Source organism: Streptomyces sp. NPDC054757, from assembly GCF_053612185.1.
Map to the genome: position 1 here is coordinate 47,266 of NZ_JBSHBW010000018.1, position 112,800 is coordinate 160,065.

99 protein-coding genes, 2 tRNA genes and 2 pseudogenes (1 of these 103 only partly in view) are annotated in these 112,800 nt (G+C 70.3%); 55 read left to right on the forward strand and 48 right to left on the reverse strand.

The annotated features are described in order from the left end of the window. Both ACWGKJ_RS21325 and ACWGKJ_RS21330 read left to right on the forward strand, forming a co-directional pair. Positions 1-374 (forward strand): annotated as a pseudogene (locus tag ACWGKJ_RS21325) (hypothetical protein); the annotation flags it as partial. A gap of 126 nt (positions 375-500) precedes the next feature. After that, positions 501-1,571 (forward strand): hypothetical protein, encoded by a 1,071-nt coding sequence (locus ACWGKJ_RS21330; protein WP_385028678.1) that lies wholly within the window; start codon positions 501-503, stop codon positions 1,569-1,571. A gap of 50 nt (positions 1,572-1,621) precedes the next feature. Here ACWGKJ_RS21330 and ACWGKJ_RS21335 read toward each other — a convergent pair whose 3' ends face one another. Genes ACWGKJ_RS21335 through ACWGKJ_RS21345 form a run of 3 tightly spaced genes read right to left on the reverse strand, consistent with a single transcriptional unit; the run spans position 1,622 to position 2,512 of the window. Next, positions 1,622-1,816 carry a hypothetical protein gene (locus ACWGKJ_RS21335; protein ID WP_453315788.1) on the reverse strand — a complete coding sequence of 65 codons (195 nt, stop codon included), beginning with the start codon at positions 1,814-1,816 and terminating at the stop codon, positions 1,622-1,624. After that, on the reverse strand, positions 1,806-2,234 hold the full coding sequence (locus ACWGKJ_RS21340) for an ATP-binding protein (RefSeq protein ID WP_385028685.1): 429 nt from the start codon (positions 2,232-2,234) through the stop codon (positions 1,806-1,808). The genes ACWGKJ_RS21335 and ACWGKJ_RS21340 overlap by 11 nt, the downstream gene beginning before the upstream one ends. After that, entirely contained in the window at positions 2,234-2,512 is a 279-nt protein-coding gene (locus ACWGKJ_RS21345; protein ID WP_385028688.1) for a hypothetical protein, read from the reverse strand. Before ACWGKJ_RS21345 ends, ACWGKJ_RS21340 begins: the two co-directional genes overlap by 1 nt. A 139-nt stretch (positions 2,513-2,651) precedes the next feature. On the opposite strand from ACWGKJ_RS21345, the gene ACWGKJ_RS21350 reads away from it, so the two are divergent. Together ACWGKJ_RS21350 and ACWGKJ_RS21355 are read left to right on the forward strand one after the other, a co-directional pair. Then, positions 2,652-3,476 carry a helix-turn-helix domain-containing protein gene (locus ACWGKJ_RS21350; protein WP_385028691.1) on the forward strand — a complete coding sequence of 275 codons (825 nt, stop codon included), beginning with the start codon at positions 2,652-2,654 and terminating at the stop codon, positions 3,474-3,476. 10 nt (positions 3,477-3,486) lie between these two features. Beyond that, positions 3,487-3,687 (forward strand): DUF397 domain-containing protein, encoded by a 201-nt coding sequence (locus ACWGKJ_RS21355; protein WP_385028741.1) that lies wholly within the window; start codon positions 3,487-3,489, stop codon positions 3,685-3,687. Between the two features lie 848 nt (positions 3,688-4,535). Here the strand turns inward: ACWGKJ_RS21355 and ACWGKJ_RS21360 are convergent. The 3 genes from ACWGKJ_RS21360 to amcB form a co-directional block, all read right to left on the reverse strand. Beyond that, positions 4,536-5,222, reverse strand: coding sequence for a pentapeptide repeat-containing protein (locus ACWGKJ_RS21360; protein WP_385028694.1), 687 nt, complete (start codon positions 5,220-5,222; stop codon positions 4,536-4,538). A gap of 71 nt (positions 5,223-5,293) precedes the next feature. Beyond that, positions 5,294-5,482, reverse strand: a complete 189-nt coding sequence (gene amcA, locus ACWGKJ_RS21365; RefSeq protein ID WP_385028697.1) for a multiple cyclophane-containing RiPP AmcA — start codon at positions 5,480-5,482, stop codon at positions 5,294-5,296. Next, complete coding sequence (gene amcB / locus ACWGKJ_RS21370; protein WP_385028700.1) at positions 5,479-6,759, reverse strand: cyclophane-forming radical SAM peptide maturase AmcB; 1,281 nt, start codon at positions 6,757-6,759, stop codon at positions 5,479-5,481. Before amcB ends, amcA begins: the two co-directional genes overlap by 4 nt. A 76-nt stretch (positions 6,760-6,835) precedes the next feature. Between amcB and ACWGKJ_RS21375 the strand changes: the two genes are divergently transcribed. Further along, positions 6,836-7,366, forward strand: coding sequence for an NUDIX domain-containing protein (locus ACWGKJ_RS21375; RefSeq protein WP_453315789.1), 531 nt, complete (start codon positions 6,836-6,838; stop codon positions 7,364-7,366). 8 nt (positions 7,367-7,374) lie between these two features. On the opposite strand, the gene ACWGKJ_RS21380 is transcribed toward ACWGKJ_RS21375, so the two are convergent. Further along, positions 7,375-8,829 carry a prenyltransferase/squalene oxidase repeat-containing protein gene (locus ACWGKJ_RS21380; protein ID WP_385028706.1) on the reverse strand — a complete coding sequence of 485 codons (1,455 nt, stop codon included), beginning with the start codon at positions 8,827-8,829 and terminating at the stop codon, positions 7,375-7,377. Between the two features lie 214 nt (positions 8,830-9,043). After that, positions 9,044-9,586 (reverse strand): AAA family ATPase, encoded by a 543-nt coding sequence (locus ACWGKJ_RS21385; protein WP_385028709.1) that lies wholly within the window; start codon positions 9,584-9,586, stop codon positions 9,044-9,046. Positions 9,587-9,723: 137 nt separating this feature from the next. Here ACWGKJ_RS21385 and ACWGKJ_RS21390 point away from each other — a divergent pair, with 137 nt between their 5' ends. The 7 genes from ACWGKJ_RS21390 (at position 9,724) to ACWGKJ_RS21420 (ending at position 17,660) form a co-directional block, all read left to right on the forward strand. Beyond that, entirely contained in the window at positions 9,724-10,410 is a 687-nt protein-coding gene (locus ACWGKJ_RS21390; RefSeq protein WP_453315790.1) for a DUF4232 domain-containing protein, read from the forward strand. 157 nt (positions 10,411-10,567) lie between these two features. Then, positions 10,568-11,959 carry a chloride channel protein gene (locus ACWGKJ_RS21395; protein WP_385028715.1) on the forward strand — a complete coding sequence of 464 codons (1,392 nt, stop codon included), beginning with the start codon at positions 10,568-10,570 and terminating at the stop codon, positions 11,957-11,959. Positions 11,960-12,303: 344 nt separating this feature from the next. Beyond that, positions 12,304-13,371, forward strand: a complete 1,068-nt coding sequence (locus ACWGKJ_RS21400; RefSeq protein ID WP_385028718.1) for a D-alanyl-D-alanine carboxypeptidase family protein — start codon at positions 12,304-12,306, stop codon at positions 13,369-13,371. A gap of 372 nt (positions 13,372-13,743) precedes the next feature. Further along, positions 13,744-14,523, forward strand: a complete 780-nt coding sequence (locus ACWGKJ_RS21405; RefSeq protein ID WP_385028721.1) for a DUF4232 domain-containing protein — start codon at positions 13,744-13,746, stop codon at positions 14,521-14,523. Positions 14,524-14,675: 152 nt separating this feature from the next. Then, on the forward strand, positions 14,676-15,149 hold the full coding sequence (locus ACWGKJ_RS21410; RefSeq protein WP_385028724.1) for a hypothetical protein: 474 nt from the start codon (positions 14,676-14,678) through the stop codon (positions 15,147-15,149). Positions 15,150-15,409: 260 nt separating this feature from the next. Then, positions 15,410-16,699: a hypothetical protein gene (locus tag ACWGKJ_RS21415; RefSeq protein WP_385028727.1), complete on the forward strand. Its 1,290-nt coding sequence runs from the start codon at positions 15,410-15,412 to the stop codon at positions 16,697-16,699. 187 nt (positions 16,700-16,886) lie between these two features. Further along, positions 16,887-17,660, forward strand: coding sequence for a polysaccharide deacetylase family protein (locus ACWGKJ_RS21420; protein ID WP_385028730.1), 774 nt, complete (start codon positions 16,887-16,889; stop codon positions 17,658-17,660). Positions 17,661-17,716: 56 nt separating this feature from the next. On the opposite strand, the gene ACWGKJ_RS21425 is transcribed toward ACWGKJ_RS21420, so the two are convergent. Together ACWGKJ_RS21425 and ACWGKJ_RS21430 are read right to left on the reverse strand one after the other, a co-directional pair. Beyond that, a complete protein-coding gene (locus tag ACWGKJ_RS21425) occupies positions 17,717-18,496 on the reverse strand; it encodes an SDR family NAD(P)-dependent oxidoreductase (RefSeq protein ID WP_385028733.1) in 780 nt (259 codons plus the stop codon). A gap of 7 nt (positions 18,497-18,503) precedes the next feature. Beyond that, positions 18,504-19,661, reverse strand: coding sequence for a serine hydrolase domain-containing protein (locus tag ACWGKJ_RS21430; protein ID WP_385028744.1), 1,158 nt, complete (start codon positions 19,659-19,661; stop codon positions 18,504-18,506). Positions 19,662-19,933: 272 nt separating this feature from the next. Between ACWGKJ_RS21430 and ACWGKJ_RS21435 the strand changes: the two genes are divergently transcribed. Continuing rightward, positions 19,934-20,401, forward strand: coding sequence for an SsgA family sporulation/cell division regulator (locus ACWGKJ_RS21435; RefSeq protein ID WP_385028736.1), 468 nt, complete (start codon positions 19,934-19,936; stop codon positions 20,399-20,401). Positions 20,402-20,407: 6 nt separating this feature from the next. On the opposite strand, the gene ACWGKJ_RS21440 is transcribed toward ACWGKJ_RS21435, so the two are convergent. Together ACWGKJ_RS21440 and ACWGKJ_RS21445 are read right to left on the reverse strand one after the other, a co-directional pair. Beyond that, positions 20,408-22,603 carry an MMPL family transporter gene (locus tag ACWGKJ_RS21440; protein WP_453315791.1) on the reverse strand — a complete coding sequence of 732 codons (2,196 nt, stop codon included), beginning with the start codon at positions 22,601-22,603 and terminating at the stop codon, positions 20,408-20,410. 155 nt (positions 22,604-22,758) lie between these two features. Then, on the reverse strand, positions 22,759-23,346 hold the full coding sequence (locus ACWGKJ_RS21445; protein ID WP_385019936.1) for a TetR/AcrR family transcriptional regulator: 588 nt from the start codon (positions 23,344-23,346) through the stop codon (positions 22,759-22,761). A 187-nt stretch (positions 23,347-23,533) separates the two neighbouring features. Here ACWGKJ_RS21445 and ACWGKJ_RS21450 point away from each other — a divergent pair, with 187 nt between their 5' ends. Further along, positions 23,534-27,043, forward strand: a complete 3,510-nt coding sequence (locus ACWGKJ_RS21450) for a S41 family peptidase (RefSeq protein WP_385019934.1) — start codon at positions 23,534-23,536, stop codon at positions 27,041-27,043. A 164-nt stretch (positions 27,044-27,207) separates the two neighbouring features. Here ACWGKJ_RS21450 and ACWGKJ_RS21455 read toward each other — a convergent pair whose 3' ends face one another. The 4 genes from ACWGKJ_RS21455 to ACWGKJ_RS21470 form a co-directional block, all read right to left on the reverse strand. Further along, the gene (locus ACWGKJ_RS21455; RefSeq protein ID WP_385019932.1) at positions 27,208-27,405 is read right to left on the reverse strand and encodes a hypothetical protein; all 198 of its coding nucleotides are present in this window, start codon (positions 27,403-27,405) and stop codon (positions 27,208-27,210) included. Between the two features lie 92 nt (positions 27,406-27,497). Beyond that, a complete protein-coding gene (locus ACWGKJ_RS21460) occupies positions 27,498-28,379 on the reverse strand; it encodes an SDR family oxidoreductase (RefSeq protein ID WP_385019930.1) in 882 nt (293 codons plus the stop codon). Next, complete coding sequence (locus ACWGKJ_RS21465; RefSeq protein WP_385019928.1) at positions 28,376-29,302, reverse strand: alpha/beta fold hydrolase; 927 nt, start codon at positions 29,300-29,302, stop codon at positions 28,376-28,378. Before ACWGKJ_RS21465 ends, ACWGKJ_RS21460 begins: the two co-directional genes overlap by 4 nt. Then, a complete protein-coding gene (locus ACWGKJ_RS21470; protein ID WP_385019926.1) occupies positions 29,299-30,873 on the reverse strand; it encodes a flavin-containing monooxygenase in 1,575 nt (524 codons plus the stop codon). The genes ACWGKJ_RS21465 and ACWGKJ_RS21470 overlap by 4 nt, the downstream gene beginning before the upstream one ends. Before the next feature lie 164 nt (positions 30,874-31,037). Here ACWGKJ_RS21470 and ACWGKJ_RS21475 point away from each other — a divergent pair, with 164 nt between their 5' ends. Then, positions 31,038-31,703, forward strand: coding sequence for a MerR family transcriptional regulator (locus ACWGKJ_RS21475; RefSeq protein ID WP_385019961.1), 666 nt, complete (start codon positions 31,038-31,040; stop codon positions 31,701-31,703). Positions 31,704-31,918: 215 nt separating this feature from the next. Then, positions 31,919-32,860, forward strand: coding sequence for a calcium-binding protein (locus tag ACWGKJ_RS21480; RefSeq protein WP_385019924.1), 942 nt, complete (start codon positions 31,919-31,921; stop codon positions 32,858-32,860). Between the two features lie 85 nt (positions 32,861-32,945). Here ACWGKJ_RS21480 and ACWGKJ_RS21485 read toward each other — a convergent pair whose 3' ends face one another. Further along, complete coding sequence (locus tag ACWGKJ_RS21485) at positions 32,946-33,749, reverse strand: exodeoxyribonuclease III (protein WP_385019922.1); 804 nt, start codon at positions 33,747-33,749, stop codon at positions 32,946-32,948. 49 nt (positions 33,750-33,798) lie between these two features. On the opposite strand from ACWGKJ_RS21485, the gene ACWGKJ_RS21490 reads away from it, so the two are divergent. Further along, a complete protein-coding gene (locus tag ACWGKJ_RS21490) occupies positions 33,799-34,293 on the forward strand; it encodes a GNAT family N-acetyltransferase (RefSeq protein WP_385019920.1) in 495 nt (164 codons plus the stop codon). An 82-nt stretch (positions 34,294-34,375) separates the two neighbouring features. Here ACWGKJ_RS21490 and ACWGKJ_RS21495 read toward each other — a convergent pair whose 3' ends face one another. Next, complete coding sequence (locus ACWGKJ_RS21495; RefSeq protein ID WP_385019918.1) at positions 34,376-35,191, reverse strand: SAM-dependent methyltransferase; 816 nt, start codon at positions 35,189-35,191, stop codon at positions 34,376-34,378. A gap of 199 nt (positions 35,192-35,390) precedes the next feature. Here ACWGKJ_RS21495 and ACWGKJ_RS21500 point away from each other — a divergent pair, with 199 nt between their 5' ends. Then, positions 35,391-35,777 (forward strand): VOC family protein, encoded by a 387-nt coding sequence (locus ACWGKJ_RS21500; RefSeq protein ID WP_385019916.1) that lies wholly within the window; start codon positions 35,391-35,393, stop codon positions 35,775-35,777. Between the two features lie 182 nt (positions 35,778-35,959). Here ACWGKJ_RS21500 and ACWGKJ_RS21505 read toward each other — a convergent pair. From ACWGKJ_RS21505 to galU, 7 genes are all read right to left on the reverse strand, one after another. Further along, positions 35,960-36,033, reverse strand: a tRNA-Ala gene (locus ACWGKJ_RS21505). Positions 36,034-36,117: 84 nt separating this feature from the next. Continuing rightward, complete coding sequence (gene sepX, locus ACWGKJ_RS21510; protein WP_385019913.1) at positions 36,118-37,209, reverse strand: divisome protein SepX/GlpR; 1,092 nt, start codon at positions 37,207-37,209, stop codon at positions 36,118-36,120. 221 nt (positions 37,210-37,430) lie between these two features. Then, positions 37,431-38,042: a GNAT family N-acetyltransferase gene (locus ACWGKJ_RS21515; protein ID WP_385019911.1), complete on the reverse strand. Its 612-nt coding sequence runs from the start codon at positions 38,040-38,042 to the stop codon at positions 37,431-37,433. A gap of 17 nt (positions 38,043-38,059) precedes the next feature. Continuing rightward, entirely contained in the window at positions 38,060-38,587 is a 528-nt protein-coding gene (locus ACWGKJ_RS21520) for a MogA/MoaB family molybdenum cofactor biosynthesis protein (RefSeq protein WP_385019909.1), read from the reverse strand. Next, the gene (moaC, locus tag ACWGKJ_RS21525; protein WP_453315792.1) at positions 38,584-39,084 is read right to left on the reverse strand and encodes a cyclic pyranopterin monophosphate synthase MoaC; all 501 of its coding nucleotides are present in this window, start codon (positions 39,082-39,084) and stop codon (positions 38,584-38,586) included. Before moaC ends, ACWGKJ_RS21520 begins: the two co-directional genes overlap by 4 nt. 60 nt (positions 39,085-39,144) lie before the next feature. Further along, positions 39,145-40,449: a molybdotransferase-like divisome protein Glp gene (gene glp, locus ACWGKJ_RS21530; protein WP_385019905.1), complete on the reverse strand. Its 1,305-nt coding sequence runs from the start codon at positions 40,447-40,449 to the stop codon at positions 39,145-39,147. Positions 40,450-40,452: 3 nt separating this feature from the next. Next, entirely contained in the window at positions 40,453-41,355 is a 903-nt protein-coding gene (gene galU / locus ACWGKJ_RS21535) for a UTP--glucose-1-phosphate uridylyltransferase GalU (RefSeq protein ID WP_385019903.1), read from the reverse strand. 94 nt (positions 41,356-41,449) lie between these two features. Between galU and ACWGKJ_RS21540 the strand changes: the two genes are divergently transcribed. Further along, positions 41,450-42,043: a 5-formyltetrahydrofolate cyclo-ligase gene (locus ACWGKJ_RS21540; protein WP_385019901.1), complete on the forward strand. Its 594-nt coding sequence runs from the start codon at positions 41,450-41,452 to the stop codon at positions 42,041-42,043. Between the two features lie 140 nt (positions 42,044-42,183). Here the strand turns inward: ACWGKJ_RS21540 and ACWGKJ_RS21545 are convergent, their stop codons facing one another. Beyond that, complete coding sequence (locus ACWGKJ_RS21545) at positions 42,184-44,940, reverse strand: penicillin acylase family protein (RefSeq protein ID WP_385019899.1); 2,757 nt, start codon at positions 44,938-44,940, stop codon at positions 42,184-42,186. 190 nt (positions 44,941-45,130) lie between these two features. Here ACWGKJ_RS21545 and ACWGKJ_RS21550 point away from each other — a divergent pair, with 190 nt between their 5' ends. The 6 genes from ACWGKJ_RS21550 (at position 45,131) to mscL (ending at position 51,567) form a co-directional block, all read left to right on the forward strand. After that, entirely contained in the window at positions 45,131-46,783 is a 1,653-nt protein-coding gene (locus ACWGKJ_RS21550; RefSeq protein ID WP_385019958.1) for a potassium/proton antiporter, read from the forward strand. A 307-nt stretch (positions 46,784-47,090) separates the two neighbouring features. Further along, the gene (locus ACWGKJ_RS21555) at positions 47,091-48,536 is read left to right on the forward strand and encodes an MFS transporter (RefSeq protein ID WP_385019897.1); all 1,446 of its coding nucleotides are present in this window, start codon (positions 47,091-47,093) and stop codon (positions 48,534-48,536) included. A 66-nt stretch (positions 48,537-48,602) separates the two neighbouring features. Beyond that, positions 48,603-48,989, forward strand: a complete 387-nt coding sequence (locus tag ACWGKJ_RS21560) for an FmdB family zinc ribbon protein (RefSeq protein WP_385019895.1) — start codon at positions 48,603-48,605, stop codon at positions 48,987-48,989. Positions 48,990-49,079: 90 nt separating this feature from the next. Then, positions 49,080-49,961 carry an S-methyl-5'-thioadenosine phosphorylase gene (locus ACWGKJ_RS21565; protein WP_385019893.1) on the forward strand — a complete coding sequence of 294 codons (882 nt, stop codon included), beginning with the start codon at positions 49,080-49,082 and terminating at the stop codon, positions 49,959-49,961. Between the two features lie 259 nt (positions 49,962-50,220). Next, complete coding sequence (locus ACWGKJ_RS21570) at positions 50,221-50,937, forward strand: hypothetical protein (RefSeq protein ID WP_385019891.1); 717 nt, start codon at positions 50,221-50,223, stop codon at positions 50,935-50,937. A gap of 159 nt (positions 50,938-51,096) precedes the next feature. After that, on the forward strand, positions 51,097-51,567 hold the full coding sequence (gene mscL, locus ACWGKJ_RS21575) for a large conductance mechanosensitive channel protein MscL (RefSeq protein ID WP_385019889.1): 471 nt from the start codon (positions 51,097-51,099) through the stop codon (positions 51,565-51,567). Between the two features lie 13 nt (positions 51,568-51,580). On the opposite strand, the gene ACWGKJ_RS21580 is transcribed toward mscL, so the two are convergent. From ACWGKJ_RS21580 to ACWGKJ_RS21605, 6 genes and pseudogenes are all read right to left on the reverse strand, one after another. Further along, on the reverse strand, positions 51,581-51,799 hold the full coding sequence (locus tag ACWGKJ_RS21580) for a hypothetical protein (RefSeq protein ID WP_385019955.1): 219 nt from the start codon (positions 51,797-51,799) through the stop codon (positions 51,581-51,583). A 244-nt stretch (positions 51,800-52,043) separates the two neighbouring features. After that, positions 52,044-52,388, reverse strand: coding sequence for a DUF6755 family protein (locus ACWGKJ_RS21585; RefSeq protein ID WP_385019952.1), 345 nt, complete (start codon positions 52,386-52,388; stop codon positions 52,044-52,046). Positions 52,389-52,567: 179 nt separating this feature from the next. Continuing rightward, a complete protein-coding gene (locus tag ACWGKJ_RS21590) occupies positions 52,568-53,281 on the reverse strand; it encodes a QcrA and Rieske domain-containing protein (RefSeq protein WP_385019887.1) in 714 nt (237 codons plus the stop codon). A 254-nt stretch (positions 53,282-53,535) separates the two neighbouring features. After that, positions 53,536-54,132 (reverse strand): annotated as a pseudogene (locus tag ACWGKJ_RS21595) (4Fe-4S dicluster domain-containing protein); the annotation flags it as partial. Between the two features lie 8 nt (positions 54,133-54,140). Further along, positions 54,141-56,450: a molybdopterin oxidoreductase family protein gene (locus ACWGKJ_RS21600; RefSeq protein WP_385019885.1), complete on the reverse strand. Its 2,310-nt coding sequence runs from the start codon at positions 56,448-56,450 to the stop codon at positions 54,141-54,143. Next, complete coding sequence (locus ACWGKJ_RS21605) at positions 56,447-57,583, reverse strand: MFS transporter (RefSeq protein WP_385019883.1); 1,137 nt, start codon at positions 57,581-57,583, stop codon at positions 56,447-56,449. Before ACWGKJ_RS21605 ends, ACWGKJ_RS21600 begins: the two co-directional genes overlap by 4 nt. Positions 57,584-57,773: 190 nt before the next feature. On the opposite strand from ACWGKJ_RS21605, the gene ACWGKJ_RS21610 reads away from it, so the two are divergent. Together ACWGKJ_RS21610 and ACWGKJ_RS21615 are read left to right on the forward strand one after the other, a co-directional pair. Next, positions 57,774-59,006 (forward strand): P1 family peptidase, encoded by a 1,233-nt coding sequence (locus ACWGKJ_RS21610; RefSeq protein ID WP_385019881.1) that lies wholly within the window; start codon positions 57,774-57,776, stop codon positions 59,004-59,006. Positions 59,007-59,163: 157 nt separating this feature from the next. Next, on the forward strand, positions 59,164-59,910 hold the full coding sequence (locus ACWGKJ_RS21615; protein ID WP_385019879.1) for a DUF6227 family protein: 747 nt from the start codon (positions 59,164-59,166) through the stop codon (positions 59,908-59,910). 75 nt (positions 59,911-59,985) lie between these two features. On the opposite strand, the gene ACWGKJ_RS21620 is transcribed toward ACWGKJ_RS21615, so the two are convergent. Then, positions 59,986-60,957 carry a helix-turn-helix transcriptional regulator gene (locus ACWGKJ_RS21620; RefSeq protein WP_385019877.1) on the reverse strand — a complete coding sequence of 324 codons (972 nt, stop codon included), beginning with the start codon at positions 60,955-60,957 and terminating at the stop codon, positions 59,986-59,988. Positions 60,958-61,217: 260 nt separating this feature from the next. Between ACWGKJ_RS21620 and ACWGKJ_RS21625 the strand changes: the two genes are divergently transcribed. Next, positions 61,218-62,705: an MFS transporter gene (locus ACWGKJ_RS21625; protein WP_385019950.1), complete on the forward strand. Its 1,488-nt coding sequence runs from the start codon at positions 61,218-61,220 to the stop codon at positions 62,703-62,705. 213 nt (positions 62,706-62,918) lie between these two features. On the opposite strand, the gene ACWGKJ_RS21630 is transcribed toward ACWGKJ_RS21625, so the two are convergent. Beyond that, positions 62,919-63,899, reverse strand: a complete 981-nt coding sequence (locus ACWGKJ_RS21630) for a sigma-70 family RNA polymerase sigma factor (protein WP_385019875.1) — start codon at positions 63,897-63,899, stop codon at positions 62,919-62,921. A 279-nt stretch (positions 63,900-64,178) separates the two neighbouring features. Here ACWGKJ_RS21630 and ACWGKJ_RS21635 point away from each other — a divergent pair, with 279 nt between their 5' ends. Beyond that, complete coding sequence (locus tag ACWGKJ_RS21635; protein ID WP_385019873.1) at positions 64,179-64,706, forward strand: GNAT family N-acetyltransferase; 528 nt, start codon at positions 64,179-64,181, stop codon at positions 64,704-64,706. 110 nt (positions 64,707-64,816) lie between these two features. On the opposite strand, the gene ACWGKJ_RS21640 is transcribed toward ACWGKJ_RS21635, so the two are convergent. Beyond that, on the reverse strand, positions 64,817-65,596 hold the full coding sequence (locus tag ACWGKJ_RS21640; RefSeq protein WP_385019871.1) for a dioxygenase family protein: 780 nt from the start codon (positions 65,594-65,596) through the stop codon (positions 64,817-64,819). A gap of 91 nt (positions 65,597-65,687) precedes the next feature. Here ACWGKJ_RS21640 and ACWGKJ_RS21645 point away from each other — a divergent pair, with 91 nt between their 5' ends. Then, the gene (locus ACWGKJ_RS21645; protein ID WP_385019869.1) at positions 65,688-66,203 is read left to right on the forward strand and encodes a MarR family winged helix-turn-helix transcriptional regulator; all 516 of its coding nucleotides are present in this window, start codon (positions 65,688-65,690) and stop codon (positions 66,201-66,203) included. A 97-nt stretch (positions 66,204-66,300) separates the two neighbouring features. Here ACWGKJ_RS21645 and ACWGKJ_RS21650 read toward each other — a convergent pair whose 3' ends face one another. Together ACWGKJ_RS21650 and ACWGKJ_RS21655 are read right to left on the reverse strand one after the other, a co-directional pair. Continuing rightward, on the reverse strand, positions 66,301-67,854 hold the full coding sequence (locus ACWGKJ_RS21650; protein ID WP_385019867.1) for an MFS transporter: 1,554 nt from the start codon (positions 67,852-67,854) through the stop codon (positions 66,301-66,303). 410 nt (positions 67,855-68,264) lie between these two features. After that, complete coding sequence (locus ACWGKJ_RS21655) at positions 68,265-68,903, reverse strand: TetR/AcrR family transcriptional regulator (protein ID WP_385019865.1); 639 nt, start codon at positions 68,901-68,903, stop codon at positions 68,265-68,267. A 263-nt stretch (positions 68,904-69,166) separates the two neighbouring features. On the opposite strand from ACWGKJ_RS21655, the gene ACWGKJ_RS21660 reads away from it, so the two are divergent. After that, entirely contained in the window at positions 69,167-70,510 is a 1,344-nt protein-coding gene (locus tag ACWGKJ_RS21660; protein ID WP_385019863.1) for a M6 family metalloprotease domain-containing protein, read from the forward strand. 61 nt (positions 70,511-70,571) lie between these two features. Here the strand turns inward: ACWGKJ_RS21660 and ACWGKJ_RS21665 are convergent, their stop codons facing one another. Together ACWGKJ_RS21665 and ACWGKJ_RS21670 are read right to left on the reverse strand one after the other, a co-directional pair. Beyond that, a complete protein-coding gene (locus ACWGKJ_RS21665) occupies positions 70,572-72,383 on the reverse strand; it encodes a class I adenylate-forming enzyme family protein (RefSeq protein WP_385019861.1) in 1,812 nt (603 codons plus the stop codon). 147 nt (positions 72,384-72,530) lie between these two features. Continuing rightward, positions 72,531-72,875, reverse strand: a complete 345-nt coding sequence (locus ACWGKJ_RS21670; RefSeq protein ID WP_385019948.1) for an ATP-binding protein — start codon at positions 72,873-72,875, stop codon at positions 72,531-72,533. Between the two features lie 636 nt (positions 72,876-73,511). On the opposite strand from ACWGKJ_RS21670, the gene ACWGKJ_RS21675 reads away from it, so the two are divergent. From ACWGKJ_RS21675 to ACWGKJ_RS21695, 5 genes are all read left to right on the forward strand, one after another. Continuing rightward, a complete protein-coding gene (locus ACWGKJ_RS21675; protein WP_385019859.1) occupies positions 73,512-74,384 on the forward strand; it encodes an RNA polymerase sigma factor SigF in 873 nt (290 codons plus the stop codon). 308 nt (positions 74,385-74,692) lie between these two features. Beyond that, complete coding sequence (locus ACWGKJ_RS21680) at positions 74,693-75,451, forward strand: FadR/GntR family transcriptional regulator (RefSeq protein ID WP_385019857.1); 759 nt, start codon at positions 74,693-74,695, stop codon at positions 75,449-75,451. A 311-nt stretch (positions 75,452-75,762) separates the two neighbouring features. Beyond that, positions 75,763-76,641, forward strand: a complete 879-nt coding sequence (locus tag ACWGKJ_RS21685) for a cyclase family protein (RefSeq protein WP_385019855.1) — start codon at positions 75,763-75,765, stop codon at positions 76,639-76,641. Between the two features lie 31 nt (positions 76,642-76,672). Continuing rightward, the gene (locus ACWGKJ_RS21690) at positions 76,673-78,304 is read left to right on the forward strand and encodes an AMP-binding protein (protein ID WP_453315793.1); all 1,632 of its coding nucleotides are present in this window, start codon (positions 76,673-76,675) and stop codon (positions 78,302-78,304) included. Positions 78,305-78,523: 219 nt separating this feature from the next. Continuing rightward, positions 78,524-79,609, forward strand: coding sequence for an SMP-30/gluconolactonase/LRE family protein (locus ACWGKJ_RS21695; protein WP_385019851.1), 1,086 nt, complete (start codon positions 78,524-78,526; stop codon positions 79,607-79,609). Between the two features lie 202 nt (positions 79,610-79,811). Here ACWGKJ_RS21695 and ACWGKJ_RS21700 read toward each other — a convergent pair whose 3' ends face one another. Next, positions 79,812-81,350, reverse strand: a complete 1,539-nt coding sequence (locus ACWGKJ_RS21700; protein ID WP_385019849.1) for a class I adenylate-forming enzyme family protein — start codon at positions 81,348-81,350, stop codon at positions 79,812-79,814. Positions 81,351-81,623: 273 nt separating this feature from the next. Between ACWGKJ_RS21700 and ACWGKJ_RS21705 the strand changes: the two genes are divergently transcribed. The 10 genes from ACWGKJ_RS21705 to ACWGKJ_RS21750 all read left to right on the forward strand — a co-directional run bounded on the left by ACWGKJ_RS21705 (position 81,624) and on the right by ACWGKJ_RS21750 (position 91,946). Continuing rightward, positions 81,624-82,766 (forward strand): acyl-CoA dehydrogenase family protein, encoded by a 1,143-nt coding sequence (locus ACWGKJ_RS21705; protein WP_385019847.1) that lies wholly within the window; start codon positions 81,624-81,626, stop codon positions 82,764-82,766. Positions 82,767-82,768: 2 nt separating this feature from the next. Continuing rightward, positions 82,769-83,698: an acyl-CoA dehydrogenase family protein gene (locus ACWGKJ_RS21710; RefSeq protein ID WP_385019845.1), complete on the forward strand. Its 930-nt coding sequence runs from the start codon at positions 82,769-82,771 to the stop codon at positions 83,696-83,698. After that, entirely contained in the window at positions 83,695-84,642 is a 948-nt protein-coding gene (locus ACWGKJ_RS21715; protein ID WP_385019843.1) for an acyl-CoA dehydrogenase family protein, read from the forward strand. Before ACWGKJ_RS21710 ends, ACWGKJ_RS21715 begins: the two co-directional genes overlap by 4 nt. After that, complete coding sequence (locus ACWGKJ_RS21720; RefSeq protein ID WP_385019841.1) at positions 84,639-85,517, forward strand: enoyl-CoA hydratase/isomerase family protein; 879 nt, start codon at positions 84,639-84,641, stop codon at positions 85,515-85,517. Before ACWGKJ_RS21715 ends, ACWGKJ_RS21720 begins: the two co-directional genes overlap by 4 nt. 1 nt (position 85,518) lies before the next feature. Further along, the gene (locus ACWGKJ_RS21725; protein ID WP_385019839.1) at positions 85,519-86,643 is read left to right on the forward strand and encodes an acyl-CoA dehydrogenase family protein; all 1,125 of its coding nucleotides are present in this window, start codon (positions 85,519-85,521) and stop codon (positions 86,641-86,643) included. A gap of 364 nt (positions 86,644-87,007) precedes the next feature. Further along, positions 87,008-88,444: an MFS transporter gene (locus ACWGKJ_RS21730; protein WP_385019946.1), complete on the forward strand. Its 1,437-nt coding sequence runs from the start codon at positions 87,008-87,010 to the stop codon at positions 88,442-88,444. Between the two features lie 84 nt (positions 88,445-88,528). Continuing rightward, positions 88,529-89,494 carry a universal stress protein gene (locus ACWGKJ_RS21735; RefSeq protein WP_385019837.1) on the forward strand — a complete coding sequence of 322 codons (966 nt, stop codon included), beginning with the start codon at positions 88,529-88,531 and terminating at the stop codon, positions 89,492-89,494. A gap of 9 nt (positions 89,495-89,503) precedes the next feature. Next, on the forward strand, positions 89,504-90,424 hold the full coding sequence (locus ACWGKJ_RS21740) for a universal stress protein (RefSeq protein WP_385019835.1): 921 nt from the start codon (positions 89,504-89,506) through the stop codon (positions 90,422-90,424). Then, positions 90,421-91,236, forward strand: coding sequence for a CBS domain-containing protein (locus ACWGKJ_RS21745; RefSeq protein WP_385019833.1), 816 nt, complete (start codon positions 90,421-90,423; stop codon positions 91,234-91,236). The genes ACWGKJ_RS21740 and ACWGKJ_RS21745 overlap by 4 nt, the downstream gene beginning before the upstream one ends. Next, positions 91,233-91,946 carry a response regulator gene (locus ACWGKJ_RS21750; RefSeq protein WP_385019831.1) on the forward strand — a complete coding sequence of 238 codons (714 nt, stop codon included), beginning with the start codon at positions 91,233-91,235 and terminating at the stop codon, positions 91,944-91,946. Before ACWGKJ_RS21745 ends, ACWGKJ_RS21750 begins: the two co-directional genes overlap by 4 nt. 101 nt (positions 91,947-92,047) lie before the next feature. Here the strand turns inward: ACWGKJ_RS21750 and ACWGKJ_RS21755 are convergent, their stop codons facing one another. The 3 genes from ACWGKJ_RS21755 to ACWGKJ_RS21765 all read right to left on the reverse strand — a co-directional run bounded on the left by ACWGKJ_RS21755 (position 92,048) and on the right by ACWGKJ_RS21765 (position 95,042). Then, the gene (locus tag ACWGKJ_RS21755) at positions 92,048-93,292 is read right to left on the reverse strand and encodes a GAF domain-containing sensor histidine kinase (RefSeq protein WP_385019829.1); all 1,245 of its coding nucleotides are present in this window, start codon (positions 93,290-93,292) and stop codon (positions 92,048-92,050) included. Positions 93,293-93,504: 212 nt separating this feature from the next. Further along, entirely contained in the window at positions 93,505-94,368 is an 864-nt protein-coding gene (locus ACWGKJ_RS21760) for a universal stress protein (protein WP_385019827.1), read from the reverse strand. Continuing rightward, positions 94,365-95,042 carry a CBS domain-containing protein gene (locus ACWGKJ_RS21765; protein WP_385019825.1) on the reverse strand — a complete coding sequence of 226 codons (678 nt, stop codon included), beginning with the start codon at positions 95,040-95,042 and terminating at the stop codon, positions 94,365-94,367. Before ACWGKJ_RS21765 ends, ACWGKJ_RS21760 begins: the two co-directional genes overlap by 4 nt. Positions 95,043-95,284: 242 nt before the next feature. Between ACWGKJ_RS21765 and ACWGKJ_RS21770 the strand changes: the two genes are divergently transcribed. Both ACWGKJ_RS21770 and ACWGKJ_RS21775 read left to right on the forward strand, forming a co-directional pair. After that, positions 95,285-96,301, forward strand: coding sequence for an Acg family FMN-binding oxidoreductase (locus tag ACWGKJ_RS21770; protein ID WP_385019823.1), 1,017 nt, complete (start codon positions 95,285-95,287; stop codon positions 96,299-96,301). Between the two features lie 103 nt (positions 96,302-96,404). Beyond that, entirely contained in the window at positions 96,405-96,674 is a 270-nt protein-coding gene (locus tag ACWGKJ_RS21775; protein WP_453315794.1) for a DUF1876 domain-containing protein, read from the forward strand. 47 nt (positions 96,675-96,721) lie between these two features. Here the strand turns inward: ACWGKJ_RS21775 and ACWGKJ_RS21780 are convergent, their stop codons facing one another. Continuing rightward, positions 96,722-96,862: a universal stress protein gene (locus ACWGKJ_RS21780; RefSeq protein ID WP_385019819.1), complete on the reverse strand. Its 141-nt coding sequence runs from the start codon at positions 96,860-96,862 to the stop codon at positions 96,722-96,724. A 60-nt stretch (positions 96,863-96,922) separates the two neighbouring features. Further along, positions 96,923-98,374 (reverse strand): bifunctional aminoglycoside phosphotransferase/ATP-binding protein, encoded by a 1,452-nt coding sequence (locus ACWGKJ_RS21785; RefSeq protein ID WP_385019944.1) that lies wholly within the window; start codon positions 98,372-98,374, stop codon positions 96,923-96,925. Positions 98,375-98,757: 383 nt separating this feature from the next. Between ACWGKJ_RS21785 and ACWGKJ_RS21790 the strand changes: the two genes are divergently transcribed. The 4 genes from ACWGKJ_RS21790 (at position 98,758) to ACWGKJ_RS21805 (ending at position 104,137) form a co-directional block, all read left to right on the forward strand. Continuing rightward, positions 98,758-99,447 carry a helix-turn-helix domain-containing protein gene (locus ACWGKJ_RS21790; RefSeq protein ID WP_385019817.1) on the forward strand — a complete coding sequence of 230 codons (690 nt, stop codon included), beginning with the start codon at positions 98,758-98,760 and terminating at the stop codon, positions 99,445-99,447. A gap of 289 nt (positions 99,448-99,736) precedes the next feature. Then, entirely contained in the window at positions 99,737-101,359 is a 1,623-nt protein-coding gene (locus ACWGKJ_RS21795) for a N,N-dimethylformamidase beta subunit family domain-containing protein (protein ID WP_385019815.1), read from the forward strand. A gap of 497 nt (positions 101,360-101,856) precedes the next feature. Beyond that, positions 101,857-101,929, forward strand: a tRNA-Arg gene (locus ACWGKJ_RS21800). 1,008 nt (positions 101,930-102,937) lie between these two features. Beyond that, the gene (locus ACWGKJ_RS21805; RefSeq protein ID WP_385019813.1) at positions 102,938-104,137 is read left to right on the forward strand and encodes a PIN-like domain-containing protein; all 1,200 of its coding nucleotides are present in this window, start codon (positions 102,938-102,940) and stop codon (positions 104,135-104,137) included. Positions 104,138-104,612: 475 nt separating this feature from the next. Here ACWGKJ_RS21805 and ACWGKJ_RS21810 read toward each other — a convergent pair whose 3' ends face one another. Then, the gene (locus ACWGKJ_RS21810; RefSeq protein WP_385019811.1) at positions 104,613-105,464 is read right to left on the reverse strand and encodes a carbon-nitrogen hydrolase family protein; all 852 of its coding nucleotides are present in this window, start codon (positions 105,462-105,464) and stop codon (positions 104,613-104,615) included. 517 nt (positions 105,465-105,981) lie between these two features. On the opposite strand from ACWGKJ_RS21810, the gene ACWGKJ_RS21815 reads away from it, so the two are divergent. Next, positions 105,982-107,325 (forward strand): lipase family protein, encoded by a 1,344-nt coding sequence (locus ACWGKJ_RS21815; RefSeq protein ID WP_385019809.1) that lies wholly within the window; start codon positions 105,982-105,984, stop codon positions 107,323-107,325. Between the two features lie 232 nt (positions 107,326-107,557). Here the strand turns inward: ACWGKJ_RS21815 and ACWGKJ_RS21820 are convergent, their stop codons facing one another. Continuing rightward, positions 107,558-108,091 (reverse strand): MarR family winged helix-turn-helix transcriptional regulator, encoded by a 534-nt coding sequence (locus tag ACWGKJ_RS21820; protein ID WP_385019807.1) that lies wholly within the window; start codon positions 108,089-108,091, stop codon positions 107,558-107,560. A gap of 185 nt (positions 108,092-108,276) precedes the next feature. Here ACWGKJ_RS21820 and ACWGKJ_RS21825 point away from each other — a divergent pair, with 185 nt between their 5' ends. Further along, positions 108,277-109,965: a chloride channel protein gene (locus tag ACWGKJ_RS21825; protein WP_385019942.1), complete on the forward strand. Its 1,689-nt coding sequence runs from the start codon at positions 108,277-108,279 to the stop codon at positions 109,963-109,965. Between the two features lie 170 nt (positions 109,966-110,135). Further along, on the forward strand, positions 110,136-112,238 hold the full coding sequence (locus ACWGKJ_RS21830) for a restriction endonuclease (protein ID WP_385019805.1): 2,103 nt from the start codon (positions 110,136-110,138) through the stop codon (positions 112,236-112,238). Between the two features lie 156 nt (positions 112,239-112,394). On the opposite strand, the gene ACWGKJ_RS21835 is transcribed toward ACWGKJ_RS21830, so the two are convergent. Continuing rightward, on the reverse strand, positions 112,395-112,800 hold the 3' portion of the coding sequence (locus ACWGKJ_RS21835) for an eCIS core domain-containing protein (RefSeq protein ID WP_385019803.1). It continues 233 nt past the right edge of the window; the window shows 406 of its 639 coding nt (coding positions 234-639); the start codon falls outside the window, past its right edge; the stop codon is at positions 112,395-112,397.

The window sequence follows — 112,800 nt, forward strand, 5'->3', positions numbered from 1 at the left end:
GCACCAACCAGATCAACTACGCGGGCGACCCCCGCTCCAACGCCGAGATCAACAGCATCGGCGCGGACACCGGCCACTGCCCCAAGCCGCAGAAGAAGGACTCCACGTCGGGCTCCTCCTCGAAGACCGGGGTCAGCTGCACCAACCAGATCAACTACGCGGGCGACCCCCGCTCCAACGCCGAGATCAACAGCATCGGCGCGGACACCGGCCACTGCCCCAAGCCGCAGAAGGGCAGCAAGCCCGCCGGTACCCCCAAGAAGCCCGGAACGAGCTGCACCAACCAGATCGACTACGCCGGGGACTCCCGCTCCAACGCCGAGATCAACACCATCGGCGAGAACACCGGCTACTGCCCCCCGGTCAAGCACTGATCGAAGAGCGTGAAATCGCCCCGCACACGACGAGGAAGCCGAGGTGACTGACGTCGTGCGGTGCGGGCATAAGCGGAACCGGCGGAAGACGGCTCCGCCGAGAGGTTACGGAGAGGGGCGCGAGCAGTGACGCGGGAGAAGGGCCGGGCGGCGGTGCCGGACGGAGCGACGGTCCCGGGCTCCCGGGAGGACACGGGAGCGCCGGCTGATACGAGGGGCGCAGGAACCACCCGGCGCCGGATCACGGCAGACACCCTGGAACTCTTCCGCGGCGGATGGCGCGGCCTGTACGGCTTCTCCTTCGGCGTCGCACTGTTCGCCGCGCTCGTGGGCGCCGCGCTGGTGGCGGGGGCGTTCGCCCTCTCCTGGCACAACTTCGCCGTCACCTGGAAGGGGGCCCGCGCCGAGATCGCGTACGAGGACCCGCCCGTGGGCTACTTCCCGGAGCAGTACACCTCCATCTTCCTCAGAAGCTTCCCCTTCATGGTGCTGCTGGTGGTGGTCGGCGTCTTCGTCCTCACCCTGCTGCTCGTCGCGTATGCCGTGGCCGTCCGCGACGCGGAGACGGCCGACCGGTGGCTGAGCCCCGGCGAACTGTGGCGGCGCAGCCGCCCGTACCTCGGGCGCGCCATCCGCGTACAGCTCCTGACGGTCCTCTGCGTGGCGCCCCTGATCCTGCTGGCCTATCTCGTGGCCGCCTTCTACCGGAGCGGCGGCATGCTGGGCATCGAGATCCCGCGGCTCGACTACTGGAGCAGTACGCCCTACCGGCTGCTGGGCAACGGCTCGACGTCCCTGGTGATCGCCCTCGCGCTCTTCGTATGGCTCCGTCTGATTCTCGCCACCGCCGCCGCGGTGAACGGCGCGCCCACCGCGCGGGCCGCCGTACGCCGGTCCTGGTCACTGACGGGCGGTGCGCGAAGGTGGCGGGCGCTGGGCGTGGGCCTCCTGCTCTCGGCGGCCGTCACCGCCGCGTACAACATCCTGGTGTACGCGGCGGGACCCCTCGCCCACCCGGTCGGTCTCGCCGTCCTGTGGCTCACGCACGACAACCCGTACGCCGCCGGTTCGGTGATGGAGGTCGTCCCGGCCGCGGTGAGCATGCTGCTCATGACGGCACTGGTCCTCCCCGTGGCCGGCGCGGCGCTCGCACTCCTCCGTACGGAACTCCGGCCGGCGGAGACCGGCACCCCCTGAGGCCCGTCCCCGGGCCTGGGGCCCCCGCCCTCCCCTTACCGGCCGTTCGCTCAGCGCACGACGTCCATGCGCAGGAACACCGGCACCCGCAGCGGCGGGCGTTCCGCCAGGGTCAGCACGACGACCGCGCCGCCCGTCGTGAACCGGTCGAGCCGCGATGCCCGTACCTCGTGCCACTCCCCCTGGACCCTGATGAGGTCACCGCGGACCACCAGGACGGCGCACATACCGCGCTCACTCGGCACCACCGCCACCGCCGCCCGGTCCCAGCTCCGCCCAGACGACCTTCCCGGGCCCGCCCCGCTCGCCGAAGCCCCAGCTGTCGGCCAGCGCCTCCACCAGGAGCAGGCCCCTGCCCCCTTCCGTGTCCGGACCCGGGGCGAGCATGCGGGGCGGGACGGACGAGGCGTCGTGCACCTCGATACGGACACCGGGCCCGTGCGCACCCCGCAGGAAGCGGGTCTCGATCTCCCGCCCCGGTGAGACCACGGCGTGCCGCCCGGCATTGGTCAGCAGCTCGGAGAGGACGAGGCAAGCGGTGTCGGTGAGCGGCGTGAGGCCCCAACTCTCCAGTACGGTACGGAGTTCCGCACGGGCCCGCGCGACACAGACGGGCCGCCGGCTCCACCGCCGCACCACGGCGTCCTCGGTGGTCGCCTCCATCAGCGCACCACCACACCGTGCAGCGGGCACGGCGGCCCGACCTCGACGCCGTGCAGGTCGAACCAGGCGATACGGCTGAGCGCCAGACGGTCGTACGCCAGGGACGAGAACGAGCCCAGGTGAGGCAGCAGTCGGTGACCGAGCGGCAGCGACGCCCGGCACACGAGGAGGCGGCGGCGCCGGAGTTCGACCGGGGGCCGCGGGTCCGGCCGCCGTCTCGCCGACCTGTTCAGCAATCGGATCACCGGGTCGGCGAGACAGGCAAGGAACCTGCGCATAGGGACGCTCCTGTTGGTGTTGACCACACGTGGACTTGTGTCGCACTGTGACGAATAACTCACAGCGTGTGGCTTGCGTCGCTACGCTTCTAGGGGTTTCGACCTGACAACGCGACGTTCAAGTGAGGGAGTTGGTCCCATGGCAGGGGCACCGGTGTCGCGCACGATCCGGCAGAAGTACGGCGAGGAGCTGAGGATCCGGCGGATCGCCGCCGGCCTGACCCAGGAGACGGTCAGCGAGGCAGTGGTCTGCTCCCCGACGCTGGTCAGCCACTGGGAGGCGGGGCGCCGCCTGCCCACCCCGGACGATGCCCAGCGACTGGACCGGGTGCTGGGGACGGACGGGTTCTTCGCCCGCTGGCTGAAGGACCTGGACACCAAATTCACCCAGTACTTCGCTCCCGTAGCCGAGTTGGAGCAGCAGGCGTCCGAACTCCGCCACTACTCCCCCTCACTCGTCCCCGGCTTGCTCCAGACCAAGGAGTACTCGCGCGCGGTCTTCCGCCAGGGCTCACCGAACTATGAGGACAAGGAACTAGACGAAGCCGTTGTCATCCGTCAGGCTCGGGCTGCGCTGTTCGATAGGCCGTCACGGCCCGTACTTTGGTGCCTGCTGGACGAGGCAGTCCTCCGGCGGAGGGTGGGTGGACCGAAGGTCATGGCCGACCAGCTCAACAAGATCACAGACCTGGCCGAATCAGGACGCCTGCGGCTGCACGTCATGCCGTTCAGCATCGGAGCCCACGCGTTGATGGATGGACTGCTCTATCTCATGGAGTTCGCTGACGCCCCGCCCATTGCCTACTCGGAGGGAGTGAAAACCGGGCATCTGATCGATGATCCAGCCTTGGTCGGCAAATGCCAGAAGGTCTACGATCTGGCCCTGAGCGACGCACTGTCGCGCACGGATTCACTGGCCCTGGTGAGGGCCGTAGCGAAGGAATACGCACATGCGTCGAAGTGAGCAGGTCGTCATGGACGCCACGGTTCTGACCGGATGGCGCAAGTCCAGTTACAGCGGTGTCGAACAGAACGACTGCCTCGAAGTGGTTGACGGGCACACTGTCATCCCCGTCCGCGACTCCAAGAACCCCCACGGCCCCGCCCTCGCCTTCCCCGCCGACGGCTGGTCCGCCTTCGTCACCGCCGTGAAGGGCGGGGAACTCGCCCCGTAACAAAGCAGGTTCAGCCCGAGACCGGCGGCGGGGAGGGCTGGTCGCGCAGCCACACCGCGGCCTCCCCCGGTGAGCGGAAACGGAGCACGCGCAGCGGCGCGAAGCGGGGGTCGGCCGAGCCAGAACGCGGCGACGGAGGGACGGTCGATTCCGGCGGTCGAGCCGTCGTGAGCGAGGAGCTCGGTCGGGGCGATGTACCCGTCGCCCGGATCGAGGCGGATGCGCAGGCAGCGCAGCGGATGTCCTGCGGCAACGTACCGGCGGATGTCGTCGGTGTGAGGGTGGTGCCGGTCCGGGGCAGCGTACAGCGTGCGGCAGATCTGCTGGATGTCGTGGTCGCCGATGAGGAGGTATCGGGGGCCGGGACCGAGATTGAGGCAGAGTCGCCTGCGGCCCTGGTGGCGTCGGTCGTACCGCAGCCGGTCGAAGTTGTCGACGTGCAGGCCGATCCGGCAACCTTTGGTGGAGTCTTCGGTGGTGGTGGCCCGGTTGCCGGGGCTGACCGTGCAACCCAGGAGTTCGGTGGGCCAGCCGCCGTTGAGGGGATCGAGGCAGGCGGCTGCTTCGAGGCGGCCCGCGAAACCATCGGGGTCGAGGTCGGGCAGCGGGCGGCGTACGAGTTCGATCCGAACGCTGTCCGGCACCGAGCCATCGGCACGATGCACCTCGGCGTCAGCGGCGGTGATCGTCTCCCAGTTCTCGTCCGGAACGATGGCGTCCTCGTCGTAGCAGGGCTCGTTGCCGGCCCTCCGGACCGGCGCGATTTCGCACCGGCCGCGTATGTCCTCGAACGTGTCGAATGCGAGTCGCGGGCACATGGCCGTGCCTCCCTGGGGGCAGGTGTGTGGCTACTTGTCGTCGAGGTCTTCACCGAAGGTGACGTCCAGCTCGGCGGCCAGGGCCTCGGCCAGCTGGAGTGTCTGGGCCTGATCGATGAGGATCTGCTTGAGCGAGGAGAGGCCGCGCAGCTGCGAGAGGGTGTTGCCCCGAAGGTCCAGGCCGCGGTACTTCCCGCCGTCGAACTCGGTCAGCCGCAGATCGCAGGCGTCGATCAGGGCGGCGCCCAAGTCGGCGGCGGCGAAGGTGGTCTCGCGCAGCGAGCACTTGGAGAAGATCACGGGACCGGTGGCCCGGACGCGGGCGAGAGTGCTGTAGTCGAGCTTGCAGTTCTCGAACAGCACGTTGTCGAGCGCGACGTCTTCGAGGGTGGCGCCCATGAGCTTGCAATCGCGGAAGACGGCTCTGGAGATCTTGCTGTCGGTCCACTGCAGGGAGGACAGCTCACAGCCGATGAACTCCACGGAGTCGACGCGCAGCTTCTCCAGGCGGGTGCGCTGGGTCTTCAGGCCGGCGATCCGTCCATCGAGCAGGTGAGTGTCGGCCAGGTCGAGGTCCCGCAGATCGGCGTCGGCGTAGTGGAACTCCGCGAGCCGCCCGCGTCCACCCTCCAGCGAGGTGATGTGGGAGAGGTAGCGGCCCGGCTCGTGCAGGGCGGAGAGGGTGACGCTCGTGCGGCGGATCGTGCGGGTGTCCATCAACAGCCTTTCAACGCGGTGACTCGGTCGCCGGTGCTGTCGGCCTTGAAGAGGGCAGCAGCACCGAGCGGCTACTTCTTGTTCCAGTTGTCCCAGGTCGGACGGTTGTCGAAGGGTGCCGGACTCTTCGTCCAGTTGTCCCACGTGGGCCGGTTGTCCCACGGCGTTCCAACGATGACTGGGGGCGGAGCGTCGTGCGTGGCTGTCAACTCCAGCACGATGGGGGCTTCGGATGTGGCGAGCCCGTCCAGAACGGTCATGCTGCTGTCTCCTTCGTTGCGAGCGTGGCCAGGGCTGTGACCAGGGCCTGCCGGGAGACCCGGCAGTAGTTGGTCTCGGTGGACCGGAGACTGCCGTTCTCGAAGTAGCGGTTGGCGGCCTGTGCTCCCCGGCAGAAGTCGAAGAACTGGCATTCGGCCTGACATCGGTCGAGGCCGGTGAGGAAGTCGCGTACGTAGCCGAGCCGGTGGGCCTCACGGAGGATCTCGGCCAAGGGTTGTTCGAGGATGTTGCCGGCCACGAAGTGGTCGTACTCGGGGGCCTCTGTGTCCGCGAGTTCGGGAGAGAGCAGGACCACATCGCCCTTCCAGGAGACCGTGGGAATCGGATCGAGGCGGCGCCGTTCCCACTCTGCTCTCTGGCCGGAACGGATCAGCTGGAGATACTCGGCGAGGCGGTCGACTTCCCGGACCACCGGGGCGTCAGGGTGCTCACGGGACCAGGTGAGGGTGCGGCGCCAGAACTCCTCGGCCTGGACCGCGGTGGGCGGCTGCCGGTCGGTGTTGACCCCCTCGATCTCCTCAATGTTGAAACCCACCGAGTGACCGCCCAGGGCGGACAGGAACTCCAACAGTTCCTCCGGCATCGTGATGCCCAGGGCGCCGACCACCGAGATGACGGAGAACGGGATGCCGTGCTCGCGCAGCTTCGTCATGCCGCGCAGAATCCGGTCGAAAACGGGCTTGCCCCGGAGATCGACACGCTCGGCGTTCAAGTCGGCCGGTCCGTCGATACTCACCCCGACGCGGACGTCGTGCGCGGCCAGAAGTGCGCACCACGACTCGGTGAGAAGTGTCGCGTTGGTCTGCAGGTAGTGGTGAACCCGGCCCGCACAGCGCAAGCCCTCGAACGGCGCGAGCAGGCTCTCGAACTTCTGCCGGCCGACGGCGAGCGGTTCCCCGCCGTGCCAGACGACGCCGACCGGATGGCCGCTGTCGTCGAACTGGGCCACCTCCTGCGCCAGGGCCTCGGCGACCTCCGCCGACATCTGGTGTTTCAGCTTGCGAAACGGCAGATAGCAGTACCGGCAGTCCAGATTGCACCAGGTCGTAGGCTGAACCACCAGGTCTGCGGGGCAGCGAACCGCTGTTGATACCGGGCACGCCACGAGGACGGGCGAGAGCGCATCGGAGTCCTCTCCACGACGGACAGAGGTATCGCCGACTGCGGCCAGGAGAGCCGCGGGCCGGGATGTCACCACCATGCGTCCCGTCGTGACGTGCACCCGATGACATCGCGGTGTCATTGCCGATGACATGTCATCGGTCGCTGCGATGAAAGCACCGAAGTCCCCTGATATGCACAGGAGTTCGAGTGCAACGCGGTGGGATATCGTGGCGGACGTGCCTCGCTCGATTCTGATCCAAGACGGCCGGACGTCCCGGGATACCGGCTTCGTCTACATCTGTTCGGGCTACCTCGTCGAGCATGGCAAGGTGCTGCTCGTGCACCACAACCGCTTCGACAAATGGGTACCGCCGGGCGGCCATATCGAGCCCGGCGAGTCTTTCGCCGGGACCGCGGTGCGCGAGTTCAAGGAGGAGACCGGTCTGCTCGTGCAGGCCACCTCCAGTCAGCCGGAGATCCACCCTGCCGATGCCAATGCCACGCCCGAGCCCGTGCCGTTCTACGTCGACATCGAGCGGGAAGGGTTCGCCACCCCGGCGCTGGTGCAGTTCTTCTATGTCCAGCGGCAGCCGGGCACCCGGGAGCAGGCCGTGCAGGCGCAGCTCGAAGAAGTGCACGGCGCCGCCTGGTTCGGCCCGGAGGACCTCGACACCCTCAAGACGTTCGACCAGGTCCGTTCCCTTGCACGGTTCGCTCTGTTGAACTATCCGGTGGCCGAGGAGCGGGCCACGCCGTAGGCGACGGCCTACCGTCCCGCCAGGCGATAGCCGCTGGCCCCGTCCACCGTGCCGGCGAGCAGCAGTCGGGCCGGGGCGCCTCCGAAGGCCGCGGAGATGGCCTGGTTGAGGCGCTGAACGTATTTGGGCACCGAGGACGGAGCGACATAGAGCGCCGCCGCGATCCGCTCAGTCGACAGCCCGGCCCCGGGCGCGTCATGCACGACCTGGACCACGTCGAACAGGCGCTCCGACAGCTCACACACCACGCTTCCTTCGCTGTCGCGTGCTCCGACGAGGACGGTGCGGCCCAGGCCGAGTGCTACACGAACGATGACCATCTCGGCCGACGCCCCGCTCGTGTACTCGGCGGTGCTGTCGGCGAGGTTCATTCGGCCCAGACGCTGCATCGCTTCTTCGTAGGCCGACACCGTGTAGTACGCGGCCCGGATGGTGGCGCGCTTGCCCGAAGCGCCTGACTCGTTCCACAGCCCGGCCTCCGAGTCCCACAGGCTGTTCATCAGCTTCCACGCCTTGGCCAGCCGGGGGTCTCGTGGGCTGGCTCCGGCCCGCATGGCGGCCTGGGTGCACAACGCGTACGCCATGTGTTCCCAGGCCGTGCCCTGCACGTCCTTGTCATTCTCGACGAACGTCTCCCACCGGTGGTGGTTGTGCAGCAGCCACTGGCCGGCCTCGGCGACCACTTCGGACAGCCGCTTCTTCTGCACCGAGCCGTGCACCCCACCGGTCTCCCGCGGGCTGTCCCGGTACGCGGGCTCGCCGCCCGGCCCGGTTCCGGTGCAGACGGCCGACAGCGCGAGCAGGCACAGCGCGGTCTTGCTCGGGCTCGGGTCGGTGTCGACGTAGGTGCGCCACCCCCATGCCCCGCTGGGGCGCCGGTGGTAGAGCATGCCGTGCACTCCGTGGCCGATCAGCGGTACGACGCGCTCCAGCAGGCTGTTGGTCTTCACCCCGCCAGGTAAGCGGAGCCCGGGACCGAAGTCATGGAGGGTATCTCTGAGTTCGGCGAGCCGGTGCACCACCAGGGCGGTCTGGTGCAGCGAGGTGTCGTCGAGTCCGAGGACCTCGGGCCAGCCGTGGTCGACCTGGTGGTCCTCCAGCCAGCCGACGCACCAGGCCACAGCCTCCGCGACGCCTTTGTGATGGAAGAAACGAGCGTGGGACAGCAGCCCGGCCAGGCCGAAGGCGATGAACCGGGTGTACTCACCACGACCGCCCTTGGGCCGGGGCCGCGAGTGCTCCGGGATGGCACCGGTGAGGAAATCGAGCCCCTGCCGAACCGGCTGCCCGGCGATTCCGGCGGCCCGCAGAATCGGCAGGACCTCGCTGGTGTTGACGATCGACGAAACCGAGGTCAGGGTGAGGCCCCACCCGCCGTCGTACCCCTGGTTGTGCAGCAAGGTCCGGGCAGCTTCACCCGCTCTGGTCTCGAACGCCGCGAACCCCGTATGCGCGCTCTTCATGGTGCGCCTCCGTCGCCGAGATCGAACCGCCGGTCGGACCGTGTCGTACCCAACTCGCCTACAGTCGACGCGCGTTCAGGACCGGGGCGCTACGGAGCATGGCCAGGTAATCGTTCGTGTACCAGCACGGCCAGGACGTGTGACCGGAGGCGCCGTTCACCTCGTGGACGTCACCGCGGACGCCCAGGCCAACTCGCCCCGTAACACAGCAGGTTCAGCCCGAGACCGGCGGCGGGGAGGGCTGGTCGCGCAGCCACTGCGCGGCCTCCCCCGGTGAGCGGAAACGGAGCACGCGCAGCGGGGCGAAGCGGGGGTCGGCCGAGCGGCGGGCTATCTCGGCGCGGCGCGCCGCGTGCTGGGACCAGGACCACCACGCCGGGTGGTCTTTCCTGAACCAGGAGGACAGGGGCTCCACATTGCCGCCGAAGATCCGTTCGCGGAGCAGCGTCCGGCGCAGGGACCTGCGCAGTACGCGGGGCATGATGACGGCTCGGGAGTAGTCGAGCCAGACCACGGTGTCGGCGCTGGACCACAGCAGGTCACGGACTTCGGGGTAGCCGAAGGAGTCGAAGATCCAGGCGGGGGTGGTGGCGATCGCCGCGACCCGTTCGCGCATGGCGGGGTCGACCGCCCAGTCCGGGCCGGTGAACTGGAGCGCGTCCATCTCGTGGAACGGCAGGTCGAGCCGGGCGGCGAGGGCTCGCGCCAGGGTGGTCTTTCCGGCCCCGGTGATGCCGACGACGAGGATGCGCTGCATGGGCGGATGGTAGGGCCCGTCGTCGAGGTGCCGCCCACCGGGTGACACGGGGGCCGTCCAGGAACTTTGTCGCGGGTCCGCGCATCACACGTAAAGAGACCCGGATAAGACCTGAATGAAAGGCAAGACGCATGCGTATGAAGACGAACAGCCGAAACCGTACGTTCCTGCTTGCCGCGACCGCTGCGGCCGGAGTGCTCTCGCTCGCGGCCTGTGGCAGCAATGACACCAAGACGACCAGCGCCGATCACTCCGTCTCGGCGGCTGCGTCCGGCTCATCGGATCAGGGGCAGGCCTCCTCGTCCGGCGACGACAGCAAGAGCAGCAAGAGCGACACCGGGAAGACCACGGACGGGGTGAAGCAGCAGTCCGCGAAGACGAGCGGCGGCAGCGCCCGCGAGGTGCGCTCCGACTGCACCACGGACGACTTCACCGGGGCCCGGCTCGTCGCCAAGGGCCAGGAGATGAACTCCATCTACTACGACCTGCAGCTCACCGGGAACAAGGCGACCTGTCATGTGCAGGGCTTCCCCGGCCTCTCCCTCCTGGACGCCCAGGGCCACCAGATCGGCAAGGCCGCCTCCCGTTCGCAGGAGGGTGACAACAAGGCCATCACCCTCAAGCCCGGTCAGGTGCTGCACGCCCAGGTCAAGACGCCCGACGAGGGAGTCACCGACGGGAAGTGCGACGCCAAGGCGGCCAAGATCAAGGTGTACCCGCCCAACAACACCGCCGCCGTCACCGGTACCGGCACCAGTGGCATCCGGGTCTGTGGTGACTCCTTCCAGGTCACCGCCGTCTCCGCCACCGCCACCACCAGCTGACCGGCAGGTCCCCCGTACGTCTCTCGCGCCGACTCAGCTTCCGTTATGCACCGATACATCCCTCTTGCTGACATCATCGTCAGGCAGCCGACCGCGCCGGACCGGACCCGTACCGGGCCGGACCGGGCCACCCCGGACCGCCTGAGGAGAGACCCTGATGCCAGCGGACGGACCAGAGGCCGACCAGCAGGCAGCCCTGCGCGCGGACCCGTTCGGGCCGCTGCGGACCAGGGGCTACCTCATGCTCCTCGTCCTGACGGCTCTCTTCGGAGTGGTGCTCTCGGCCGGCGCCTACGGCTTCCTCCAGGCGGTCGAGCATCTGCAGAAGGCCCTCTTCTCCAGCCTGCCCCACGCGCTCGGCCTGCACAGTGCGCCCGTCTGGTGGCCGCTGCCGCTGCTCGCGGTCGGCGGGCTGCTGACGGCGCTGGCTGTCCAGTACCTGCCGGGCAACGGCGGCCATCAGCCCGCCGAAGGACTCAAGACCCAGGGGACCGCGTCCGCCGCGGAGCTGCCCGGGATCCTGCTCGCGGCTGTCGCCTCGCTCGCATTCGGTGCGGTGGTCGGCCCGGAGGCCCCGCTGATCGCGCTCGGCGGCGGTCTCGCCCTGTACGGATTCCGGCTGCTGCGGCCGGGAGCCACCGCGTCACAGCAGGCCCTGGTCGCGGCCTCGGGCAGCTTCGCCGCGATCAGCGCGTTGCTGGGGTCGCCGCTGGTCGGGGCGTTTCTGCTGATGGAGGCTTCCGGCCTGGCCGGCCCGATGCTCGGGATCGTGCTCGTACCGGGGCTGCTGGCCGCGGGGATCGGCTCGCTGGTCTTCACCGGGCTCGGCACCTGGGCCGGTTTCGGGGTCGGCACCCTGACCATCCCGAGCCTTCCCCACGCGGGGCGCCCGGACGTGGCCCAGTTCGGGTACGCGCTGGTGATCGGGGTCGCCGCCGGGCTGCTCGGTTCGGCGGTCCACCGGCTGGCGCTGCGGCTGCAGCCACAGGTGAACCGGCGCCGGGTGCTCTGGACGCCGGTGGTCGGCCTGGCCGTGGCGGGGCTGGCCATCGCGTACGCCGAGGGGTCCGGGAAGGCCGCGTCCGATGTGCTGTTCTCCGGGCAGAGCGCGCTGCCGCACCTCCTGCTCAGCACCGGCTCGTACTCGCTGGGCGCCCTGGTGCTGCTGCTCGCCTGCAAGAGCCTCGCCTACTGCGTGTCGCTCGCGGCCTTCCGGGGCGGCCCGATCTTTCCCGCGCTGTTCATCGGGGCGGCCGGCGGGGTCACACTGTCGCATCTGCCGGGGCTGCCGTTCGTCTCCGCGGCGGCGATGGGGATGGGCGCGATGTCGGTGGCGCTGCTCCGGCTGCCGATGACCTCCGTACTGCTGGCCACGCTGCTGCTGGGCCACGACGGTGTCACGGTCATGCCGCTGGTGATCGTGGCGGTGGTGGTCTGCCATGTGGTGTCGGCGCGGCTCAACCCGCCACCGGCAGAGGAGGCGGCTACCGGCGCCACGCCCTCCCTCGGCACCACACCCGGACACGCACCCGCCCCCGGGCCCGCGTGACCCCGGCCGCCCGGCAGCCCGGCACCTCCGACAGGGGGGCGCGTAACGGCGCGTACGCGGGGCAGACGGGACGACACAACCGGCCCAGCGCAACGGAGTTGGCGACCGGGTCCGCACGGCAGGACGCTGACGGGCTCCGATGCCCCAGGGGAGTCGGCCGGGCACCCCGGGCGAGCAGCCCCACAGGCCCCACCGGCCACCCGCACAACATCTACACAGAAGCGAACGCCGTTACCTGGCTATGACAGAGCCAACTTGACAGTCGCTGTCATCGCGCAAGTAGGTTCGGTATAAACCTATTTCCAACTGCACACCGGCGCCTCGCGCCGGGAGGAGGGACGCCCATGGGTTCCCACGCCCGCCCCAACCGGATACACCGCACCGGAGTCCGGTTCGCGACCGTCGCCCTGGTCGGGGCCGCCCTGCCGCTCAGCGCCGTCGGCCTCGCCCAGGCGGCCACCCCCGCCACCCACTCCGCCGACGACAGCGCCCAGCAGGGCAGCGAGGCCACCGCCCCGGGCGGCCAGGACCAGAGCGCCCAGCCGCAGACCAGGACGGTGCAGCACACCGTCAAGGACGCCGCCGCACAGGGCACGGACAACCAGGCCACGAACGACCAGGCCGGCCCCCAGATCAGCGCCGACCACGCCTTCCTCCTCGATGCCCGCGACGGCAGCCAGGAGAGAGAGATGTGGGCGGGCTCGAAGGCCGACGAGAGCGTTCCGATGGCCAGCACCACCAAGATCATGACCGCTCTGGTGGTGCTCAAGCACCCGGAGTGGCTGGACCACAAGATCACGGTGAAGCAGGACTACCGCGACTACGTCCAGAAGGCCGGCGGCAGCACGGCCGACCTCCAGACCGGCGACACGCTGACGGTCCGGCAGATGCTGAACGCCATGCTGATCCCGTCCGGCGACGACGCCGCCATGGCCCTGGCCGACAACTTCGGCACCGGCGACACCCCGGACGCGCGGATCGCCGACTTCGTGAGCCAGATGAACGCCGAGGCGCAGCAGCTGGGCCTCAAGGGCACGCACTTCGACACCTTCGACGGCATCTCGCACGGCAACAACCACAGCACCGCACGCGACCTGGCCAAGCTCGGCCAGCGCGCCATGATGCAGCCGGTGTTCGTCGACGTCGTGAACAAGAAGCAGTACAAGACCGAGGCCCCGGCGGCCAACGGTCACACCCGGTACTACACCTGGAACACCACCAACGAGCTGCTGGGCAGCTACGACGGTGCCCTGGGCGTCAAGACCGGCAGCGGCCCGGAGGACGGGTACTGCGTCGTCTTCGCCGCCAAGCGGGACAACCGCACCCTGATCGGCGTGGTCCTCAGGGACAAGACCGACAAGGCGCGCTTCGACGACGCCGCCAAGATGCTCGACTGGGGCTTCGCCCACTGAACAGCAGGCGCCCCCAGCGCTGAACGCGGAGCGCGCGCTCCCCGCGCTGCACCGCAGGCCCCCGGCCCGTCCCCACCCCCACGGAGGACGAGCGGGGGCCTTTCGCGTACGGCGGACCGTGCACCGGTCGTGTACGGCGGGCCGTGCGCGGGGGCAGCAGCCGGGACGGGGCCGCGTCTACCCGTCCGAGCTGCCGCAATGTAACGGACGCCTGTTACAGCTTCCGGACAGAGATCCGTGAACTCGACCCAAGAGCGGCCCATCTCACTTTCCGTAAGACGCACTCGACTGCCGCACTCGACAGACGCTTTCGACAGACGCATTCGACATGGGGAGCGCCGGACTCAGGGCCGGCGCCGGAAAAGGGGAACCATGACCGCCAAGCTGAACCGGGCCGTTCGCTGCGCCGCCGCCGTACTGGCCGTCGTCGCCGTGGGCGCGGGTGCCACCGCATGCGACTCGTCCTCCGGCTCGACCTCGTCGAAGGCAGCGGGCGCCAACTCCGGTACGTCGGACGGCTCTTCGTCGAGTACGCAGAACGACTCGCAGAACGGCTCGCAGGGCAGCACCAAGGGCAGCGACAGCGGTACGGGGGACACCGCCCGGGGCGGCTCGCAGGGCAAGGCCGAGATCCCCGCCGGGACCAAGGTGAAGACGACCGCGCAGCAGGGTTCGCGTACCGACGCCGTCAACGCCTCGTCCGCCGCGACCAGCAGCCGCTGCCACACCACCGACCTGGGCTACGACTGGGGCGGCCCGCACGGTGGCGCCCCGGACATGAAGGACTCCACGGACCAGCAGATCGCCTCGGTCAAGCTCACGAACCGCGGCGACCGCACCTGCACCCTGCACGGCTTCCCGGGCGTCCGGCTGGTCAGCAAGACCGGCGAGGCTTGGGACCTGCGCCGTTCGTCGGACACCCCGAGCACCATGACCCTGCGCCCCGGTGAGAGCACGGCCTCGGTCAGCATCACGCTCCTGGCCATCCCCGCCGACTCCAAGGACACCAAGCCCTTCGTCCCGAGCAAGGTCCTGATCACCCCGCCCAACGAGACGACACACGTCACCCTCGACTGGCCGTACGGCGGCGCCATCCTGGACCAGTCCGGCGCCACTCACCCCGGCACCTTCGTCAGCCCGATCGGCATCTGAGCCGCACGGCCCGGCCCACCCCCGGCAGGCCGAACCGTCTCCGTCGTACGGCAGTTGTCACCGTACGGTCACAGCCCGCGGCCGGTTGAAACGCTTCTCCAGGGTCCGCTCTCTACCGGAGTGTCAGCAAATCTTCGTCCCAGAGGATGTCCATGAACCACCGTTACGTATCCGCCGCCCTCGCCCTCGCCTCCGCCGCCGCGCTCGTCGCCACCGCGAGCGGGACATCGGGCGCCGCCAGTCCGCGGACGGCCGCGAGCACCCAGGCCGCGTCCGCGAGCGCGGGCGTCAGCTGGAAGCCGTGCCACCCGCCGGCCGGATACCAGCACTTCCTCAAGCTGAACTCCGCGAAGAACGTCAAGGGCAAGACCGTGGTGCGTGTCACCCCGCAGAAGTGCCGGGTGAACACCAGGAACGACGAGGACGTCGACTACACCGCAACGGGAGCGGCCAGGTCGTACTCCTTCGCCCCGGGCGCCTCCGTCAAGGTCCTCCGCGACACCACGGCCCACAAGGTCACCCCGCAGTGGCTGGTGACGCACAAGCTCGCCAACACCCCGTACTTCTCCTACCGCCTCAACGGCCGGCACCAGATCACCGCCATGGAGGAGATCTACCACCCCTGAGGTCCGTCCCGGGCTGCGCGTGTGACGCGCGGTGCCGGGAGGACCGCACCCTGAACGCGCCCCGCCCCGTCCCCCCGGGGCGGGGCGCTCCGTGTTCCGCATGACGCGTTCCGGACCGTGAGCACCCGCTCCGTTCGCGATTTTGCTTCTGCGGCGAACCTGTGGGAGGTGTTGTTCCGTCCTGAAGTGCAACGGCCTCTTCCAGCAGAGCCGATGAGGCCGCGGACGCACACGCGAACAGTCCAGGAGGCGACAGGCGTATGGCAGCGAGCGACACCGGAACCGGCGGGCGACGACCGTACGGGGGCCACTCCCGCCGACGGCTGCTCACCCTGTCCGGGGGCGCCGCGCTGGCGGCGCTCGGCGTGGAGGGCTGCGGCCGGGACCACGACGGCGGCGCGAGCCCCGCCCACTCCCCCACCGCGAAGCCCGAGCCCTCCGCGAGCGCCTCAGCGCCGGGCAAGGTGACCGCGCCGCCCGCCTCGGGGGTGCTCGCCGCCAACGTCAACCAGGCCCTGGAGAAGATCGACTTCGCTGAGCTGAAGGCCGTGTCCGGTACCTGGGTGCGCGGCTTCTATGTGATGTCCGAGGCCGACCGGGGCAGCCCGGCGGACCAGACCGGGCCCGCCAAGCTGCTCAAGGCGGCAGCCCAGGGCTACGGCACCGTGCTGACCATGAAGTTCCAGTACCACGACGCTCCGATACCGGTCCCCGGCAGCCCGGCGATGCAGACCGCCCTGGCCCGGCTGGACAAGGTGCTGGCAGCGTTCATGGGCAAGGTCGACATCCTGACCGTGGGCAACGAGCCGTTCTTCGAGACGCGCAAGGCGGACTCCCGCACCCCTCGTATCAACACCTTCTACGAGACACTCGCCCAGCACACCGCCGCGTACCGGCAGACGCACTTCGGAACGGACTGCCGGACGAAGATCTATATGGGTGCGCTCAACGCCCTCGACAAGCCCGGCGGGCAGACCGCGCAGACCCGGCGCTGGATGACCTTCACCGCGCACACCGCGTCCATCGCCGGTGTGGACATCCACCCGCATGTGCCCAATCCGGCGGCGGCACAGAAGTACATCGACTACGTACTGCCGTTCCTGCGCGACGACCAGAAGTTCCTGGCCACCGAGTTCTCGCTGGTGCAGCTCTGGAAGTCGCACCTGGACGACCCGGCGAACCCCGCCTTCGCGCACCGCCGCGGCATCGCCAAGGGGGCCCCGGTGTGGCAGGTCATCAGGGACGCCACCCGGCGCCCCTTCGGCGAACAGGAGTGGAACGACTTCCTGCTCTCCAACCCGTGGTTCGCGGCCAACAAGAACTTCCTGTCCGACCAGATGGCACGGTTCCGCGACACCGGGAAGCTCGCCGTGGCCGCGTACGGCCTCACCCAGGACGCCGCGATGTCGAAGGACTTCGGCCCGGACAGCACGCCCTGGGTCATCAACAGCATGTTCTGCCCGTACGTCTGCACATCCGAGCCGGGCGGTCTGCCGGGCCGCAACCGCACCTGGTGCCGTGAGTTCCGGGCGGCGCAGCACCACCGGTGAGCGGCTCGCCCCCTCCATGCCCCGTTAAAGACGATTTGTCCTTTATTTCGTGGGGAGTTGTCCGCACAATCCCCCGGAATTGTCCGTTCTCCGTAACAGACGCATCCACCGGCCCGTCCGCATCGTCCTGCCAAGTGGTCACAGCGTGACCGGGATCGGCGAGGGCTGTTGAGACAAGGGGCGGGACATGGCACGGCACGGCGGCGGGCGTGGCTGGTACGGCAAGGTGATCGGGGCGGGGCTCGGGGTGACGATGCTCGCCGCCGGTGCCTCGATATGGACCGCGCAGGCCGGTACGGCCGACCACTCCGCCCCGAAGGCCACCGCGTCGGCAACCCCGGGCAGCGGTACCAGGACGGTCGCGACGAGCATCGTGCACGCGTCGGACAAGGGGACGCACGGCGTCAACATCACCATCGACGACGGCCCCGACCCGGTGTGGACCCCTCAAGTCCTCGACCTGCTGCGGGAGTACGGGGTGAAGGCCACGTTCTGCATGATAGGACCGCAGGCGCAGGCCCACCCGGAGCTGGTGAAGAAGGTGGTCGCGGCCGGGCACCGGCTGTGCGACCACACGGTGTCGCACAACACCGGCATGGACAAGAGGTCCGAGTCCTACCAGTCGCAGCAGATCCTGGACGCCGAACGCATGATCACCAAGGCGTCCGGCGGCGTACGCCCGATGTACTACCGGGCGCCGGGCGGGGCATTCACCCCCTACAGCCGCAAGCTGGCCGCCTCCCGGGGCATGCGCCCGCTCGGCTGGAACGTGGACAGCAAGGACTTCGAGCGTCCGGGTACGGACACCATCGTCGCCACCGTCGAGAAGGAACTCCCCAACGGGCCGACGCTGCTCTTCCACGACGCGGGCGGCGACCGCAGTCAGACCCTCGCGGCCCTGCGCCGCATCCTCCCCCGCCTCAAGGAGCAAGGCCACTCCTTCGGCTTCCCGGTGCACTGAGCCCAGCCCCTCAGCCCCGGCCCCCGGACCCGGTCGCCGCCCCGCCCCGCCCCGCCTCAGCGCAGCGCTTCGCGCAGCCCCAGATTGCTGCTCAGCAGTCCGCCGTCGACCGGCAGGGTCACCCCGGTGATCCAGGCCGCGTCGCGCGAGGCGAGGAACGCGATGGCCGCAGCGATGTCGTCCGGGACGCCCACCCGGCCCAACGGGTAGTGCCTCGCGGCCTCTTCGAGGGACTCCTCGGCGCCGTGCGCCGCCCAGACGTCCGTGTGGATCGTGCCCGGGGTCACCAGATTGACCCGGACCCCGCGCGGCGCCGCATGGCCCGCCAGGGTGCGGGTCAGCCCGGCCAGGCCCGCCTTGGCCGCGCTGTAGGCGTGGTTGCCGAAGTCCTGGACGCCGTTGACCGATCCGACGCTGACGATCGCGCCCCGGCCGCCCGCCGCCGCGAGATGCGGCATGGCGGCGCGCGAGGCGCGGAAGGCGCCGCTCAGGGTGGCGTCGAGGTCGCGGTGCCAGGACTCGTCGTCCTCGTCCTCCAGGAGCGGGGCGTCCGGCGAGCAGGCGTACGCGTTGTTCACCAGGACGTCGAGACCGCCGAACTGGGCCACCGCGTACGCCACGGCCGCCTCGACGGCGGAGCGTTCGGTGACGTCGCAGGTGAACGGCAGCGCGCCCGGCAGCGCCGCCGCCGTCTGCGCCGCACGGCCACCGTCCAGGTCGGTGACCAGGACGCGCGCGCCCTCGTCGGTGAACCGGCGGGCGGTGGCCGCGCCGATCCCCCGTCCCGCTCCGGTGATCAGGACCGCATGACCCTCGAACCGCCTCGTGTTGTCCATACGGCGATCATGTCGCCGAACGCACCGCCCTGACCAGGGCCTGGGCGCGCGGATCCGCGGTGACGCCCTTCTGGAGCGCGTTGGTCACATAGCCCAGCGCCACCCCGGCCTCCGGGTCCGCGAAGCCGAGTGAGCCGCCGCGGCCGGGGTGGCCGAACGAGCCGGGACCGAGCAGCGGGGCCGAGGGTCCGTGCAGCATGAAGCCGAGGCCGAAACGGGTGTTGACGACCAGCACCCGGTCGGGGCCCGACGACTCCTCGCTGCGGGCCAGGGCAAGGGTGGCGGGGGCGAAGAGGCGGGGCCCGTTGTCGACGCGGCCGATCATCGCGGCGTAGACGCGGGCCAGGGCGCGGGCGGTGGAGATGCCGCCGGAGCCGGGGAGTTCGGCGGCGCGGTAGGCCGCGTCGTTCTCGTCGGGGAACGGCTCGACGGCGCCGAAGGCGCGGCTCGTCAGCGAGGAGGGGTCCTGGTAGGCGTCGCTGACCGACCGCTTCGGCTTGAGCTTGAGGCCGCTGCCGACCGGCGGCGCGGCGACGGTGCCGATGCGCCCGACCCGGTGCGCCTCCTCGGCGGGCAGGCCGACCCAGAAGTCGATGTCCAGGGGGCGGGCGATCTCCTCGGCGATCCACCGCCCGATGGTGCGGCCGGTGACGCGCCGGACGAGTTCGCTCAGCAGCCAGCTGTAGGTCTGCGCGTGGTACCCGTGCTCGGTGCCGGGCTCCCAGACGGCCGGCTGGGCGGCGACTGCGTGCGGGCCCGAAACCCCGTCGATGGCCTCGGCCGGGGTGAGGGGGCGGTCGATGAGGGGGACGCCGGTGCGGTGGGCCAGGAAGTGCCGGACGAGGGCCCGCTCCTTGCCGCCCGCCTTGAACTCCGGCCAGTACGTGGAGACCGGGGCATCGAGGTCCAGCTGGCCGCGCTGGTGCAGGAGCAGCGGGACGGCGGCGGCCACCCCCTTGGTCGCGGACCTGACGACCTGGGCGGTGTCCAGGGCCCAGGGTTCGGCGCCGTCGACGTCCTTCGTACCGGCCCAGAGGTCGACGACCTTGTGTCCGTCGCGGTAGACGGTGACGGCGGCGCCCCGCTCCGCGCGGTGTGTGAAGTTCCGTACGAAGGCGTCCCGGACCGCCTCGTATCCGTCGGCCACTGTGCCCTGGACGTCCACCACGTCGCGCTCCCACGTCTAGCTGTACGCCCGGCCGACGTACAGGGTCCCCGTCCATGGTGCGGTGCGGCCCTGTGGGGGACGCCGGGGGGTGGGGTGGCACCTCACTCGAAATATGGGACATTGGAATACAAACAGGACCAAAAGGCATGGCTGCGTGCCGTCGGACCAGGCGGACCAGGCGGACCAGGCGGACCGAGCAGGCCGAAGAGACCGAGCGGACCAGCCGGACCAGGCGGCCCAGCCGAATCAGCCGTATCAAGGGAGCGCTCATGTCCCCCGCAGTCGAGGTGCCCGTACGGGGCCATGTCGTGACGGACGTTCCCGGCCAGTGGACGGTGATCCACGTCGCGCTCCGCTACGACCCCGATGACGATCCGGGCGACGTGCGCTTCCGCTTCCCCGGCGGCCGGGAGTGGGTCTTCGCCAGGGAACTGCTCGAAGCGGGGCTGCGGACGCCCGGACGCTCCGGCGACATCGGGATCTGGCCCTGCGGGCGGGCCCAGGTGGTACTGGAGTTCCACTCGGCGGACGGGGTGGCGGTGGTGCAGTTCGACAACGCGCCGCTGATCCGCTTCCTGCGCGCCACCCAGGCGGCGACGGACGCCCAGGAGGCCGCGCGCGTCGGCAAGGCCGCCCTCAGGGAGGCGCTCCGCGAGGAAACCCTCCGCGAGGAAGCGCTCCAGGAACAGCAGCCGGCCCCCCATGCCGTGGGGCATGGAGGGCCGCTGCGGGGCTGAGCCCGCTCAGGCGTCGATCAGCTCCCGCTGCGTCCGGTCCTCGATGTGCTTGTTGAGGCCCTCGCCCTCGACGTCCACGTTCGGCAGCGCCCGGTCCAGCCAGCGCGGCAGCCACCAGGCCCGCTTGCCGAGCAGCGCGAGGACGGCCGGCACGATGGCCATCCGTACGACGAAGGCGTCGAAGAAGACCGCGATGGCGAGGCCGAAACCGATCATCTTGATCATCGAGTCGCTGGCCCCGATGAAGCCGGAGAAGACCGCGATCATGATGACGGCCGCGGCTGTCACCACCCGCGCACCGTGCTTGAATCCGGTGACGACGGCCTGGCCCGGGGTCTCCCCGTGGACGTACGCCTCCCGCATCCGGGTGACCAGGAAGACCTCGTAGTCCATGGCCAGGCCGAAGACCACCCCCACCATGAAGATCGGCATCATCGACATGATCGGGCCGGTCTGCTGGACCCCGAAGAGCGAGCCGAGCCAGCCCCACTGGAAGACCGCGACGACCGCGCCCAGGGCGGCGACCACCGAGAGCAGGAAGCCGAGGGCCGCCTTCAGCGGGACCAGCACCGAGCGGAAGACCACCATCAGGAGCAGGAACGCGAGCCCGACGACGAGCGCCAGATACGGGACCAGCGCGTCGTTCATCTTCTGCGAGAAGTCGATGTTCATCGCGGTCGCGCCGGTCACCAGCACCGTGGCACCGGTCTCGGACTTGACCTGCGCACCCGCGTCACGGATGGAGTGGACCAGGTCCTCGGTCTTGACCGACGAGGGGCGGTCCTTGGGGATGACGGTGATCGTCGCGGTGTCGTGCGCCTTGTTGTAGGCAGCGGGCAGCACCGAGACCACCCCGTCGAGGCCGGAGATCTTCTGCCGTACCTCGGCGACCGCCGCCGTGCCGCCGCTGATGCCCTTGATGTCCGTGACCGCGGTCAGCGGGCCGTTGAAGCCGGGGCCGAAGCCCTCGGACAGCAGGTCGTACGCCCGGCGCTGGGTGGTGTTGGTGGGCTGCGCCCCGTCGTCCGGCAGGCCCATCTCCAGGGAGGCCGCCGGGATCGCGATGGCGCCCAGACCGATCACCCCGACGAGCAGCACCAGGACGGGGCGGCGCAGCACGACGCGCGCCCAGCGGGTGCCGCCGTTGGCCTTGGCCTCGGCGCCCGGCACCGGCGGGTTCTTGCGGGCCTTGCGTCCCACCACGCGCTTTCCGGCGAAGCCGAGCAGCGCGGGGATGAGGGTCAGCGCGATGAGGACCGCGATCACGACCGTACCGGCCGCGGCGAAGCCCATCTTGGAGAGCATCGGGATGTTCACGACGGCCAGGCCGACCAGGGCGATGACCACGGTGAGCCCGGCGAAGACCACCGCCGATCCGGCCGTGCCGACCGCCCGGCCCGCGGCCTCCTGGGGTTCCCTGCCCTCGGCGAGTTCCGCCCGGTAGCGGGAGACGATGAAGAGCGCGTAGTCGATGCCGACGGCGAGGCCGATCATCATCGCCAGGGTCGATGTGGTGTTGCCCAGGTCCAGTACGTTGGCCAGGGCCGTGATCGTCGAGACGCCGATGCCGACACCGATGAGCGCGGTCAGCAGGGGAAGCCCCGCAGCGATCAGCGAGCCGAACGTCACGACGAGCACGATCGCGGCGAGCACCACACCGATGACCTCGCCGGAGCCGGTCTCCGGCATGGCCTGGAGCGCGTCACCGCCGATCTCCACCGTGTATCCGCTGTGCTGTGCCTTGTCCGCGGTGTTCTGGAGCGAGTCCTTGGTCTTGTCGGTCAGCTCCATGGAACCGACCTTGTAGGAGACCTGGACATAGACCGTGCTGCCGTCCTTGGAGACGGCCTTCGCCTGGTACGGGTCGGTCACCGACGAGATCTGGGACGAGCCGGAGGTCAGCTCCCCCTCGACCTTCTTGACCTCGGCCTTGTTCGACGCCGATGTCATCTTCTCGCCGGACGGGGCCTTGAAGACGACCCGGGCGGTGGCGCCTTCGGCGTTCTGCCCTGGGAACCGCTGCCCCAGCAGGTCGAAGGCCTTTTGGGCCTCCGTGCCGGGGATCGAGAAGGAGCTTGCGGGCGCGGTGGCGGCGGATGAGGCGCCGAAGCCGGCGAGCGCCAGCAGCGCCACCCACACCAGGGCGACATAGCGGCGGCGCCGGAAGGCGAACCGTCCGAGCTTGTAGAGGTACGTGGCCACGAGGGCGTCTCCCGGTCAGGTCGGGTGGAAATGGGCGTGATGAACCAGCCCGACGACGAGAGCGGCGTGTCAGGTGGAGAGGTGTTCAGGTGTGTCAGGCGATGGCTCAGGGTCACCGGGTGACCGGTGGTAGGGCCGGCGCGATCAGTGGTCGGTCACGCGCTGACCGGTGGCTGGGCGCCGAGAGCGGGGAGTACCACGGCGTCCAGATAACGGGAGAGGAACGCCTGGTCGGCAGGCTGCTCCTCAAGGAGCTGACGGGCGACGAAGGCGCCGACCATCATGTGCGGGACGAATCCCAGCGCGGGGTTGTCCGCACCGACCTCGCCGCGCTCCACCGCGCGCTGCAGCATCTGTTTGAGCCCGGTCACCTCGGGTTCGATCAGCAGCTCGCGCAGTGCCTGGAAGAGATCCGGGTTCTCATGCACGGCGTGCATCAGACCCCGCATCAGGGCGGAGTTCTTCTCCATCTCGCAGTCGTCCCCGCGCGCCACCATGGACTGGAAGTCTCCGCGGAGCGAACCGGTGTCGACCTCTTCGATACGGACGGGCTTGTTGTGCCGCAGTGCCCTGGCGACCAGCTCCGGCTTGCTCCCCCACTGGCGGTAGAGGGTGGCCTTGCTCGATCGCGTACGGGCGGCGACGGCGTCCATGGTCAGGGCTTCGTAGCCGACCTCACGCAGCAGATCGAGTGTGGCCGCGTACAGCTCACCCTCGCGCTCCGGCGTCAGTCTGCTCGCCATCCCCGGCCTTCCCGTCCTCCGAGCGAAACGGATTCGTACACCACGAACGGTACGCCGCCCTGGAGCGAAACGACAACGTTTCGCTTGTGGACTCGATCACGGTTGTCGGACCGGCATAAGAGCCGCCTGACCAGCGAGGGTCCGTCCACGAGTTGCCGGGCCCCCGTGGCGCGGAAAGCATTGGGGGGTGAGCCAAGCCGCTGCGGGAGATACCGCGTACCTCCGCTTCCCGAACCTCCATGGCGACCTGCTGTGCTTCGTGACCGAGGACGACCTCTGGGTCGCGCCCCTGGACGGCGGGGCGGGCCGTCCGGAGCGGGCCTGGCGGATCACCGCCGACCGGACCCGGGTGGGCCAGCCGAGGTTCTCGCCCGACGGCGGGCACCTCGCGTACACGTCCTGGCGCAGTCTGGATCCGGAGATCCATCTGGCCCCCGTGCAGGGCGGCCCGTCCCGGCGGCTGACGTACTGGGGCTCGCTCGACACCCGGGTACGCGGCTGGACCCCGGAGGGCGACATCCTGGCCGTGGCCTCGCAGAACCAGCCGTTCTCACACTTCAGCTGGGCCTACACGGTGGCCACCGACGGTTCGCCGGGCGCCAAACTGCCCTGGGGCCCGGTGCACGACATCGCGGTCGGCGACGTGGACGGCGAGCGCCGCACCCTGCTGCTCACCGGGAAGCCGCCGCACGAACCGGCGGCCTGGAAGCGCTACCGCGGCGGCGCCACCGGCCGCCTCTGGCTGCACGGCCAACGGTTGCTCGCCGGGATCGACGGGCATCTGGCCTGCCCGATGCTGGTCGACGGCCGGGTCGCCTTCCTCTCCGACCACGAGGGCGTCGGCAACCTGTACTCCTGTCTGCCGGACGGCACGGATCTGCGCCGCCACACCGACCACGCCGCCTGGTACGCGAGGAACGCGTCCACCGACGGCCACCGGGTGGTCTACCAGTGCGCGGGTGACATCTGGCTCGCCGACGACCTGTCGCCCGGCGCGGTCCCGCGCAGGCTGGACATCCGCATCGGCAGCCCGCGCACCGGCCGGCGCGCCTACCAGGTCCCGGCGTCCGCCAACGTCGACGGGCTGTCCGTGGACCAGACGGGCCGGGCGAGCGCGGTCGTGGTCCGCGGCAGCCTGTACTGGCTCACCCACCGCGACGGCCCGGCCCGCACCATCACGGACACCCCGGGGGTACGGGTCCGCCTCCCCGAGATGCTCGGCAGCGCGGGACGGATCGCGTACGTCACGGACGCGGAGGGCGAGGACGCGGTCGAGATCGCGTACATGCCACGCGCCAGCGGCAGCCGGCCGCCCCGGCGGCTGGCCGCCGGGGCGCTGGGCCGGGTCCAGGAGATGGTCTCGGACCCCAAGGGGGAGCGCCTGGCCATCGCCTCGCACGACGGGCGGCTCCTGCTGCTCACGGTGGACGAGGACGACAACGAGGCGTTGTCGGGCGGGGCGTTGGGCAAGGGCAAGGCGCCGGGGGCCGGGGGGCCGGAGGGCGGGGCACCGGAGGGCGCAGCGGACGAGTCGCCGGGCGGCGCACCGGAAGCCGGACCGGCAGCAGCCCCGGAAAGCGACTCGGAGGGCGACTCAGCATCGGACGGCGACTCAGCAGGAGGTGGCCCGGAAGGCGACCCGGAAGGCGACACCGCCGCCACCGCGGGCGGCGGCGAGGTCACCGAGCTGATCCGTTCGCTCAACGGCCCGGTGCGTGATCTGGCCTTCTCGCCGGACGGGATGTGGCTGACCTGGTCGCACCCCGGTATCGGCCGCTCGCTGCGCCAGATCAAGATGGCCAAGATCGCCGGCCCGATGGCCCCGACCGTGGTCGACGTCACCAACGGCCGCTTCGAGGACGAGAATCCGGTCTTCACCACCGACGGCCGCTATCTGGCGTTCCTCTCCTGGCGCGGTTTCGACCCGGTGTACGACGTCCACACCGGCGACCTGTCGTTCCCGCTGGGCTGCCGCCCGTACCTGGTGCCGCTCACCTCCGCGACGCCCTCGCCCTTCGCGCTCTCCCCCGACGGCCGCCCGGCGGCGGGCGGACTCGACCCGGTGGACGACCTGGGGGACGAGAGCGCGGACGGCAGCAGGGTGCTGGTCGAGATCGAGGGCCTGGAGAGCCGGGTCACCCCCTTTCCGGTGCCCGCGTCGAAGTACTCCTCGCTCTGCCCGGTCAGCGGCGGCGGCCTCGTCTGGCTGCGCTGGCCCATCTCCGGCGCGCTCGGCGAGACCTTCGTCAACCCGGCCGACACCTCGGGCCGCCCCACGCTCGAACACTTCGCCATCGCCAGGGCCCGCAAGGCCGAACTGGTCGACCACCTCGACTGGTTCGCGGTCAGCGGCGACGGCAGCCGGCTGGTCGTCATGGACCTGGGCGAACTGCGCGCGGTCCCCGCCACCGAGCCCGGCGACGGCGACACCACGGCCTTCCTCGACCCGCGCCGCATCCTGCACGACGTCGACCCGCCATCGGAGTGGCGCCAGGCGTACGACGAGGCGGGGCGCCTCATCCGCGCCTACTTCTGGGAGCCGCGGATGTGCGGCATCGACTGGTCGGCGATCCTGGACCAGTACCGCCCGCTGGTCGAACGGGTCGCGTCCCCCGACGAGTTCGCCGATCTGCTCCGCGAGGTCCTGGGCGAGCTGGGCACCTCGCACGCCTATGTCACGGCGGCCCGCCGCAACGAAGGACCGCCGCACTACCAGCGGGTGATGGGTCTGCTGGGCGCGAATCTGGTGTGCCGGGACGGCGCCTGGCTGGTCAAGCGGATCCTGCCCGGCGACTCGTCGGACTCCAGGGCGCGCTCCCCGCTGGCCGGTACGGGCATCCGCGAGGGCGCCGTACTGACCCATGTGGACGGGCGCCCCGTGGACCCGGTCACCGGCCCCTACCCGCTGCTCGCGGCGGCGGGCGGCACCACGGTCGAGCTGACGTTCGGCGCGGCAGGCGGCGGTGGCGGATCCCGCCGGGTCGCGGTGGTCCCGCTGATCGACGAGCGTCCGCTGCGCTACCAGGACTGGGTGGCCAAACGGCGCGCTGTCGTCAGGGAGTTGAGCGACGGGCGGTGCGGCTATCTGCACATCCCGGACATGGGCGGTTCGGGGTGGGCCCAGTTCAACCGGGATCTGCGCCTCGAAATGTCGCGCCCCGCGCTGATTGTGGACGTACGGGGCAACGCGGGCGGGCACATCAGCGAGCTGGTGGTCGAGAAGCTCACCCGTACGATCCTCGGCTGGGACCTCACCCGGGACGCCCAGCCGGTCTCGTACGCGTCGAACGCGCCCCGCGGCCCGGTGGTCGCCCTCGCCGACGAGGCCACCTCGTCCGACGGCGACATGATCACGGCGGCGTTCCGGCTGCTCGGTCTCGGCCCGGTGGTGGGTCAGCGGACCTGGGGCGGTGTGGTCGGCATGACCGGCCGGCACCGGCTGGGCGACGGCACGGTGATCACGGTGCCGATGAACGCGGCCTGGTTCGACACCTACGGCTGGTCGGTCGAGAACCACGGCGTGGACCCGGACATCGAGGCCCTGCGCACCCCGCTGAACTGGGCGGAGGGCCGCCATGGCCAGCTCGACGACGCGGTCTGGACAGCGCTCGACCTCCTGGCGGCCAAACCGGCGGCGGAACCCCCGGACTACTCGGACGTCCCGGACAAGAGGCGGCCTGCGTTGCCGCCGCGGTAGGGGGCGGGGGCGGGGGCGGGGGCGGCAAAATCAAGCCCGTCCGGCGTTTGAGGACCGGGGGCCCGGGGGCAGCGCCCCCGTGCACACCGACCCGCACCGCCCGCCTCACCCGCAACGAAAGGGCGCGCCCCCCGCAAGGAGAGACGCGCCCTGTCACGGCTCGCTCAGGAGTCGAACTGGTCCCGGACCCGGTCCGCTTCACCCAGGACCCGCTTCTCCGCCCGGTCCCCCGCCCGGCCACCACGCTCCCCGGACTGCTCGTCGGGGCGCGACGACCGCTCACCCTCCGCGCCGCCCATCGACTGCTTGCCCTTCTCGGCGAGCTGCTGCGCCTTGTCCCTGAACTGGTCCTTCATTCCCATGAGGTTCAACTCCTGGTGAGATGTGAGGGGTGGAGGGCTGCGCCCTCCAGGCCCGACCAGACTGACACGGCGGAACATTCACCGCATTTCGATCAGTAACGCTCCGTGCGCGCCTTCTCGTCCGCCGCCCCGCCCGCGCCCACGAGCCCCCGCCCGACCCCGGCGAGCCGCGGCTCGAAGCGCCGCATCTCCCGCTGGCCGACGGTGCCGATCAGCGCGGGCAGATATCCCCGTACGGACTGCATTCCGCGCAGCCACCACTGCGCGTACACATGCGCGGACCTGCGCTCGATCCCGGCCACGATCCGGTCGACGGCCGGGCCGAGCGGGTAGGTGCGGTTGGCCGGCCACGGCAGCCGCTGCCGCAACTCCCGCATCACGTCGTCCTCGTCGGCGCCGCGCACCATGTCCGTGTCCGTCCAGGACAGATAACCGACCCCGACCCGTACGCCCTTGTAGCCGACCTCGGCCCGCAGACAGTGGGCGAACGCCTCGACGCCCGACTTGGAGGCGCAGTACGCGGACATCATCGGCGCGGGCGTGATCGCGGCCAGCGACGCGATCTGCAGGAAGTACCCGCGGCTCTCCATCAGCACCGGCAGGAACGCCCGCGCGGTCACCGCCCCGCCCACCAGATTGACCTCGACGACCCGCCGCCACGCCTCGGGGTCCGAGTCCGCGAAGGGCCCGCCGGACGCCACCCCGGCGTTGGCCACGACGATGTCGACCTTGCCGAAGTGCGCCTTGACCTCCTGGGCGACGGCCGCCATCGCCGTGTGGTCGGTGACATCGGCGTGCCAGTGCGCGCTCTCGGTGTGCAGCCGCCCGGAGACCGCCTTCAGCTCGTCCGGCTCCAGGCCGACGAGCGCCACCCTCGCCCCGCGCGCGGAGAGTTTGCGGGCCAGCAGCTCACCGACCCCGCGGGCGGCCCCGGTGACGACGGCGACCTGGCCCTCCAGGCTGTTCCTGCTCATACGGCCTCCTCCTTCTCCACTCGCCGGCCGGCGGCCAGGTCCACCGGTACGTGTACGGCGGCCAGTTCGCGCAGCTGCGCGGTGACCGCTTCGGGCGCCTCCACCGGGGTCATATGGCCGATGCCGACCAGCTCGGTGAGGCCGGTGCAGTGCGGCAGCGCGGCGGCCAGCGCCCGTGCGTGCACCACCGGCGTGAGCCGGTCGGCCGTCCCCGCGACCACTGCGGTGGGTACGGTCAACTCCTTTACGCCCGACTCCAGATCGAGCCCGGCGAGCACATGCGACCACGCCACCCGCGCCGTCCGGGGGCAGGTGTGCACGATGCGGGCGCACGTGGCCACCCGGTCCGGGGCCGAACCGGGGCCCATCGTGGCGTACTTGAGGATCCGCCTGGATACGGGCGTGACCGGGCCGAGCGGGGCGCGCGCCCCGAGCACCGCGCCGGTCAGCCGGGTCCGCAGCCGTCCGGGCCGCAGCGGCAGCACCGTCGACTCGGCGATCAGCCGTGAGCTGCCCGTACTGCACAGCAGCACCGCGGCCGCGTGCTCACGGAACCCCGGCCGTCCAGCGGCGGCCATCATCGTCATCCCGCCCATCGAGTGACCGGCGAGTACCGCCCGCTCACCGGGGTCGAGGGTGGCGGCGAGCACCGCCTCCAGGTCGTCGGCCAGGAGTTCCGTGGTGTACGGGCCTGTGCTGCGGTCGGTGCCGGGTGAGCGCCCGTGTCCGCGCTGGTCGTAGACCACCACCCGGTGGTCGGCCGAGAGTGCGCGGATCTGGGCGTCCCAGAAGCGGGTCGAGCAGGTCCAGCCGTGCGCGAGCACCACGGCGGGGGCGCCCTCGGGCCCGTACACCTCGGTGTGGATCCGCGCGCCGTCCGCGGAGACGACGGTCAGCACGCCGCCCGCTCCCGCGCGGCTCACACCGACTCCCGGTCGGCGGCGCGGCCCTGGCCGACGGCGTGCTTGCGGTCCGTGACCCGGTCGTGGTCGCCGGTCCGCTGGCGCACCAGGGGCCGGTCGGTTTCCACCCGTACGACGCGGTACTCGGCGAGGTCCACCTCCCGGGTGGCCTTGCGGAACTCGGCTGTCGTGCCCGGCCAGATCGTGGTGTTGCGGCCGTTCGCGTCGAGGTACCAGCTGGTGCAGCCGCCGGTGTTCCAGACGGTCCGCTCCATCCGCTCCTGGACGTGGTCGTTCCAGGCGTCCACCGCCGTCGGCCGGGGGTCGAGTGCGACGCGTCCGCCGAGCATGTCCAACTGCCGCAGATAGTCGGCGAGATAGCTCAGCTGGGACTCGATCATGAGGATCATCGACGAGTTGCCGAGTCCGGTGTTGGGCCCGATGATCGTCATCCAGTTGGGGAACCCGGCCGCCGTCGCGCCGCGCAGCGACCGCATGCCGTCCTTCCAGGTCTCGGCGAGCGTGGCACCCTCGGCGCCCACCACCCGCTCCGCGATCGGCATGTCCGTCACATGGAAACCGGTGCCGAAGATGATCACGTCCGCCTCGGTCTCGGTTCCGTCGGACGCCACCAGCGTATTTCCCCTGACCTCCTTGAGGCCGGAGGCCACGACGTCCACATTGGGCTGCGCGAGCGCCGGGTAGTAGGTGCTGGAGAGCAGGATGCGCTTGCAGCCGATCCGGTACGAGGGCGTCAGCTTGGCGCGCAGCGCCGGGTCCTTGATCGAGCGGCCGATGTTGGCCTTGCCTATGGACTCGATCAGGCCGAGTTCATTGGGGTGCTTGGTGAAGGCGCTGACCTGGAGCTCTCGTATGCTCCACAGCAGCCGCCTGCGGGCGGCGGCGGTGAAGGGCACCTTTCCGTGCAGCCACCGCTCGGCGCCGCTTATCGCGCGGTCCATGCGGGGCATCACCCACGGCGGGGTGCGCTGGAAGAGGGTGAGCCGTCCGGCGTCGGGCTGGATCGCGGGCACGATCTGGATCGCGGACGCCCCGGTACCGATCATCGCGACGCGCTTGCCCCGCAGGTCGTAGCCGTGGTCCCACTGCGCGGAGTGGAAGACCTTGCCCTCGAACGAGTCGAGCCCCGGGACGTCCGGCAGCTTGGGGTCGGAGAGCGGCCCGGTCGCGGAGACGACCAGGTCGGCGGTGAGCGTTCCCCGCGCGGTCTCGATCTCCCAGCGCAGTTCGCCGGTGTCCCAGCGCATCTTCCGCACCTCGTGGTCGAGGCGGATGTGCGGCCGCAGCCCGAAGGTGTCCGCGACGTTCTCCAGATAGGCCCGGATGTGCGGCTGGCCCGAGAAGGTGCGCGGCCAGTCGGGGTTGGGGGCGAAGGAGAACGAGTAGAGGTGGGACGGCACATCGCAGGCGCACCCCGGATAGCTGTTGTCGCGCCAGGTCCCGCCCACCGAACCGGCCCGCTCCAGGACGACGAAGTCGGTGATCCCCTCGCGGCGCAGCCGGACGGCGGCCCCCAGGCCGCCGAATCCGGATCCGATCACCGCCACTCGTACGTGCTCGTGCTCGGCCATGCTGCCGCCTCCCGCAGTACCCCGGACTCTGCCAGTAATCACTGGCACTGTTGGAGAGTAGAGCAGCTTCGTACTCATGGGTAGGGGGCAGACCGAGGAAAGTGCGCGCCGGTACGGCATAGGCTTCCGGCGTGGCAGAGGAGAGAACGGGGCGCGAGTACCGCATGGAAGAGCTGGCCGAAGCGGCCGGGATCACCGTGCGCACCCTGCGCTTCTACCGCGAACGCAAGCTGATCCCGCCACCGCGCCGCGAGGGCCGCATCGCCTGGTACGACGAGCACCATCTCGCCCGGCTGCGTACGATCTCGGCCCTGCTGGAGCGCGGCCACACCCTCAGCGGCATCGCGGATCTCGCCACGGCCTTCGAGAGCGGCCGGGACGTGGGCCGGCTGCTCGGCCTGGCGGCCACCGAGCCCCCGGCGTGGACGGAGGAGGAGCCGGTCCGGCTCACTCCGGAGCAGCTCGCGGACTACTTCGAGGGCGAGGTCACGGCGGAGAACCTGGCGTCCGCGCTCGACCTCGGCTATCTCGCCACGGACGGCGACGACATCATCCACATCAGCCGCCGCCTGCTGGATGTGTCGGCGGCGCTGGTACGCCAGGGCGTCCCGCTGGCAGCGGTCCTCGCGGCGGGCGACGAAGTCCGCAAGCACACCGAGGCCCTGACAGAACTGTTCTCCGCCCTGGTCCACACCCATCTGCCGGACGAGGACTTCACCAGCGCGATGGAGCGGGTGCGCCCGCTGGCCAAGAGCGTGGTGGACGCGGAGCTGTCGATGTCACTGGACCGGCGGGTACGGGCGGAGAAGAACGGCGGGGATGCGGGGTAGCGCCGGGCCGTACGGCATGGACTCCCGTACGGCATGAACTCTCGCCGACGGGTGCGCGACGGCAAGCTGTACGGCCGCGATCCAACTCCCCGTCCCCGCAGGCCAGATGGGGTGCGCACGGCAGATTCGGCGCCCTCGGGGCAGGACAACCATCGGGCGGGCCCACCCGTCACTTGTGGTTGTCGCAACCACCCATCGCGCACGGAGGCCACACGATGCCCACTCAACCCACCCGGTCCACCCAGCCCACCCGCACCGCCGGCCGCCGGACGGTCCGCGCCGCTTCGGCGCTGACGCTTGCCATCGGCGCCGGACTCGCCGCTCCCCTGTTCCTCGCCGGTCCGGCCGGCGCCGCCACCCCGGCGGCGAGCGCCGGACTGGACAGCACCGGGCGGACCATCCATTACGCAGCCGCCCCCGGGCAGACCAACCGGGCGGCCGTCACCGTGTCGAAGACCGACGGCTCGCCGGACATCACCTATGTGATCGACGACGCCGTCCCGATCGACGCCGGGGCAGGATGCGCGTACCCGGACGGCGCGGACCGTACGAAGGTCCGCTGCACGGTCACCACCGTGGACTCCCAGGACCCGTACGCGAGCCTGACGATCGGCCTCGGTGACGGAAACGATGTCCTCACCTACGACAACGCCACAGGACAGACCTACAACTTCGCCTCGGTGGACCTCGGGGACGGCGCGGACCAGCTGACCGACACCGGCGCCGTCGACGGCAACTCCGTCCTCGGCGGCGCGGGCGACGACGACCTCACGGTCGGCGCCGACGCAGTGGTCCTGGGTGGCGACGGCGCCGACACGGTGCACGCCACGGGCGGCGGGGCCGTCATACAGGGCGGTGTGGACGACGACACGGTCTACGCGGACGGCGACGCGAATTCCGTGTCGGGCGGCGCGGGCGACGATGTGATCCACGGCGGCGCGGGCGACCAGAACCTCTCCGGCGACGACGGGAACGACCGGCTCTACGGCGGCGCGGGCAACGACTTCCTGTACGGCGGCAAGGGCGACGACATCCTGTACGGCAACAGCGGGGACGACACGCTCTACGGCAACAGCGGTGACGACGAGCTCTACGGCGGCCCGGGCAAGGACACGCTCTCGGGCGGTTCGGGTACGAACGTCGTCCATCAGGACTGAGGCCCCCCCGGCCAGGACCGTGGGCCCGCCGCCCCGGGCGGGCCCACGGCCGCGGGGCGGGGGCGGGCCCGCAGGCCGCCGCACCCTACAGGTCGTACACCGCCGTCACCGGCGCATGGTCGCTCCACCGCTCGCCGTGCGTGGCGGCCCGCTCGACCCACGCCTTGACCGCCTTCGCGGCAAGACCGGGGGTCGCCATCTGGTAGTCGATGCGCCACCCCGCGTCATTGTCGAAGGCGCGCCCACGGTAGGACCACCACGAGTACGGGCCCTCCACATCCGGATGCAGCCCCCGCACCACGTCGGCGTAGGCCGCACCGTCCGCCGCGAGGACACGCGTCAGCCACTCGCGCTCCTCCGGCAGGAAGCCGGAGTTCTTCTTGTTGCCCTTCCAGTTCTTGAGGTCGGCCTCCTGGTGGGCGATGTTCCAGTCGCCGCAGACCACGACCTCGCGGCCGTCCGCCGCCGCCCGCTCCCGGAGCCCCTGGAGGTACGGCAGGAACTCCGCCATGAACCGCAGCTTCTCGTCCTGCCGCTCCGTGCCGACCTCGCCGGACGGCAGATAGAGGCTCGCGACCGTCACTCCGGGCAGGTCGATCTCCACGTACCGCCCACTGCCGTCGAACTCCGCGCTGCCGAATCCGATCTGCACCCGCTCCGGCTCACGCCGGCTGTACAGCGAGACACCCGCGCGCCCCTTGGCAGCCGCCGGGGCGTGCACCGTGGACCAGCCCTCCGGCTCGCGGACCTCCTGCGGCAGCTGTCCGGGCTCGGCCCGTACCTCCTGGAGGCAGATCACATCGGCTTCGGTCTGCGCCAGCCACTCCACGAAGCCCTTCTTGGCGGCGGCGCGCAGCCCGTTCACGTTTACGGTTGTCACAGTGAGCATCAGGAAACCCTACCGACATGAGCCAATGCATGGATGTACCATCTCTTGCATGAATATCCGGCCGGTCCGTTACGATCACCCCGACGCGGTCAAGCTCGATGACCAGGTCCAGCTCGAATACATCGAGCGCTACGGGGACGGCGGCGACGTCACCCCGCTCGACGCCACGATGTTCCACCCGCCCGCCGGGCTCTACCTCCTGGCGTACGACGGAGACGGCACCCCGGTGGCCACCGGCGGCTGGCGGAACCAGGACGGTGCGGGCGCCGAGGGGTACTCGAAGGGCGACGCCGAGCTGAAGCGGATGTACGTGGTCCGCGAGGCGCGCGGCCTCGGGCTGGCCCGCCGGATCCTCGCCACCCTGGAGGAGAGCGCCCGCGCGGCCGGCCGGATCCGTATGGTCCTGGAGACCGGGGACCGGCAGCCCGAGGCGATAGCGCTGTACACGTCGAGCGGGTACACACCCTGCGCCAAATTCGGCCACTACCGGGAGTACGAGAGCAGCCGCTGCTTCGCGAAGCCGCTCACCCCGCCCGCCGGGTGAGGCGCGGCCCCGCCCGGGTCCGACCCGCCATCCGTACGGACCTGACCCGCTCCCCGTACGGAACGAACCGCCCGCCCGCCGCTCAGCGCTTCCGGGCGACCCCGACGTAGAAACCGCTCCGCTCCCTCTCCGGCGCGGGCCCGTCCTGGTACCACTCGGTCGCAGGCACCAGCCCCGGCGGGACGAGGTCGAGCCCGTCGAAGAACGGCTCGACCTCCGCCCGGGTCCGCATCCGCAGCGAGATGGCACCGTCGCGGTATGCCGTCCTGGTGTCGGCCTCCAGCTCCGGGTGCTGGTCGGCCGTGCCGTGCGAGAGCACCAGATAGCTGCCGGACGGCAGGGCGTCGACCAGGGTGCGGGTGATGCCGTACGGGTCCTGGTCGTCGGGCAGGAAGTGCAGCAGCGCGATGAGCGACAGGGCGACAGGCCGCCCGAAGTCGAGCAGTTCACGGGCGCGGTCCAGGATCAGCTCCGGCTCGCGCACATCGGCGTGGATGTAGTCGGTGGCGCCCTCGGGGCTGCTGATGAGCAGGGCCTCCGCGTGGCGCAGCACGATCGGGTCGTTGTCCGCGTAGACGATCCGGGCGGTGGGGGTGACCGCCTGGACCACCTGGTGCAGATTGGGCGCGGTCGGAATGCCGGTACCGATGTCGAGGAACTGGCTGACCCCGTTCCGCGCCAGCCACCCCGCGGCACGGTGCATGAAGGCCCGGTTCCGTGCCGCGTTGCCCCGCGCCTCCACCGGCAGTTTCTCGCCGACCTGCTGATCGACCGGGTAGTTGTCCTTGCCGCCCAGGAGCCAGTCGTAGACACGTGCCGGATGGGGCCTGCTGGTGTCGATCCGGGGCTTGTCACTCTCGGGGTTGTCAGTAGGAGGCTTGTCACTGCCGGCGGTCACGGAACGCTCCTCGATGTTCGAATCGCTGTGCCTACACGGTAGTCGGGGCGCTGTCGGTCCGCGCGCCCCGCCGATGGCCGCACCGCCCGGCAGCCGCGACGGTCAGCAGTCGTAGCGGTGGGCGTACGGCATCCCGGGGCAGGCCGTGCAGACGAAGAGGTACACACCGCCCCGGCCGCCCATCACCATGTGGTGCCCGATGCCGTCCAGGACCGCCCTCTACGGCCTGGCCGACGGCAGCGCGCTTGCCTTCTTCCAGTTCGCCGACCCCAAGGACCAGGAGGAGTTCCGGACCAGCACCAACTCAACTCCTCTGCGTCACATAGCTTTCAAGGTCGAGGCCGAGACACCGGAAGTCATCCGCGAGCGCATCGCCGCAGTCGGCTCCACGGACGCGAACCCCCATGTGATCGACCACGGGTTCTGCGTCTCGCTGTACATCACGGACCCCAACGGGTTGATCCTGGAGTTCGTCGTCGACCACCCCGACGTGGAGAAGATCGACGCCGAGCAGCGCACCACCGCACACGCCGACCTCGCCCGTTGGCTCGCCGGTGACCACACCAGCAACAACCGTTGGCGCTGACCGCCACCCCGCGGCCCCGAACCCGCGGCGCCGGCCCTGCGGCGTCGGCCGAAACGACCCTCCCGCGGACCGGATGCGCCCTCCGCAGCCTCGCGGAAACGACGAAATCCCGGTCGGACGAAGACCGTCTGACCGGGATTTCATGAACCGCTCCGGGATGAACCCGGAGGCGGTCCTTGCGGTGGACCTGTGGGGATTTGAACCCCAGACCCCCTCGATGCGAACGAGGTGCGCTACCAGACTGCGCCACAGGCCCTTGCAACGAGTGAAACTCTAGCACCCCGGAAGGGGTGCTCGGAAATCCGCTCCCCCGCTGGTCACGGACGCCCCGCGCGGCCGGTCATTCATTGGCGGCGCGGGGCCGGTCCTCGTCCTCGTACTGGTCGAAGAGCGGGGTGCGGCCGCGCTCGCGGGAGCGGCGGGCCGCCGGGCCCTGTCGGTCCTGGACGGGGCCGTCGTCCGGGGTCTCGCCGGAGGCCGGTTCGGCCACGCTGGACGAGCGGGCCGAACTCCAGGTGTCCGGGGCCCCGAGGTCGATACTGCCCGGCGCGCGGGGCGCGACCGGTGCGGTGACATAGGTCGGCAGCGGCACCGGGACGGGATCCCAGCTGTCGCCGCGTTCCCGTCCGCGCTCGCGCTGCTGGTCGACCCACTCCGCGTGGTCGGTCTGCTCGACCAGGGCGCGGCGGCCGGCCTCCTGCGCGGAGACGGCCGGGGCCGGCTCGGGCTCGGGGTGGCGCGCCTCGGCGTCGGGGTGCTGCTCGCCCGCGCCCGCGCCGGGGCGGCGGGGGCGGTTCTCGCGCAGCCGCTGCGCCGCGGCCTCGGCCCGGCGCCGGTCCATCGTGAAGGCGAAGCGCCGGCGCTCCTGGGTCCGCAGATACACGATGTAGGTGCTCAGCAGGAGACCCGGTACGGCGGGTGCCCAGAGGAAGCCCAGGCCGCCGACCGCGGCGACGACCGCGCCGGCGGTGAACGCCACGAAGAGCAGCACAGTGGTGCGTCTGCGGCGCGCGAGGGCCTTGAGGCGCCGGGCGCGCTCCGCCGCGGGACCGGCCGCGGGCGCGGCGCGGCGCGCCTTGCGGCCGGACCGCTCCGGGCGGGCCGTCCGGCCTGCCGGATGCGCCGGGTCCGTCTGGTCCTCGGGGTCGTCCGGAGACACGGCGAAGGACCGGACGTCGACGGAACTCGGGGAATTCGTCGCACTGTCCGGCACCGCATCGTCGGGAAGACCCTCACCGGCTGCCCGCTCCTGAAGCTCCCTGGCGTACCGGCGCTCCATTCCCGCCCGTCCGGACAGCAGCCGGATGGCGGTGCTGAAGCGTTCCGTGGGACGGGCCTCGTTCAGCTCGTCCTGCCTGCGGAGCCACATCGGCACCAAGTAGGCGGCCCAGGCCCCGACGATGACTGCGTAGATGAGGCCACTACTGCTCACCCTCACACCGTAGAGGGGTCCGCATGGGGCCATCTGCCAATTGGCCCGGTGTGTCGCACGATCCGGCTGATATCTCGAACTTTTTTTGTGATTGTTCGGATCAACAGTCTCCGAATGTGGGCGTGTTCACGCCCGAGTCAGGACCGATTGGCCGTCAATTTCGAACACTTATTTTATTTACGGGGTCTTCCTCCGGCCACGGCACCTGGGGCGGGGAACCCTCACGGCAGCTTCGGTGTCGTCCCGGGACGCGCCCGGCGCCACCTGTTGAGCAGTCCGTCGGGGACTTCGTCCGCGGTGAGCGCGAAGACCAGATGGTCGCGCCAGGCCCCGTCGATGTGCAGATAGCGCGGTCGCAGCCCCTCCTCGCGGAATCCGAGTTTCTCCACGACCCGTCGGCTCGGCTCGTTCTCGGGGCGAATGCAGACCTCGATACGGTGCATACCGACGGTACGGAAACAGTGGTCGACGGTGAGCGCCACCGCGGTCGGCATGACGCCCCGCCCGGCGACCTCCCGGTCGACCCAGTAACCGACATGGCCCGAACACATCGAGCCCCAGGTGATACCGGCGACGGTCAACTGCCCGACCAGCCGCCCCTGGTACTCGATCACGAAGGGCAGCATCCGTCCGCCGTGCGCCTCCGCGCGCAGATGGCGGACCATCTGCCGGTACGTGGGGCGCTGCGCGACCGGGCCGCCGGGTGCGGGCGGCGGAACGGTCGCTTCCCAGGGGCGCAGCCAGTCGCGGTTGCGCCGGTTCACCTCGCGCCAGACCTTCTGGTCCCGCAGTCTTATCGGGCGCAGGGCGACTGGGCCTTCTGCCAGTTCCACGGGCCACGGTGAGAGGTTCAGCTCATGCTCCCGGCGGGTCTGGGGTGGTCGCCGCCCCGGATCTGGTCCACGGCGTGCACCAGCAGCCGTCCCAGTACGGCGAGTCCGTCGCGGACCCCGCCGGTGGAGCCGGGGAGGTTCACGACGAGGGTCGTGCCGGCCAGTCCGGCGACGCCCCGGGAGAGTGCGGCGGTCGGGACCTTGGCCAGGCCCTCGGCGCGGATCGCCTCCGGGATGCCCGGAATCTCGCGGTCGAGGACGCGCAGGGTCGCGTCGGGGGTGCGGTCGGTGGGCGAGATGCCCGTACCGCCGGTGGTGACGATGACGTCGTACGCCGCGGCGACCCCTTCGCGCAACGCCTGCTCGACCGGGTCGCCGTCCGGGACGACACGTGGTCCCGCGACCGTGAAACCGAGTCCGGTGAGCGCCTCGGCGATGAGCGGGCCGCCCCGGTCCTCGTACACCCCGGCGGATGCGCGGTTCGACGCCGTCACCACGAGCGCGGTGTACGCCCGGGGCGCGGGCGGAGTGGAGTGCGCCGTCATGCTCCGGTCCCCTCCGGCGCGGGGCGGCGGTACGTGCCCGACTTGCCGCCGGTCTTCTCCTCGACCCGTACGTCGGTGATGACCGCCCCCTTGTCGACCGCCTTCACCATGTCGATCACGGTGAGCGCCGCGACCGTGACGGCGGTCAGCGCCTCCATCTCGACGCCGGTGCGGTCCGTGGTTTTCACGGTGGCGAGGATCTCCACCGCGTCGTCGGCGACGGTCAGGTCGAGCTTCACCCCGGAGACCGCCAGCGGGTGGCAGAGCGGAATCAGGTCGGGGGTGCGCTTGGCCCCCATGATCCCCGCGATCCGCGCGGTGGCGAGGGCGTCACCCTTGGGGACGCCCTCGCCCCTGAGCAGTTCCACGACGCGCGGCGAGACGAGGACCCGTCCGGCGGCGCGTGCGGTGCGCGCGGTGACGTCCTTCTCCGAGACGTCGACCATGCGGGCCGCGCCCGCCTCGTCGATGTGCGTGAGCCCTTGCTGCGTACTCATGGCTGTGGTGCTCCCGGTCCGGCCTGTGTGGTCAGACACGGTACCGCCACGGCGTGCTCCTCAGCCCAGGAGGACCACGTCGAGCTCCGTGCCCGGCTCGGCCAGCTCGGTCTTCTCGGGGATCACGATCAGGCAGTCGGCGTGGGCAAGGGCCGCGATCAGATGCGAACCCGAGCCTCCGACGGTGGTGACGGTGCCCTTCTCCGCGTCGTATCTGCCGCGCAGGAACTGGCGCCGCCCGGCGGGCGAGCCGACCGGACCACGGGCCTCCAGGGTGGCGCGGACCGTCCGGCGGCTGACGTCCTTGACGCCCATCAGGGCACGGATCGCGGGGCGCACGAACAACTCGAACGAGACATAGCTGGAGACCGGGTTGCCCGGGAGCGCGAGCAGCGGGGTGTGGTCGGGGCCGATCGAGCCGAAGCCCTGCGGCTTGCCCGGCTGCATCGCCAGCTTGCGGAAGTCGATGCCGCTGCCGTGCTCGTCCTGGTCACCGACGGACGACAGGGCCTCCTTGACCACGTCGTAGGCGCCGACGCTGACACCGCCCGTGGTGACCAGCAGGTCGGCCCTGATCAGCTGGTCCTCGATGGTGGCGCGCAGCTCGTGGGCGTCGTCGGTGACCGCTCCGACGCGGTACGCGATGGCGCCCGCGTCCTGGGCCGCCGCGGCCAGGGCGAAGCTGTTGGAGTCGTAGATCTGGCCCTCGGCGAGCACCTCGCCGGGCTGCGTCAGCTCGCTGCCGGTCGACATGACGACGACGCGCGGGCGCGGGCGGACCCGCACCGAGCCCCGGCCGATCGCGGCGAGCAGCCCGATCTGCGGCGGGCCGAGCAGGGTGCCCGCTTCGAGCGCGAGTTCGCCGGAGCGGACGTCGCTGCCGCGCTCGCGGACGTGTGCGCCGGGACCGGCCGGGCGGTAGACCCGGACTTCGCCGCTCGCGCCCTCGGGTGCGCCGCTCGCGGCCCGCATGGTGGTGGCTGTCCCCCGGCCCGTACCGCCGTCGGTCCACTCCACCGGTACGACGGCCTGGGCGCCGGGCGGCAGTGGGGCACCGGTCATGATGCGGGCGGCCTGGCCGGGCCCCACCGTGGGCAGTTGGGCCATTCCGGCCGCCACATCCCCGATGACCGTGAGGACGGCGGGGTACTCCTCGCTCGCGCCCTCGACGTCGACCGTACGGATCGCGTACCCGTCCATCGAGCTGTTGTCGAAGGGCGGCAGCGAGACCTCGACCGTGACGTCCTCGACGAGGACGCAGCCCTGGGCGTCCGGCAGTTGCAGCTCGATCGGTTCGAGTGGGCGGACCGCGGCGAGGATGTCGGCCAGATGGTCGTCCACCGACCAGATCGGGGCGTTGCTCACGTGCTACATCTCCTCGGTGACATAACGGCGAAGCCAGGTCCTGAAGTCCGGGCCCAGGTCTTCACGTTCGCACGCGAGTCTGACAATGGCGCGGAGATAGTCCCCCCGGTCGCCGGTGTCATAACGGCGGCCCTTGAAGACGACACCGTGCACCGGGCCTCCGGCGTTCTCGTCGTGCGCGAGGTACTGGAGGGCGTCGGTGAGCTGGATCTCGCCGCCGCGGCCCGGCTCGGTCTTGCGCAGTATCTCGAAGACGGCGGGGTCCAGGACGTAACGGCCGATGATCGCGAGGTTGCTGGGGGCGTCGGCGGCCGCGGGCTTCTCCACCAGGTCGGTGACCCTGACCACGTCGGACTCACCGGTGGGCGCCACGGCCGCGCAGCCGTACAGATGGATCTGGGACGGCTCGACCTCCATGAGCGCGACCACACTGCCGCCCTCGCGCTCCTGGACCTCCACCATGCGGGCGAGGAGCGGGTCGCGCGGGTCGATCAGGTCGTCGCCGAGGAGGACCGCGAAGGGCTGGTCGCCGACGTGCGGCGCCGCGCACAGGACGGCGTGGCCGAGGCCCCTGGGGTCGCCCTGGCGGACATAGTGCATGGTCGCGAGATCGCTGGACTCCTGGACCCTGGCGAGCTTCTCGGCGTCGCCCTTGCGGGTGAGCGCCGACTCCAGCTCGTAGTTGCGGTCGAAGTGGTCCTCAAGCGGGCGCTTGTTGCGGCCGGTGATCATGAGTACGTCGGAGAGCCCGGCCGACACCGCCTCTTCGACGACGTACTGGATGGCGGGTTTGTCCACCACAGGCAGCATCTCTTTGGGTGTGGCCTTGGTGGCCGGCAGGAACCGGGTGCCGAGGCCCGCTGCCGGAATGACAGCCTTGCTGATCCTGGGGGACAACTGAGTCATACGTAGCACCATATCTGTTCACTTCGGAGCGGAAGATGACGCTCCGGTTAATAGATCCTCATATACGAGGTAACGAGAGGATTGCGAAGTTCCGATGGCGTCCGCAAACACCGACAAACCGTCCTTGCGGCGGCAACTCCTGTCCGTGAGGGCCCTCCTGTCCAGTGAGGACGTCGAATCGGCCGCCGCGGTTCTCGCCGAACGCGCCGTCGCGCTCCCGGAGCTCGCGCGGGCGCACACCGTGGCGGCGTATGTCTCGGTCGGCCGTGAACCGGGCACCCGCCCGCTCCTGGACGCCCTGCGCGAGCGCGGGGTCCGGGTGCTGCTGCCGGTGCTGCTGGCCGACAACGACCTCGACTGGGGCGTGTACAGGGGCGCGCAGTCGCTGGTACCCGCCGGGCGCGGGCTCCTTGAGCCGGACGGCGCGCGGCTCGGCGTACACGCGGTGCTCGAAGCGGACACCGTTTTGCTGCCCGGTCTCGCCGTCGACGGGCGCGGGATGCGGCTGGGCCGCGGCGGCGGCAGCTACGACCGGGTGCTCGCCCGGCTCGCACGGGCGGAGGCCCACCCCGCCCTGGTGGTGCTGCTGTACGGGAACGAGGTGGTCGCCCGGGTCCCGGAGGAGCCGCACGACCACCCCGTGCACACGGTGGTGACCCCGGAGGGAATCCGCCGCTTCGGCGGCTGAGCGCCGGTCCGGGCGGCCCCGCCCCTCGCCCGGACCACCAGAACCATCTGGACCACCCGGACCGCCCGGCCCCCCGGATCAGCCGAGGCCGGGCGCGCAGGCGCCCGGCGGCGGCGCGCAGTCGCCCCGGGCGCCCCGCCTCACGGCTTGAGCACCAGGGTGTCGACCGTGCTCCGGTCCACGGCGTCCTTGCTGAACGACCAGTCGAGCAGTTCGCCGTTGGCCCACTTGCCCTCCTGGTCGGTGTAGTGGGCGCTGTACGCGTGCCCCGACTCACCGGTCAGGTTGATCCACTGCGACTTGTCGAGATCCTTGAGGTTCACGACCATCCGCATCGAGGGCACCCAGACGACGCCGTACCCGCCGGCCGCGTTCCAGCCGGTCGCGTCGACCGCCGCCTCGCCGCCGCCCAGGTTGAACGGGCCGCGGTTGAGCATCCACTTGAGGACACCCGGCCCGTCGGTGCCGAGCGTCTGGTTCTTGAGCATCAGCTGGTGGAGCCGGCCCCAGTTCCAGGTGTCGACGTCCTTGCCGAGCTTGGCGGTCAGCTCCCAGCGGGCGTCCTTCATGGCGCGCCCGAGCAGTTCGTCCCGGTTGTGCGTGGCCTTGTCGAGACGGGTCTTCGGCGTCTTCCACCAGTCGCTGTCCGGCTTGTCGAGCAGCTTGCGCACGACCTCGAACCAGCGGTCGCCGCCGTCCGGCTGCGCCGAGTCGGCCGCGCGCTCACCGCACTCACGTACCAGTGTGTCCTGCTTGTCGGCGGGCCCCGAAGCGCTGTCGGCGGGCGGCACGTTGATGCACTGCCCCTCCACCCGCAGCTCCTTGGGCAGCTTCTCGCCGAAGGCCAGTTTGAGGATGTTGCGCCAGACCGCGTTGAAGTACGCGGCAGCCGCCGAGTCCGACTCCTGGGTGTAGTCCCAGCCCTCCAGTAGCTTCTGCGCCTCGCGGACGTACGGGTCCTTGACGTTCAGCTTCAGCAGCAGCGGGGTCAGCAGCTTGGCGATCTCGCTGCTGTTGTCCAGCTGCATCTTCTGCATGTCCTCGGTCGAGATCTTCCCGCCGTCCTTGGTCTTCGACTCGATGAGGTCGGTGATCCGCCGGCTGCGGGTGCCGTATCCCCAGTCCTCGGTCAGCAGGTACGGGTACTTCTTCGGGTCGATCACGGCCTGGTTGGCGGTGACGATGTAGCCGCGCTTCGGGTTGTACTCGTAGGGCAGCTTGTCGAAGGGGATCGTGCCCTTCCAGGCGTACTTGGGGTCCCAGCCCGGCGCGGGCATCGTGCCGTCGTACCCGTGGGAGCGGACCGGGATGGTGCCGGGCGCCTGGTAGCCGATGTTGCCCTTGGTGTCGGCGTAGATCAGGTTCTGCGAGGGGACCTCGAAGTTCTTGGCCGCGGCACGGAAGCCGGTCCAGTCCTTCGCCTTGTCCAGGTCGAAGACCGCGTCCATGGAGTTGCCCGGCTGGAGCGCGGTCCACTTGAGGGCCACCGCGTAGCCCGCGCCGCGGTCCGGGGCCGCCGAGGTGACGGGCGCCTTCTGGCCGACCTTCGCCAGCTCGGTGTCCCGGTCGGAGACCAGCGGTCCGTTGTTCGTCCCGCGGACAACGATCTGCCGCGACTTCCCGCCGGCGACCTTGATGGTCTCCTTGCGGGTCGTGAAGGGCTTCTCCTCGCCGTCGTAGAGATAGCCATTGTCGGTGACCTTCTCCAGATAGAGGTCGGTCACATCGGCGCCGAGGTTGGTGAAGCCCCAGGAGATGTCCTGGTTGTGGCCGATGATCACGCCGGGCATGCCGGAGAAGGTGTAGCCCGCGACGTCGTAGTGGCAACTGCTGGAGACCGTCCGGCAGTGCAGGCCCATCTGGTACCAGAGGGACGGAAGTTGCGGCGCGAGGTGCGGATCGTTGGCCAGCAGCGGCTTCCCGGTGGCCGTCAGCTTCCCGGAGACCACCCAGGAGTTGGAGCCGATACCGCTGCCGCTCGGGCCGAGCAGCGCCGGGATGTCGTCCAGGGTCTTGGAGAGCGAGGAGAGCTGCGACTGCATGCCCTGGACCGCGCCGCCCGTGGTGCTGGAACCGTTCGCGTCGCCGCCCGGGGCCGCGTCCTGGTCGAACTTGCCCGTGACGGGGTCGATGCCGCCCTGCTGCACGATCGGCTTGTTGCGGCTGTACGGGTAGGACGGGTACAGGTCGCTGATCTGCTGGGTGCTGAGCCGTGAGGTCATCAGCGAACGGTCGATCTCGTCCTGCATGTTGCCGCGCAGGTCCCAGGCCATCGCCTTGAGCCAGGCCACCGAGTCGACGGGCGTCCAGGCTTCGGGCTTGTAGTCGTTGGTGAGGTTCAGGGCCGCGTACTCGACGGAGATCTGCTTGCCGTCCTTGCCCTTCAGATACGCGTTGACCCCGGCCGAGTACGACTGGAGGTTCTTCTTCGTCTCCGACGACAGCTTGGTGTCGTACTCCTGCTGCGCGACCCGGTGCCAGCCGAGGGTGCGCAGGAAGGAGTCCGTCTTGACCTGGCCGGAGCCGAACATCTCGGAGAGCCGCCCCGACGTCATATGGCGCCGGACGTCCATCTCGTAGAAGCGGTCCTGGGCCTGGACGTAGCCCTGCGCGCGGAAGAGGTCGGCGTCGGTGTCCGCGTAGATCTGCGGGACGCCGTAGCTGTCGCGCTTGACCTCGACGTTGCCGGAGAGGCCGGGGACCTTTATCTCGCCCGTCGTCTGCGGGAGCGACGCCCGCACGGTGCTCACGCCCCAGTACGTCCCGTATCCGATGCCCGCGACGAGCGCCAGCACCACGACGATCACGAGCAGCCTGGCGCGACGCCCTTTCTTCTTACGGGTTTTCGTGCCGGACTGCGTGCCGGAAGGGGCGGCTGAGGTGGTGGCGGCGGGCATCGCTGTCCTTCGAGGGGCAGGGTGGTCTGTAGTACCGACGGAGCGCTGGAGCAACCATAGGCGCAGCGCCGGACCGCCAGGGACGCGGTATCCCCGCCGGCATCGGACAAGTAAGCGAAGCGTCAAGAAAGCGTTAAGGATTAGATAGGGTAACGAAGTACCTGCAGGCGTACGAGGGAAGGAACGGCCACTGACTGTCCACCATCTCAACGAGCTCCTGCTGATCTGCTCGCTCGTCCTGCTGATCGCCGTGGCCGCCGTACGCATCTCGTCGCGCAGCGGTCTCCCCAGCCTGCTCCTCTATCTCGGTATCGGGATGGCGATAGGCCAGGACGGGATCTTCAACGTCAAGTTCGACAACGCCGAGTTGACGCAGGTGATCGGTTACGCCGCTCTGGTCGTGATCCTCGCCGAGGGCGGCCTCGGCACCAAGTGGAAAGAGATCAAGCCGGTCCTGCCGATGGCCGTCGTACTGTCGACGGTGGGCGTCGCGGTGAGCGTGGGGATCACCGCCGCCGGGGCGCACTACCTGGTCGGTCTCGAATGGCGCCAGGCCCTGATCATCGGCGCCGTGGTCTCGTCCACCGACGCCGCCGCGGTCTTCTCGGTCCTGCGCAAGGTGCCCCTGCCCTCCCGGATCACCGGCGTGCTGGAGGCCGAGTCGGGCTTCAACGACGCCCCGGTGGTGATCCTGGTCATCGCGTTCTCGACGGCCGGCCCGGTCGAGCACTGGTACGTACTGATCGGCGAGATAGCTCTGGAACTGGCGATCGGCGCCTCGATCGGGCTCGCCGTCGGCTGGCTCGGGTCCTGGGGGCTACGCCATGTCGCGCTGCCCGCGTCCGGTCTCTACCCGATCGCCGTGATGGCCATCGCGATCTCGGCGTACGCGGCCGGTTCCCTCGCGCACGGCAGCGGGTTCCTCGCCGTCTATCTCGCGGCGATGCTGCTGGGCAACGCGAAGCTGCCGCACTGGCCGGCCACCCGCGGATTCGCCGAGGGGCTGGGCTGGATCGCCCAGATCGGCATGTTCGTGCTGCTCGGACTGTTGGTGAGCCCGCACGAGCTGGGCAGCGACTTCTGGCCGGCGGTGATCGTGGGCCTGGTCCTGACGATGGTGGCGCGGCCGGTCTCCGTACTGCTGAGCCTGGCGCCGTTCCGGCTGCCCTGGCAGGAGCAGACCCTGATGTCGTGGGCCGGGCTGCGTGGCGCGGTGCCGGTCATCCTGGCAACCATCCCGATGGTCTCCGGCATCGACGGCAGCTCCCGGGTCTTCAACATCGTCTTCGTACTCGTCGTCGTCTACACCCTGGTGCAGGGGCCGACGCTCCCCTGGCTGGCCAGGAAGCTCAGCCTCGGCGACAGCGCCGAGGCCGCGTCGGACCTGGGCATCGAATCGGCGCCGCTGGAACGGCTGCGCGGCCATCTGCTGTCGGTGGCGATCCCGGCGAAGTCCCGGATGCACGGCGTCGAGGTCGGCGAGCTGCGGCTGCCCAAGGGCGCCGCCGTGACCCTGGTCGTACGGGACGGCACGAGCTTCGTACCGCAGCCGTCGACGGTGCTGCGGCGCGGGGACGAACTCCTCGTCGTGGCAACCGATCCGGTGCGCGACGCGGCCGAGGCGCGGCTGCGGGCCGTCGGCCAGGGCGGAAAGCTCGCGGGCTGGCTCGGCAGGACGGACGGTGCGGCCGAACGGAACACGGGCGGTTCGGCTCGCCGGCTCACGGGCCGCGCAGCGCGCGGGAAGACCAATGGGCCGGCTCGCGGGAACACCGGTGGGACGACCCGCCGTCAGACGGACGGGACGGCCCACCGCAACACGGGCGGGGCACCGCGCCACTAGCGGTACCATGAACCGATCGGTTTGACCCGACCGATGTGATTGACCTGATCGAACTGATCGATCCGATTGACCTGATTGACCTGATTGACCAACTCTGCCTGATGCAGAGCTGGCGCGACCGTATGGCGGTCGAGGCACCCCCCGTCGCGGTGCGTGCGCGGTATCCGCGCAGGTGTTCCGCACGACGTAACGGCCCGGCCTACCGCAGTTCCGCGCAAAGAGGACAGCTCTCGGCAGCTCCCGTACGCATGCCCCCGCATGTCCGTACACCAAGGGGAGTGCTACCAGGCGGCAGAAAGGCCAGGCCGTGGTGTCCACGGTCTCCGAAACCCGTCCGGGGTACGGACAGCTTCTGCGCACACCGGGTGCATGGACGTTCCTGCTGCCCGGTTTCGCCGCGCGACAGCCCTTCGCGATGCTGACCATCGGCATCGTGCTGCTGGTGCAGCACACCACGGGGTCGTACGGCAGCGCCGGCGTCGTCGCCGCTGTGACAGGTGTCTCCATGGCGCTGTTCGCGCCGCAGAGCGGCAAGCTCGCCGACCGGTTCGGGCAGCGCGCCGTACTGTTCCCCGGCGTCCTCGTGCACACCGCTTCGGTGGTCGCCCTGACGGTCCTCGCGCTGGCGGGGGCCCCGCTGTGGGCGCTGTTCATCGCCGCTGTACCGACCGGTGCGTCCGTACCGCAGGTCGGCCCGATGGTCAGGGCCCGCTGGGCCGCGAAGCTGGAGGGCTCGCCCCTGATGTCGACGGCCGCGGCCTTCGAGTCGGTGACGGACGAGTTCACCTTCGTCATCGGCCCGGTGCTGACGACCGCGCTCTGCACCGGGATCCACCCGGCGGCCGGACTGATCACCGAGGCCACCCTGACCTTGCTCGGGGGCCTCGTCTTCGCGGCGCAGCGCCGTACCCAGCCTGCCGTCCGGGTACGTGAGAACGGCCACACCTCCGTACGCCATGTCTCCGCGCTCTCGGTGCCGGGCGTGCGCGTGCTCGCCTGCGCCTTCCTCGGGATCGGCGCGGTCTTCGGCGGGATGCAGGTCTCGCTGACCGCGTTCGCCGAGGAGATCGGGCAGCCCGGTGTGAACGGTGTGCTGTACGGGGTGTTCGCCGCGGGCAACATGCTCGCGGGCATCGTCTGCGGAGCCGTCGCGTGGAAGACCGGGCCGAAGTTCCGGCTGCTCGTCGCGTATACGGCGCTGGCCGTCACCGCGTCCGGGCTCTGGGCGATGCACACGGTGCCGCTCATCGCGGGGCTCGGACTGCTGGTCGGTCTCTGCATCGCGCCCGCGCTGATCAGCGGATACACCCTGGTGGACACGCTGGTGCCGACGTCGGCGCGTACCGAGGCGTTCACCTGGCTGACCGGCTCGGTGGCGCTGGGACAGGCCGCGGCGGTATCGGTGGCGGGCGAGCTGACCGACGCGTACAGCTCAAGTGCCGGGTTCCTGGTGCCGATGGGCGGGACCGTACTGGCCCTGTTGACTCTCCTGGCGCTGCGGTCGCGGCTGACACCGCGCGACGCGGGACCGGGCGCGGGGCAGGACATGGAACCGGACATGGAACCGGCCGTGGAACCGGCCGAGCAGGTCGCGGGGCCGGCTGCCGCAGGAGTCGCGGGGCCGGCTGCCGCAGGAGCGGAATACGACGCTCCGCAGAGTGCCGGCCGTGGCCTGCGGCGCGGCATCAAGCGGGCCGCTGGACGGGACGCGGGGCGTGGGATGGGTCACCGAGTGCCGGTCTCAGTGGACTGATCCAGCGGAATAGGTCACTATAGAGCGTCGTTAGCACTCACTGAGTGAGAGTGCCAGGAGGAGCAAGTGCCGACCTATCAGTACCAGTGCACCGAATGCGGCGAGGGCCTTGAGGCGGTGCAGAAGTTCACCGATGATGCCCTGACCGTATGCCCGAGCTGCGAAGGACGCCTGAAGAAGGTGTTCTCGGCGGTCGGCATTGTCTTCAAGGGCTCCGGGTTCTACCGGAACGACAGCCGGGGCTCCTCTTCGAGCAGCACGGCGGCGTCTTCCAAGCCCAGCGGTTCGTCGTCGTCCTCTTCGGACTCGTCGTCCGGCTCTTCGGGTTCGTCCGGTTCGTCGTCCTCTTCGGGCTCCGACGCGAAGTCCGGTGCCTCGAAGTCGGCCAGTTCGGCGTCGGCCTCGTCATCGTCTTCTTCGAGCAGCTCCTCCAGCGGCAGCTCGGCCGCCTGACACCGGTTCTCCGGAAACCCTGCCGTCCGTCGACGGCGGGGTTTCCGTCATGTCCGGGGCAGGTCCGGAACCCCGGATAGTGTGACGGGCATGGTGAATGTGGCGAACTCGGAAGATCCGACTGCGGGAGACACCGCGGTACCGACAGCGGACATCGGGGTCATCGGCGGCTCCGGCTTCTACTCCTTCCTGGAGGACGTGACCGAGGTCGCGGTGGACACCCCGTACGGGAAGCCGAGCGACTCCCTCTTCATCGGTGAGGTCGCCGGGCGCCGGGTGGCGTTCCTCCCCCGGCACGGGCGCGGCCACCATCTGCCCCCGCATCTCATCAACTACCGGGCGAACCTCTGGGCGTTGCGCTCGGTGGGCGTACGGCAGGTGCTCGGCCCGTGTGCGGTGGGCGGGCTGCGGCCCGAGTACGGACCGGGGACGCTGCTCGTACCGGACCAGATGGTGGACCGTACGAAGGGGCGCGCGCAGACGTACTACGACGGTCAGCCGCTGCCGGACGGCAGTGTTCCGAACGTGGTGCATGTATCGCTGGCCGACCCGTACTGCAGCGAGGGGCGCAGGGCGGCGCTCGCCGCGGCGCGCGGGCAGGAGTGGGAGCCGGTGGACGGCGGGACGCTGGTCGTCATCGAGGGACCGCGGTTCTCCACCAGGGCCGAATCGCGCTGGCATGCGGCGATGGGCTGGTCCGTGGTGGGCATGACCGGGCACCCCGAGGCGGCGCTCGCCCGCGAACTGGGCCTCTGCTACACGTCGATGACACTGGTCACGGACCTGGACGCGGGGGCCGAGGCGGGCGAGGGCGTCTCCCATGACGAGGTGCTGGCGGTCTTCGCGGCCAATGTGGGCCGACTGCGCACGGTGCTCTTCGACGCGGTGTCGGCGCTGCCCGCGGAACAGTCGAAGGCGTGCCACTGTGCGCGGGCGCTGGACGGGGTGGATACGGGGCTTGTGCTGCCTTGAGGGGGCGGGGGCGCTCCGGTACGGGGGCGCTCCGGGGCGGGGGGCCGATCTCCGGTAGAGGGGGGCACTGCGGTAGAGGGGCACTGCGGGTGAGGGCACTGCGGTAGAGGTGCACTGCGGTAGAGGGGCACTGCGGGTGAGTGGGTTGTCCACAACCCACGAGTAGTCCACAGCTCTCAGCAGGATGCCGTGGAAGGCCGGATCGTGGGAGGCGCTCGCCCCAGACTCCTCTCACCAGGCGGTGGTTGTCATGATCCCCATGCCCGTACCGGTTGTGTCCGCGCCCGAGCCGCGCGGAGTCCCGCCGTTCGACCCGCTCAGGGTGCGCCCGGGGCGTTACCGGATGCGGCGGGCGCTGGGCCGGTGGCGCCGGACAGCAGTGGCAGGACTGGTCGTCGCGGCTGCGGCCCTGGCGGCCTGGGCACCACACGGCGCCGGAGGTGCGGAGCCCCGGGCCGGCGCTCGGGCCGGTGTGCGGGCGGAGCCCGGGTCCGGCGCCGCATCGGGCGGGCCGGCGGCGGTGCGGGCCCGCGGACCGGGCGCCGCCGCCGGCCCGGACGGTGCCGGTGCCGGTGCCGGTGCCGGTGCCCCGGACAGTGCTGCGGTCTCGGGCGGTACAGCCTCGGGCGGTGCCGCCGTGGTGTCCGCGCCGGTACGGATCGCCGACGCCGCGACCGTACGGCTGCTGGCCCCGGGCGACCATGTCGACGTCATCGCGGTCGGGGGCTCCTCCAAGGCCGACGGCGCTTCGGCGGAGGACGCCTCAGCGGGGTCCGGCCTGACGGGACCCGGTCGAGGAGGTACAGCCCGTGCGGCTCGGGTGGTCGCGGAGCGGGCCCGGGTGGCCGACGTGCCGGACGCGGGCGATACCTCCCCGGGCTCCGGCGCCCTGGTCGTTCTCGCCGTGCCCCGCTCGACGGCCACCGCACTGGCAGCTGCCGGGGCCACATCCGGACTGGCGGTGACCCTGTGCTGAGTCCTGTTCCGATTCCCGTATCGAATCCGATGCCGAATAGTACTGATGAGCAGTCATATTCCCTGTGGGAGTGGGGCAATTGGACAGCTTCGTGGCATGGAGCCTTAGGTGGCGGAACGGACTGTTCCACTACCGGCGCACACGAAGAGGGACCGATTGATGAGCAGAGAGAACCCCACCGTCCTGGAGGGCTTCAAGGCCTTCCTGATGCGGGGGAACGTCATCGACCTCGCTGTCGCCGTCGTGATCGGCGCCGCCTTCACGGCCGTGGTGAATTCCGTGGTGAAGGGCGTGATCAGCCCGCTGGTCGGCGCATTCGGGACCTCGCAGCTGGACTCGTACAAGTCCTGCTTCAAGGCCCCCTGCACCGTCGACGCCTCGGGCGACGTGACCAGCGGTATCTACATCCTGTGGGGGTCGGTGCTCAACGCGGTCCTGACCTTCGTCATCACAGCCGCCGTCGTCTACTTCCTGATGGTGCTGCCGATGGCCAAGTACCTCGCCCGCAAGGCCGCCAAGGAACAGTCGCTGGAGGAGGAGACCGTCGAGGCGGAGGTCGCCGAGGTGGCGCTGCTGAGGGAGATCAGGGACACCCTGGTCGCCCAGCGCGGATCCGGTCACGGCTCCTGAGACCGGGGGCCGGTCAGATGTGGTGCGGTGGCTTCTCGTCGAGGAAGCGGGCCAGATCCGACGCGCTGCTCCCCGAGGGGCGCTCACCCCAGCCGTGGTCCGTATCGTCCGGGGACTGCTGGTCGAGCGGATCGTCGAAGACCAGCTTGGCGGCCGGCCTGGGTGTGGATGTGGGCGTGGGCTTGGGCTTGGACGTCGCCCCGGACCTCGGCTCGGGCACCGGCTCGGGCATGGGCTCCGGCCCGGAGTCCGCGTGCGTCACGCCGGAGGCGGTCGCGGAATCGCGGTCCTCGTCGTCGCGGGGGCCAGGGCCGGAAGGGGACGCAGTGCTCATACCGCAAGGGTACGGCGCTCCCGTGACCGTACGGCTCCGCCCGCCCCAGCAGGTGATGACCGTGCGTACGTCCCGTCGGCACCGCCCGCCCCAGCCCGCAGTCACGGCGCATACGCCCCCTTGGTGTCGCCCGCCGCGCCGTTCACCGGTCCTTCGGGTCGAGACGCCAGAGCCCCAGTACCACCAGAAAGGACAGACAGAGGAAACCGGCGGCCCACCAGGCGGTGCCCGTGTTCCCCTCCATCCACTCGTTCACGGCGATCGTCAGCGCCCAGAGCTGGCCGATCACGACTGTCATCGCGAGGACGAGCCGGGCGGTCAGCCTGGAGGAGCGTTCCGGCTCCTGTTCGCTCCCCGCGCCCGGTCCGGGGCCGGTGTGCCGGACCCGCGGGTCCCCGTACCCGCTGGTGGCGCGGATCTGCGGATACCGCTCGGTGAGCGGCCGGTTGAGCCGGGGCTGGACGCTGCCCGGCCGGTACTCGGGCAGGGTCGGCTCGCGCCGGGGAGCCTCGGGCCGGGACGGCTCGGGTCGGCGTGGCTCAGGCTGCACCGGTTCAGGCCGGGAGGCATCAGGCCAGGACGCTTCAGGCTGCACTGGTTCAGGCTGCACTGGTTCAGGCCGGGGAGTACCGGGCCGGGACCCCCCGGGCCGGGGTGGCTGGTCGCTCATGTCTGCTCCCCTCGATCGTGTGTCGTCCTGGGCACGCCGGGGCAGCCGATCCGCGCGGTCGACTCCGGGTCCGAATCCTTGAACTGCCGGCACACCGCATCCTTGACGCTCTCGCCGGAACGGGCCGTGGCGAGGGCCCAGACGCTGCCGTCGTCCCGCTCCACGAGAAGCACCCGGGGCAGCCCCCGAGGGGGCGGGCCTGCGGTGACCTCGCCGGTCCTGGCGTCGAAGACACCCTCGTGACACGGGCAGTAGAGCTCGCCGTCGGCGCCACGGTCCTTGCGCCACAGCACGGCGCAGGCGAGGTGGGTGCAGACGGCGGAGTATCCGGCGAGGCTGCCGTCGGCGAGGCGTACGGCCACGGCCCGGTCCTCGTCGCCGGGGAAGCGGAAGGCGACGGACTCCCCTGGCCGCAGGCGGTCGGTGACCTTCTTGGGGGTGGGCGCGGTCTCACTGTCGCCGTGCCGTTCCAGCACTCCCCCGGCGACACCGAGGCCACCGACGGCGAGACCCCCGGAGACCGTGGTCACGATCCGGAGATAGTCGCGACGCGTGGTGAGCGAGTCGGCCCTGACCCGGTCGTGCAGGGCCTCCCGTGCCCCGCCGTTCCCCATCGGGTCGTCGCCCGACGACGGCTGCCCCGGGGGTGGCCCCCCTGGAGGCTGCTGTCCAGGCGGCTGCTGCCCTGGAGGCTGCTGGGTAACGCTCATCGCCCGCCGCCCCCGCCCGTGCCCGTGTCCATGCCCGTGTCCATGTCCCCCGCGTCTCCGGAACAACCGGGGCCGCCAGAGTCACCGGAGCCGCCCGCCCCCTCACTGGCATCACCCGCACCACCGAAACCACCACTCGCGGCGTCGTCCGCACCACCCGCGGGGCTGACAGGCCCCAGGGAGTCGACGGGGCCGGCAGGGCTGGACCCGGCGGTTCCGCGGGCGCCACCCGCGCCGCCGACACCCGGGGCTTCTCGCACATCGACTCCATTGACCTCGACGACCGGAAACCCGCCGGGCACCGGCCACTGGACCTTCTCTGCCGGGACCACCATCGCGACCCCGGTCTTCACCACGACATCGCCGAACGCGAAGGAGTCGGCGACCTGCACGCCGGGGCGCTCCGCCTGGAGCTCCTCCTGCGTTCCGTAGAACAGCGCCCCGGTCGGGCAGACCGTCGCGCACATGGGGGCGAGACCGTACGCGGTGCGGTCGTAACAGAGGTTGCACTTCAGCTGGAGCTTCGCCTGGAGGTCGATCTTCGGTACGCCGAAGGGGCAGGCGTTGACGCAGTTGGAACAGCCGATGCAGCGGGTGGTGTCGGCCTGCTGCACCACCCCGTCGGCGGTCACCAGGATCGCGTCGGCGGGACAGACCTCGGCGCAGGGCGCGACCGGGTCCTCGCAGTGCATACAGACCGTGGGAAGGGAGGCGACGGACTGGCCGGGGTCGGTGTAGTCGAGGTGGATCATCGACTTGCCCCGGTGCGAATCGCATTCACGGCACGCGGAGACACAGGCCTGGCAGCCGATGCAGCGCCCCGGATCGATGAAGATCGTTCTGCCCATCATGGCGGGACTCAGCTCCTCTCCGCCGTGCCACGCCCCTGCGGGGCCGAGGGCGGCAGGGGGTCGGTGCGGGAGATCTGCGTCTCGGGGTAGGCCGTGCCTCCGGGCGCGACGGGCGGTGCGGGGACTTCGCCGACCCGCTCGGCGGCCTCGATACGGCAGGCGCAGACCTTGTACTCGGGAATCTTGGAACGGGGGTCGAGAGCATCGATGGTGAGGGCGTTGGCGCCGGTGGGAACCGGCCAGTGGTACGGAACGAAGACCGTGTCGGGTCTGATGGCCTCGGTGACCAGGGCGGGAAAGACCTGGCTGCCGCGCCGGGTGACGACCCGCACCGGATCGCCGGAGGTGAAGCCGTGAGAGGGGTGCACCTCCACCCAGGGGCGCGGGGTCTGCTCGACCAGCGCGCCGAGCCTGCGGGTCTGGTTACCGGAGAGGAAGTGCGCGACCGTGCGGCCCGTGGTGAGCGACATGGGGTGCTCGTCGTCGTACGGGTCCATCGGCGGGTGCCATTCGACGACCTGCAGATGGATCTTGCCGTCGGGGTGGTACGTCGTGCCGTCCTCGAAGAGCCGGGGGGTACCGGGGTGATCGGTGGACGGGCAGGGCCAGGCGATGCCGCCGGTCTCCTCAAGCCGTTCGTAGGTGATGCCGTAGTAGTCGTTGACCGTTCCGGCCGAGGCGACGCGCAGCTCGTCGAAGACCTCGCGAGATCCCGTGTAGGCGAATTTGTCGCCCACTCCGAGGCGCTGGGCGAGCTGCGAGATCACCCAGGTGTCGGTCCGTACCCCGGGGGGTGGGTCCTGTGCCTTGTTGTGCTTGACGACGCGGGCCTCGGCGTTGGCCATCACGCCCTCGTCCTCGGCCCAGGTGGTGACGGGGAAGACGACATGCGCGTTGGCGGCGGTCTCGGAGAGGAAGAAGTCGAACTGGGCGTGGAACTCGGCGGTGTCGTAACCCTCCTTGACCACACGGTAGTTGGGGAGGGAGACGAAGGGGTTGTTGCAGATGCCGATGAGGCCGCGGATCTCCTGGCGCTGCATCTGGTAGACCATTTCCATCATCGAGGTTCCCGCGAGCGGGAGTTCGGACTCCTCGATGCCCCAGATCTCGCAGATCTGCCTGCGGTGCTCCGGGTTCGTGATCGAGCGGCCACCGGGGAGGAGGTCGGACTTCTGGCCGTGTTCACGGCCGCCCTGGCCGTTGCCCTGTCCGGTGAGGGTGCCGTAGCCGGCGCCGGGGCGGCCGATATGGCCGGTGGCCGTGCAGAGATTGATGACGGAGAGGCAGTTCTCGACGCCCTGGGAGTGGTGCTCGATGCCACGGGCGTGCCAGGCCATCGCCCGCCGGGCGCCCGCGAAGGTCCGGGCGACCTGGACGATCTGCGCGGCGGGGATCCCGCAGATCCCGGCGGCTCGTTCCGGGGTGTACTCGGCGGCCTTGGCGCGGACTTCCTCCCAGCCGGTGGCGTGTGCCTCGACGAATGCCCGGTCGTCGAGGCCCTCGCGGATGACCACGTTCAGTACGGCGTTGAAGAAGGCCGAGTCCGTGCCCGGCTTGAGCGCGACATGGATGTCGGCGGTGCGGGCGATGGCCGTCTCGCGTGGGTCGATGACGATGAGCGAGGCGCCCCGGTCCCTCGCACCCCACACGTACTGCGTCATCACGGGGAAGCACTCCCCGACGTTCGACCCGGCGATGAGCAGGCAGTCGGTGAGGAGGATGTCGGAGAAGGGGTTGCCCGCACGGTCGATGCCGAAGGCGAGTTTGTTGGCTCCGGCGGCGCTGACCATGCAGAGTCTGCCGTTGTAGTCGACATGGCGGGTCTTGAGCGCGACCCGGGCGAACTTGCCGACCAGATAGGTCTTCTCGGAGAAGAGGCTGGCCCCGCCGAGCAGCCCGAAGGCGTCCTTGCCGTACTGCCCCTGGATACGGCGGATCTCGGCGATGGTGAAGTCGAGCGCCTCCTCCCAGGAGCTCTCCCTGAAGGGCTCGTCGCGCGAGCGGCGCATCAGCGGCGCGGTGAGCCGGTCGGGGTGGTTGACCTGCTGATAGGCGTTGATGCCCTTGGGGCAGAGCCGCATCCGGTTGATGTCGTGGTTGCGGGGCTCGACGCCGAAGACCTTGCCGCCCTTTCCGTTCTTGTCGCCCTTGCTGACCCGGAGGTACATCCCGCACTGCACCCCGCAGAAGCAGCAGTGGGTGGGGACAAGCGTCTCGCCGTGCTGGTCGGCGTGCCACTGGTCGGCGGGGATTCCGCCCGCGTCACGGAAGTTGCGGGTGCCGGGTGGGGCGATGGCCGGGTCGAGCGAGGAGGTCACTTGAAGCCCTTCTTCACTTGGCTGAGGTAGGCGTTGCCGCGCAGCACCCGCTTGCAGCGGGGGCAGTACTCGGCCCAGGCGTCGAAGTTCAGCTCCAGGTCGCGCATGGTGGCGCGCAGGTTGTCGACGTACGGGGCGGTGTCGATCGGCGCGTGGCAGCGGCGGCAGGCGAACACCTGGTCGTCCTGGCGGGCGGTGTACTTGAACAGCTGCATCCCGACGGCGGCCGGCCGCTGCACGATGTGGAAGAACTTGCCGAACGGGATGTAGATGAGCGTGAAGATCACCACGACCATGTGCAGCACGGCGAGGAACTCATAGCCGCCGCCGTGCAGGAAGACCGAGGAGAAGGTGAGGAGGAGGCCCGTCACGGAGATGACGATCAGCGCGAGCAGCGGCACCAGGTCGTAGGCGAAGCGCTGCCCCGTCATGGCGCCCCGGTCCTTCATCCGCCGCCACAGGAAGTACGCGGCCCCGGGGATGACCAGGACGGCCGCGATGTCGAGGCCGTGGAACATCAGCCGGCCCAGGAGGTTCAGCGAGTCGAACCCGAGGATCTTGAACCCCCAGATCCGCATCTCGTACCCGGGGCCCGATCCGCTGCCCGATGTAAAGGTGAACCAGCCCCAGGTGAGCGGGAACGTGATCAGCGCGGCGAGGATGCAGCCCCAGAAGATCAGCTGGTGGGCGGCCCAGCGGGCGTGCGACCTGGCGCCCAGGAACTTCTGGAAGCCGAGGTAGGTGGCGATCATCTTCGGCAGGGCCGTGGGCGCTCTGCGGAAGTTGGCGCGCGAGAAGAAGCTGCTCCAGCCCTTGTTGAAGAGTCTGCGGGCGCCGGGCGCGGAGACCCAGACGGTGTACCGGTAGGCGACGCCGAAGGCGAGGAAGACACTGGCGACGGCGTACGGCAGCAGGGCCGAGTCGAAGTCGCGCAGAAAGCGGCTGCCCAGCACGATGGCCACGATCAGCAGGAGTGAGACCGCCGTGCCCGCGGCCGTCCCCCTTGCGGAGACCGGGCTTACGGATACCGGGCGCAGCGGAAACCGTTGTGCGGGGGCCGGTTGCGCGGGGGCCGGGCGGCCGGATGGGGGGTACGGCGGGGGCGCGGAAGGGGCGGAAGGCGGCTCGGTCACTGCGCCACCGTAGTCGGCAATATCCCTTTTATGCGTTTTCTGCGTGTCGGCCGGGTGAGGCTTCATTCAGATGCCGAACCAGCCGCCGCACGGGGAATTCGACGGAGAAAGACAGGAACACGGGTGCAAGAACAGGCCCGGGGAGGGCCGGAGGCGCCGGATCACAGGGAGGAGTGGTCCCATGGAGTCCATGACCGCAGCAGACACCCCGTCAGAGCGCCCTGTGGAAGCGGCGCGTGGGTCCGGTTCGGACACCCCGGCCCCGCCCGGCACATCCCCCCGGCCGCCCACCGGCACGGGCTCACCCACCGGCGCTGGTTCAACGACCGGCACGGACCCGGGCACCCCCGCGAACTCAGCGGCCGGGAACGGCTCTTCGCGAGAGCGGCTGGACTCGCTCGCCGATGTGGCCGGGCTCCGGGTCGGTCATGCGCGGGTGCCCGGTGCGCGAGCGCTGAGCGGGACCACGGTCGTCCTGACTCCGCTCGGCGGTGCGGTCGCCGCCGTGGATGTGCGCGGCGGCGGGCCGGGCACCCGGGAGACGGACGCCCTCGATCCGCGCAATCTGGTGCAGCGCGTGGACGCGATCGTCCTGACCGGGGGCAGTGCGTACGGGCTGGACTCCGCGTCCGGTGTGATGGCCTGGCTGGAGGAGCAGGGCCGCGGCTTCCAGGTCGGCCCCGATCCCACTCAGGTCGTGCCGGTCGTCCCGGCCGCCTGCGTCTTCGATCTCGGGCGCGGCGGCGACTGGCGGGCCAGGCCGGACGCGTCGACCGGGCGTGCGGCGGTGGAAGCCGCGGCGGCCGCACCGCCGGGCGCACCGGTCGAACAGGGCAGCGTCGGAGCCGGTACGGGGGCGGTGGCGGGCGGGCTCAAGGGCGGCGTCGGCTCGGCGAGCGTCACCCTGGCGTCCGGTGTCACCGTGGGGGCCATCGCCGTGGTCAACTCGGTGGGCGCACCGGTCGATCCGCTGACGGGCGTGCTCTACGGCGAGTACGGCCAGGGCCGGCCCGTATATCCGGCGGCCGACGTCCACGAGGAGGCACAGCGGCAGTTGGCTCTGGCGCGCGAGCACAATTCACGCCCCCCGCTGAACACCACCATCGCCGTCGTGGCCACCGATGCCGAACTGACCCGCGCCCAGGCGCAGAAGCTGGCCGGTACCGCGCACGACGGTCTCGCGCGCGCCGTGCGGCCGGTCCATCTGCTGCACGACGGCGACACCGTCTTCGCCCTTGCCACCGGCACGCGGCACCGCCCTGACCTGAGCGTCCTCAACGAGGTACTGGCGGCGGGGGCCGACGTACTGACCCGCGCCGTGGTCCGGGGGATCCGGGCGGCGGAGTCTGTGGACGGGCCCGGTGGCCGGTTCCCGGCCCATCGCGATCTGTACGGGGCGGGGGCGAAAACCATCCCTGACTGACGCATCATCTAATGACTTGCCGGACAAGTGAGTTGATGGGGCGCCCGGGAACTTTGCGCACGCCCCCTTCGTTTTGCCGAACGAAGGCCACGTTGTCAGACCCAGGGACTACGTTGAGTCCCGACCTCATGACTTGCCGCGACGGCCTGGAGAGACCTTGAGCCATTCGCATGAGACGACCGGGGAGCACCTGTCGCGACTCCTCGGCCGCGCACTGAACGCTTTCGAGCTGCCCGACGCCACCGTCGAGCGGCTCGGCTCCGCGCTGGCGCACAGCACAGCGCTGCACTCCTCGCACCACAGCTCGGGCGCCGGGCTGCACCGCGAGACGTACCGGCACACATTCCTGCTCGCGGACGGCACCGATCTGACGCTGTGGGAGCTGGTGTACGAGACGGGACCCGGCACCGGACCGCAGTACGAGCTGTATCCGGGCGAGGCGGAGGCCCGGCTCGCCGTGACCCGGATCCGCGGGGCGGACGCCGCCGCGATGTTCCCGGACGACGATCCGGAGGACGACCTCGGGATCCTCACGGCGCTCCAGTCGGCGCCCCCGCCGGCCGCGGCCAGGACGTATGTGGCGGACCGGTCGGCCGACCACGCCCGCCGGGTACTGCGCCGCGCGGAGAATCCGGACTGCCCGGGTGAGGACGTCGCCCGGCTGCTGCGTTCCGCGTTCGCCCATCAGATCAGCCAGGCGCTCGGCAGCCAGTGCCGCTTCGAGAGCGTGGGCCCCGCGGCCTTCACCCTCTACGAGCATGCCTTTCTGCTGCTGGACGGCCGGGAGTTCAGCCTCTGGGAGGTCGAGCACACGGCCACCCCTGACGGACGCCATATGTGCGAGGTGTACGCATCACAGAGCGAGGCCCGCACGGCGATGGAGCTCCGCGCTCGCGTCCGCTGAGCACCGTCCCGATCCGGGACCGGACCTCAGGTCTCTGGCGCGTTCCGCTCTCTGGCCGTTCAGCTCTCTGGCCGTTCAGCTCTGAGGCCGTTCCGCCGCGCGGAGCAGTCGGGCGCCCAGTTGTGCCAGGTAGCCGGCCAGTTCGGGCGGGTGGTGCACGGTGAACTCCGCGTCCACCACCGCGAGCCGCAGCCCCAGCCACTCCAGCGACTCCGCCACCGGAGCCCGGAGCCGGCAACGCCGCTCGCCCAGCGCCTCGGGCGTGCCCATCCAGTGCGGCAGCTGTGCCGCCACGGAATCCGCCGGGGCCGCGAAGGTGATGTCGAGATCCACCGAGGGCTGGCGCCGCGACAGGGACCGGCTCACGAACTCCGCGGCGTCCGCCGCCGGCAGCTCACGCGGGACGAACCGCGCCCCGGTCGCGAACGGCCGGCTCACCCGGTCGACCCGGAACGTACGCCAGTCCTCGCGGTCGATGTCGTACGCCACGAGGTACCAGCGGCGCCCGGTGGAGACCAGCCGGTACGGCTCGACCAGCCGCTCCGTCTCCGTACCGTCCCCGGCGCGGTAGCCGAAGCGCAGCCGCTCGGGCCCGGTGGCGGCCCCCGCGATCACGGTCAGCGTGGCCGGGTCGACCGTCGCACCGTCACCGCTGGTCAGCGGGGTCGTCGCTGCCTGGAGTGTGGCGACGCGATGGCGCAGCCTGGACGGCAGCACCTGTTCCAGCTTGGCCAGGGCCCGTACGGATGCCTCCTCGATGCCCTCGACCGCGTGGCCGGCCCCGGCGCGCAGCCCGACCGCGATGGCCACCGCCTCCTCGTCGTCGAGGACCAGCGGGGGCATGGCTTTGCCCGCCACCAGCCGGTAACCGCCCTCGGCGCCCATCGTGGCCTGGACCGGATAGCCGAGGTCGCGCAGCCGGTCGATGTCGCGCCGGATCGTGCGCCTGCTGACGTCGAGACGCTCGGCCAGTTCACCGCCGGGCCATTCGCGCGGAGTCTGGAGCAGCGAGAGAAGGTGCAGCAGCCGTACCGGTGTGTCCGTCATGGTAGCCAGAATGCCCTCGGAGTAGGACAGACATTGACCTAGATTCCGGCTAGCTTCCCCGCATGACCTCAACACCCCAGCCCACTCCGCCCGATGCCCAGGACGTGCCGCCACCCGCACGGAGTGAGCGGAAGGCACCGGCCGCGCAGGCCGTGCAAGCCGCGCAGGCCGTGCAAGCCACGCAGGCCGTGCAAGCCGTGCAGACCACCCAGGCCGTGCTCAGGGCGGACCGCCGCAGGTGGTTCGCCCTGGCCATCGTGATGACCGCGGCCTTCATGGACCTGGTCGACGTCACGATCGTCAACATCGCGATCCCGTCCATCCAGAAGGACACCGGCGCATCGTTCAGCCAGATCCAGTGGATCACCGCGGGTTACGCGCTCGCCTTCGCCGCCGGGCTGATCACGGGCGGCCGGCTGGGCGACATCCACGGCCGCAAGAGACTGTTCCTGATCGGGATAGGCGGCTTCACACTCGCCTCCGCGCTGTGCGGATTCGCGGCCGGCCCCGAGATGCTCGTCGCCTCGCGCATTCTGCAGGGCGCGATGGCGGCGCTGATGGTCCCGCAGGTGCTCTCGATCGTGCACGCCACCTTCCCCGCGGAGGAACGCGGCAAGGTCTTCGGGCTGTTCGGCGCGATCGTCGGCCTGGGCGCGGTATCCGGCCCGCTGCTCGGCGCCCTGCTGACCGAGTGGAACATCGCAGGTCTCGAATGGCGCCCGATCTTCCTGATCAACCTGCCGGTCGGAGTGGCCGGGCTGCTCCTCGGGCGCGGGTTCATCACCGAGTCCAGAGCACCGAAGGCGCTCCGGCTGGACATCGTCGGGGTCCTGCTCGTCGTGGTGGGTCTGCTGATGATGCTCTATCCGCTGACGCGCGGCCGTGAGCTCGGCTGGCCGGTCTGGGGTTACGTCTCGATGGCGGGCAGCCTCGTCGTGTTCGGCGCACTCGTCGCGTACGAGCGGGTGAAGGCGCGAAAGGACGGTTCGCCGCTGGTCGAGCTGGAGTTGTTCAGGGTGAAGAGCTTCGCGGCCGGTATCGCGGTCCAGGCCACGTTCGGTGTGGCGCTGGGCATCTTCTTCCTGGTCTGGACGCTGTACATGCAGATCGGCCTCGGCTGGAGCGCTCTGCGGGCCGGGACGACGGGGATCCCGTTCTCGGTCGCGGTCTCGGCCGCGGCCGGTGTCTCCGTACAGAAGCTGGTGCCGCGCTTCGGCCGCAAGGTACTCCAGGCGGGCGCGCTGCTGATGGCGGCCGGGCTGCTGCTCTACATCGGGGAGGCGGACCGGTACGGCACAGCGATCGCGTCCTGGCAGATGGCGCTGCCGCTGGTGGTCATGGGGATCGGCATGGGGCTGATCGTCGCGCCGCTGACGGACGCGGTGCTGGCGGACGTACCGAAGGAGCACGCCGGGTCGGCGTCCGGGTTGATCAACACCGTGCAGCAGATGGGCAATGCGCTGGGGCTCGGCCTGGTGTCCGTGGTGTTCTTCGGTTCGATCAGCGACCGGCTCGCACCGAGTGCGACCGGTCCGGCGTTCGTCCACGCGTTCATGGACTCGCTGTGGTGGGTCGCCGGGGTGCTGGGGGTGATCTTCCTACTGATGTTCGCCCTGCCGAAGCGGGCGGCCGTCAGCGGCGGGGCGGACGGGTCAGCCGAAGGCGGCTCACCCAGTGGCGGCGGTGAGGACACGGACGCGGGCACCGGTGGGAACGGAACGCCCAGAGAACCGGCGCTCACCGTCTGAGCGGAGTTCACAGGCTGAGCAGAGTTCACCATCCGGGCGGGAACTCACCCGTCCGGGCGGGAACTTACCGTCCGGGCGGAGCTCACTGCCTGCGCAGCATCCACCGCCCGCGCGAACAATCGCCGGACGGCGCCGAAGTCGGCGCCGTCCGGCAGTCGGGGACGGAGGCGGCACGAGGGCCACGAAGAGCGCTGGGCTTTCGGTCCGGCCTGTTCACGCCGCCGCGTCGAAGCCCACATCGTCGGCCATCTTCTTCAGTTCGAGCAGGGCGTGCTTCTCGATCTGGCGGATCCGCTCACGCGTCAGACCGTGCTCCTTGCCGACCTCGGTCAGCGTCCGCTCCCGGCCGTCGTCGATACCGAACCGCATCTTGATGATCGAAGCCGTGCGGTGGTCGAGCTTGCCGATCAGCTCGTCGAGCTCCTCGCTGCGCAGCAGCGTCATCACCGACTGCTCGGGCGACACCGCCGACGTGTCCTCCAGGAGGTCACCGAACTGCGTCTCGCCCTGGTCGTCCACCGACATGTTCAGGCTGACCGGGTCACGCGCCCAGTCCAGCACATCGCTCACGCGCTCCGGCTTGGTGTCCAGCTCGGCGGCGATCTCCTCGTGCTCCGGGTCGCGGCCGTGCTCGCGGTTGAACTCGCGCTGGACACGGCGGATCCGGCCCAGCTCCTCCACCAGGTGGACGGGGAGCCGGATGGTGCGCGACTGGTCCGCTATGGACCGGGTGATGGCCTGCCGGATCCACCAGGTCGCGTACGTGGAGAACTTGAAGCCCTTCGCGTAGTCGAACTTCTCGACGGCGCGGACCAGGCCGGCGTTGCCCTCCTGGATGAGGTCGAGCAGCGGCAGACCGGCTCGCGGATAGCGGCGGGCGACGGCGACGACCAGCCGCAGATTGGACCGGATGAAGATGTCCTTGGCGCGCTCCCCGGCGGCGATCAGCGCCTCCAGCTCCTCACGCGAAGCCCCGTCCGCCTCACTCTGCACGGAGCCGTCGAGGATCTGCTGGGCGTACACCCCGGCCTCGATGGTCTGGGACAGCTCGACTTCCTTCTCGGCGTCGAGCAGTGGCGTACGTGCTATTTCGTCGAGGTACATGCCGACCAGGTCGCGGTCGGCGATCTCCCCGCCTACGGCGCGAACGCTGCTTGCCCGGTCGGATCGACGGGCGACGGCACGGGTTGCCATGCGTGCTCCCTAACGTGAGTAACGTGATGAGGTCGCGAATCAGTGGCTCGGTGTTCAGTCGCTGTTCAGTCGCTCGGTTTCAGCGGCTCTGTTGTCATTCGGAGTTGTCGTTCGGAACGGGTCGTTCGGAACGTGTGGTGCGGAACGTGTGGTGCGGAACACCCTCTCCGGTGCCCTGCATCTGATGGAAACAACGACTGGAATCCGGACAGAATTCCCATGACCCGCTCTGTTTTTAGTGATCATGCAGTACCCTGTCCCGCCACCAAGGGAGAGCAGATGTCTGCACAGCGTGCGGAAGTGCAGGTCAGGCCGGGCAGAGAGGCAGATCTCCAAGCCCTCACCGACCTCTACAACCACTACATCCGTGAGACTGCGATCACATTCGACACGAATGTCTTCACTCCCGAGGAACGCCGTCCGTGGCTGCTCTCCCACCCAGAAGACGGCCCTCACCGGCTGCTGGTTGCGCAGGAGGTACCTTCTGCCCGGATTCTCGGCTATGCAACCAGCAGCGCATTCCGGCCGAAGGCCGCGTACGCCACGTCGGTGGAGGTGACCGTCTACTGCGCGCCCGCGGCGGCGGGGCGCGGGATCGGCACGATGCTCTACGGGGCGCTGTTCGAGGCGCTGACGGAGGAGGACGTACACCGGGCGTACGCCGGTATCACCCTGCCCAACGAGGCATCCGCCGCGCTGCACGCCCGCTTCGGCTTCACACCTGTGGGCACCTACCGCGAGGTGGGGCGGAAGTTCGGCACGTACCACGACGTCGCCTGGTACGAGAAGGAGCTGGGCGGAGAGTAGCCGTACGCGCCGGCCCGTCCCGTACGCCACCGGCCCGTCCCGTACACCACCGGGCCCGTCCCGTACATCACCGGCCCGGCACGGGCCCGCACGGAACACCCGCCGCCGCCCTACCCGAACTGCACCGACCGCTTCGCCAGTCCCATCCAGAAGCCGTCGATCACATCACGCCGGCTCTCCAGCCCGTCCCCTGCCGCGCCCAGCGTCACGAAGAGCGGTGCGAAGTGTTCCGTACGCGGGTGGGCGAGCGGCGCGGACGGGGACTTGCGCTCGAAGTCGAGCAGCGCGTCGATGTCCTGCGCCTCCAGCGCCTCCCGCCCCCAGGCGTCGAACTCGGCGGACCAGCCGGGGGTGCCCTCGTGCCGCAGCGCGGCCAGGTTGTGGGTGAAGAAGCCGCTGCCGACGATCAGTACACCCTCGTCGCGCAGCGGGGCCAGCCTGCGTCCGATGTCCATCAGCTGCTGCGGATCGAGCGTCGGCATGGAGATCTGGAGCACCGGTATGTCGGCCTCCGGGAACATCTCGACCAGCGGGACATACGCACCGTGGTCGAGCCCCCGGTCCGGGACGTCCTGGACCGGCTGTCCCGCGCCGCGCAGCAGTTTCCTCACGCTCCCGGCCAGCAGGGGCGCGCCCGGAGCGCCGTAACGCACCTGGTAGTAGTGATCGGGAAAGCCCCAGAAGTCGTAGACGAGGGGGACGGTCCCGGTCGCGCCGAGCGCCAGTGGGGCGTCTTCCCAGTGCGCGGAGACCATCAGGATGGCCTTGGGGCGCGGCAGACCGGCGGACCATGCGGCGAGCTGGCCCGGCCAGACCGGATCGTCGGCGAGCGGTGGCGCGCCATGGGAGAGATAGAGGGCGGGCATACGTTCCGGGGCGGTGATGGTCATGGTCGACAACTCCATTACTTGAAGTCTCAAGCGTTCACTCGGAATCAGACCTTAATCGCATCTAGTTTAATATTCAAGAAAGAGTCGTACAGTGGAGCACATGACCTCGGCACCGCCCCCTGACGAACCGCGCTGGCTCAGCGACGAGGAGCAGCGCATCTGGCGCGCGTACCTCCACGCCACCACGCTCCTGGAGGACCATCTCGACCGCCAGTTGCAGCGCGATGCCGGGATGCCGCACATCTATTACGGGCTCCTCGTGAAGCTCTCCCAGGCGCCCCGGCGGCGGATGCGGATGACCGAGCTGGCGATGGACGCGAAGATCACCCGCTCCCGGCTCTCGCACGCGATAGCGCGGCTGGAACGGAACGGCTGGGTGCGCCGCGAGGACTGCCCGTCCGACAAGCGGGGCCAGAACGCGGTCCTCACGCCGGCCGGTACGAAGGTGCTGGAGCGCACCGCGCCCGGCCATGTGGCGGCCGTACGGCAGGCGTTGTTCGACCGCCTCTCCCCCGAACAGATCGGCCAGCTCGGCGAGATCATGCGGGTCATGGCCGAGGGGCTGCAGCCGCAGGGTGAGGACGCGGATCTGCCCTGGCTCCGCTGACGTCTCTCCTGAGACATCCCTGCGGAACCAGGGCAGATCACCCCTGGGCAGCTCCATGCGAGAGGAGCGCCGTCGGACTACCGTCAGCCGGCTCGGCTCAGTGTGCGATCACCGGGATCGGCACCTCGTCCTCGACCGATTCGGAGTCCCCGGAAGCCGAACCGGAACCGGAGCCGGAAGCCACCGGAGTGACCGAGGGGCGACCGGCGTTGATGAGCGTCAGCGCGATCACCGATGCGACGGCCAGGATGCCCACCGCCACCCAGATCGCGTTCGTGTAGCCGTGCACCAGCGCCTGGGCCTGGACCAGCTTCGCGTTGCCGCCGGCCGCCGCGTGCCCCACGAGGTACGCGGTGGTGGCGGATGCGGCGATCGTGTTCAGCAGCGCCGTGCCGATCGCACCGCCCACCTGCTGCGAGGTGTTGACCATCGCGGAGGCGACACCCGCGTCACGCGGGGCGATGCCGTGCGTGGCGAGCGACATGGCGGGCATGAACGCCGTACCCATGCCGAGCCCCAGCAGCACCATGCCCGGCAGGATCACCGACGCGTACGAGGAGCCGACCTCGATCCGGGTCAGGAGCAGCATCCCGACCGCCGCGACCGCGAAGCCGGGGCCCATCAGGAACCGGGCGGGCACCCGGGTCATCAGCCGGGCGCCGATCTGCGTGGAGCCCGTGATCATGGCGGCGACCATCGGCAGGAAGGCGAAGCCGGTCCTGACCGAGGAGTAGCCCTGTACGACCTGGAGGTAGTACGTCAGGAAGAGGAAGAGGCCGAACATCCCGATGATGGCCAGGCCGAGCGAGGCGTAGATGCCACCGCGGTTGCGGTCGGCGACCACCCGGAGCGGCAGCAGCGGGGCCTTGACCTTCGACTCGACAGCGACGAACGCGCCGAGCAGGACGACGGTGGCGATGAACATGCTGATCGTGACCGGGTCGGACCAGCCGTCGGAAGCGGCGCGCGTGAAGCCGTACACCAGCGAGACCAGACCGGTCGTGGAGAGCAGGACGCCGGGGATGTCCAGCGGCGAACGGTTACGGCCGCCCGCGGGCTCCCGGATCACGAAGTACGCGCCGAGTGCGGCGATGGCCGCAAACGGGATGTTGACGAAGAACGTCCAGCGCCAGTCCAGGTATTCGGTGAGGAAACCGCCGAGCAGCAGACCGACCGCGCCGCCACCGCCGGCGATCGCGCCGAAGATACCGAACGCCTTGGCGCGCTCCTTGGCGTCGGTGAAGGTCACGGCGAGCAGCGACAGCGCGGCCGGCGCGAGGAGCGCGCCGAAGATGCCCTGCGCGGCACGGGAGGTGAGCAGCATCGCCTCGTTGGCGGCGCCGCCGCCGACGGCCGAGGCCGCGGCGAAGCCGAGCAGCCCGATGACGAAGGCGCGCTTACGGCCCCACAGGTCGCCGATCCGGCCGCCGAAGAGCAGCAGTCCGCCGAAGGCGAGGGCGTAAGCCGTGATGACCCACTGCTTGTTGGCGTCCGAGATACCCAGGTCGACCTGGGCGTGCGGCAGCGCGATGTTCACGATGGTCGCGTCGAGCACCACCATCAGCTGCGCCAGGGCGATGAAGACGAGCGCTCTCCATCGATTGGGGTCAGGGAGTGATATGTCAGGAGTTTTCGCTATGGGATTCGACATGGCTGTTGACATGACGGGAGCCACCTAGGGGTGCGGAGAGATCAGTGAGATCAGGGAGGTCAGAGAGGTCAGTAGGGCAACGAGAGGGTCCCGGGCAGCAGTTCAGGGGTGAAGAAGAAGTCCTGAGCGTCTGAGCGGGGGTGCGGAAGCAGCACTCCGGGGCGCACTCGGCCGTGCGGTTCACGGGGGTGCGCTTGGCGGTGCGTGTTTCGCGGGTGTGAGAGTCGCGGTGTGTGTTTCGCGGGTGTGAGAGTCGCGGGGCGCTGCGGTCGCGCGCTTCAGGCGCGTACGCGGGCGTGGGGCATCGAGGTCAGGCGGGCAATGCGGGCGTCCTGTTCAGGCGTCGTGGTCGAGCGGTGAATGCGGTCCGTGTGCGGTCCGCAGGTGTTCCGTATGCGTGACGGCTGGTGTCACGTCGGCCGGCGCAGGTCCTCAAGGGTCGCCGGTGACCCCGGAAGTACCGTCCGCGCCGAGGTCTGGAGCCCGTCGAGGAACAGCTGCAGATGACGGTGGACGAAGCGGTCGAGCCCCAGACAGCCCGCGCCGGGCAGCGGCCTGGTGAGCTGGGAGAGGGCGACGAACAGGTCTCCGACCGCGATGTCGGAGCGCAGCCGCCCTTCCTGCCGTGCCCGGCTCATGAGGTCCTCGACGGACTCCGCGAGCCGGTCACGCGCCGCCAGGATCTCCGTGTCCGCGCGGTCGAAGCCGTCCGAGAGCATCGGGCAGAGCGCCCCGATCTTCTCGTCGGCCGCGGCGTGCACAAAACGGCGGAGGGCGGCGAAACTGTCGGGCTCCTCGGCGATGGCCGCCTCCACCTGGTCCGCGAGGCGGGCCATGACGGAGAGCACCACATGCCGGAAGAGATCGATCCGGTCGGGGAAGTGACGGTAGAGCGTGGCGTTGCCGACGCCCGCCCGGCGGGCGATCTCGTCGAGCGGCACATCCGGCCCGTACTCCACGAAGATCTCACGCGCGGCCGAAACGATCCGCTCCCGGTTGCGCAGGGCGTCGGCCCTGGTGCGCGGCCGGACGGCGGTGGCGGTTCCCACGGCGCTCCCCTTCCCTTCCGTCACCGGATCGGTAACCGGAAAAGGACTCCCCGGTTCGCTGTGACACCGGTGCAAACGGGGAAACGGTCCCCAGTTATTTCCCCCGCCGAACGTGACCTGCGCCACAGGGTCGCACCACATCCGGTAAGCCCGGAATGTCCACGATCGGCCCAGCCCAGCGCGCGCCTCCGTCCCGCCCGACACAGGGTGATCGAACGAGCGCAGTTCGGAACCGTCGGCTGCCGCGGACCGAAGGCGAAGGCATGCATGAGACCCGCCCCAGGTCGAGCGGCAGCCCCTCCGGCCGTTCACGGACCCCCCGCTCCCGGATACGTTCCCCCCGGCGCCCGCTGGCCCTCGTCACCCTGACCGCGCTCGCCCTGACCGCGCTGACGTCGGGAAGCACCACTCTGATCCAGAGGACTCCGGCGGGCGGCCCCACCGGGCGGCTCTCCGTACGCGCCGACCACGCCGGATCCTCCGTCTCGCTCAGCCCGTGCCGGATCGGCGGCGCGCTGGGCGTCCAGATGTCCGAGGGGCTGCCGACCGCACCGGGCTACGCCCGCTCGACCGGCGCCGTCCACGCCCTGACCCTCATGATCGACTTCCCGGACGCGCAGGGCTCCGAGCCCGCGATGAAGCGGTACGGCGAGTTCTTCCCGCAGACCTCCACCTGGTACCGCACCAGTTCCTACGGGCGGCTCGACTACCACCCCGAGGCCCCCGTGAAGCGCTGGCTGCGGATGCCGTCGCCGTTCAGCTCGTACGGGATACAGCGGGGCTCCCCGTACCAGCCGGGGTACCGGCGGCTCGCCCAGGACATCGTGAAGGCGGCCGACCGGCAGGTGGACTTCCGCAAGTACGACCTGATCAATGTGCTGGCCTCCCCGAACGCGGGGCCTTCGGCGCTGGACACCGTGCTCTCGGTGACCTTCTCGGGCAATGACGAGGCGCCCGTCGCGGACGGCGTGAAGCTCTCCAACATGTCGTTCATCTACAGCCGTCAGGACGACGGATCGGGCTCGTACAACCACACCGGCTACCGCGTCCTGCCGCACGAGAACGGCCACACCTTCGGCCTCCCCGACCTCTACACATCGAGCGGCGGCGGCTCGGTCGGGCACTGGGACATCATGTCCGAGGACTGGGGGGCCAACAACGACATGCTGGGCTGGCACAAGTGGAAGCTCGGCTGGCTGGACGACAAGCAGGTCAGCTGCGCTTCGACGCCCGGCACCCACGAGGCGGCGCTCTCCCCGCTGGAGACGCGCGGCGGCACCAAGCTCGCGGTGATCCCGATGTCCGAGTCCGCCGCCTATGTGGTCGAGGTACGGACCCGGGCGGGCAACGACGACGCGGTGTGCCGCCCCGGAGTGCTCGTCTACCGGGTCGACGGCGACGTCGACACCGGCCAGGGCCCGGTCTCCGTCAGGGACAGCACCCCGGACAGCGGGGGGTGCACCCTGCGCGCCAATGTCCAGGCCGAACTGTCCGACGCCCCGTACACGGTGGGCCAGACCTTCACCGACGCGGCGCACGGGATCATCATCAACGTCACCGGCAAGGACAGGTCCGGGGACTACCGGGTGCGCATCACACGCTCCTGACAGGAGCCGACCGGCCGCCCGATCCGTTCTGCCGGGTAAGCCGGTATGCCGGGTCAGCCGGTCAGCCGCCCCGCGTCACCTGCTCCTGGACGGGCCCGCGCAGCTCGCGCTTGAGCACCTTGCCCGTCGCGTTTCGCGGCAGCGGCTCCGCCCGTACGAGGACGTACGCCGGGACCTTGAAGGCGGCCAGCGACTCCCCGACATGCGCCCGGAGCGCGTCGGGCGTGGCCTCGCTGCCGTCCCGCAGCTGCACCACGGCGGCGACCTCCTCGCCGAGGACCGGGTGCGCGACCCCGAGCACCGCCGCGTCCAGCACATCGGGGTGCGCGTGCAGGGCGGCCTCCACCTCGACGCAGTACACGTTCTCGCCGCCCCGGACGACCATGTCCTTGATCCGGTCCACCACGCTGACCCGGCCCTCCTGGACGGTCGCGAGGTCCCCGGTCCTGAACCAGCCGTCCTGGAAGGCGGCGGCCGTGGCCTCGGGGGCGTTCCAGTACCCGCGCACGAGCGCCTGCCCGCGCAGCCACAGCTCGCCGACCTCCCCGTCGGGCAGCGCCCGCCCGGACCGGTCCGCGATGCGTACCTCGGTGGCGGGGGTCGGGCGGCCGACGCTCCCGGGGTGGGCGCGGTACTCGGCGCCGAAGTTCGCCAGCACGCCGCCGCACGTCTCGGTCAGCCCGTAACCGTTCCGCGGCTCGATACGCCCGCTGTGCCGGGCCACGACTGTGCGTACGAGTTCGGGCGGGGCCGCCGCTCCCCCGGTGCTCAGCATGGCCAGACTCTCCAGTCCGTCGCCGCCGCGCTCGGCCGCTTCGAGCAGCTGGAGGGCGGTGGCGGGGACGCCCGCGTAGTGGGTGACGCCGTGCGTACGGATGGCGGCCAGGGCGCGGTCCGCGTCCCACTTCCGCAGCAGGACGAGCGTGCCGCCCACGGACATCGCCGCGTAGACGCTGGTGAAAGCGGCCACATGGAAGAACGGGAAGGTCATCAGCGCCACGGGCGCCGGGCCATCGCCGGGGACCGCGCCACGCGCCAGGGTGGAGGCGGCCGCGTGGTAGAGGGGGTTCATCATGGCGCCGACCTGCGCGAGCTGCGTGGCCACCGCGCCCTTGGGGCGGCCCGTGGTGCCCGAGGTGTAGATGATCGTGGCATCGTCCTCGGGGCGGATCTCCACATCGGGCGGGCCGAGCGCGGGGTCGGCGGGCGGCAGGTCCTCGTAGCGCTCGATGCGTGCGTACGCGGGGGGCGCGGCCGGGCAGGAAGCATCCGCGTCGTGGTGGACGTCCTGGTGGAAGGTGACGAGCCGGGGCCGGTCGTCGCCGTCCGGTCGCCCCTGGCGCTCGGCCCACGGCAGCACCCGTCCCAGCCGCTCACCGTCGACCAGCAGCACCCGGGGCCGGCAGTCGTCGAGCGCGTACGTGAACTCGTCCCCGGTCCACCAGGCGTTGAGCGGTACGGCGACGAGCCCGGCCAACTGGGCGGCCCAGAAGGCGATCTGCCACTCGGGGTGGTTCCGCATCGCGACCACCGCGCGGTCGCCCGGAGCGAGCCCGTACACATCGACGAACCGCCGGGCGAGCGCGCAGGCGGCGGCGAAGAACTCGCCATAGGTGTACGTATCGCCCTCGGCGACCAGGAAAGGCTGGTCGCCGTAGGCCCACACGGCTTCCACGAACTCCCGCAGAGTGCGCGGCCCGCTCGCGTACACCGGGGAACCGTCATCGGCGGCGACCACGGCGAAGGGTGCGCCGGGGGCGCTCAGTGCGGCTTCGACGGCGACGGGGCCGGGGACGGAGGCGGCGGGCCGGCCGGTGGGAGCAGCCTGCCCGGTGGGGCCGGGGGAAGCGGTGGGGGGCTCGGTCTGCGGCACTGAAGACCCTTTCTAAGCGCTTGCTCAGTCCCCTGGGACGCTATGCCCGCATCTGCACCCGGTCAAGAACACCCACAGCCCCGGCCTCTCACGACCGCGTCACCGCATCACCGCGTCACCGCATCACCGCATCACCGCATCACCGCATCACCGCATCAGGGTCGCGCAGACGACCTTCCCGCCGCCGGCGGCATCACGTACGGCGACGGTACGGGCGAGCCGCTGCACCATCGGCCAGCCGAAGCCGCCGGTGCAGCCGGTCAGATCGGGGGTGCGGTCCTGCGGATGCGCCGGGCTGGGATCCGCGACGGCGACCTCGACGCTGCGCCGGTCCGCCCTGAGCCGCATGGAGGTCACGCCTCCGGCGTGACGCAGGGCGTTGGTGACCAGCTCTGAGACGAGCAGAACCAGATTCTGTGACACATGCGCAGGCGGGGCGGGGTGCAGGCCACCGAGAAACCTGGAGGCGGCATCCCGGGCCTCCGCCGCGATACGCGGCCGACAGGTCCAGTCGGCGAACTGACGGCCGACGCCGTCCGATTCACTGCCGCGCTCACCCTCGGGCCGCGCACCGGACGCCCCGTCGGACCACCCGTCGGAATTTCCGTCGCGCCGCACGCCGGGCTCGGCGTCCATGCTCCGCTCGCCGACATCCTGCCGCATATGACTCACCCCGCCTAGAGAAACGCCCTTCCTGGCACGCCCGTTCATTTCCTTCTGACTGCGCGCCTACCCCCGGCTGGAGAGTTCAGTGCAATTACTTCCCCATTCACTCGCCCGCAGGAACGGGAGCGAGTGAATGGGAATGAACCGGAATAGGCGGGGAATCAGAAATCCCGGCGGGCCCCCGAAGGATCCACAGAGGGATCCACGCACAGAACGCCGCGCGGACAGGACAGAGAGCGGACAGGACAGAGACAGCAGGCGGGACCGCGACTCGGCAGCGGTATTCGGCAGCGGTATGACGTGACACAAGGCGGATGGGGGCGGATCCACGGCCGCTCCCCCCAGGCATATACGGACAAACCACCACACACCTCTCCTCATTCGTCCCAGAGGGATTGAAGTCCCGATCGCCGGGCAGGAGCGGTCATTGAACGGGGTCCGCTACTTGGGGAGGCTGAAAACATGACGCAGACATCCGCGCATGCCGCCACTGCTACGGCACCGCCGGAGGTGGGCGATCTCCCGTGGATCGAAGACGCGGGGAAGGTCGCACCGAAGGACGCGCGAGAACTTTCTAAGATCTTTTTTGACCAGCTCCAGGTCCTCGAAGAGGGCACGCACGCATACCAGTACGCCCGCAACACCCTTATTGAAATGAACCTCTCACTGGTGAGGTTCGCCGCCAGCCGGTTCCGTCACCGTGGCAGCGGCGAGATGGAGGACATCAACCAGGTCGGCACCATCGGTCTCATCAAGGCCATCGACCGGTTCGACCTGTCGCGCGAGGTGGAATTCACCACCTTTGCCGTTCCTTACATCGTGGGCGAGATCAAGCGCTTCTTCCGTGACACCAGCTGGGCCGTCCATGTTCCGCGGCGGCTCCAGGAGTTGCGGGTCGAGATCGCCAAGGGGAAGGAACACCTGGCGGTCAAGCTCGACCGTGACCCGACCGTCGCCGAACTGGCCGAGCACCTCCAGCTCACCGAGGACGAGATCGTCGAGGGCATCGTCGCGAGCAACGGCTACACAGCCGGCTCGCTCGACATGCCCAACGAGTCGAACGGTGACGGCCAGGCCACCAAGAGCGGCCGCACCTTCGCCGATGTCCTGGGCGAGGCCGACCCCGCCATGGAGACAGTCGAGGACCTGCAGGCCCTGGCACCGCTGCTGAGCAAGCTGGACAACCGCGAACGCCGCATCGTGGAGATGCGCTTCGGCGAGGAGCTGACCCAGTCCCAGATCGGCGAGAAGCTGGGCATCTCGCAGATGCATGTCTCCCGTCTCCTGTCGCGCATCCTGAAGAGCCTGCGCAGCGGAATGCTCGTCGAGGAGTAACGCACCCTCGTCAACCCCGCTCACACGGACCACAGCACCGCGCAGCGCGACCGCGCCGGACACCACCAACCCCGGGTGTCCGGCGCGGTCGCGTTCCGCCCCGGGCCCACCGCCGAGGCCGAGGCACCCCCAGCCCACAGCCCACAGCCCACAGGATGAGGCGACTCATTTGGTCTCGCCGTTGAATGGGAGCCGAACAGCAAGCGGCACAGCTCACAGCCCCTCTATAGTGCTGCGCAGGAAGAGTGCTCTCTATGCACTGACGGCGTTGCCACGGCAATGATTCTCAGACAGGACAGATCTCGTCCATGACAAGTGACCGGAAGAGTGACGCCGCACCTGCCGGACGGGGAAGTCAGCGACTCGCCGAGACCGTGGCGGAGCTGATCGAGAAGGACATCGTGAAGGAGGGCTGGCGCACCGGTTCGGTCCTCGGATCCGAGCGGGAGCTGATCGAACGCTATGGCGTGAGCCGTGCCGTGTTCCGCGAAGCCGTACGGCTCATCGAGCACCACCAGATGGCCCGTATGCGCCGTGGGCCGGGCGGTGGCCTCGTCGTCACCGAACCGGATCCCGGCATCGTCCGCGACGCCGCGCGGGTCTACCTCCGGCACGCGGCCGTCAGCCGCCGTCAGTTGCTTGAGGCTCGGATGTCCCTCGAACTCGCCGGTGTCACCAGCGCGATCGAGAAGCTGACCGAGTCGGGGATCGCCCGGCTGACGGAAGCGCTCGACACCGAGCAGGAGTTGCTGGACCGGGGCGTGACGCTCGGGCACGCGCGCAATCTCCACCGTGTGATCGCCGAGCTGGCCGGCAATCCGGCGATCACGCTCTTCGTCGAGGTGCTGGCCCAGCTCGACCAGGACATGGTGCAGGACGAGTGGGAGTCCGGCGACCAGCCGGACGAGGAGAACCGCGACGCCGCGGCCAAGTCCCACCAGGCGCACCGGGCCATGGTCGAGGCGATCGTGGCCGGCGACGCCGCGCTCGCACAGCACCGCATGCGGCGGCACCTGCAGGCCGTGGCGGAGCTGCTGAAGAACGAGTCCGCGAAGAACGAGCCGTAGCCGCCGCCCGGCTCCCCACCCGATCTCCCGGCTCCCCATCCGATCTCCCGGCTCCCCGTCCGGCCGTGATCCACACGCCAGGGAGCCTGCGTCAAAAAGTGCACTCTTTGGTGCGGGCCGGAGGTGCCGTTCACGCAGAACATCCCCTTCAAAGGCAAGTTCGTTCCGAGCCACTTCAGGGCTAGACCGGGTTGGAGTGCAATGAGTACACTGAACCCAGGCTGAGCGGGGGGCTCGCGGTGCCCGTCACGACCTGTTCCACAGCGGCGTTCGGGCCACCTCTCCAGCGAATCGCGAAAGGGACGGTCCTCATGAACTCGCAGACCCGGCCGCAGCACCGCGCGGATGACCTTCTCCGTGATCTCGGCATCCCCTCCCGAGGCGCGGTGTACGACCTGTCCTCAGGCTGGTGGCGGCATATGCCCACCTTCGACGGCTACCCGCGCTTCGAGCTCGTCACGTACAACTCCCCGCACGGCCAGCGCACATCCGGGCGGTTCCCGTTCGACAACCCCGATGACAACCAGGTCCAGTTCGGCTACGTGTCCGAGCTCATGTCGGGAAGCCTGCACACCGGGACCCATATCGACGCGCTCTGCCACATCACGTGCGGCGACAAGGACGAATGGCACGGCGGTGTGTCGGCGAACGACGCACTGGGCGACTACGGTGCCGAGCGCGGGGACGCGTCGGAACTGGCTCCCATCGTCGGCAGGGGCGTCCTCCTCGACGTCCCCCGGGCGCTCGGCCTCGATGTCCTGCCGCCCCACTTCGCCGTCGGCGAGCAGCATCTGCGGCAGGCCGCCGAAGCCGCCGGGGTGACCGTCCGGCAGGGGGACATCGTGCTGGTGCGGACGGGGCAGATGAAGTACTGGCCCGACATGGACCTGATCAGCAAGCACAGCGGCGGCAGTGGTGTCGCGCTCGACGGGGCCCAGTGGCTCGTGTCGCAGGGCGCGGGCTATGTGGCCGCGGACACGATGTCCTTCGAGGTGCGGCCTTCGACGGTGCCGGGGAATCAGCTCCCGGTGCATCTGTACCTCCTCCAGGAGCAGGGCATCCACATCATCGAGTGGGTCAACTGCGAGGGCCTGGCCGCCGATTCGGTCGCCAGTTTCCTCTTCGTGGGCCTGCCGCTGACCATTCGCGGCGGCACGGGTTCGCCGCTCCGGCCGATCGCCGTGGCGTAACCGCGCGAGAGAGGGCATCGAGATGCACGGGATGGTCTTCTCCGAACTGACTCCGGTGGCGTTCGCCGCACGCGCCGCCAAGGTGTTCGCCGACCGCCCCGCGGTCGTCGACGGCGACCTGCGGTACTCCTACGCCGAACTCTGGCACCGGGCACAGGCGCTGGCCGGTGTCCTTGCCGGACACGGGGTGCGGCCGGGCGACCGGGTCGCGCTCCTGGCCCCCAACACCCACGTACTGCTTGAGGCGCACTACGGGGTGCCGCTGGCCGGTGCGGTGCTCGTGGCGCTCAACACCAGGCTGGCGCCCGCCGAGATCGCCTACATCCTCGATCACAGCGGCGCCCGGGTGGTGATCGTGGACGCTTCCTGCCGCGAGGCGCTGACCGAGGCTCTGAAACACAGCGATGTCCGGCCGTCCGTGATCAACTCCGGGCAGCCGGGGGACGAGTACGAATCGTTGCTGTCGGGCGCCACCCCGCGGGCGGTGGCGGTCACCGACGAGAGATCGCTGCTGTCGGTCAACTACACCAGCGGGACGACCGGCCGGCCGAAGGGGGTGATGTACCACCACCGCGGCGCCTATCTCCAGGCGCTGGCGATGGCGTACCACGCGAAGCTGGACACGTCGTCGCGGTATCTGTGGACGCTGCCGATGTTCCACACCAACGGCTGGTGCTTCCCCTGGGCGGTGACCGCGGCCGGGGCGGTGCACCACTGTCTGCGCAAGGTGAGCCCGCCGGACATCTGGCGTGCCCTCCACGAGAGCGGTGTCACCCACTTCTGTGCCGCGCCCACCGTGCTGGCCATGCTGGCCGACGACCCCGGCGCGGCGACGCCGGTCTCACAGCCGGTACGGGTGTTCGTCGGGGGCGCGCCGCCCTGGCCGGCCCTGCTCGCCAGGATGAGCGCGCTCGGCATCGAGGTCCGTCATCTCTACGGCCTCACCGAGACGTTCGGCCCGGCCGTCGTGTGCGACCCGCAGCCCGAGTGGCAGGAGCTGCCGGCCGAACGGCGCGCACCGCTGATGGCCCGGCAGGGCATCGCGAACATCGTCGCCGAACCGCTGCGGGTGGTCGGTCCCGACGGCGCCGACGTACCGGCCGACGGCAGGACGCTCGGCGAGATCCTGCTGCGCGGCAATGACGTGATGCTCGGCTACTACCGTGACGAGGCGGCGACCGCGGCCGCGACGACGGCCGATGGCTGGTTCCGCTCGGGCGATCTGGGCGTGCTGCATCCGGACGGCTATGTCGAGCTGCGCGACCGGGCCAAGGACGTCATCATCTCGGGCGGCGAGAACATCACCTGCGTCGAGGTGGAGAACGCGCTCGCGGAGCACCCGGCGGTGCTGGAGGCGGCGGTGGTCGGCGCCCCGCACCCGAAATGGGGTGAGGTTCCGGTCGCCTACGTCACGCCACGGGCCGGCGCTTCGGTCACCGGGGCGGAGCTGACCGCCTTTGTGCGGGCCAGGATCGCGGGGTTCAAGACGCCGCGCCAGGTGGTCTTCTGCGAGCTGCCCAGGACGTCGACCGGAAAGATCCAGAAGAACCTGTTGCGGCAACGGGCCGCGCACGGCACCGACGCGGACGTTCAGCACACCGCGACCGGCAGCCACACCGCGATCGGTCAGGACACCGCGAACGAACTGCCTCCGGGCCGGTGACCTGAGGAAGCCCACGGCCTCGTCAGGCCGCTCCGGCGGATCCCCGTAACAGGCAGGGGATCCGCAGCCCTGCCGCCGCCCATGCCTCCGCCCTGCCGCAGCGCAGACCCTTCGCGGTCACGGAGCGGCGTTCTCGAAGCGGCGTCGCGGGGGCGCATCTCGAAGCGGCATCTCGAAGCAGCAGGACCATGACCCAAGAGCAGTGGACCGGGAGAGAACATGACCAAGACCAGGAGAACCTTCGCGCTCGCGGCCGCCTTCGTGGTGGCCCTCGCTGTCGGAGGTCCGGTGGCCGCGACCGCCGCCACGACGCACGGCACCGGAAGCGCCGGGTCGGCCGGCGCCGGAAGCACCGCCACAGCACCGGGCGGGGAGCGGGAACCCGCGCCGCGCGTCATCCGGGCGACTCAGGACGCCCGCGTGGCACCGCTGGACCCGCCGTCGGAGTACGGGCACGCGACCGTGCTGGAGGGCCCCGCCTTCGGTCCCGACGGGCGGCTGTACTTCGTCGACTTCACCGCTCCGGCCGGGAAGCCCAAGATCCTCCGGTACGACCTGCGCACGAAGGCGGTCAAGCCGCTCTACACCGACACCGCGAGCCGCTTCTCGTCCCTGCAGTTCAGCCCGGTCGACGGGAAGATGTACGTCACCGACTACGACAACGGGAAGATCGACCGCCTCAACCGCGACGGCACCGGCTTCACGACCGTCTTCTCGGGTCCGGTGGGCGGCCGGAAGCTGGTCCCCGACGACATCGCGTTCAACAGGACGGGCGACATGTACGTCACCGACTACCACGGCTCCCTGGCGAAAGCGGACGGCCGGGTGGTACGTATCGACGCCGACGGCAGCCATCCGAGCGTCCTCCAGGACGGCCTGTCCGGGCCCAACGGCATCTCGTTCACCCCGGACTACTCCGGCCTGTGGGTGGGCGAGTACAACCTCGGCCGCGAGGACGCCCTCACCCTCGCCCCCGATGGGAAGAGCGTCGTCGCGGCCGGTGTGGGGATGTCCGCCAACACCGGGAGCGGCGGATTCGACTCCAACACCGTCGACGCCGCAGGCAATGTGTACCAGGTGGTGCTCGGCTCGGGGAAGATCGTCGTCTGGAACCGGACGGGCGACCTGATCGCCACGATCCGGATACCGCAGCAGCCCAAGCCGGAACTCCTCGTCAGCAACCTGGTGATCAAGCCGGGCACGACCCACGGGTACATCACCGTGGGCGGTGACAACGGCGGTTACGTCTACAAGTTCCCGGCCCTGGCGCCCGGGATCGCGCAGTCCAACGGGGGCGGCGCCTGAGGCCCCGTCAGTCCGCTTCCGTACGGCCGGTGGCGGTGGACCCGTCACCGGCCGCTCCTGCGGGGACGCACCCGGCCGCGCCCGCACACCAGGACCCACAGAACCCGCAGACCGCCCAGGCCCCGCAGAACCGCAGAACCCGCAGAACCCGCGTACGCCGCGCTCCCGCAAAGAACCCGCAGAACCGGCGCACGCCGAACCGCTACGCCCCGGCGCCGGTGTCCGTGGCCTCGGCCAGGGCCTCCGCGCGCACCCGGCGCCGGTCGGGCTTGCTGTTCGGGGTGAGCGGGATGGCGTCGAGCAGGCGCACGTTCTTGGGGATCTTGTAGCCCGCCAGATCCGTACGGCAGAAGCCGCGCAGCTCCTCCAGGCCGACCGTCCTGTCGTCGACGGTCACGATCCCGGCCTCGACCCGCTCCCCCCAGTGCCCGTCCGGCAGTCCGTACACCACGGCGTCGGCGATGTGCGGGTGACGGAGGATCACCTCCTCGACCTCCCGCGGGTAGACGTTCTCACCACCGCTGATGATCACCTCTTTGCGGCGGCCCGCGATGAACACCCAGCCGTCCTCCGTCCGTGAGGCACGGTCCCCGATGTGCACGCCGTCGGCCCGGAACGTCTCGGCGGACTCATCGGGCAGTCCGTAGTACCCGTGGGCCTGCCAGGGGCAGGCGACCACGAGGTCGCCGACCGCACCCGCGGGGACCTCGGCGCCGTCCTCACCGATGATCCGGACGGTCGCGCCGGGAAGCGGCCTGCCCACTCCGGTGAACCGGCCGGCCAGCAGGTCCTCGTGGTCGAAGCCCATGACCGAGCCGAACTCGGTCGCACCGAATCCGGCGCGGATCCGGGCGCGGGGGAAGTCGCGCAGCAGATCGCGTACGAAGCCGTCCGTGGACGGAGCGGAGCCGAAGCGGATCGCCGTGACGTTCTCGCGGCGGGTGGTGGCGAAGTCGGGGTGGCGGCGGAGCGCGGTGAACATCGTCGGCGCGCCCATCAGCCTGCTGGCGCCCCGGTCGATGGCCGCGAGTGCGGAGCCCGCGTCGAACCGCCGCTGGATCCAGACCTCCCCGCCCGCGAGCAGCGGGGCCAGCAGGTTGGTGCCCAACGTGATGTGGAAGAACGGCGAGAAGAACAGCTCGATGTCCGCGGGTGTACGGGGATTCCCGTGGGCGCAGGTGTTCAGCCAGAGCCACAGGCTGCGATGGGTGTGGAACACGCCCTTCGGGCTTCCGGTCGTGCCGCCGGTGGCGAAGATGACGGCCATCGCGTCCTCGTCCGGGGGCGCGAGCGGCCCGCCGTCGCAGGCCAGCGGGGCCGTACGGTCCGCGATGGGCAAGCGGTCGGCGGCGGCCGGGAGTTCGATGACCCGGTAGCCCGTCTCATGGGCGAGCGGCGCGTGGGCGGGGTCGGTGATGACGGCGGCGGGGCGGAGCGTGGCGAGGTAGGAGCGTGCTTCGGGCCCGGTCAGCCGGGCGTTGAGCGGTGCGGCCACCAGACCGGCGGCGAGGGCGCCGAGTATGACCACGGTATGGGGTATGGACGGCTCCATGGCCGTCACGACCCGGTCCCCGGTGCCCAGTCCGGCCCGGCGCAGACCGGCGGCGACGGCGTCCACCGCATCGACCAGTTCGGTGTAGGTCAGCTCGCCGGAGTCGTCGCACAGCGCCCGCCGGTGCGCTCCGTGCGACCCGGCACCGATGGTGCGCAGCCAGTTGGGCAGTGTCAGTTCAGCACCCATGAAGTTGCTCCCTTGGTTGTCAACCGGCGCGGTCAGCGCGAGGAGTTCCCCTTCAAGCCATTGGCTCAAACCGTAATTGAGTGCTACTTACTCGCCCATGAAGGGGCGCTTCGCGCCGTGACTCCGCACCTTACCCTCCGACTCCGTATGCGCCAGGTCTTGCCGCCAACTCAATAAAGTGTACTCTTTTGGAGAACGCCTCATGCGACAGGCGTACAAGACCAGCAGGCGCACAACACCAGCAGGCGTACGACACCACCACGGGGAGGACTGATGGAGTTCGCTTTGAGTGAGGCGGACACGGCGTTCCGGAGCGATCTCGTCGGCTTTCTGGACCGCGAACTGGCCGGGGGGTGGAACCGCTCCGAGTGGGGTCTCGGCAGCGCGGTGTACACCGACTTCTCGAAGGGCTTCGTCCGCACCCTGGCGGACAAGGGGTGGCTCACCCCGCACTGGCCCGAGGAGTACGGCGGTGGCGGCCAGGGTGCGTGGCAGCACTTCGTGCTCGGCGAGGAGATGTGGAAGCGGGGTGAGCCCCGCGGCCCCCAGTACATGAACGTGAACTGGGTCGGCCCCTCCCTCATCAAGTACGGCACGGATGAGCAGAAGAAGGAGCTCCTGCCGCCCATCGCCCGGGGCGATGTCTTCTGGTGCCAGGGCTTCTCCGAGCCGGAGGCCGGCACCGACCTCGCATCGCTGCGGACCCGCGCGGTGCGCGACGGCGAGGAGTACGTACTCAACGGCCAGAAGATCTGGACGTCGTACGCGAACGAGGCCGACTACTGCTTCCTCCTCGCCCGCACCGGTTCCGTAGCGGACGGGCGGGACGGGATCTCCGTCTTCCTGCTGCCGCTGAGAACACCGGGCGTCGAGGTCCGGCGGATCGACGGCTTCGTCGGGGACCACTCGTTCAACGAGCTGTTCCTCACCGATGCCCGGGTCCCCGTGACCGCCCTGCTGGGCGAGGAGAACAAGGGCTGGGACATCGTCCGCAGGACGCTCGCGTACGAGCGGGTCGGCGCCCCCCGCTACGCCCGTGCGGCGCTGGTGCTCGACGGGCTCGCCGACCGGTGCCGGGCGTCCGGCCTGCTCGGGGACCCCGGTGTGCAGGAGCAGTTCGGCGAGGCGAGGGCGCTCTGCGAGGCCGCCCGGATCCTCGTCTACCGCGTCATCGACGAGCGGGCCAAGGCGAAGGAGCCCTCGCCCATGGCCTATCAGGCCCGCGCGGCGATGGTCCAGGCCGAGCGCGCGGTCGGTGATCTCGCGCTCGACGTCATGGGGAGCGAGGCGCTGGCCGAAGGGTCGGCCGGTGACGCGCAGTTCCGTAACTCGCTGGGCGCCGGCATCGCCGCGGGAAGCTACGAGGTCCAGCTTAACCTGATCAGCCGCCTGATCCTGAAGCTGCCGAAGGAATAGACGTGGATTTCGAACGATCGGACACCCAACGCGCGCTCCTGGACGCCCTGGACACCCTGCTGAGCCGGCATGCCGGTACGCAGCGCTGCCGGGAGCTCGCCGCCCGCGGGGCCTACGACCACCGACTGGAGTCCGAGCTGCGCGCGGCCGGCTTCCTCGGCCTGTTCGGCGAGGCCGACGCGGGACCGCTGGAGGCCACCCTGGCCGTCGAGCGGATCAGCGCCGAGCTGGGCGCGATCACGCCGGTCCCGCATCTGCTCGTCCTGCCCGCGCTCGGGCTGCCCGCGGCCGAAGGTCCTGTCGTGCTGGCCGCCGGTCACGGCTCGGGCCCCGTACGGTACGGCGGCGAGGCCGGACAGCTCCTGACCGCGGGCGACGACCGGTGCACCGTCGCGGAGCTGAACCCCGGCGAGGCCGAGCCGGTTCCCTCGGCGTACGGCTTTCCGCTGGCCCGGGCGGTCCCGCGGGGTGCGCGAGAGCTGGGGCCCGGGACGGCACGGACCATGACCGGCTGGTGGCGCGTGGGGGTCTGCGCCGAGGCTCTCGGGATGATGCAGCAGGCGTTCGACCTGACCGTCGCGTATACGAAGGACCGCACCGTGTTCGGGCGCGCCCTCGGCTCGTTCCAGGCGTTGCAGCACCGTCTGGCCGAGGTGAGCGTGCTCATCGAAGGGGCGCGCTGGCTCACCTATGAGGCGGCCTTCCTGGGTGCCACCCCCGAGTCGTCCGCCGTCGCCGCCACGCACACCATGACCGTACTGGCGCGGCTGACCCGGGAGACCCACCAGATCACCGGTGCGGTCGGGCTGACCAGGGAGCACGACCTCCACCTCTGGACGCTCCGCCTGCAGGCGCTCAGGGCCGAGCTCGGCGGTCTGCGCGCGCACCGCCGTGCCGTGGTCACCTCGCGCTGGGGAGTCGCGGCGGCATGAGCGAATCTGTCGGCTTCACCCCGGATCAGGAAGCGCTCGCCGAGTCCGTCCGGCGCTACTGCGCGGACCGGTGCACCGATGAGGTCCAGCGCGCGGGTTCGGATTCGTTCCCCTGGCCGTTCTGGCGCGGCCTCGCCGAACTCGGCGTGCTGGCACTGGCGGAGCCCGGTGAGGAGGGCGGGGCGGGCGAGATCTCCGCCACCGCCATGGAGCTGGGACGTGCCTTCGCGCCCGGCCCCTGGACGGGGACGGTCTTCGCCGCACACGCGCTGCCGCCGGAGATCGCGTCCCACCTCGTCTCCGGTGCGCGTCTGGTGTCGTGCGGAGCCCCGCCGCTGATGCCCTGGGCGACCCTCGCCGAGATCTTCGTCGAGACGGACGGCGAGCGGTCCTGGCTGGCGCGTCCCGCCGGTGAGGTGAGCCCGGTGGAGACCCTGGGCAACGAGCCATGGGGGCGGGTGCGGCTGGAGCACGTACTCCCGCTGGAGCGTGTCCGGGCGGCAACGGACCTCTCGGGCCTGGCACTTGCCGGATATCTGTGGGGCGCGGGCAGGCGTCTGCTGGACGCGGCGGTCGAGCACGCGGGCACCCGGGTGCAGTTCGGCCGTACCCTCGGCAGCTTTCAGGCCGTCGCCCATCCGATCGCCGAAGCGGGCCTCGGGCTGGAGGCCGCCGACAAGCTGATCAAGGTGGCAGCGCAGGCGATCGACCGAGGACACCCGCAGGCGTCCGGTCTCGCCGCCGCCGCGCGGCTGTCCGCCTCGCGGGCCGCCATGGACGCGGCCTTCGTCTCCCATCAGACGCACGGCGCCATGGGTTACTCGGTGGAGGGGCCGGTCGGCCACATCGCGCAGCGCATCAGGCAGCTCTCCCTGCTGCCGTCGCACGCGGACCGGACCGGCGAGAAGGTACTGGCGATGTATTCGGAGAGTGGTCGGGAATGACGCAGGACCAGCAGGGCAAACAGGACCAGCAGGACCAGCCGGACCAGCAGGCCGAACAGAGCACCGCAGCCGCCGGAGAGCCGGAGGTGCTCTTCGAGAAGCGCGACCACATCGCGTACATCACGCTCAACCGGCCGCACAAGGGGAACTCCCTGACCGGCGCGATGATGCCGCAGATGAAGGCCGTATGGGGCGAGGTGCGGGACGACCCATGGATCCGGGCGGCGATCGTCACCGGCGCCGGGAACCGGCATCTGTGCACGGGCGCGGATGTGAACGCGGTGGCCGACCGGGGCGGTATGAGCACCGGCACCGGCCCGCTGACCGACGAGGTCTTCTGGTCGCCGAAGCAGAACCGGGTGTGGAAGCCGGTCATCTGCGCGGTCAACGGCCTGGCCGCCGGGGCCGGGCTGCACTTCGTGGTCGACGCCGACATCGTGGTCGCGTCCGAGCAGGCCAGTTTCATGGACACCCATGTCAATGTCGGCCTGGTGGGGGCGATGGAGAACATCGGTCTCGCCAAACGCCTGCCGCTGGGCTCCGCGCTGCGGATGACCCTGATGGGCAAGGGGTACCGGATGCCCGCGGCGCGCGCCTACCAGCTGGGTCTGGTGGACGAACTGGTCGCTCCCGAACGGCTCATGGAGACGGCGGACGAGATGGCCCGGTGCATCGCCAAGAACTCCCCGGCCGCGGTTTCGCTGTCCCAGCAGGCGATCTGGGGGTCGCTGAACATGGGATACGCGCAGGCCTGTGAGTACGGCTGGGCGCTGCTGCGGATGCACTGGGCCCACCCCGACGCGAAGGAGGGGCCCCGGGCCTTCGCCGAGGGGCGCGAACCGAAGTGGACCACCGCGGCCGGCAGGGAAGACTGACATGGACGTCGGATTCACCCCCGAGGAGGAGGCGTTCCGCCGCGAAGTACTCGGCTTCCTGGCCGGGCACCAGGGGGTGGACGGCTACTTCCACCGCGGCGAGAACACCGCGGACGGCGTCCGGAAGGTCTACCGGGCGCTCGGGGAGCGCGGCTGGCTCTCGCTGTCCTGGCCCAAGGAGTTCGGCGGTGAAGGGCTTTCACCCGCCTACGAGTTCATCCTGTGGGACGAGATGGCCTACGCACGGGTCGCCAGGCCGCCGATGGGTCCCGGCCTGGTCGCCAAGGCCCTGATGACCCACGGGACGGCCGAGCAGTGCGAACGCCTCCTGCCCGAACTCCGTTCCGGGCGGCTCAACTTCGCGCTGGGCTACTCCGAGCCGGACGCCGGATCGGATCTGGCGGCGGTACGGACCAGGGCGGCGCGGACCGGTGACTCGTACGAGATCGACGGCGCGAAGTGCTGGACGTCCAACGCCCACTGGGCCGACTGCATCTGGCTGCTCTGCCGGACCGGTGGACCGGACAGCAGGTCGCGCGGGCTCAGCGTCCTGATCGTTCCACTGGACCACCCCGGCGTCACCGTCTCGCCGATCCCCACCCACGACGGCGGGCGTCTGAACGAGGTCCGCTTCGACGGAGTACGGGTCCCGGCGGAGAACCGGGTCGGCGAGGAGAACGGCGGCTGGCAGGTCGTCGCCTCCGCGCTCGCGGTCGAACGGCATGTCCAGTTCCCGCCCAAGCGGCTCCGGCGCGACCTCCAGGACCTGATCGCCTGGACGGAGAAGACGGGCCTGGGCCACGATCCCGTCGTCCGGCGGCGACTGTCGGACCTCGCCGTGAAGGTGGCCGAGGTCGAGGCGCTGGGGCTGGCGCTGCTCGGCGACATCATCAGCGGCGAGCCGTCGGCGGTCCCCGCGGCGTACCACAAACTGGCCGGCACCCTGCTCACACAGGACATCGCCCGGTCGGCCATGGAGTTCGGATCGAGCGAGGCGCTGGTCAAGGAGACCGACGTCGAGTTCATGTGGCGCCAGGCGATCCTGGAGACCATCGGCGGCGGGACATCGGAAATGATGCGCGGGCTCATCGCGCGCCAGGCGTTCGGCCTCGAAAGCAAGGGCTGAGGCACCGGCCGTCGGTCACCGGGGCGGGGAAGCCCGGCCACCGCCAGGTTCCCTGCCACCACCACATTCCCTGCCGCCACCACAACCTCTGCCAACCGCTGCCGCCACCACGTTTCTGCCACCACCAGAATCCCTGCCGCCACCACGGAAAGCAGCCTTCGCACCGCACGAACCCCAACACCCCGCACGCTCAAGGGAGTCAGTCATGCCCGCTGCACCCTCCGCGTCGTCCCCGGAAACCCCGTCCAACCCATCCAGCCCGACCAGCCCGTCCACCCCGCCCACCCCGTCGCCCCCGGAAAACCCCGGGAGACCCCGCGGGTCCGGTACCGGAAGACCACCCACGGCACCGGACCCCGCCCTGCTGCGCAAGGTGGCGCTGTCGAGCCTGCTCGGCACCGTCATCGAGTACTACGACTTCCTGCTCTACGGCACGATGGCCGCCCTGGTCTTCGGCCCGCTGTTCTTCCCGGACTCCAACTCCACGGTCGGCACGATCGCCGCGTTCGGAACCCTGGCCGCCGGCTATGTCGCGCGCCCCGTCGGCGGCGCCGTCTTCGGGCACTTCGGAGACCGGCTCGGACGCAAGACCGTACTCATCGTGACGATGCTCCTGATGGGCGCGGCGAGCTGTCTGATCGGGCTGCTCCCCACGTACGCGACCATCGGCGTCGCAGCACCCGTGCTGCTGATCCTGTTCCGCATCGTCCAGGGCATCGCCATCGGCGGTGAGTGGGGCGGCGCCACGCTGATGGTGGTCGAGCACGCCGACGCACGCCGACGCGGCCTGTGGAACGGCGTGATGCAGATGGGTTCGCCGATCGGTTTCCTCCTGTCCAGCCTCGTGGTCACGGCGATCACGCTCCTCCCCCACGACCGGTTCCTGGCCTGGGGCTGGCGTATCCCGTTCCTCTTCAGCGCGGTGCTGCTCGGCGTCGGTCTGTACGTACGCCTCAGCATCACGGAGAGCCCGCTGTTCCAGCAGGCGGCAGCGGCCCGCGACCAGCAGGACGCGGAGCGGCCACCCCGTATCCCCCTGGCCCGGGTGCTGCGCGCGCCGCGCGTCCTGGTCCTCGCCTGCGCGATCGGCATCGGCCCCTTCGCCCTGACGGCCCTGATCGGCACCTTCATGCTCACGTACGCCAAGGCCGTCGGGTACGAGACGTCCGACGTGATGACCGGCCTCACGGCCACCGCGCTCACCGGGCTGGTGGCGATCCCGTGCTTCTCCGCGCTGTCGGACCGCCTCGGCCGCCGGGCGGTCTCCCTGGCGGGCGCCGCGGGTATCGTCCTGCTCGCCTTCCCGGTCTACGCCCTGATCAACACCGGCTCCGTCCCGCTGCTGATCCTCGGCATGGTGGTCGGCCAGGTGGTGCAGAACGCGATGTACGCACCGCTGGGCCCGCTGCTCTCCGAGATGTTCGGCACCCAGGTGCGCTACACCGGAGCCTCCCTGGGCTACCAGCTGGCCGCCCTCATCGGCGGCGGCTTCACCCCGCTCTTCGCGAGCAGCCGCCTCTCGGCCTCGGGCGACATCTCCAGCACTCCGCTGGCCGTGCTGGCCATCGTCTGCGGCCTGATCACCGCTCTCGCCCTCTGGCGCACCGCGGAGACCCGGGGCCGTGATCTGTCGGAGGTCCCGGACCCGGCCGCCGCCGCCCCGCGGAACCGGCGCCGCGCCGGAAGGCCGTCCGGGGGCCCCGGCGGGAGCGGACGGTCCGGACGTAACGAACAGAACGTACAAACCGGGTTGACCAGATGGACCGGACGGACCGGCCCTCTGGAGGAACCACCTCGGTAGACCGGGCCCGGTCGCGGGCCGGCCGGGCCGGCCGGGCCGGTCGGCCCACGGTTCCGCCCTGACCGGCCCTACCCGGGTGCGGCGATGCCCGGAAGGGTGGGAGGCACCAGGAGCCGCAAGCTGGCGGAGGTGACGGTCATGGGCGTGGTCACTCTCGGATACGACGGCTCTCCGGAGAGCGAAGCCGCCGCCGACTGGGCAGCGGAGAAGGCCGTACGGGAGGACAAGGCCCTGCGGGTCCGCTACGCGTGGGAGTGGTCGCCCTACTCCCTCGTCCTCATGGACGCGGAGACGGAACAGCGGTGGGTGGAGAACCTCGCCCGGCAGGAGGCATCCCGGCTCGCGAAGCGCTACCGGGGTCTCCGGGTGACGGGGGAGCATGTCGCCGGCCCCCCGGCGGAAGCTCTCATCGCCCACTGCCGGGACAGCGAGATGGTGGTGCTCGGGTCGAGGGCCCTCAGCAGTGCGCATGGATTCCTGGTGGGGTCCGTGGCCCAGTCCATGGCCGCGCGCAGCGACCGCCCGGTGGCACTCATCAGGGTGCCGACCGCCCCCTCCACTGAGACGGGTCCCCCGTCGGCGCCGCTCGCCGGGCGGCGCGAAGTGGCTGTCGGCGTCGACCACTCGGCCGACATCGGCGGCCTGCTGGCCGTCGCCTTCGATGAGGCCGCCCAGCGGGGGCTGGCACTGCACGCCGTGCACTGCTGGAGACCGCACGGGATCGCCGCCGTGGACAGCGGGCTCCTGAGCGACGCACGCAAGTCGGAGCTGATCCGCGAGGAGGAGACACGGCTCGACGGCATCATCCGGCCGTGGGCCGAGAAGTTCCCCGGGGTGGAGGTGGTCGGCGATGTCCATCTCGGCCGCCCCGCCGAGTACCTGGTGCACGTCTCCCATCAGGCCGCACTGATCGTGGTGGGCCGCCGCGAGAACCGGCACGAGCTGGCCGGGCCGCGGATGGGGCATGTGACGCACGCGGTCATGCACCATGCGCAGGCTCCGGTCGTCGTGGTGCCCGAGCGACCGGAAGGCGACGGGTGGGTGCGGTAGGTGAGGACGATGGACGGGCCGGTGATCGTCGGGGCCGATGGTTCGGCCGAAGCCCTGAACGCGGTGGAGTGGGCGGCGCTCGAAGCGGACCGCTGGGCGCGCCCCCTGCGGATCGCGCACGCCTTGCGGCATGCACATGTGGGCGGGGTCCGGACGGCCGGATGGCTGCCCCCGGGACCGGTCGGCGATGCCCGGCGGATCGTCGCGCAGGCCGAGGAGCGGGCACGGGAAGTCTGCCCGGGGCTCACCGTCCAGGCGGGGGTCTTCGACGAGGCCCCTGTGGAGTACCTGGTCTCGGCGAGCCGGACCGCCGGTCTCGTCGTCGTCGGCAGCCGGGGCCACGGCGCGACGGCCGGGCTCCTGCTCGGGTCGGTCAGCGGAGCCGTGGCCGCCCGTACGAAGTGCCCCGTCGCGGTGGTCCGATGGCACCCGGGGGACGAACAGGGCTGGGTCGTGGCGGGGTTGGGGCGCGGGTCCGCATCCTCCGGCGGGTCCGCGTCCTCCAGCGGTTCCGCGTCCTCCGATGTGCTGGACCACGCCTTCGCCGAGGCGCGCCGACGCGGCCGGGGGGTGGCGGTGGTGCATGCGTGGATCTGCCCGCGGAACGAGAGCGCCACGGCCCACACCGGACAGTACGACGAGGCGCGCGACGCCCGCCGCCACCAGGCTCAGCAGTGGCTCGACGAGGCGGTCGCCGGGGCCGTCGCGCGGCACCGGGACGTCCCGGTGCGCAGTCCGGCAGTGGAGGGGCCGGGCGGCGATGTCCTCGTCGAGGCCGGCCGGGAGGCGGGACTGCTGGTGATCGGTGGCCACTCCCGGCACGGGGAGCCCGTCGGCGGGCTGGGACACATCGGCCACCGGGTGCTCCACCGCGCAGACTGCACGGTCGTACTCGTTCCGCCGGTGAGCCGGCCGGAAGGCGCGCCATGAGATTCCGTATGGCCGGCGATGTGATGACGGGCGATGTCGTCAGCGTCGGGTACGCGACCCCGGTCGGCGATGCGGTCCGGTCGCTCGTGGAGCACGGGATCGGCGGACTGCCGGTGGTGGACGAGGACGACCGGGTGGTCGGGGTCGTCTCGCGCAACGACCTGACGCCGTACCGCACCGGGCCGGGGGGCCTGGGGCCGCGCGACCCGGTGACGCCGCCGGGGCGGCACACCGCCCGGGACACCACCCGGGACACCGCCCGAGACCCCACCGGAGAGCTGCCGGCCGGGCTGCGGACCGCCGGAGACCTGCGGCGCACCGCCGGAGAGCTGATGTCCACTCCTGCGGTCACCGTCCGCGCCATCGACACCGTCGCTCTGACCGCTCGCACCCTGGCCACCGGGGGTATCGGCCGGCTCCCCGTGGTGGACGAGGAGGCCCGGCTCATCGGCATGATCACCCGGCGCGATCTGCTGCGGGTCCTGGTCCGCCCCGACTCCGACATCCGGGACGAGATCCTCGACGACGTCATGGCCCGCACCCTCCTCCTCAACCGGGCCGCGCCCCTCGTCTCGGTCCGGGACGGCGTGGTGACACTCGCCGGCCACCTCGAACAGGACAGGGACAGGTCCGTCGCGGTACGGATGGCAGCGCAGGTCGACGGAGTGGTGGCGGTGGTGGACCACCTCACCGGCCGGGGCGCACAGCGCGCGGCGCGCCCGGCGCTGGCCCGCCCGGCCGGCCGGGGCGAGTATGGAGGGGGAGGTCGCTGGTCCGGTCGCTGTCCGAGGAGCGTCCAAGGAGAGACATGAGCAACGTACGGCGGTTCTCACCGCAGAACCCGATCCGGGTCTTTCTCCTCGACGATCACGAGGTCGTCCGGCGCGGGCTCAGCGATCTGCTCGACGCGGAGCCCGATATCGACGTCGTGGGCGACGCGGCCACCGTCGACCACACGCTCGCCCGGGGCCCGGCGCTGCGTCCGGACGTCGCTGTGCTCGACGTACGGCTGCCGGACGGCGACGGGATCACGGTCTGCCGGGAGCTGCGTTCGCACATGCCCGAGCTGGCGTGTCTGATGCTCACCTCGTTCGACGACGACGAGGCGCTGCTCGACGCGATCATGGCCGGGGCCGCCGGTTACGTACTGAAGGACATCAAGGGCACGGACCTCGTCGCGGCCGTGCGGACGGTGGCGTCGGGGCAGTCCATGCTCGACCCGGCGACGACGACCCGGCTGATGAGCAGCCTCCGCGGTGAACAGGACGAGACGGGTCCCGAAGCGGACGCGGTGTCCCAACTGTCGCCCAGGGAGAGGGAGATCCTCGTCCTGATCGGGGAAGGGCTCACCAATCAGGAGATCGGCAAGCGCCTGTATCTGTCGGAGAAGACCGTCAAGAACCACATCTCGCGTCTGCTGGCCAAACTCGGTGTCGCGCGGCGCGTGCAGGCAGCCGTGCTCGCCACCCAGGCCGCCTCAGCCGCCTCACACCCTGCCGACACCGAACGCGGCCACCCCTGACCCCTCGCGACCGACCCTTCGCGACCGACCTTTCGCGGCTTACCTTTCGCGGCCGGCCCTTCGAGTCGAGACTGCCCCCTCGCGCGCCGCTCGACGCGGCCTCAGCCGTGGATGAGCGGTACGGTCCACACGAGCCGGGTGCCGCCGCGCTCGGGTGATTCCAGGGTCATCCGGCCACCCAGGTCCTCCGCTCTCCGGGCGAGGTTGTCGAGCCCGCTGCGGGGGCTCCCCGGTGCGATCCCGGTGCCGTCGTCGGAGACGGTCAGGGTCAGCCGGTCACCCCGGACCACGAGAGAGATCTCCGCGGCGCCGGCCCGCGCGTGCCGGGCGACATTGCTCAGCGCCTCGCCCACGACAGCGATGACCTGCTCCCCGGGCCCGGCCGGTACATCGGTGTCGATGGGCCCCTCCATCCGTACCGCGGGCGTGAACCCCAGGGCCCGTGCGGCCTGTTCGACCACGGTCATCAGCCGCGCCCGCAGCCCCTGACGGGTGCGTTCCGTCACCGGGGCCCGGAGTCCGAAGATCGTCGAACGGATGATCCTGATCGTCTCGTCCAGGTCGTCCACGGCCCGCAGCAGCCGCTCACGTGCCTCCGGATGGTCGACGAACCGTACGGCGCTCTGCAGGGTCATCCCCGTGGCGAAAAGCCGCTGGATGGCAAGGTCGTGCAGGTCACGAGCGATACGGTCCCGGTCCTCCAGCAGAGCGATCTGTTCGGCGGAGCGCCGCCGCTCGGCCAGCTCCATGGCGAGCGCGGCCTGACCGGCGAAGGCCAGGAGAGGGGCCGTCCCGGATTCGGTGAAGGGTTCGCGTCCACAGCTGCGCGCCAGCAGCAGCACGCCTCGTACCGTGTCGCCGCCGATCAGCGGCACCGCGACGGCGGACTCCAGCCCGTCCCATCCGGGGGGCCCGGCGGTGATGCGCGGGTCCCGCGCCACATCCACGCTGATGATCGGTTCCCCGGCCTGGAGCGCGGCGCCGACGAAGGAGCCCTCACGGGGCAGCACCAGCCCGTCGTGCAGACCGGCGTCCACGCCCGATGCCAGCGCCACCCGCAGGGTCTCGCCGCTGTCGGCCGGCAGCGCCAGCGCGCCCAGATCGGCCGAGAGGATGCTGCGCGCGCGGTCGACCACCAGGCTCAGGACCTCGTCCTCGCCTGCCCCCGAGAGCAGTCCGGCGATGATCTCCGCGTTGGCCTCCAGCCAGCGCTGCCGCTCGCGGGACATCTCGTACATGCGCGCGTTCTCGTTGGCCGTCCCGGCCGCCATGGCGAGCGTCCGCAGTACGGTCTCGTCCCTGTCGTCGGACTCCGCGCCGTGCGCCGGTCCGCCGTCCTCGGTCACCGTCTCCTCCGCCGGGCCTGCCGGGCATCGCCCTCTCTCCCACCGTAGCGGCCAACGGCGTACGGGCATCTCGTGGCCGGACGGGCGGGGTCAGCCCGTACGGGCATCTCACGGCCGGAGACAGGCAGGGGCAGTCGTACGGGCGTCTCCCGGCCGGAGACAGGCAGGGGCAGCCGTACTGGCGTCTCCCGGCCGGACGGTCAGAAACAGGGTCAGCCGTGGGGGACGACGGCCACCGGACACGGAGCGTGGTGCACGGCCGAGGACACCACATGGCTGAGACGGGGGGCGAACGGCCGATGCTTCTCGCGGCGGCCGACGACGAGCAGCCCCGTGGCGGCGACATCGCTCACGACGGCGCGCGCCGGGCTCTCCGTACGCACCCGCTCCACGACCGGCACGTCCGGGAACCGGTCGCGCAACGGGCTCAGCGCCCCGGTGAGATCCCGCTCTGCCTCGCGGGTCAGCTCATGGGTGAGGAACGGGTCGGGTCCGGCCCGGTTGTAGGCCGACGGAGGCAGACTCCTGCCGTGCACCACCCGCAGGGTGGCGTCCCGTCGCGCCGCCGCGGCGAAGGCGTACTCGACGAGCTCGTCGCACGGACGGCGCAGGCTCAGCCCCAGCACCACGTCGCCGTCCTCGGCGATCGGGGCCTCGTCCTCCCTGGCCCGGACCAGGACGGTCGGAACCGTGGCCCGCGCGAGGACGTGCATACCGATGTCGCCGAGGAAATACCCGGACAGTGAAGTCAGTGCGCGTGAACCGAGTACCAGCGTCCGCGACTCCCCGGCCGCCTCCAGCAGGGCGTCCACCGGCGCCTTGGCGACCAGGTCCTCGTAGACCGGCAGGTCGGGGAAGCGCTCCTCGATGGTGTCCGCTGCGTCGGACACGATCCGTTTGGCCCAGTAGTTGCGGTCCTCCTCGGGCCGCTGCCCGGCGGTTTCCGCCGCAAGAAGCACCCAGGCGTGCAGCAGCCGCAGCGTCGCACCGCGCGCCGCTGCCTCCTGAGCGGCCCACAGCGCGGCGGACAGCGATTCGGGGGTGCCGTCAAGACCCACGGTGACGACCGGTTTCATGACATCGCTCCGTTTCCGGTACGGACGGATTCCGTCCGTTGCCCCAGCCGCTCGGAGACCGAGACCACCCCGTCCACGCTGGTGCACAGCCGTATCAGCACCGGGACCAGACCGCTGTCGTCGACCGTGCCGCGCAGCAGGACCTGTCCCTCGTCGACCTCGACGGTGACGTCGGACGGCGCGAGACCCAGTGTCGAGGTGAGGATGTCGTGCTCGATCTCCTCCCGGATGGCACGGTCCCACCGCAGAAAGACCCGGAGCAGGTCGGTGCGGCTGACGATGCCCAGCAGGGTGTCCGTCTCGTCGACCACGGGCAGCCGCTTGACGCTGTGCACGGCCATCAGCCGGGCGGCCTCCACCACCGTCCACTCCGGATGGGCGCACACCGCCGGAGCGGACATGATCTCTTGCGCGTCGTGCCCCTCGGCCCTGGCACGCTCCCACGCCTCCAGGTGCGGCAGTGGCGTCCTGCCGGACAGGTCGGAGCGGCCGGCCGCCTTGCGCAGCAGATCCGCCTCCGAGACGATCCCGACCGGACGGCCCGCGCCGTCCAGCACCGGCACCGCGCTGACATCGTGTTCCGCGAGCGTCCGGGCGATCTCCTTGAACGGGGTGTCGATCCGTACGCTGACCACATCGCGGCTCATGAGTTCACTGATCCTGCGGTGGTCCATGTCCTCGCTCCTTCCACACCTCTTCCACCGCGACCGCCGTTCCGCGGCCACTTCTCCAGGGTGCGCGCCCCCTTCCGTACGGCGGCAGATGCCACCCGGTCCCTCCCGGGCGGCCGGGAAGACCCGCGGTGGCGGACCCGAATGGGCCGGGAGACTCATGGCAGGGCCCTACCGGCCCCTGCCGTCCGCCACTGCCTTCGGCGACGCTGGTGGGAGAGACCGACCTGCCCTTGGAGATTCCGGTGTCCGCACACACGCCGGACGAGGTGGCCGCGGCCCACCTCGTCCTGGACGCGACGGCCGCGCCGTCCATGCACAACGCCCAGCCCTGGCGCTTCCGCTACGCACCAAGCACCGGCACCTTCAGCCTCTTCGCCGATACGGCACGCGCCATGCCGCACGCCGATCCCACCACCCGCGGACTGCACATCGGCTGCGGCGCGGCCCTGTTCAACCTCCGGGTGGCCGCTGCCCACCTCGGCCTGCGGCCGGTGATCCGGCTGCTTCCCGACCCGGCAGTCCCGGAACTTCTGGCGACCGTACGACTCGGCGTTCCCGCCGACGTGGTCGGCGGGACCGCCGACCCTGCCGACACGGCCGACGATCTCGCTCTGCTGTACCCGGCGATCCACGAGCGTCGTACGAGCCGGGACCCCTTCAGCGACCGGCGTGTACCGGAAGAGGTCCGGCAGGCGCTCGGCGCGGCAGCTCACCGGGAGGGCGCGACCCTGGCCGTCCCGACCGGGCCCCATCTGCAGACGGTGCTCAACCTGATCAATTCCGCCGAGGGGTACGACCACATGGACCCGGCCAGGGAGGCCGAGACGGAACGGTGGGCCCGGAGCACCACCGATGAGGCGGCCGTCGACGGCGTACCGCAGTACGCCTTCGGGCCGCTGAAGCGGGGCGGATCGGCTCCCGCACGGGACTTCGCCGGCCGCGCGCGGGTGGCGGGCCGGCCACGGGCGGACTTCGAGGACCGGCCCCAGCTGGCACTGCTGAGCACCGCACGGGACGAGCCCGCCGACTGGCTGCGCGCGGGCCAGGCCCTGGAACGCGTCCTGCTCGTCGCCACGCTGCACGGGCTGAGCACGTCCTTCGCCACCCAGGCCCTCGAATGGCCCGAGCTGCGCTGGGTGCTGCGCGACCCGCTCTCGGGCACCGGGCAGGCCCAGATGGTGGTGCGGCTGGGGTACGGCCCACCGGGGCCGGGAACACCGCGCCGCCCCGTCGCGCACGTCCTGGTGGTCGAGGATTGACGAGGACTGACGTCGAGGACTGGCGAGGACTGACGAGGACTGACGGCCGGGATCACCTCCGAGCATCCGCACGGCCGGGGACCACACTCCGAAGGGAGCGATCATGAAAGCCAGGCAGTGGACCGCGCAGATATCTCTCACCGAGGATGGCGACGAGACCCGGGCTCGCGCGGTCCTGACCACTCAGGACTCGTGGCGCGACAACACGGCACACGTGGTGGGCCGAGGCGTCGCACACCGGAACCCGGTCGACCGGCCGGTCCCCGAGATCGGGGACGAACTGGCCGCGGGCCGCGCCCTGGAGGACCTCGCGGAACGTCTCCACGATGTCGCGTCGGACGACATCGTGGACCTCACCGGACCGGACCGCTGACGTCGTGACGTCAGCGGTCCGGGACGGCGTCGTGACGACTCGCGACGTCAGCCGCGCGGGATCACGGCGACCGGACACGGTGCGTGGTGCAGGACCGCGTGCGTGACCTGGCCCAGCAGATGCATGACGCGGTGTGCGGACCTACGGGCGCCCATCACGAGCAGCTCCGTGTCCGTGGCCGCCTCCAAGCACGGCTCCGGCGAAGATCCCCGGTGGCCCCGAGGTGGCGGCCGATCCCCCGGCCGAGCTCAGTCAGGCGCCAGGAACGGCCGCCGGGAGACCGAGACCCCCGTACGCCCGTCGCCGTCAGGACACACCGCCGCGACCGCTCGTCCGACAGCGGCCGGCAGGGCCCCGCCGGTGTCGACCGTGACGGCCTCCGGCCAGGGGTCCGCCGCCGCCTCCATGGCACCGCCCACCACGGGACCCGCGTCGGAGGGCCCCGGCCGACGAGCAGCGAGCCGCCGTGCGGCGACCTCGGGCGGGACCTCGCAGCGTACGGAGACCAGATCGGCATCATGGTGCCGTGCCGCCTCGGTGGCGGCGCTCCGCCACGTACTGAGGTTCCAGGTCGCGTCGACCACCACGGATTCCCCGGCCGACAGCAGCGCAGAGGCGCGCTCGATCAGCTCCTCATAGGTGCGCCGTGTCCATTCGCGGGTGTAGATGCCTTTCTCGTACTCGGCAGGGGCGGGCCGTTCGGGCGGCAGGCCCGCCAGCTCCTTGCGGATCCGGTCGCTGCTCAGCAGGGTCAGGCCGAGCCGGTCGGCGAGCCCGCCCGCCAGGGTGGACTTGCCACTGGCGGGCAGCCCGCCGACCAGGACGAGCCGTACCGCCGATGCCCGCAGATGGCGCACCGTGATGTCGGCGAAGCGTTCCGCGTCCGATCGTGCGGCGGCAACGTCCTGCTGCTCCCGGAAGAGCGCGACCTTGGCGCGGACGAAGGCCCGGTAGGCGACGTAGTGGTGGCGGAGGGACGCGGGCGCGTGGTCGCCCGAGTACTCGCCGTACCAGGCGAGGAAGGAGGCTGCGGCCTCAGGCGCTCCGAGCCGCTCCAGATCCATGGCGAGGAAGGCCGCGTCGTCCAGACCGTCGACATACCGCAGGGCATCGTCGAACTCCAGGCAGTCGAGGACACGGGGCCCGTCGTCGAGACAGAAGATGTCCTCGGCGAGCAGGTCGCCATGGCCGTCCACCACGCGCCCCTCACGGACACGGGTGTCGAAGACGTTCTGCCGGCCGGCCAGATAGCGGCGCGCGAGATGCGCGATCTCACCGATGTGAGGCAGCGGAGAGCGCGCCTTCAGCGCGTGGATCTGCTCGAAGCTGTCCTCCCAGCGACCGAGCAGAGCGTCCCGGGTCCCCTCGTGGGAGATCAGCGCCGTCCGCGGGGAGTCCGCGTGACACGCGGCCAGCAACCGGGCCGTCCGTCGCAGTGCGTCGTCGACCGGGGCCCCGATGCCGACCAGATGGGAGAGTCTGCGTCCGGCCGGCATCCGGCGCATCACCACGACCGGCTCGGAAGGCCCGCCCCACGGCAGAGCGACCTTGGCGATCCCGTCGTACACATCGGGGGCGAAACGCCGGTTGAGCAGGACCTCCCGTTCGCACGCCGCGTGCCGGGCGCCGGGCGTACGGAAATCGAGAAAGCCGAGGTCGACAGGTTTCTTCAGCTTGTAGACGTGGTCCCCGACGAACATCAGGACCGCCGTATGCGTCTCGGTGACCGCAGCGGGCCGCGGGCTCTCCGCACCGCTGCCGGTATTTCTGGCCGTACCGCCGAAGCTCTCAACACCCCCGGTGTTCTCTGCGGAATTGGACGCCATCACCACATCACCGGCTCCTCCACACTGCGACCGCTGCCCGCCTGCGGGCTGTCCCGCCGCGGGAGCGCGGGACCGTTCGACCCCGTGTCCATGGTGCGCGCGTCGCGCCGGGCGCGCAGGGCCGTACAGCCCTCTCACCCGCCCACGGGCCGGTCGGCCCCCGCCCCGGAACCGGACGGCCCATGCGTCACCGCCCGGCGGCCGAGCACGGTGAGGGGGACAGGGCCAGTGCCGTAGCCGAAGGATGTGTGGACACCATGGCCGATCACCCGAGCCCGAGGGAGACCACACGCGCCCGGACCACCCACCCGCCGCGAAGCGACCTCGGCAGACGCGTCACGGCACGGCGGGAGCAGCTGGGACTGAGCCGGGAGGCGCTGGCCGGGCGAGCGGGGTCGGCAGCCGGCTACATCCAGTACGTCGAGAAACGGCAGGCGGCCCCGAGCACCGGGTTCATGCTGAGCCTCGCCGACGCGCTGGAGACCACGGTCGAGGCGCTGACCGGAAGCGATACGGAGCTGCCTCCCGGAACAGGGCAAGCCGCCTACCACCCGGAGCTGCGGACGCTGAGCGTCGAGGAACGCGGCGAACTGCTGTCGACCCACGGTGTCGGCAGGGTCGCCGTCTCCACCCGGGACGGGCCGGCCGTCATTCCCGTCAACTACGTGGTCGTCGACGGCGAAATCTCGTACCGCACCGCTCCCGGAACGGTGGCGGCGGAGGCCGCGGGCCAGGAGGTCGCCTTCGAGGTCGACCACATCGACGAGGCGATGAGCAGGGGCTGGAGCGTCAACGTGGTCGGGACCGCTCGGACCGTCCCCGACGGCACGGCGGCCGAGGATCTGGCCCGGCACGCCCCCACCACGCCATGGGCAGGCGGCGACCGCCCTCTGTGGCTGACGATCGCGCCCACCCGTACGACGGGACGCCGTATCGCCACCACGTGAGCCGACGGACCGGATCGCCACCACGTGAGCCGACGGACCGGGGTGCCGACCTGCTCCGCACTTGGCCCGATGTCACCGAAAGCATCGGCGGGCACGCCTGCGAGCTGTGAGGACGGCCCGGACGGCCATTCGCGGACGGTGGTCCCTGCCCGCGAATGGGCCGTCCTGCGTTGGTGGGGCACGCCCTGCCGAACGATGATGATTCCGATTCACGGCGGTTCCGGCGCGCACCACTGCACCGACCAGGGCGGACCTGTAACCGAGCCGGGCGGACTGGTGAGAGGTTCGGATGGGCGACGACACGGAGCGTGGGGGTCACCGTCGAGACCACGTGTCGGACGGCGCCGGGGCGGGCCTGGACCGCAGACACTTCCTCGGTACCGCCGCCGCGGTGGGTGCCGGCGGCCTCACGGCGGGCCTGGTGGCCGGATGCGACCCATCGCCCGGCGGCAGCACCGGCGCGGCGCCCCACCCCGACGCGTCGAACTCGGCCGAGGGAGTCAAAGCCGCCGCCGAAGCGGAGCGGGCCAGGCCCGGCAGCCCCGACTGGCGGATCCGCTCGCAGGGCCCGCCCGACGCGGTCGAGGGCTACACCGACAAGGTGAGCGTGCTGCCCGGCGAGGAGTTCGGTCTTCATGTCTCCACCACCGCCCCCGGCTTCCGGGTCTCGGCCTACCGGGTCGGCTGGTACGGCGGGGCACAGGCCCGGCTGGTCTGGCGGTCGGACCGGATCGCCGGGGGCTACCAGCAGCAGCCCCAGATGATCACCGATACCCGCAGCGTACGGGCGGACTGGCAGCGCACCCTCGACGTCCGTACCGAGGGCTGGCCGTCCGGTGCGTATCTGCTCCGGCTCGACGCGGAGCACGGGCACCAGCGGTACGTACCGCTGATCGTCCGCTCCGCGAGCGCCTCGGGCGCGACCCTGCTGATGCACGCGCCGACGACCTGGCAGGCGTACAACGCCTGGGGCGGGTACGGCCTTTACCGGGGACAGGACGGCGCGTACACGACACGTTCGCTGGCCGTGGGCTTCGACCGGCCGTACGACAGGAGCGGCGCGGAGAAGTTCATGGTCTACGAACGGGCTGCGGTCGTCCTCGCGGAGCGGCTCGGCATCCCGCTCGCCTACACCACCGGGCTGGACGTCCACTTCACCCCGTCTGTGCTCCGGGGGGCCGTGACGGCCGTCTCGCTCGGCCACGACGAGTACTGGACCCCGGAACAGCGCCGGCACGTCACCCGGGCGCGTGACACGGGGACCAATCTGGTCTTCCCGGGCGCCAACACCTGTTTCCGCCGGGTCAGGTTCGACCACGGACCGTCCGGCGCCGGCCGCACCGTGGTCTGCTACAAGACCGCCTACTCCGACGACCCGCGCTTCAAGGACCACCAGGGCCTGCCGACCCACGACTTCCGCCAACCACCCGCCGCGGACCCGCAGTCCACGCTGACCGGCGTCCTCTACGAGGGATTCCCCACGGACGCGCCCTATGTCGTCCACAGCCCGGACCACTGGCTCTTCGAGGGGACCGGGGTGAGACGGGGCGACTCGTTCAACCACCTGGTGGGAGTGGAGTACGACCGGGTCACCCCGGGCGCGCCGACCCCGGCGCCCCTGGAGATCCTGGCCCACTCCCCTCTGGTCTGCAACGGCCGGAAGAGCCACTCGGACTCCGCGTACTACCCCGTCCCGAGCGGGGCCGGCGTCTTCTCCTCCGGGACGATGCGGTGGGTCGAGGCCCTGATGGCCGGAACCCGGGACGGCGGCCGCCACCACGGAATGGACACCCGGACAAGAGCCTTCGCCACCCGAACCACCGAGAACGCCCTCCGAACCTTCGCCACCGGCCCAGCGACGAGGTCCCGGCCTGCACCGAGGGACAACGTACGGAGCGTGTACGTAAGCTGACCGGCTTTGAATACGACCAGACGACGGGACCGGTGGGCGGCTGGGCGACTCGGCGGAGGCTAGGCAGCCGGGCCGGCGCGGACGACGGGGCAACTCTGGACGACCGGACGACTGGGTAACCGCAACTGACCGCCACTCAGCCGGAGCCGTACCAACCGCCACCTTGCCGAAGAGCTGATCCCGGTCGGGTGGGCGCCCTCCGGCTCTGGACCGACCTCCCCCAACCCCACACCGCCTCCGCCGCTCAACCACAGCCCCGGCACACACAAGCCGCAGGCCAGAAGCCCGCAGCAGCCATCTCCGCACGGCACCCCCGACGCGGGGCCCTGTCACCGGCGTGCATCCGCTACGCTGTCCCTGGTCAGTCATCGGTATGTCCCACTGTCTGCTCAAGCAACACCGCAGAGAGCACGCACCACGCCTGACCAGCGGGCTTGTACTACGCCTCGCGGAAGATCCGCTCACTGGACTTTCCGCAGGGATTTCCACAAGCCCCGGCCTCCGTAGCTCAGGGGATAGAGCACCGCTCTCCTAAAGCGGGTGTCGCAGGTTCGAATCCTGCCGGGGGCACACTGTTGATCAGGGGCGTCACACCTCTTCTGCCAGGTCAGAGAGGGTGCGACGCCCCTTTTCGTTTCTTGGATAACGCTGGGACTATCCCCTCAATACGTCGCGGATACACCCCTAGCACCGGAGCTCACCGCCTAAATTCCGCCTAAACGATCTTGAAGAATGCGCAGGTCGGAGCAACAAAAGCGCGGGCCCCCCTCTCGGCAGAGGGGGCCCGCTGTACCGGAGAACGTCACCGAGGGCGGCATGGCGTCGCCCCGGGATTGACGAAGGATGTCGCGGCCACGCGGCTCTACGAACGGCTCGGTTGGCAGAAGATCGGCGAAGCCACTCACCACTTCGGAGCGGACCAGAGCATCCCTGCCGTTTGCTACGTCTCGTCCCCAACAGCCTGAGCTGTTACAAGTCTCTACCTCATCAAGGCACCCGGCTCCGCTGGGGCGCCGCTCCTGCCTTCGGCTCGCTCCGTACCGCTGCGCCGACGCCCGCCCACTGTGGATAGGCCCGGAGGAAACGAGTCGAGCACCCGACACGCTCGCGGCCCACGGTCACAGACGATGCCTCCGGCGGGGGATCGGCCGGCACCGGGTGAGAGGGGGCGCCGTTCCCGGCCGCGGGCACATCGTGGCGAGCGCGGGGGCTCCCATCCCGTCCACCATCGACCCAGGCAGAGCCGAGCAGACGCGGCCCATGGCGTCAAGGTCGTTCGTATAGTGGCGCGCTCCACCTTGACGCCCTGAACCGCGACCGCTCCACGGAGTGTGGGTCGAAGGCGGACGGGATGGGATCTGGAGTGAGTGGTGTGTTGATGGCTGCGGACGCGATCAACGGTTTCGTCGGCCATCGCCGTCTGCGAGCTGCACCAGAGCACCAAGAGGTCTCGGCATACACACTCCTAAGAGATCCCCAGTCGTCTAGCCTGATGCGGGTGGTGATCCATTGCAGCGATTACCGAAGGAGGAGATTCTCGTTAGCTCTTTTCTGGATTCATTCTCCAGCCATTGGAGAATGACGAAAAGTGAACTCTCACTGGCCCTTAAAGAGTCCCTCGTCGTGATCGATTCCAGTGTTTTGCTGGACCTTTATCGTGTCACGCCGAACGCCAGAAAGGAAATGATCGACAGTCTATTCACAATCGAGGAAAATCTCTGGGTGCCGCACCAGGTTGCGCTTGAGTTTCATCGAAACCGAGTCGAAGCCGCCCGCGACCAGCTTGCTTTCTATGATGAGACGTGCAAATCGTTGGAGGCGGCGCAGAATCAAGGGCTACAAAGGCTTAATGAGTTTGCAAACCGGTCGGCCCTTGATGAAGATGAGAAGAGGAAACTGAAAGAGCCGCTCGAAAACGCCTTCCGTGCAGCTATCGAACGAGTTAAATCTCATCAAGGGGTATTTGACCTGACGCTCAGTAGAGTGCTAAATGACGACCCTGTACTGAAAGCGCTAGCAAAGCTTCTAGACGGAAGGGTCGGGCAGCCTCTACCCGGAGAGGAGTACAGCAAGGCGCAGGCGGAAGCTGCGCGCAGGAGAGACGCCAGAATACCGCCAGGATTCAAGGATAGGGGTAAAAGGACCAATGCCGATGGAGATTATCTGTGGTGGGAGCAAACTCTCATCAAGGCCACGGAAGTGCGCAAGCGCGTTCTCATCATCTCCAACGACGAGAAAGAAGACTGGGTGAATAAAAGACTCGACTTCTCCCTAGGGCCCCGCGAAGAGTTGACGGAAGAGATGCAGCAGCGTGCGGGGGTTTCCTTGCGGATCGTAAACTTCGCCACCTTCTTGGAGTCGATGAGGGTTGGCACCACGGCTTCGGTGAGCCGCGAGACGCTATCCCAGGCAAATAGCGCTAGACGGCAGAGCGCGAAGCGGTCTAAGCGAATCTTCGTGAGCGCCGTCATTGTTGACGAATATGAAGCATTTCTTTGTCGGGCGCTCGAAAGAAGGGAGAAGGAGCTTGGGGTGAGCATTGCAGAGCGAGCCAGAATGGCAGATGACCCAGACGCGATGGAAGTGATAGACAGCCGGGTCGCCCAGATTCAGTATGCGACGAGGCTCTATCAAAGGGAGCTGAGTGAGCTACGAGAGGCTGTCGCAACGGCTCCCCGCGTGAAAGGAGACCTTGCTTTGCATATCGACAACAATTCCTTGCGGAACTCGCTTCTTGAGCGTGCTTATAGGGCAAGGGAGGAGGTAGGCGCGCCGTGAGGTCGGCGGTACGGCTTCGGGCTGGAGCTGCTGCAATGTGAATGATCATGACGGGCGCCGATGGAGCAGCGGTACAGCAGCGGCATACCGCAACCTCAGCAACCGACATCGTCCGGTAGCAACGGTCCAGGACCGCATAGCGGCCGGTATGACCATCGTTGACCGTTCCCATTAGCGCTACGGATCAGAAGTTCCCCGTGCCAAAACCGCGCCAGATGGGGCGGGGACTCACAGGGAACCGCAAACGCCGACAGGGACCACAGCGGGCAGACGCCGAAGTCGACATCGTGCAGGTCAGACCCCAACTCTCCCCACCTCGCTCCTTAAAGCGGGTGTCGCAGGTTCGAATCCTGCCGGGGGCACAGCAAGAAGGGCCGGCCCAAGGGATTTCCTCTCCCGGGCCGGCCCTTCGGTGTTGTAGTGCGCGAACCCCGGCCGTGGAGGCCGGAGTGCTTGCCGTGGCCATATCTCGTGGTCAGAAGTGCGTGCGGTCGGCACTGCGTGCGTCATGGACACGCCGCTCTCGATAGATCTCTCCATTCCGAGCTGACTGCCGCCAAGGCCCGGCCTTGTTGAGCGCGAACTCCAGGCCGGGTTGGGTGCGATCGAGATCCACGCAGACCAGTCCCTGCTTGCCGTCTGTGGTGCACCTGCCGAGCCAATAGCCGTGTGGGCCGACGACCCCGGAGGGCATAGCGGAACTGCACTGAGACGGAACCGATACGGACACCCAGCGGTTCTGAGTGGCAGCGTGGCTGCGTGCGAGCACGTCGAAGATCGGATCCTTGGAGAAGGACGACAAGAGGACGCAGTCCGCGCCCAGGGCGGTGTACTCCATGAAGAGTTCAGGGAAGTTGACCTCGATACACAACGCCGTGCCGAACCGGAAGCCGTCGACTTCGAACAGCAGGGGCCTGAAGCCGGGCGAGTACCAGCCGGACAGTTCGTTGTACGAGCAGCGGCGCTTGTCATAGCGGTCGATCAACCGGCCTCCGTCCGAGATGACGTAGAGGCTGTTGTGGGGCAGATGCGGAGCGGCGAGCCGGTGGCTGGAGCCGACGACAACCCAGAGGCGGAGTTCGCCGGCCAGCCGCGCGATGAGTTCCAACTGCTCTGTGAGACCGCTCCAGTTGATGTCCCAGCCTCGTAGAGCCTCCTCGGCTTCCCCTCCTGAGGGGTAACCAGAGATCGCCCCTTCGGGAAAGTGCACGAGCCGGGCCCCCATTGCCGCTGCCTGAACCATCAAGTCCCGCGCGGCTGTCGCATTGACGGCCGGGTGGGTAGTGACGGGGCTCTGCGCAGCTGCGATCCGCACCTTGTCTGCCATGCACATGTGTCTATCGCATTTCGTTGGCAGAGCTCTGCCCGCCCGTCCGGCTACCTCAGCGACGTGATTTTCCGGCCGACGGAACGAAAGCTGTCTACCGAGGAAGTGATCGACCATGCCTTGGTCTGCCAGCCGATTGCCTCGTGACACTGGAACTCAGCTGCGTAGCCCTATCAGGTGGGTCGCCGCGGAGGCGGTGCCGAGGAATACGCAGCCGAGCCGTCGTGGCGGGTGGCCGCCACCCGATGCTGCTTCACGCGGCCGATCGCCCGTTCGACGGTACCGCTCTCCGCCGAGGCCGAGGCCGGGGCCGCCCGCCGCGTGGGCCTCTGCGCAGGCGGAGTACTCGGCTGCCGACAACGGTAAAACTCTGCCGCCCACCCCTGTACACCCGAACTTACCGCCAGTAACTTACTGCGCAGTAACGGCAGTTGCCACGGCACGCATCGCCACCGCACACATCGCCACTGCACGCACCACCACTCCACACACCGCCACCGCACGCATCGGGAGAGTCATGAACCGGAGAACCGCAGGTCTGCTGGCCACCGCCGCTGTCGCCGCTCTCACCGTCGGCATGGCGCCGGCTGCGACGGCCGTGCCCGCCGGGGGTGGGCAGGTGAGCGCCACGGCGTCCGATCCGTTTTACAGCTACGACGGCAGCAAGCCGCTTGCCTCGTACGCGCCGGGCGATGTGCTGAAGAAGCGCACGCTGAACTATCACGTCGTCGGCATCCCGACGCCCCTGAAGGCCACCCAGCTGCTCTACCGCACGACCGACGCCCAGGGGCGGCCGTCCGCCAATGTGACCACGGTGGTCCGCGGGCTCCACAGTGACGGCAGCAAGGCCGTGTCGTACCAGTCGTTCTACGATTCCCTCGACCCGGCGGACGGGCCCTCCCGGGCCATCGCCGGGGATGTCTCACTCGGCGGGCTGATCGCCAACGCCGAGAGCATCGTTCTGGCGCCGCTGCTGCTCCAGGGCTACGACCTCGTCATCCCGGACACCGAGGGCCAGAGCGCCGACTTCGCGGCCGGGCCCGGTTACGGGACGAACACCCTGGACTCGGTCCGGGCGAGCACCCGCGCCGAGGAGACCGGCCTGAGCAGCAGCACCCGGTTCGGTCTCTTCGGCTACTCCGGCGGTGCCATCGCCACCAGTTGGGCCGCGGCACTGGCCCCCTCGTACGCCCCCGATGTGAACAGGCAACTGGTCGGGTTCACCGAGGGTGGGCTGCTGGTCGACCCGGCGCACAATCTGAAGTACGTCGACGGCGCCCCGGTCTGGAACGGCGTGATCCCGATGGCCGTCCTCGGCGTCTCCCGCTCGTACGGCCTCGACATCAAGCCGTATCTCAGCGCGAAGGGGCTCCAGGTCTTCGACTCTCTCGAACACGGCTCGATCGTCGATGCGTTGGGCCACTACCCGGGGATGACCTGGAAGGACCTGGCGAAGCCGGAGTACAAGGACCCGGACTCCATTCCGCCCTTCGTCGAGGCGGTCAACAAGGTCAACCTCGGTCAGGCCGCCACCCCGACGATCCCCGGGTTCATCGGGCAGGGGAACGCGGGGAAGCTGGAAGGGACGTTCAACAACCCCCCGGGTATCGGCACGGGGGACGGCGTCATGGTCGCGGGCGATGTGCGGGCGCTGAGCCGGCAGTACTGCGCCACCGGGAACAAGTCGATCAAGTACGAGCAGTACGACCTGCTCAGCCACGTCGGCAGCATGCCGTACTGGGCGCCGCGCGCGATGGCCTGGCTGAACGACCGCTTCGCAGGCCGGACCGCCCCGACCAGCTGCGGCAGGATTCCCGCGGGGAATTCACTGGAGGTGGAGAAGCCGGCCGTCGCGAAGTGACGCGGAGCGGCATTGGACGACAGCGGCCTTGAGTGAGGTGCGGTGCGGCCTTGAGTGAGGTGCGGTGCGGCCTTGAATGATGGGGAGGCAGGCAGGCAGGTGGGGTGAGGGCATCGGCGGCCGGGGCAACCACCACCCCGGAGGCCCCGCCTGCCTCCCTCTACGCACCCGCCCCGCCTGCCTCCCCCTACGCGCCCGCCCCCGCCGGCCCCTCAGTACGCCGCCCCGCCCCTCAGCCCCCGCCCCCTGCCCCCGGGGTCGCCCAGCCCAGGGGGTACAGCTCCGGACCCGGGCGGCCCGCCGTGGGCTCGCCGCCCGCGTCCGCGAATGTGGTCAGCGCGTCGACCAGAGCGGTGCGCTGGGACGGGGCCATGCGTTCCACGATGGTGGCGATCTCCGTGCGGCGCCGGGTCGTCACCTGCTCCACGATGCTGTGCCCCTCGTCGGTCAGCTGAAGCAGAGTGGCGCGGCGGTTGTCGGGGTTGATCCGACGGTCGACAAGACCGGCCGCGATCAGCCGGTCGGCCATCCGCATCGCGGTGGACGGGTTGACCCCCAGCCACTCCGCTACGTCCACCAGCTTGGCGGCCCCACGGGTGGAGAACGCCACGAGCAGCCGGAACTGCGGCAGTGTCACCCGGTCCTCGACCGCGGCCAGCGAGCGTGCGGAGACCGCGACGAGCACCCGGGAGGCGGTCAGTACCGCCCGTGTCACCGCGTCGACGTCGTCCGCGGCGCTCCCCGAGGGGTTTGTAGCTTCGACCATGCCCTCCTTTCTACCTCGGGTTGATCCTCCCTTGACAACGTTTGCATAATGCAAACTAAGAGAGAGGCAGGCCCATGACCGGAAGCGGCACAGCGGAACCCGACCACCCGATCACCCTCCCGGCCCCCCGGGACAGGGGCGGACCGGCCCCCGTCGCCGGGCTGCGTACCGCGTCCTGGGGGCTGATGGTGCTTGCCGTGGTGGTGGGCGCCGGGGCCGGGCTGGGGTCGATCGCGTTCCGGTGGCTGATCCAGACCTTCACGCGGCTGTTCTCCGGACACGCCGACTACGCGGGCGCCGGGCACGCCGCCAACCCGCACCTGCCATGGTTCGGCATCTACTTCGTCGTACTCGCCCCGGCCGTGGGCGGCCTCCTCTACGGGCCGTTGGTGGACCGTTTCGCCAAGGAGGCGCGCGGACACGGCGTACCCGAGGTGATGCTCGCCGTCGCCCAGCGCGGCGGCCGGATCAACCCGCAGGTCGCCGTGGTCAAGGCCGTCGCCTCGGCCCTGTGCATCGGATCCGGCGGCTCGGTGGGCCGCGAGGGTCCGATCGTCCAGATCGGCTCGGCGCTCGGCTCCACACTCGGCCGGGTGATCAAGGTCGCCGAGGGCCGGATGCGGCTGCTGGTGGCCTGCGGGGCCGCGGGAGGAATCGCGGCCACCTTCAACGCCCCGCTGGCCGGGGTGTTCTTCGCCATGGAGCTGATCCTGGGCGCCTTCACCGCCGAGGCGTTCGGCGCGGTCGTGATCTCGTCCGTCGTCGCCTGTGCGATCGGCCGCGCGGCGTTCGGCGATGTCGCCTTCCTCACCCTGCCGGCCTTCCATGTGGACCACGTCGCCCAGTTCGGCCTGTTCGCCGTTCTCGGCGTGGCCGCGGGCGCCGTAGGTGTCGGCTTCACCCGGGTCCTCTACTGGATCGAGGACGCCTGTGACTGGCTCTGGCGCGGCCCGGAATGGCTGCGTCCGGCCGTCGGCGGGCTGCTGCTCGGCATACTGCTGCTGGCCCTGCCCCAGATGTACGGAGTCGGGTACCCCGTCCTGGAGAGCGCCGTCAAGGGCGGTTACGTCGTCGGGTTCCTGCTCCTGCTGCTGGTCGGCAAGATCCTCGCGACCAGCCTGACCATCGGTATCGGCGGCTCGGGGGGCGTGTTCGCACCCAGCCTGTTCATCGGGGCCATGCTGGGCGCGGCCTACGGCAGCGCCGCCCACGGGGTGCTCCCCGGCACCGCCGGATCGGCCGGCGCCTACGCCCTGGTCGGCATGGGCGCCGTCTTCGCCGGGTCCTCACGCGCCCCGATCACCGCCGTCGTGATCCTCTTCGAACTCACCGGCCAGTACACGATCATCCTGCCGCTGATGCTCGCCGTCGTACTCGCCACCGCCACCAGCCGGCTGCTCTCCCACGACACCGTGTACACCCTCAAGCTCCGCCGCCGGGGCATCGACCTCACGGCGCCCGCGCAAGGAGCGGAACTCGGCTCCCAGAAGGTCGCCGCCGCCATGGAGGAGCTGCCGTCCCCTCTCGCCTCCCGGGCCGAACTCCCCGAGGCCGCCCAGGCCCTGGGCCTTTCGGGGCATGGCGCGCTCCCTGTGCTGGACTCCGGAGGCGGCTATCTGGGCACCGTCACCGCCCGGGCCGTCGCCGAGGCCCTCGCCACCCCGGTCGACGACGCCCCGGGCCGTCCGCGCACCGCGGGCGAACTCGCCGAACTCCCGCCCCTGATCACCACCGGGATGCCCCTGGCCACCGCGCTGCACTCGCTGGTCACGGCCCCCGGCACCGGCCTGCCCGTCCACGACGGCGACCGGCTCGTCGGCTGGCTCACCCACCAGAGCGCCCTGCGCAGCCTGCACAGTAAAGTGAACGCATAGTGAAGGCATGACGGAGGCGGAGTGACGGCCGTCTGCGGCAAAGGTATGGGCGAGCGGTTGCCCGGCCACTAGAGTCGGCTCATCACTGCTGGTTATGGGGCCAGGAGCTGGTTATGGGGCCAGGATCCGGTGGATGCGCACCGGTCGCTGGTGGGGAGGTCCTGTAGAGCATGAGCCGTCGTTCCAGTGGACTGGCCGGTGTCTGGGCCGAGGCGCAGCGCCAGCAGCAACGTCAGCGTGAGGCGCAGGCCCGGTACCAACGGGAGCAGGAGCGTCAACAACGCGCCTACCAGCGGGAGCTCACCCGCAGCCGCCGTGAGCAGCAGGCCGCGTACCGCGAGCAGCGCGAGACGGATGCCAGACGGCGTACGGAGGAACTCGACGCCAGAGTGGCGGCGTTACAGCGGCTGCTGGCCGCGGGGTGCCGCGCTCCGGCGTTCAGGGCCGAGGCGCTGACCCGTACCGAGCGGATCGAGGCGTTCGCCCCGGGGCAGCTCGCGCACCCTGTCCGTATGCCCGACCCGAACCAGTACCAGCCCCAGGGCGGCTGGTCCGCCGGGCGGCGGGCCCAGGCACAGGCGGAGGCCTGGTCCAGGTTCGAGCGTGACCGGCAGGCGGCTCTGGCGGCCGAGGCACAGCGCCAACACCAGCTGGCCGCCCACCAGTCGCAGTACCGGCAGTGGGCCGATACCCAACTCCGCGAGATCCGGCGGCACAACGCCGACATCGCGGAGATGACGGCGGCGCTCCGCGACGGAGATCCCGGGGCCGCGGTCGAGTACTTCTCGGCCGCCCTCTACGCCTCGGCCTCGTGGCCGGACGATCTGCCCCGCCAGGTGTCCGCCGCGTACGACTCCGGTGCGCGCCAGCTGGTACTGGACTGGGAGCTGCCCCCGTACGACGTCGTCCCCGGGGCGAAGTCGGTGCGCTATCTGATCAACGCCGACCAGGAGAAGGAGACGCCCCGGCCGGTCACTCAGCGCCGCGCCCTGTACCGGGACGTACTCGCCCAGTGCCTGCTGCTGGTCCTGCGGGATCTCTTCGCGGCCGACGAGTTCGGCGCGCTGGAATCGGTCGCGCTGAACGGGTTCGTGAACGACCACGATCCGACGACCGGCAGACGGGCCCCCATGGTGCTCGGCACGGTCATGGCGGACCGTGCGACGTTCGCCACGCTCCATCTGGAACAGGTGAACGCCGTCAACTGCCTGGTGGACGGCCTCCGCGGCCGGCTGTCCGCGCGCCCCGACCAGTACGTACCGGTACGGCCCTGCCGGGTTCCCGAAGACGTCGGGAACGGCGTCGTCACCCATGGGGGCGAGGAGGAGCCGGATCTGTACGCGATGGACCCCCTCGCCTTCGAGGGGCTGGTGGCCGAGCTGTTCCGGGCCATGGGCATGCGGGCCGTGACCACCCAGCGCTCCAACGACGGCGGCGTGGACGTCGATGCGCTGGACCCGGCCCCGATTCGCGGCGGCAAGATCGTCGTACAGGTCAAGCGCTACCGCAACACCGTTCCCCCGACGGCCGTCCGCGATCTGTACGGAACCGTCCAGGATGCCGGTGCCAACAAGGGCGTACTGGTCACGACGTCCTCATTCGGCCCCGGCTCGCGCACCTTCGCCCAGGGCAAACCCCTGGAGCTGGTGACCGGTGCCGAACTGGTCGACCTGCTGCACCGGCACGGGCTGCGCGGGCGGCTGGGCAGCGGCGAGCGGCAGGGGCCCGGCCGGCGCCCGGAACCGGCCCCGGCACCCGGGGCCGCGCCGGGCACCGGGACCCGTACGGATGACCACAACGTACTGGGCATGTTCTGGTCGGGCAGCGTCGCCCTGGACGTGTGCGCTCTCGTCTGCCACGGCAACCGGGCCTTGGACGACGACCACTTCGTCTTCTTCAACAACCCCCGGACCCCGGACGGTACGGTCCGCGTGCTGGCTCCCGCCGCGCCGGACCGCGCCGCCATCCAGGTGTCCTTCGACGCCCTGCCGGCGCGCGCCGACCGGCTGGTCGTCATCGCGGCGGCCGACCCGGTCGCCAACCCCACGGCCGATCTGTCCGGGTTCACCGACGCCGGGATCCGGCTGCTGGACGCCGCGGGAACAGCACTCGAAGAGCTACGGGTCTCCGACGGCAGGCCGGGCGAGACGGCCCTCGTCCTGGGGTCCTTCCGCCGCCGCGCCAACGGTGACTGGGAGTTCGTCCCCGGAGGCAGGGGGTACGGAGGCGGCCTGGAAGAACTGATCCAGGAGTACGGCATCGAGGTGGACTGAGTGGGCTGAGAGGAACGACGGGGCAGGCCGAGGGGTCCGGACGCACGGGCCGGACCGATCCGGGCGCACGGGGCCGGGCGGATCCGGGTGCGCGGGGCCGGACGGATCCGGGCGCATACAACGGGCGGGCCACTCCCCAGCAAGCAACCCGCGGGGCTACTCCTCGGTCTCCTGCGCCTCTTCGCTCACCGTGGCCGGGGCGGGCTCGGACATCACCCGGGTGGCATTCGACTCCGCCTCGCGCTCGAAACGGTCGGAGGGGTCGCTCACCCGCAGCCCGTCGCCGTGGTCCGTACCGGCCACCGGCCCGGAACGCTGCTGGATGACATGCGTCAGCTCATGCGCGAGCGTGTGGGCGTCCCCGCCGCCGTCCCCGATGACCACATGGTTGCCGGATGTGTAGGCGCGGGCGCCCATCTCGGCCGCGGACGCCCTCGCCGCGCTGTCACTGTGGACACGGACATCGGAGAAGTCGGCACCGAGCCGGGCTTCCATGTCCGTACGGGTGCCGTCGTCCAGGGGACTGCCACCGCCGCTCAGGACGTCGTGCACCGCGGAACGC

Excerpts from the sequence above, each read along its gene's own strand:
- ACWGKJ_RS21340 (WP_385028685.1), bottom strand. The coding sequence starts at position 2,234 with ATGGAGGCGACCACCGAGGACGCCGTGGTGCGGCGGTGGAGCCGGCGG.
- ACWGKJ_RS21345 (WP_385028688.1), bottom strand. The coding sequence starts at position 2,512 with ATGCGCAGGTTCCTTGCCTGTCTCGCCGACCCGGTGATCCGATTGCTG.
- ACWGKJ_RS21350 (WP_385028691.1), top strand. The coding sequence starts at position 2,652 with ATGGCAGGGGCACCGGTGTCGCGCACGATCCGGCAGAAGTACGGCGAG.
- ACWGKJ_RS21355 (WP_385028741.1), top strand. The coding sequence starts at position 3,487 with ATGGACGCCACGGTTCTGACCGGATGGCGCAAGTCCAGTTACAGCGGT.
- ACWGKJ_RS21360 (WP_385028694.1), bottom strand. The coding sequence starts at position 5,222 with ATGGACACCCGCACGATCCGCCGCACGAGCGTCACCCTCTCCGCCCTG.
- amcA (WP_385028697.1), bottom strand. The coding sequence starts at position 5,482 with ATGACCGTTCTGGACGGGCTCGCCACATCCGAAGCCCCCATCGTGCTG.
- amcB (WP_385028700.1), bottom strand. The coding sequence starts at position 6,759 with ATGTCATCGGCAATGACACCGCGATGTCATCGGGTGCACGTCACGACG.
- ACWGKJ_RS21380 (WP_385028706.1), bottom strand. The coding sequence starts at position 8,829 with ATGAAGAGCGCGCATACGGGGTTCGCGGCGTTCGAGACCAGAGCGGGT.
- ACWGKJ_RS21385 (WP_385028709.1), bottom strand. The coding sequence starts at position 9,586 with ATGCAGCGCATCCTCGTCGTCGGCATCACCGGGGCCGGAAAGACCACC.
- ACWGKJ_RS21390 (WP_453315790.1), top strand. The coding sequence starts at position 9,724 with ATGAAGACGAACAGCCGAAACCGTACGTTCCTGCTTGCCGCGACCGCT.
- ACWGKJ_RS21395 (WP_385028715.1), top strand. The coding sequence starts at position 10,568 with ATGCCAGCGGACGGACCAGAGGCCGACCAGCAGGCAGCCCTGCGCGCG.
- ACWGKJ_RS21400 (WP_385028718.1), top strand. The coding sequence starts at position 12,304 with ATGGGTTCCCACGCCCGCCCCAACCGGATACACCGCACCGGAGTCCGG.
- ACWGKJ_RS21405 (WP_385028721.1), top strand. The coding sequence starts at position 13,744 with ATGACCGCCAAGCTGAACCGGGCCGTTCGCTGCGCCGCCGCCGTACTG.
- ACWGKJ_RS21410 (WP_385028724.1), top strand. The coding sequence starts at position 14,676 with ATGAACCACCGTTACGTATCCGCCGCCCTCGCCCTCGCCTCCGCCGCC.
- ACWGKJ_RS21415 (WP_385028727.1), top strand. The coding sequence starts at position 15,410 with ATGGCAGCGAGCGACACCGGAACCGGCGGGCGACGACCGTACGGGGGC.
- ACWGKJ_RS21420 (WP_385028730.1), top strand. The coding sequence starts at position 16,887 with ATGGCACGGCACGGCGGCGGGCGTGGCTGGTACGGCAAGGTGATCGGG.
- ACWGKJ_RS21425 (WP_385028733.1), bottom strand. The coding sequence starts at position 18,496 with ATGGACAACACGAGGCGGTTCGAGGGTCATGCGGTCCTGATCACCGGA.
- ACWGKJ_RS21435 (WP_385028736.1), top strand. The coding sequence starts at position 19,934 with ATGTCCCCCGCAGTCGAGGTGCCCGTACGGGGCCATGTCGTGACGGAC.
- ACWGKJ_RS21445 (WP_385019936.1), bottom strand. The coding sequence starts at position 23,346 with ATGGCGAGCAGACTGACGCCGGAGCGCGAGGGTGAGCTGTACGCGGCC.
- ACWGKJ_RS21455 (WP_385019932.1), bottom strand. The coding sequence starts at position 27,405 with ATGGGAATGAAGGACCAGTTCAGGGACAAGGCGCAGCAGCTCGCCGAG.
- ACWGKJ_RS21460 (WP_385019930.1), bottom strand. The coding sequence starts at position 28,379 with ATGAGCAGGAACAGCCTGGAGGGCCAGGTCGCCGTCGTCACCGGGGCC.
- ACWGKJ_RS21470 (WP_385019926.1), bottom strand. The coding sequence starts at position 30,873 with ATGGCCGAGCACGAGCACGTACGAGTGGCGGTGATCGGATCCGGATTC.
- ACWGKJ_RS21475 (WP_385019961.1), top strand. The coding sequence starts at position 31,038 with ATGGAAGAGCTGGCCGAAGCGGCCGGGATCACCGTGCGCACCCTGCGC.
- ACWGKJ_RS21480 (WP_385019924.1), top strand. The coding sequence starts at position 31,919 with ATGCCCACTCAACCCACCCGGTCCACCCAGCCCACCCGCACCGCCGGC.
- ACWGKJ_RS21485 (WP_385019922.1), bottom strand. The coding sequence starts at position 33,749 with ATGCTCACTGTGACAACCGTAAACGTGAACGGGCTGCGCGCCGCCGCC.
- ACWGKJ_RS21490 (WP_385019920.1), top strand. The coding sequence starts at position 33,799 with ATGAATATCCGGCCGGTCCGTTACGATCACCCCGACGCGGTCAAGCTC.
- ACWGKJ_RS21500 (WP_385019916.1), top strand. The coding sequence starts at position 35,391 with ATGCCGTCCAGGACCGCCCTCTACGGCCTGGCCGACGGCAGCGCGCTT.
- ACWGKJ_RS21520 (WP_385019909.1), bottom strand. The coding sequence starts at position 38,587 with ATGACGGCGCACTCCACTCCGCCCGCGCCCCGGGCGTACACCGCGCTC.
- moaC (WP_453315792.1), bottom strand. The coding sequence starts at position 39,084 with ATGAGTACGCAGCAAGGGCTCACGCACATCGACGAGGCGGGCGCGGCC.
- galU (WP_385019903.1), bottom strand. The coding sequence starts at position 41,355 with ATGACTCAGTTGTCCCCCAGGATCAGCAAGGCTGTCATTCCGGCAGCG.
- ACWGKJ_RS21540 (WP_385019901.1), top strand. The coding sequence starts at position 41,450 with ATGGCGTCCGCAAACACCGACAAACCGTCCTTGCGGCGGCAACTCCTG.
- ACWGKJ_RS21545 (WP_385019899.1), bottom strand. The coding sequence starts at position 44,940 with ATGCCCGCCGCCACCACCTCAGCCGCCCCTTCCGGCACGCAGTCCGGC.
- ACWGKJ_RS21565 (WP_385019893.1), top strand. The coding sequence starts at position 49,080 with ATGGTGAATGTGGCGAACTCGGAAGATCCGACTGCGGGAGACACCGCG.
- ACWGKJ_RS21570 (WP_385019891.1), top strand. The coding sequence starts at position 50,221 with ATGCCCGTACCGGTTGTGTCCGCGCCCGAGCCGCGCGGAGTCCCGCCG.
- mscL (WP_385019889.1), top strand. The coding sequence starts at position 51,097 with ATGAGCAGAGAGAACCCCACCGTCCTGGAGGGCTTCAAGGCCTTCCTG.
- ACWGKJ_RS21580 (WP_385019955.1), bottom strand. The coding sequence starts at position 51,799 with ATGCCCGAGCCGGTGCCCGAGCCGAGGTCCGGGGCGACGTCCAAGCCC.
- ACWGKJ_RS21590 (WP_385019887.1), bottom strand. The coding sequence starts at position 53,281 with ATGAGCGTTACCCAGCAGCCTCCAGGGCAGCAGCCGCCTGGACAGCAG.
- ACWGKJ_RS21610 (WP_385019881.1), top strand. The coding sequence starts at position 57,774 with ATGACCGCAGCAGACACCCCGTCAGAGCGCCCTGTGGAAGCGGCGCGT.
- ACWGKJ_RS21620 (WP_385019877.1), bottom strand. The coding sequence starts at position 60,957 with ATGACGGACACACCGGTACGGCTGCTGCACCTTCTCTCGCTGCTCCAG.
- ACWGKJ_RS21625 (WP_385019950.1), top strand. The coding sequence starts at position 61,218 with ATGACCGCGGCCTTCATGGACCTGGTCGACGTCACGATCGTCAACATC.
- ACWGKJ_RS21630 (WP_385019875.1), bottom strand. The coding sequence starts at position 63,899 with ATGGCAACCCGTGCCGTCGCCCGTCGATCCGACCGGGCAAGCAGCGTT.
- ACWGKJ_RS21635 (WP_385019873.1), top strand. The coding sequence starts at position 64,179 with ATGTCTGCACAGCGTGCGGAAGTGCAGGTCAGGCCGGGCAGAGAGGCA.
- ACWGKJ_RS21640 (WP_385019871.1), bottom strand. The coding sequence starts at position 65,596 with ATGACCATCACCGCCCCGGAACGTATGCCCGCCCTCTATCTCTCCCAT.
- ACWGKJ_RS21650 (WP_385019867.1), bottom strand. The coding sequence starts at position 67,854 with ATGTCGAATCCCATAGCGAAAACTCCTGACATATCACTCCCTGACCCC.
- ACWGKJ_RS21660 (WP_385019863.1), top strand. The coding sequence starts at position 69,167 with ATGCATGAGACCCGCCCCAGGTCGAGCGGCAGCCCCTCCGGCCGTTCA.
- ACWGKJ_RS21675 (WP_385019859.1), top strand. The coding sequence starts at position 73,512 with ATGACGCAGACATCCGCGCATGCCGCCACTGCTACGGCACCGCCGGAG.
- ACWGKJ_RS21680 (WP_385019857.1), top strand. The coding sequence starts at position 74,693 with ATGACAAGTGACCGGAAGAGTGACGCCGCACCTGCCGGACGGGGAAGT.
- ACWGKJ_RS21685 (WP_385019855.1), top strand. The coding sequence starts at position 75,763 with ATGAACTCGCAGACCCGGCCGCAGCACCGCGCGGATGACCTTCTCCGT.
- ACWGKJ_RS21690 (WP_453315793.1), top strand. The coding sequence starts at position 76,673 with ATGGTCTTCTCCGAACTGACTCCGGTGGCGTTCGCCGCACGCGCCGCC.
- ACWGKJ_RS21695 (WP_385019851.1), top strand. The coding sequence starts at position 78,524 with ATGACCAAGACCAGGAGAACCTTCGCGCTCGCGGCCGCCTTCGTGGTG.
- ACWGKJ_RS21700 (WP_385019849.1), bottom strand. The coding sequence starts at position 81,350 with ATGGGTGCTGAACTGACACTGCCCAACTGGCTGCGCACCATCGGTGCC.
- ACWGKJ_RS21705 (WP_385019847.1), top strand. The coding sequence starts at position 81,624 with ATGGAGTTCGCTTTGAGTGAGGCGGACACGGCGTTCCGGAGCGATCTC.
- ACWGKJ_RS21715 (WP_385019843.1), top strand. The coding sequence starts at position 83,695 with ATGAGCGAATCTGTCGGCTTCACCCCGGATCAGGAAGCGCTCGCCGAG.
- ACWGKJ_RS21720 (WP_385019841.1), top strand. The coding sequence starts at position 84,639 with ATGACGCAGGACCAGCAGGGCAAACAGGACCAGCAGGACCAGCCGGAC.
- ACWGKJ_RS21725 (WP_385019839.1), top strand. The coding sequence starts at position 85,519 with ATGGACGTCGGATTCACCCCCGAGGAGGAGGCGTTCCGCCGCGAAGTA.
- ACWGKJ_RS21735 (WP_385019837.1), top strand. The coding sequence starts at position 88,529 with ATGCCCGGAAGGGTGGGAGGCACCAGGAGCCGCAAGCTGGCGGAGGTG.
- ACWGKJ_RS21740 (WP_385019835.1), top strand. The coding sequence starts at position 89,504 with ATGGACGGGCCGGTGATCGTCGGGGCCGATGGTTCGGCCGAAGCCCTG.
- ACWGKJ_RS21745 (WP_385019833.1), top strand. The coding sequence starts at position 90,421 with ATGAGATTCCGTATGGCCGGCGATGTGATGACGGGCGATGTCGTCAGC.
- ACWGKJ_RS21750 (WP_385019831.1), top strand. The coding sequence starts at position 91,233 with ATGAGCAACGTACGGCGGTTCTCACCGCAGAACCCGATCCGGGTCTTT.
- ACWGKJ_RS21760 (WP_385019827.1), bottom strand. The coding sequence starts at position 94,368 with ATGAAACCGGTCGTCACCGTGGGTCTTGACGGCACCCCCGAATCGCTG.
- ACWGKJ_RS21765 (WP_385019825.1), bottom strand. The coding sequence starts at position 95,042 with ATGGACCACCGCAGGATCAGTGAACTCATGAGCCGCGATGTGGTCAGC.
- ACWGKJ_RS21775 (WP_453315794.1), top strand. The coding sequence starts at position 96,405 with ATGAAAGCCAGGCAGTGGACCGCGCAGATATCTCTCACCGAGGATGGC.
- ACWGKJ_RS21785 (WP_385019944.1), bottom strand. The coding sequence starts at position 98,374 with ATGTTCGTCGGGGACCACGTCTACAAGCTGAAGAAACCTGTCGACCTC.
- ACWGKJ_RS21790 (WP_385019817.1), top strand. The coding sequence starts at position 98,758 with ATGGCCGATCACCCGAGCCCGAGGGAGACCACACGCGCCCGGACCACC.
- ACWGKJ_RS21795 (WP_385019815.1), top strand. The coding sequence starts at position 99,737 with ATGGGCGACGACACGGAGCGTGGGGGTCACCGTCGAGACCACGTGTCG.
- ACWGKJ_RS21805 (WP_385019813.1), top strand. The coding sequence starts at position 102,938 with ATGACGAAAAGTGAACTCTCACTGGCCCTTAAAGAGTCCCTCGTCGTG.
- ACWGKJ_RS21810 (WP_385019811.1), bottom strand. The coding sequence starts at position 105,464 with ATGGCAGACAAGGTGCGGATCGCAGCTGCGCAGAGCCCCGTCACTACC.
- ACWGKJ_RS21815 (WP_385019809.1), top strand. The coding sequence starts at position 105,982 with ATGAACCGGAGAACCGCAGGTCTGCTGGCCACCGCCGCTGTCGCCGCT.
- ACWGKJ_RS21820 (WP_385019807.1), bottom strand. The coding sequence starts at position 108,091 with ATGGTCGAAGCTACAAACCCCTCGGGGAGCGCCGCGGACGACGTCGAC.
- ACWGKJ_RS21825 (WP_385019942.1), top strand. The coding sequence starts at position 108,277 with ATGGTGCTTGCCGTGGTGGTGGGCGCCGGGGCCGGGCTGGGGTCGATC.
- ACWGKJ_RS21830 (WP_385019805.1), top strand. The coding sequence starts at position 110,136 with ATGAGCCGTCGTTCCAGTGGACTGGCCGGTGTCTGGGCCGAGGCGCAG.